The following is a 115,343-nucleotide window of genomic DNA, read 5'->3' on the forward strand; positions in this document are numbered from 1 at the left end:
TCGTAACAAGGTAGCCGTAGGGGAACCTGCGGCTGGATCACCTCCTTTCTAAGGGATAACTTAGACTCGGTCGGGGCAATTCTGCCTTTTTCAACGGCCGTGAATAAGTCAGGCGATCCTCGCTGCTTACGGTATCAACTGTTGGTCTTTCAAAGCCCTGTCGGTTTCGACAGGGCTTTTTTTATTGGTTCAGTCAAATCGAGGTTCAGCCGGAAGGAGGAGGAATACTGATTATTTTTTTCGGGCGTGGCGTCGGCGGTCGGCCTCTTTCAGGAGGCGTTTGCGCAGGCGGATGGCGGCCGGAGTGATTTCCACGAGTTCATCATCCTGAATGTATTCGAGGGCGGCCTCGAGGGACAGAATTCGCGGTGGTTTGACCCGGGCGGCGTCGTCCTTGGAAGAAGCGCGGATGTTGGTCAGGTTTTTGGTCTTGGTCGGATTGACCGGGATGTCGTTGTCTTTGCAGTGCTCTCCGACAATCTGGCCTTCATAGACCTGGTCACCGGGTTTGACAAAAAAGGTGCCGCGGTCAAAGAGGGCATCCAGCGCATAGGCGGTTACTGTGCCGGCTTCGGTGGCAATCATTACGCCGGCCTGCCGCTGCGGAATGGAGCCCCGCATCGGTTCATAGCCGTCGAAACTGTGATGGATGGAGGCCCGTCCCTGTGTGGCGGTCATCAAACGCGGATGGAGCCCGAAGAGCCCGCGGGAGGGAATCTTAAAACGCATCTGAATATAATCGCTGGTGCCGGTTTTTCCTTCCACCGTGAGCAGTTCGGCCCGGCGTTCGCCCAGCAGAGCCATCACGGCATTCTGGCAGTCGATCGGGCAGTCGATAAACAACTGCTCCATCGGTTCCTGATGGATGCCGTCGATGATGCGGATGATGACTTCGGGCTTTCCGACACACAGTTCATACCCTTCCCGTCTCATATTTTCGAGCAGGATACCCAGATGCATCAGCCCGCGTCCGGAGACTTTAAATTCATCGGGGGTTTCGCCGGGTTCAACGCGCAAGGCGACATTGGTCTGCAGTTCCTTTTCCAGCCGCTCTTTGAGGTGACGTGTTGTTACGTATTTGCCTTCTCGGCCGGCAAAGGGGCCGTCGTTGATGCGGAAGGTCATATGCATCGTGGGTTCATCCACCGCGATGACCGGCAGGGCGGAGGGACGGTCCGGACAGGCGATGGTGTTGCCGATTTCGACCGGGTCAAGCCCGGCGATGGCGCAGATATCCCCCGCGCTGACTTCCAGGCACGGTTTTTTGCCCAGGCCGCTGAATGTATAAAGCTGGACGATTTTCTGCTGGGTATGTTTGCCTTCGTTATCAATGACTGTGACCATACCGGCCTGTACCGCCCGTCCGGCAAAAAGACGTCCGATGGCGATGCGTCCCACGTAGTCTGAGTAATCGACAGCCGTCACAAGCATTTGCAACGGAGCTTCGGTGTCGGCCTTGGGAGCAGGAACCTCTTCGATGATGGCTCGAAAAATCGGCTCCATGTTCTGCCGGGGCTGGTCGAGTTCTCTGACAGCCCAGCCGTATCGGGCGGAGGCGTACAGGACGGGGAAGTCGAGGGCCTCGTTGTCTGCATTGAGGGAGACAAACAAGTCAAACACCTCATTCAGAACATCGTTCGGCCGGGCATCGGGACGATCCACCTTGTTGATGACGACGATGGGTTTGAGCTTATGGGCCAGGGCTTTGGAAAGAACAAAACGGGTTTGCGGCATTGGGCCGTCGAAGGCATCGACCAGCAGCAGAACGCCGTCGGCCATTTTCAGCACCCGCTCGACTTCGCCGCCGAAATCGGCGTGCCCGGGGGTATCCATGATGTTGATTTTGTATTCTTTCCCTTCCGGGTCTGTATATTCGATGGCGCAGTTTTTGCTAAAAATGGTAATGCCTCGTTCCCGTTCGAGGGGATTGGAGTCCATAATCAGACCGTGCTGGCCGCCGGCCAGTTTATCCAGTTCGCTTTCGCGAAACATCCCGGACTGGTAGAGCAGCTGGTCCACCAGCGTGGTTTTGCCATGGTCCACGTGGGCAATAATGGCAACATTTCGTATTTGTTCAGGAAACCACATATTTTTCCTATTGTCTCTGGGTTGAAAAAAGGAGCAGTGTACTGAGGATGCTTAAGAAGTCAAGTTTTCTTTTACCAAGATGAAGACCGGATGAATCGGAGAAAGAACGCTTTCGAACGAAATGACAGAACACAGCATGCTGTTTTCCCGTGCCTTTTGAAACACCTCGAAAAGGATTTTTGAACGTAAAAAGCTTGTTCGTTTTTGGAAGGTCAGCTGACGTATTCTGCAGAGCAAAGCGCTACGTAAATAGACCGTCCTTTTTGCTGGTATTCGAGTTTTCCTTCTCGGGCCAGCCAGCCGAGTCCCTGGAAGGCAATCTGAGCAGGCAGATTCGTCCGTTTGGGGATATCTGTGATATTGACAGGGGCTTTGGCAGCAGCGAGCATTTTCCAGATTTGTCCGGCAGCAGAACCGATTTTATCCTGCATACGTTCCCTCGCTTTTCCTGAAAAACAATTTTTGTCCTTTTTGCTGGTAGAGGACAAAGGACCTGTTCAAACTGATCCGATAAACTTTCTTCTCAATATAAAATCTGTCGATGCGGACGTCAAGGGCTTTCAGTTCTTTGAGAGAAAATCTTTCTTGTCATTTGACGAGAGGTCCGGACGGGAGTAGGATGATTATAGATTGTAGGCAAGTAAATACTCGAAATGCCAAGGCAGAATAAGGAGGTTCCCTTGATTCAGGACCGGAAGATTGCCTATTTTTCGATGGAAATCGGGATTGAAGAAGCGATGCCGACCTACAGCGGGGGATTGGGAGTACTGGCCGGGGATACAATCCTGGCGGCGGCGGATGCGGAAGTGCCGATGGCGGCGGTTTCGCTGGTTCATCGAAAGGGCTATTTTTTCCAAAAACTGACGGAGGACGGCCGGCAGATTGAGGAACCGGTTATCTGGACCGTTGAGGATTTTCTGGAGGAAATGCCGCCCCGCGTGAGTGTCGTGATTGAAGGACGAACGGTTCAGATTCGCTGCTGGAAATATGAAGCCAGGGGAATCGGCGGGTATATTGTGCCGGTTTATTTTCTGGATACCGATTTGGAAGTCAACGCACCGCAGGACCGTGAGCTGACGGATTATCTGTACGGGAAAGACAAGCGGTATCGGCTTTGTCAGGAGGTCGTGCTGGGCATCGGAGGGGTGCGGATGCTGCGGGCTCTCGGCTATGAGCAGCTCGAGCGTTTCCATATGAATGAAGGGCATGCCAGTCTTCTGACGCTGGAGCTGCTGGAGGAGCAGAAGCGGAAACGGAACGGACAGACCATCAGCGAGGAAGATATTGCCGCCGTGCGTCGGCAGTGTGTGTTTACGACCCATACGCCCGTGGCGGCCGGTCACGACCAGTTTCCGATGGATTTGGTTCGGCAGGTGCTCGGTCAGCAGGAAGCGTTTTCGCTGAACAATGTTTTCTGCTGCGGCGATATGCTGAATATGACGTATTTGGCGCTGAATCTGAGCCATTATGTCAACGGGGTGGCGAAAAAGCATGGGGAGGTTTCCCGACATATGTTCGGGGGGTATGAGATTGATGCGATTACCAACGGGGTTCACGCGGCTCGGTGGACTTCGGAGCCGTTTGCGGAGTTGTTTGATAAATATATTCCGGGCTGGCGGGAAGACAATTTTAGTCTCCGGTATGCGTTGAGCGTTCCTTCAGAAGAGGCGTGGGAAGCGCACCTTCAGAACAAACGGCGGCTGGTGACTTTTGTGAATCGGGAAACCAATGCCGGAATGGATGCGGAAACGCTGACGCTGGGGTTTGCGCGGCGGGCGACCAGTTATAAGCGTGCGGATTTGATATTCAGCGACCGGCGCCGGCTGAAATCGCTGTGCCGCAAGGGCGGGCGGCTGCAAATCATTTTTGCCGGCAAGGCCCATCCGAATGATTTCGAGGGCAAGGAGCTGATTCGCCGGATTTTTTCCGCTCGCGGGGAGCTGGTGCCGGAGGTGCGGACGGCCTATCTGCCCAATTATGATATGGCGATGGGGCGGCTGATTACGGCAGGAGTGGATGTCTGGCTGAATACGCCGCAGCCGCCGCTGGAGGCCTCGGGCACCAGCGGAATGAAGGCCGCGCTGAACGGCGTGCCTTCTTTGAGCGTGCTGGACGGCTGGTGGATTGAAGGATGTATTGAAGGGGTGACGGGCTGGGCAATCGGGGAGAATCATCGGCAGGCGGAAGTGCCGCAGGACCGCCAAAAAGATGCCGAATCGCTCTATGAAAAACTGGAGAAAGTCCTGTATGTTTATTACAAAACACCGCTTCAGTTCCGCAAGGTAATGCTGCACGCGATTGCCCTGAACGGTTCTTTCTTTAATACCCAGCGGATGATGCAGCAGTATGTATTGAAGGCCTATTTCAGCTGAAAAAACACCTACGAATCAAGGTTGAACAGGTCAAGCCACTGCTGGGTTTCGGCCCGGCTGATGCCCTGTCTTTTTTCTTTGGGTTCGGGGCGGGGCGGTTCCTTCTCGAGGAGTCTGCCGACCATGTCCCAGAAGATTTCTGACCGAACGGGTGCCGCTTTTCGGCGTTTTGCCGCGGCAACCAGACGAAGGTCGCTGCTGATGACAACCAGCGAGCGGGGGGCACTGCAGGTCTGGATTTTTTCTTCAATGAGGGTGTCGGCATCCCGGAAGGAGCCGGAGAAGAGGACCTCAATATTGCTGAAGCCGGCCAGTCCGGTTTTGTCCGGAGGGCCGATGCCGTCGAAGATAATCTGACCGCGATTGCGGGTGCGGCGGAGATATTCAGTCAGGATGCGAATCAGACCGGCTTCATCCAGACCGGCCATGGCTTCCTGTCGCTGAATCACCCGCAGCAGGTTGTAGCCGTCAATCAGCAGGGGCATGGAGAATACCCGTCGGCACAGTAGCGGATTTCTCCGGCTACGATGGTATAGAGAACTTTGCCTTTTACTGTCCAGCCGATATAGGGACAGTTGTGGCTTTTGGAGAAGAAGCGATTGGGGTCAATTGTCCATTCGGCATCCGGATCAATGATGGCAATGTCCGCCCGGTCACCGAGTCCGAGGGTGCCTTTGCTGATGTTCAGAACGCGGGCGGGTCGATATGTAAGCATGGCGAGCAGCTGCGGCCAGTCAATGATACCCGGGTCAATCAGAGCTTTGCGGTACAGAGGCAGGGTGCATTCAAGCGAGGCGATGCCGAAAGGCGCCGCCAGGAATTCGAGTTCTTTTTCGCTTTTCAGATGGGGGGCATGGTCCGTAGCCAGTGCATCAATCAATCCTTCCTGGACGGCTCGCCGAAGGGCTTCCACATCGGCTAGAGTCCGCAGGGGCGGATTGACCTTATAATTGGTATCATAATCCTTCAGATGCTCTTCCGTCAGCAAGAGATGATGCGGAGTCACCTCGCAGCTGATAGGCAGGCCTTCCTGTTTGGCCTGGCGAATCAGCTGTATGGAGCCGGCGGTGGAAATGTGCTGGGCGTGATATCGAGTTTTGGTTTTTTTAACCAGTTGGATGTCTCGCCAGAGCATCATTTCCTCAGCGAGGGGGTCCATCCCCGGAAGTCCGAGAAGGGTGGCGTTGTAGCCGGCGTTCATCACCCCGCCGCGGGCCAGCGAATCATCCTGACAATGCTGGGCGACCACCCGGTTGAACATCGAGGCATACTTGAGAGCCCGGAGCATCACAGCGGCGTTCTGAACTCCGCTGCCGTCGTCCGTGAAGCCGATGGCGCCGGCCTGGGCCATCAGCCCCATTTCAGATAATTCTTCTCCGGCTCGTCCTTTGGTGAGTGTGCCCATCACATAGATGAAGGTTTTTCGGGCTTGCCGCCCCATTCGATGGACATACTCGACACTGGTGGCATTGTCGATAGGCGGATTGGTGTTGGGCATACAGACAACAGAGGTAAATCCGCCTGCTACGGCGGCGGCGGAGCCGGAAGCAATGGTTTCTTCTTCCTCGTCGCCCGGTTCGCGAAAATGCACGTGCAGGTCAATCAGACCGGGGGAAACAATTTTGCCGGAGGCATCAATGAGGATGTCGGCTTTGGCAGGAAGGCGTCCGATTTGGCTGACTTTCCCATCGGCGACGAGCAGATCGGCAATCCGGTCCACGCCGTTGGCCGGGTCAATGAGTCGTCCGTTTCGAATCAGAATGGAAGGTGCGGCGGTTTCTTTCATGGATGTGAGTCCTTGGCTTCAAGAACAGCGGCTTGATTGACCAGAAACAGCACGGCCATTCGAATTGCCAGGCCGTTGGAGACCTGACGCAGAATGACGCTGTTGGGGCCATCGGCCACTTCGGATTCAATTTCCAGCCCGCGGTTCAGCGGACCGGGGTGCATAACCAGAATATCCGGTTTGGCTTTCTTGAGCCGCTCGACAGTCAGGCCGTAGAAGTGAGAATATTCTCGTACGGAGGGGAAGAGATTTCCGCCGAGCCGTTCGAATTGGATGCGAAGCATGTTGATGACATCGAGCTTGTCGATGACGGCATCCAGACTGTAAGAGACCTGAACGGGCAGGTTCTGCACCTGAGCGGGCATCAGGGTCGGAGGACCGACTAAAATCACTTCTGCTCCCAGTTTCGTCAGGGCGTGGATATTGCTGCGGGCGACCCGGGAATGTGCAATGTCGCCGACAATCCCGATTTTCAGACCTTCCAGAGCCCCTTTGATTTGGCGGATGGTATAGGCATCCAGCAGGGCCTGGGTCGGATGTTCGTGGAAACCGTCGCCGGCATTGATGACACAGGCCTTAATGGACCGGCTGAGCAGATGAGGTGCTCCGCCTGCATTGTGCCGAATTACGACAATGTCAACCCCCATGGCTTCGAGATTGCGGGCCGTGTCAATCAGGGTTTCCCCCTTGTTGACGGAACTGGACGTTTTGGTGAATTCGATGACATCGGCACTGAGCCGGCTGGCGGCGAGCGTAAAGCTGTTTCGCGTGCGTGTGCTGTCTTCAAAGAACATATTGACCACCACTTTGCCGCGTAAAGCCGGGGCTTTTTTGATGGAACGGGTGCTGAATTCTTCAAAACCGCGGGCGGTGTCCAATATAAATTCGATTTCTTTTCGGCTGAGGTCTCGCAGACCGAGGAGGTGTTTTCGCCGCCATTGAAAATCCGTTTTCGTTGTCTGGTTCACAGAATTACTCGACTAAAACCTGCTCGATTTGGTCTGTTTCCTTCAAAAGCACCTGAACACGCTCTTCAGGGTTAACGTCAACACGAATGCCGACATAATCTGCGCGAATCGGCAGTTCCCGGCTGCCGCGATCGACCAGGACCGCCAGCCGAATGGCTTTGGGTCTGCCTAAATCCGTCAGGGCATCCAATGCTGCCCGGACGGAGCGTCCGGTGTGAAGCACATCATCCACCAGCAAAACAGTGGTCTGGTGGATGTCAAAATTGATTTCAGTAGTCCGTACCCGGGAGGGAACGGCGTTTTGAGGATCGTGGATGTCATCTCTGTATAGGGTGATATCCAGCGTCCCGCAAGGGATTTCCTTGCCGAGCCGTTCACTGAGCCGCTTCTGGAGACGCTGAGCAAGAATTTCACCGCGGCTCCGAATCCCGATAATCACCAGATTATTATTGGAACCGAGGTCAGAAGCAATATCTTGACTGATGGAATCCAGTATTTGGCTTATTTGTGCTTCGTTAAGCAGGACTCTCATTGCACCCCTTTTCACAAATTAGGGTCAACTGCATTGATTTCTGCTTTCTATCGGACGTAAGTATAGCAAACCGACGTTTGCAAAGCAAGAAGTTCTCGGAATTTGGGATGGAAGCTGAATATTATCGGATGTTTTTTATCGAAGATAGAAAGAATGAATCTGTTGCAGGGGTATCGCCGATTGTGGTACAATGATTATGAATTATTATCGAGGGGTTTTGTTTCAGAAAAGTTTCGGAAAAAGGATGTCCGGAAAGATTCAACAATCTATCCGTTTGAGTTTCCTGCTTTTAGCGGGGTTGGTTTTTTCGGCTTTTGCGTCTGAAGAATCCTTACTGAGGGTGCCTATCCAGCCCGCTTCGTTTGCCTATTGCGGGATTCGGGATTTGCAGGAAAACGAACCGAATTTAACGGGTTCCGACGTTGCCGTTGCGGCTGTCTGCCGTTCGATGATGTATGTGAACGGACTGCCGCAGGATGATTATCGCTTGAACATGGCCCATCAGAGCCTGCGGGGGGGGCGTGTCTTTTTTGAGGACGGCTCGGATGGATTGTACGGTCTTTCGCCTCATGAAACGGCGGTCGGGGGACTTTTAATCGGTCTGGATTTTCAGGGAAATCATCCTTTGACAGGGCCTTTTGTTTATAAAGGCGTCTGTCCGGATGCGACGGTGGAGGTTTTTGAGTTTTGGCGGTTTGTGAGCTTGACGATTTTCGGCGACAAGCCGTTTTCGGCCGATGTGCTCACGCTCAGTTTGGGGGATTTTTACGAAGATTGGTGGACGCGGGGGATTGAGCGGCTGGCCCGAAAGACGGGGGTTCTGGTGGTGGCTTCAGCGGGAAACGGGCTTCGAGTTTCAGACCGTGTATTGTATCCGGCCGGCGGGGCCAATGTTTTAGCGGTGGGAGTCGTTCAATCACAGGTAGAACCCGATGGAACACCGAGTTTGAGATTTTTCTCGTCGCCGCATCGGCAGATTTCCAGTTTCGGCCCCACGGCGGACGGCCGCAGCAAGCCGGACCTTGTGGCACCGGGACGTGCTCTCGTGCCGTCGGCGTATGATACCTCAACCTATGAAATCGCCGGTGACTACTCCAGTCTGGCTACCCCCCTGGTTTCCGGGACGGCAGCTCTGCTGTTTCAGAAGATTTATCAGACGCCGGCGATGGCGGAACGAGTCCGACCGGAAACTCGGAACTGCGTTCTGCGGGCTCTTTTATTGACCTCGGCGAGAAAGCTGCCGTGGTGGCATAAGGGACGGCCCGGGCGGGACGATGATGTTGTTGTGCCGCTGGATTGGCTGCAGGGGGCGGGGCTTCTGGATGCCAAAGAGGCCTATGCACTTTTAACGGAAGGCTCCCGTCCGGAAGAGGGGGGCTGGAAGGGCTGGGACAATCCGATTTTGAATGCAGACCATCCGGAGGCGGTTTATTCCATTTCGGTTCCGGCAGAACAGGAACTCTATTTGACTGCTACGGCGGTTTGGAATCGTGCTTTTGAGGAGCGATTTCCGTTTCGGCCTTTGCCGGAAGAAGACGGAGATTTGCGGCTGGAATTGTGGAGGATAGACCCCAATCAGTCGGAGAAGATTCTGGCGGACGTCAGTGATAGTCCCGTGGATACGGTTGAACATCTTTATGTCCGGCTTCCGGAAGAAGCGGCGTCGTATGAATTGGTGGTGCGGTTCAGTCAGCCGCAGGCGGCCCAGAGAAGTCAAGGACGTCCGGTCGGTTTGGCGTGGTCTGTTGGACCGGACCGCACCCGGGACAATCCGTGGTGGTATGATTTGAACGAGGACGGTCAGATTGACCAGACAGACAAGGTCATTTATCAGATTTTTGAGAAGGAACAGTCTGAGATTTTCGGAGACTCCTCTTTGTCGGAGGTCCTCGGGCTCCGTCCTGAGCGAATCGAACTGCTGGAGCGGCAGTGGACGGATTGGCGCTCGTATTTGACTTTGTGGGCTGCGGAAGAGGCCTCGCTGGAGCCGTCTAATCCCTGAAACGAATGCTGAGGGTTTGATAAATCAGCTTGGCCGCCAGGAAATCGCAGGCCCACAAATGTTCTCGCGGACAAAGTTCGACCACATCCAGTCCAATTACGTTCCGGTTTTTGCAGACCTGTTCGATTAAGGAAATGACGTCATACCATCCCAGACCGCCCGGTTCGGGAGTGCCGGTAGCGGGCATCAGGGACGGGTCAAAAACATCCAGGTCGATAGTCAGATAGACATTGTCCGTCAGCAAAGAAAGCAGGGCATCCATCCAGCGCCGCTGCGGATCGGCGGCAATTTGATGAGCAAAGAAGACTCTGGTTTTGTCCAAAGCCGGTTTTTCGCAGGAGTCCATGCTTCGGATGCCTGCCTGAACGATCGGGCACAGTTCTCTGGCTCGAGCCATCACACAGGCATGATTGTAGATGGACCCTTCGTACTTTTCGCGGGTGTCGGCGTGGGCATCCAGCTGCAGAACGGTCAGGTTGGAGAACGTTTGAGCGGCGGCCTGAAATGCGCCGATGGAAACAGAATGTTCCCCGCCTAAAACAACCGGAAATTTGCCCTTTTGAAAATAGCCGAGCATTCTTCGGCGAACCTGTTCGACCATTTCCTCGGGGGTTGGACAATCCTGAACAGGCGCATCCGTGGCAATTCCTTTGCGGAAGACCTCCGAGTCGGTAAGGATGTCGTAAAACTCCAGATTTTTCGATGCCTTTAAAATCGCTTCAGGTCCCTTGTCGGCTCCTTTTATCCACGTGCTGGTTTGGTCATACGGAACCGGCAGGATGACGATTTGAGCAGTCCGGAAATCGGTAAAGCGAGGTTCGAAATCTCCAAAGGAGAAACCATTTGTCATTGTGGGTCTCCCGACAAGGAAAAAGGGATTTTTGGACGACTGCCCAAAAATCCCTGATTTTTGACAAAACTGTTCCTTTTTTAATCAAATAGAAAGACGGCAATGGCAACCGTAGTCGTCCAAAGGTCTTTGACACCGCGAGCGGTCTGGGTAATGTTGGTTGTTTTAATGAACAGGCCGCTGGATTTGTAGGCCTGCTCTTTTTCTGACCAAGCCTTGTCGGGATCTACTTCGTATCCGAGCGTTGTTCCGAGCATGCCGGCTGCCAGGTCTTCGGCCATATCTTCCGCTTCGCGTTTGTTCATTCCGTAGCCGTGCACTTCGCTTAAGTAGCCCCAGTTGCTCTTTTGCTTGGGGACAGCGATGCCGACGGAGGAGGCAATCAGACGGCCGTGTTCGTTGGTATCACACCGAGCCAGGACGCAGAAGCTGATGGCTCCCGGGACAAGGAGTTTGAGCCCTTCATTGCGGCTGATAATCCGGCAATAGGGAGGCAAAATGGAGGAGACCTGCACGAGATTCTGCTGGGCTACGCCCGCATCTCGAAGGGCTTCTTCGAAGGATTTTAGGCGGTATTTATGCCGGCCGACCCCTTTCGTTAAAAACATCCGCGTCGGTACAAGATTGAGCATTCCCGTACTCTCCTGGAAAAGAGGTTCTTCTTATTTGTCATATTCTTATGGTAACGGAGAAATTTTATCCCCCTTCAGGAGGGGGGCAAGAAAAAATTTGAAAAATTCATCCAGAAACCCAGAAAGCGGACTTATTCAGGAGACAATAAGCCGAAAAAAAAGACCGGATGTTGAGATAAAGAAGTTTTTTAGAATATCCGTTGCGATTTACAAAGAACATTCTATAATTTCACGCCGTTTCTTTCTGAAGAAAGATCGAAAAGATGGAAATTAGCAGGAGCAGACCTGCCGTTTAGCAATATGAGGAAGGAATCTATGGGAAAGAAAAAGGCGAAAAAATTAAGCGAGCGCGAACTGGAACGATATAAGCAGCTGCTGCTGGAGAAGCAGAAGGAAGTCTTGGCGGACCTGCAAAGTATTGAACAGAATATGTTCCAGGACGGGGGGGAGATTTCGAGCATGCCGGTTCATCTGGCGGACATCGGAACGGATAATTTTGAACAGGAGTTCAGTTTGGAGCTGATGGAGGAAGCCAAACGAACTCTGCATGAGATTCAACTGGCTCTCAATCGAATCGAAGAAGGCACTTTCGGCATTTGTGAAGGATTGGGAATTCCGATTGAGAAGGAGCGGCTGGATGCAATTCCCTGGACTCGGTACAGTCTGGAATACGCCCGCCAGAAAGAGAAGGAAAATGGTCCCGGTTTCATCAAACGCCGACCGATTGACATTGAACGAGACAGTGAATTTGAGGATGAGGATGTTCAGGAAGAGGAGGTGGAGGCCTTTGATGAAGATGTGGAGATGGAATCCCTGGAGGATGCCGAAGAGCCGGAGGAACTGGATGAAGAATTTGAGTAAGCGGTTTTTCTCCGCTCGGTCAGGGTAAGGGGGGGGCTGCCGGCAGACCGATGCAGGTCATGGGGGCGAGGGATTCGAGGGACGGCTTAAGAGCCCCTGCGTCCCCGACGACAACAAGAATCATCTGCTCAGGTCTAATCGTTTTTCTCGCCAATGCCAGGCAATCCTCTGCAGAGGCCGTCCGGATGGTTTCAAAGAGCCGATCGAGGTAGTCGCGGCCGAGATTTTGAGACTCCATCAGCCAAAGGTCTTCGGCAATCTGCTGAGGGGTTTCTCTTCGAAGCAGGAAGGTTCCGGCAATATAGGTTTTGGTATCCTGCAGTTCATCGGGAGTTGGCGGACGGGTTCGAAGGTCCTCAATCAGGTCAAAAATGGTTTGGATTGTCTGCTGGACAGCATCGTTTTTGGTAAAGGTTTGAATCGTAAACATTCCTGCCTGATTGTAAGCGAGGTACGTACTCCAGATGCTGTAAGTCAATCCTTTTTCAACCCGCACAACCTGATTCAGACGGCTGTTAAAAGAGCCGCCGAAATAGCTGCCGACAATTCGGCTGATGAAGTAGTCGGGCTGGTCATGCCGGGTAATGCCGAGCTGGCCGATGCGGATTTGTGCCTGAGAGCTCCCCGGCAGATGAACCAGATACAGATGCTGCGGAGACATCGGCCGGATGTGGGGCAGGGTGATATCCGGAAGAGGAGAAGGATTTTTCCATCTTTCCAAATGAGTTTGGGCGAGGGCGAAGGCCTTTTCCGGACGGATGTCTCCGGCAAAAATAAGAACGGCTTTTTCGGGACGAGCATATTGTTTCCAAAAGCCGAGCAAATCCTGGGGGTTCAGACGGTTCAAATCTTCGGTTTGTCCTTCCGGTGTTCGTGCATAAGGATGGTTCCCGAATAATTCTTTTTGGAGCTGCCGGTCGGCTATGTAATCAGGGGATTGTTCGCGAACCGATAAGGAGGCGATTTGCCGGCGGCGAAGTTTTTCAAATTCGTTTGGATCAAAGGACGGATTTTGAACAACCTCGGCCAGCAGCCGGACGGCATCTTCTGTATGCTGGGAAAGACAGTTCAGGGACACAATGCCGTCGTCCAGGGAGGCCTGTCCGGACAGAGTGATGGCGCGGCGTTCGAGCTCTTCGGCCAGTTCCGCTTCGGTATAATGGAGCGTGCCCTTGGTGAGCATGGCAAATGCCATCGAGGCCGAGGCCGGTTTGCTTTCACACCAGCTTCCGTAAGGCAGACCGAGCATGATGCTCAGGAAAGGCACTTCGTGATTGGGCACCACCAGAATTTTCAGGCCGTTGTCAAGAATACGCTCCTCGTAGTGAGGCGTGAGCCGCACCGGCTGGATGGGCTTGAGCGGGGGTGTCTGGGGAAAATACGACGGTCGTTTTTCTCCAGAGCGTCCGGGGGGCGGAGATGTTTCCTCCCGCAGAGCCGTCAAGGGAGCCAGTTCGTCATCTTTTTTGCCGAGTTGGTTCTGAAGAACACGGACCGTTAATTGACGCGATTCTGTCAAATAGGTTTCGGCGACGCGGCGGATATCCTCGGCTGTTACGGCCTGAATCCGGCGCAGGGTGTCATTGGCCCTGGACGTATCGCCGAGGATCATAGAAGCTGTTCCGAGGAGTTCGGCCTTGCTTTCGATGGTTAAGTTTTCAGCCACCACTTTTTTGAGGGTGTTGTTTCGGGCTTTTTCGAGTTCTTCCGGGCGGATGCCTTCGGAGATAATTCGCTCAAGTTCGGAACGGATGCACGCAAGAACCTGATTGGGATCACGGTTTTCATTGAGCATGCCGCCGGCGACAAAAACTCCGTCTTGTTCGAGATTGTAGGTCCAGGCCGTTGTTTGAACGGCTGTCTGGTTTTCCGCGACCAGCCGGCGGTAGAGGCGGCTGCTGCTGCCTTCACCGAGAATGGCGGCCAGGAAATCCAGCGGCAGTTCATCCGGATGCCCGTGCGGCACCGTTCGCCAAACGATTCCGGCCAGCGGGGCGGGGGCAATTTCATCCTCAATTGTCAGTTCTCGGGGGCCTTGGGGCATAGGTTCATGAACAGTGACTTTGGGCGGCTGGGGCCGCGGCTGAATCCAGCCGAAATACCGTTCCGCCAGCGTTTGGGCTTTTTTGTGGTTGACAGCTCCAACAATCAGCAGGACGGCGTTATTGGGGGTGTAGTACCGACTCCAAAACTGCCGCATTTCTGCGGCGCTGGCGGCCCGCAGATGGGCGATGTTGCCGATGGGAACCCAGCGGTAGGGATGTTCGGTAAAAAGAGCGGCGGCTACTTTTTTATAGACATTGCCGTAGGGTTCGTTCTCGTGCATCCGCAATTCTTCTTCGACCACTTTGCGTTCGGTGTCCACGGCATTCTGGTCAATTTTGAGAAAAGCCATCCGTTCGGCTTCCAGCCAGAGAGCCAGTTCAATCTGGTCGGCAGGCAGGGTCTGCAGATAGACAGTTTTGTCGAAGCTTGTGTAGCCGTTGGTGTGGGCTCCGACTTTCCGCAGCAGTTCGAAGTGGTCGGAGGGGCCGACTCGGTCTGTTCCCTTGAACATCATATGTTCAAACATATGGGCGAATCCCTGACGAGCGGGGTCTTCGTCTTTGGAGCCGACGTGGTACCAGACCTGAACGGTTACTATCGGGGCGGAGAAGTCTTCGAGCGTGATGACTTTCAATCCGTTGGAAAGCGTGATTTCCCGGAAATCGAAAAGACGGTCGACGGAAGGTGCAGACTGCTTTCCCAAGAAAGCAAGGCGGCAGGAGGATAATCCGGTTGCCAATCCGGTGGCAAGCAGGGCGAACCATACGATTTTCTTTTTCATTTTCTATCCTTCCGATGGATATCAGTCTGTCCGCTTATATCCGATTTTCTTCCGCCGGTCAAGTTGACAATTGTCCTGACAACGGCGCATGAAAAAACCGGATAGAGGACTATCCGGTTTTTGTTGGAAATGTTTCAGGGCTGTGAGAGATTGTCAGGAGCAGACTTTTCGCCATGCCGAGGCGAGGTCTTCAAGAATGTGAATGCTTTTGTCGAGCATTTCTGTATTGTTCTGGATTCCGGCCTGGCCGATATACCGCCAGAGGAAGTTGTAGAGACCGCGGAGGTTTTGAGCCAGAGAGCCCCCTTGTTCGAGATTGAGGGACTGGTTCAATTCAAAAATGATGTCACGCGCTTTGGCCAGCGAGGCGGCTTTTTGAGTGAAGTTTCCGTTTTGAATGGCTGTTCGTGCCTGGTGGAGGAAACGAATGGCTCCTTCATAGAGCAGAACGATCAATCGTCCTTTGTTCTGAGTTGTTACGGCGGTTTCCTGATAGATTTCGGTGATGCTCATAGGAATCTCCTCAGCTGTTTCTGCAGCTTGTTTTTGCGGTTAGTGCTTTCTACCATGCCGGCCGACAGGGTCCGGATCAAAACCCTGTCGGCCGCTCATCATGGTAAGAAGCTCCCATATTATCCGCGCAGCAGGGTCAGTGCCATTTGGGGCATCGTGTTCGCCTGGGCCAGCATCGCCACACCGGCCTGTGCCAGCACCTGGTTGCAAGTGAGGGCCGCCATTTCTGTGGCCACATCCACGTCCGAGATTCGCGATTCAGCGGCCATCAGGTTTTCGGCCTGAATGTTGAGCACTTCATTGGTGCTTTCGAGTCGGTTCATCATATAACCGAAGCTGGCTCGGGCGCTGTCTTTTCGCTGGATGGCTTCGTTGACCAGAACCAGGGCCTGCTGGGCATTTGTTCCGTCGGCTCCGGCAATGGTAATTGTGGCGCTGTCAATGAGGTTTGACGGACGCACATCGACGGAAGTGACCTGAATATACGAGTTGACGCCGAAATGGATGCTGTTGGTGCCGGTGGCACTGTTGAGCATATTGATGCTGTTGAATTCGGTGGTGGTGGCGATTCGCTGGATTTCGGCGATCATCTGCTGGAACTCATTGTTCATGATATTCCGCTGCTGTTCCGAATAGGAGCCCGTGGCGGCCTGTTCCGCCAGTTCTTTCATACGGATAAGGACGGCGTCAATCGAGCCCATTGCTCCTTCCATCGTCTGGAGCATGCTGATGGCGTCCATCGCATTTCGGGACCCCTGTTTGATGACGGCGATGTCCGCCCGCATCAATTCTCGGACAGCCAGTCCAGCTGCATCGTCCTTGGCACTGTTGATCCGCAGGCCGGAGGAAAGACGTTCGACGGACCGGGCGAGGGCATCGTAGCTTTTGCCCAGATGTCTTGCCGCGCTTTCCGCCATCAAGTTGTTTTTAATTGCTAACATGGGTACTTCTCCTTACCAGATTTTTGAGTTGTGCTCTGACAATCTCCTATAAAGAGTTCATTTTTTTGCTTACGACAAAGGTATTATCGGAGACTTTTCGAGCTTCTTTAGACCTATAAAATAAGTTCCGAAAAAAACTTTTATTTTGAGGAAAAGAAAAGGTCTGTGCGTTTTTTATCGGACGAAGGGAAAAAACGAATAGTTTGGAAGGGAAAATTTTAGGAAAAAAGACGAGTGGGTAGAAAGGAAAAAGTGAAAAAAGAAGCGGGGGGCTGGTTTATATACCGAAGCGCAGAATTGCTTCGGCAGCCCGACGTGCGGCTTCAGGACTGTCCAATTCACCCTGTTCGAGGGCTTTTCGGGCTTCAAGAATGGAGTTTAATCCTTTTGTCTCGGAGGATTCGTTTAGAGCCCTTTGGATATAGGGCTGATAAGTATTCCCTAAATCAAATCGAAAGGTTTGTCTGACAGGGGATTTTTCTGTTTTTTCAGAGCTGCCGTGTTTCTGTTCTGAAGTCGGATGAACCGGCTGGCTCATGTCAAATTGTATCGGGTCAATCGGTACCATATATTCCTATTGTCGAAAAGAATCTAAAAAACTTAAGAAAAAATTGAAAAAAAGTTAAAGAAGCGTTCTTTTTTGACGATAATGTTCGTTTCTCTACATAAACAGGTTTAGGATTTTTGAATCCGGATGTATTTGATAACTTCTTTCTGTTTCGGGGGTTAAATCAGTTTTTCTTGGCTGTTCTTCCAGAGAGGAAGCGGAATCGGCATTTGGAGTTCGGCGCTGACGTTCCTCCTGCATTTCATATCGCAGGTTCCAATCGGAAGCGCTTTCGGAATTTGTATGTTTCTGTTCCTGGTTGGCTAATGGGCTGATTTCGATTTTCCGTATCTGAATGCCCTGATTCTCGAGGGATGCGAGGATATTCGGCAGAGATTTTTCGATTTCTTGGCGGGTTTGTTCTTTTTGAACTTCAAGAATACCGGATATTTCATCTCCGACTTTGTCGAATTTAATTCTGACCAACCCCAATCCTTCCGGGGAGAGGGCAATTTGGATGGATTGGATATCATTTTGAACAGCGTTTTGTAGATTTCTTAGGACTTGCTGAGAAGCAGAAAGAGGAGGGGTTAATTCTGTTGTGGTATCAGATGCTTTGACAGCATTGATAAGGGTTGCGGTCGGGCGGAGCGGACTTTGTTCGACTCCAATATTTGTTCGTGTCGGAACTGGTGAGGGATTGGCTATTTCGGCATTGACGACATCCTTTTTCTGGGAGGAATCCGAAGAGCTCGAGGATTTTAGAGAACTTTTGATTTTTTGAGGTTTTGATAGAGGTTCAGTCAAAGCTTCAACAGATTCTGATTTTTTTTGTGAAACCGCCTTTTCCTGGTTGCTGAGAGGAATGGCTCGCTGAACGGTTGTTGTTAAGGGGATCTGGGGTAATTGTATTGGTTGGGAAGCGACCTTGGGAAGGTTTTGAATGACATCGGGTGCTTTGGCTGTTTTGTCAGGGAGGGTTATTTGGGGTTCAGGCGACGGCTTAATCTGGACATTGTCAGTCTTTATCTCTTTGTTGGTACTTGATGCCGCAGTTTGTTGAAGAGGATAGGAGAAGGAACTTTTCGATTTCGGATTTTCATTCTGGGGCACTTTGATGCGGTCAAGAGTTGTTGAATCAGCTGCAGGACTTTTTTGAGTAAGATTTGGCAGTGTGGGCAATTTAGTCAATCTTTCTGTAGAAGACTGTTCTTTTGATGATGCGGCTGCTTTTGGATGTTTCAATGTTGTTTTCTCTGAAAGGGGGGTATTGTCGAGCGGTTTGGATAAGAGGATTGTTTCAGCGCTGGCTGTTGTAAATATGGTTTCATGTTTTTGTTTTTTCTTTGCATCTGTTTTTGTATCTTCTTGCCCGCTGACCATCTTTTTATTTAAGACGGTTAAGAATGGACTCGACAAAGTTTCCGCCTCTCCAAACTCGGCTTTGTTTCCGTCTGTTTCGTGAGTTTGATGGTTTTTTTTCTTTGCTGCCGTTTCATTCAACGCGGTCTCTGAACCGGCCGGCCGCAAAGACGGCTCAACGGTTGTATTTAGTATATTTACGATACCGGCTGTTTGAGTCATACAGACAAGTTCTCCTTACGAAAGAGACAATCTTTTCAGAGAAGCGAAGCAATTTGTGTGCCAGAACGGAATTACAAAGGGTTTCTTATTGTAAGATATTATAAAATCAGGAGATAATAAAATAAAAGTCGGATTGCCCGTTGGCTGATTTGGTTAAAAAAGCAGAAAAAATTTCCTGCGGATGTGAAAAAAATGGACTCAATGAACAGCCGGTTCGAAGCAAAAAGTTTGCAAAAGAGCGTAGAAAAGGTATTCTTATATCCAAAATAAACCACTTTTGGGCTGGAGGTTCACTTGAAAAGTCAGCCGGAAAAAATCGGTTCGGATTTAGCGGGTCTTGTAAAAGGGACTGTTTACATCGATATCTATAACCGCGTCGCATTTAGCACGGATGCGAGCATTTATCAAATCTTTCCGCAATGTGTGGTGTCTGTTCGAGACGAGGAGGATATCCGCCGGGTTATCCAGTATGCCCGAGAGAACGGATTGACTGCGGCGGCAAGGGGGGCCGGCAGCGGTGTGGCGGGGGAATCTTTGACGGATGGGATTGTAATCGATATCCGTCGGTATATGGACCGCATTCTGTCTGTGAGTGAAGACGGAGAACTGGTGACGGTAGAGCCGGGGGTTGTTCTGGATGACCTGAATTGTTTTCTGGCTTCGTATGGGCGGATGATTGGACCGGACCCTTCCAGTTCAAACCGGGCCGTCATCGGAGGGTGTCTTGCCAACAATGCTACGGGGGCCCATTCATTGGTTTACGGTCATTTTGACCGCTGGGTCCAGCGGGTTCGGGCTGTCCTGGCCGATGGGACTGCGGTTGAGCTGGTCAACGGAATGAAACCGGCTGAAGACGGCAGGCCGGAATCGAAAATCGCCAGGCAGTGTTTTGAGCTGCTTTCGGGAAAAGAGTCGGTGATTCGAGCAGCTCGGCCCAAAACGGAAAGAAACCGAAGCGGGTATGCTATCGATGGAATTGTTCACGACGGAGTTGTGGATTTGGCACGTCTGACGGCCGGTTCAGAGGGGACCTTGGCTGTTTTTACGGAAATTACGCTCCGGACGGTTCCTATTCCCCGATGCAAGGGGCTGATTCAGCTGGAGTTTCCGTCATTTGAAACGATGGCCCGTGCGATTTCTCTGATTGTGCGCTGCGGTCCGGCGGCCTGTGAATTGATGGACCAGACGCTGATGACAATGGCGCGTCAGGCCTATCCGAAATACCGTGATGTTTTGCCGGAAGGGTGCACAGCCGCATTACTGGTGGAAATGACCGGTGCGGACGAAAGCGAGGTGCGGGAGAAGCTTGAGCGTGTACGTCTGGCGGCGGCGGATTTGGCCGTTCGGGCGGAGAATGTTCTGGATGCGAAAAGACAGCAGCGTCTCTGGAAGGCCCGTAAAGATGCCGTTCCTTTGCTGAATCGCCAAAAAGGGCCGGCTCATCCGATTCCGTTTATTGAAGATGTGTCCGTGGACCCTGTGCGGCTGGATGAATACATCGCAGGACTGGAGAAAATCGGGCGCAAATACGGCCTTGCGATGGCTTATTACGGGCATGCCGGCGACGGCGGACTGCATATTCGCCCGTACATCGATTTGTCGAGGGAAGAGGGGGTTCAGCAGATGCGGGCCATGGCTCAGGAGGTGTTCGAACTGGCCTGGTCTATGGGCGGCTCGGTCAGCGGGGAGCATGCAGACGGCTTGGTGCGGGCGGCCTTTATTCGACGGCAATACGGGGAGGCCTATTATGAACTGCTCAAGGGTATCAAACGGATTTTTGACCCGGAAGGCCTGCTGAACCCCGGCAAGATTCTGAATGAGGACCCTGATGTAATGGTTCGCCGTTTGCGTCTTCCGGGAAGAAATCTGGAAGCGAAGACTGCTTTGCTGCTGGGGCCGGATGAGTTTCGATTTGAGGCCGAACAGTGCAGCGGATGCGGGGTTTGCCTGGCCCGCACGGAAGGGGTACGGATGTGTCCGGTTTTTCGGGCTGTCAATGAAGAGCTGGCTTCCAGCCGAGCCAAAGCCAATCTGCTTCGGTCGGCGGCAGGGCTTCCTTCTGACATCGGCACGTATGACGCACAGGGGCTTCGAGAGGTATTGTCCCTTTGTGTGAACTGCAAGATGTGTTCGGTTCAGTGTCCGGCAGGGGTGGATGTATCCAAACTGATTGTGGAGGCACGGGCTCAGATTGCCCGCAAGCTCGGTTTTTCGACGGCGGAAACAGTGCTTTCACACAATCGTCTTTTGAGCATGCTGGCGGCTGCGTTCGCTCCGCTAAGCAATTGGATTCTTCAGTTGCCGCTGAGCCGCCTGCTGATGGAGAAGACGATAGGACTGGACCGGCATCGGCCGTTTCCGAAGTTTGAGAGGGGAAGTTTTATTCGAAAAGTGCGGCGGTTTCGCAAGCCCGCTGCTTCAGCAGATTTCTCGCAAAAAGCGGCCTATTTTGTGGACAGCTTTGCCAACTGGAATGACCATTCCCTCGGGTTTGCGGTTGTAGAGGTTTTGGAGAAACTGGGTGTGCAGGTCGAGATTCCTTTGCAGAGGCCTGCACCGCTGCCGGCGTATGTGTACGGAAATCTCCACGCCGCCCGCCGGGATTTGGAATACAATTTGAAACAGCTTGCGCCGCTGGTTCAAAGGGGGTATGAAGTGGTTTGTTCAGAACCGAGTGCGGCCCTGTGTCTGAAAGAGGAGATGAAATATCTTATCCAGTCGCAGGAGTCTGCGCTGCTGGCCGACCATACGTGGGAGCTGATGGACTATATCCGCCGGATTCTGGAGCATCGCGGGTGGGGGTTGATTCGGCTGTCGGATGCGTGCCGGACGGTTCGATATGCTTACCATGCACCTTGTCATCTGCAATCGCTGCGGCAGCCGTCGGATACAGTGGATTTGCTGGACCGTTTGGGGTTGAAGGTCGTCAATCTGAATGGGGGCTGCTGCGGGCTGGCGGGAACGGCGGGGATGCAAAGCAAAAAAGCCAAGCTGTCCGAAGCCATCGGGGAATTATTGAAAAAGAAAATTGAGCAGATTAATCCGGATATTGTTTTGACGGAATGTGCTGCTTGTGCGATGCAGATTGAACACCTCACGGGGTGCAAAACGCTGCACCCCATCAAACTTTTTTGGGAGTACGGAAGGTAAAGACGGAAGTCTTTTGGCAAAAAACGCGTTTGCACTATCCGGAAAAATCCCTAAAATGAAAAGGGGATAATAAGGAACCCCGGAAAGGGGCAAAATATGGAGCACCATCAGGAGTTGTACAAGCGTGCGGTTTTGTGGGAGGGGGAAAGCGGGGGGGCGGTTCAGTGCCGACTTTGTGCGTGGCGCTGTCGGATTCCGCTTGGACAGACGGGCCGCTGCCGAGTGCGAAAAAATATCAACGGTGTGCTCGTGTCCCTGAATTATGACAAACTCTGCGCGGCCAATCCGGACCCGATTGAGAAGAAACCGCTCTTTCATTTTCAGCCGGGTTCAAAAAGTTTTTCTATCGCAGCTCCCGGATGCAATTTTCAATGCGTTTTTTGCCAAAACTGGCAAATCAGTCAGATGCCGCAGAATGATTTGATTGAGGGTACTTATTATTCCCCGAAGGCCATTGTGGATGCGGCGGTGCGAAGCCATTGTTCGAGCATTGCCTATACCTATACGGAACCGACGGTGTTTATGGAGCTGTGTGCCGAAACCGCCCAGCTGGCCAAACAGATGGGGCTGGCCAATGTTTTTGTGAGCAATGGTTTTTTGAGTCCGGAGGCGATTGAATTTGTCCGTCCGTGGCTGGATGGAATTAACATTGACCTGAAGGCATTTACGGAAGAGTTCTACCGGGATTTGTGCAAGGCACGTCTGGAGCCGGTCAAAGAGGCGATTCGGATGATCGCCCGTCAGACGGATATCTGGATGGAAATCACAACCCTGGTCATTCCGGGCAAGAATGATTCGGATGAGGAGTTAAGGGCGATTGCGGAGTTTATTGCTCGTGAGGCCTCGGTAGATGTCCCGTGGCATGTAAGCCGCTTTTATCCGCAGTATCGAATGGAAGACCGTGCGGCCACGCCGCAGAAGACGCTGGAGCGGGCGTATGACATCGGACGTCAGGCGGGGCTGCGGTATGTCTATATCGGCAATATTCCGGGGATTCGAGCGGAGTCAACCTATTGCTACAGCTGCGGGGTTCTTTTGATTGACCGGGTTGGATTTACGGTGAAAAGCAATATTATTGAGGATGGAACCTGTCCGCAGTGCGGGGCGGTGATTGCGGGTTTTGGGCTTTGAGTTCTCTTTGGGAAAGTTTCTCCTATGGACTGGATGATTGCTTATGAGAATCGGAATGTCTTTTTGTACTGTCCGCTTTGCAGCGCCCGGGCGCTGAAGGTGCATAAAAAGAGCGCATATGTGTGTACGGAGTGCGGGCTGGAGTTTTATCTGAATACGGCGGCGGCAGTCGTGGCTCTGATTGAAGACGAAGAGGGCCGGCTGCTGGTTACGGTCCGTGACCACAAGCCCAAAGAGGGAATGCTGGATTTGCCGGGAGGGTTTGTGGACCCGGGGGAGTCGGCGGAAGAGGCCGTTCGGCGTGAGGTGGAAGAGGAAACAGGGTTGAGGGTAGACTCTCTGGAGTATTTCGGGTCCGCTCCGAATCGATATTTGTATAAAGGGGTGCATTATGCCACGGAAGACCTGGCCTTTGTCTGCCGGGTTTCCGACTGGTCCGGATTGGAGGCCCGCGAGGAAATCCGGAGTCTTCTGCGTCTGAAGCGGGAGGAGATTGATTTGGAGCGGTTTGCTTTCGATTCCGTTCGGCATTTTCTCCGACTGTATTTGAATCGGTAGCGGGCGGATTTTCTGCTGGAGATTGTCGAAGAAATCTCTACAATAACGGTCAGAAACAGTGAGGAGACGGAATGAGCGTAGAACGGCTTCGCATCTATCACAATCCGGACTTGACGGCACCGACCCTGGTTCTCGGCTTTGACGGCTGGATGGACGGGGGAGAGGTCTCCACGGGGCTGGTGGATTATCTGCGGGTAACGCTCGGGGCGGTTCCGTTTGCTTCGATTGACCCGGAGCCGTTTTATGTGTTTCAAATGCCGGGGACTATGGAAGTGGCGGGTGTGTTTCGCCCCCATGTGAAGATTGACGAGGGTCTGATAGAGGACTTTTCCTTTCCGAACAATACATTTTTTGCCGAACCGCGGCACAATCTGATTTTGTTTTCCGGTAAAGAGCCGAATTTACGGTGGGAGTGTTTTGCGGACTGCATTTTTCATTTGTGCGAACGGTTTGACGTCAAACAGATTTTCTTTGTCGGCAGCGTGGCGGGCCTGACGCCTCACAGCCGGGAGCCGAAGTTTACGGCTTCGGTTTCTCAACCTGCCCTTCGGGCCAAAATGCAGCGCATCGGCATTCGATTAAGCCGGTATGAAGGGCCGGCGGGGTTCGCCACATACCTGACCTGGCGGGCATCCAAGGCCGATTTGGATATGTTTGTTCTGGTGGCGGAGATACCGGCCTATCTGCAGGGATATAATCCGCGGGCGGTGGAGGCAGCCGTCCGATGCATTTCCGGACTGCTTGAACTGCATCTGACCTGTGAGGATTTACGAACACTCAGCGATGAGTTTGAGCGGAAAGTCGGAGAACTGGTTCAGCAGCAGCCGGAGCTGGCTGCCCGGATACAGCAGCTGGAAGAAATCTACGACAATGAAATTTTTGATACGGAACTGAGTGATTTAAAGAACTGGCTGCACCAGCGGGGAATTCGGCTGGACTAATCATTCCGCGGATTCTGATTGTTCCGGGATTCGATAAAGTCAATCAGATGATACAGAAAATCGCTGCAGGGAACGGCACGTCGGTGTTTTTGAGCAAGTCGAAGGACGGCACCGGTTAAGGCGTCGATTTCCGTTTTTTTGCCGGCCTTAAGGTCCTGCAGCGTCGAAGAGCGGTGTGCGGCTGTGGCGGGGACCATCTGATTGTAGAAAGCGGATTTGAACTCTTCAGCGTTCTCCCAATGCGTGCGGTATCCGTCTGCGAGCATTACATCAAACGTCTCTTCAATCAGCCGGTCCATAATGTGCCGAGTCGAAGGATGTTCAGCTAATTTGCCGTAAGGAACATCGAGGACAGCCCCCAGCGGGTTGAGAGCGCAATTGTAAAGCATTTTGGCCCACAGGTCTTTGCCGATTTGGGTTGTTGTTTGACAGGGGATTCCGCCGGCGGAAACGGCCTGGCAAAGGGGAATGAGCGGCTCGGGCGATTCGCCGAACAGAGAGCCGATGTGAACGGCATCGGCATGAACGGTGATTTCGACCACGTTCGGTTTGGGACGAATGAAGCCGGTAATTACACGGGCATTGTAAATCGTTTCCTTTGGGAAAAAGTCGGCAAAGATTTCTGCGTTTCCCCAGCCGTTTTGAAAAAGCACAATCAGGCCGTTGGGGGCGAGAAGCTTGGAGTGGACGGACAAATTTTTCGCCGCCGTGAGGGTATCGCTGGATTTGGTGCACACGAGAATAAAATCATACCGGCTGTCCGAGATTTCTTCGAGGGATTCATAGACGCGGAAAGCAGTTGGCGGGAAAAAAGCCTCTCCGAAGATTCCTTTTCGAACCAGGCCTTCCTGCCGAAGCGGCCCGGCGGTGTGGGGGCGAGCCAGCAGGGTGGTTGGAGTACCGGTTTTCAGCAGACAAGAAGCAATTCCCAACCCAACGGCACCGGCACCGTAGAGAAGAACAGAGAATTCTTGTTGTTTTGCTGTCATTTTTTTGATTAAACCATATTATAGACGAGCCGACAAGCCGTTGCCGCCGGAGAAGCGAAAGCAAGCCTTACTCCGTCGGCCGGCAGGTTAGCTGGAAGGCAGATGAGAAAGATATGGGCCAAGAGAGACCTATTTTTGTTGTGAGTGATTTGCATATGGGGGATGGGGGGCCGCGGGATAACTTTGCGGCGGACCATAAAGCCGAGCAGTTTAGTCGCTTTTTAGATTATGTGGAGCAAGAGGGTGGAGAATTGTTCATTTTGGGGGATTTGTTTGAGTTCTGGCAGGCCAATGTGGGGCGTGTGATTGTCCGTCGGATGGATTTTTTGGAGCGGTTTGCCCGGATGGGGGCAATCTATGTTGTCGGCAATCACGATGCAGATTTGGAGGATTTAATCGGTACGGGGCTTCTGGCCCATCCGTTCTTTGAGCGGATGACGCGTCCGTTTGAGCGGACGATTGGGTCTCGCCGCTTTAAGTTTATGCATGGGCATGAACTGGACCCATTTAATCGGGATGGAACGCCCCGGTGGGGACGTGTGCTGGCCATTCTATGCGGGATGATAGAAGACCGGAAGGGTTCGCCTCTGCTTTCGGCGGGGGGGCTGAGTGAAAGGGCTTTGCTGCGGATGGGGCGAAGTTTTCTGTGGATGTGGAATAATTCGGTTAATCTGCTGGAGCGGAGCCGAGTTCGACAGCCGCGGCATCGGTTGACGGAGTCTTTGACTCCGGCGCAGGACCCGGCACGAGAAAAGGGGATTTTGGCTTTATATCAGCGAGACCGGCTTGAAAGCGGGTACGATGTGCTGGTGGCCGGGCATACTCATCATGCGGTTTTGATAAACGGCTGGTACTGCAACAGCGGCTGCTGGGTCGGGCTTCGAAACAGTTTTCTCCGGATTGAGCCGGATGGGACCGTTCGGCTGTGGGTCTGGAAAGACAATCAGCCGGTGGAGCCGCGAAAAAAATCTCGGCAGATTCCGTGCTTTGTGTAAGGAGACTTCCGGTTCATGGGCACCTGTTCATCCGCTGTTCGGAAAACGCGAAAAAAACTTGCTTCTCTTCGGGATATTTTCAAGGGCAATCAGACCCTTTTGATTGTGCTTCAGAACTCTCCGGACCCTGACTCGATTGCATCTGCGATGGTGCTGCGGAAACTGGCCAATTCGCTGGCGGATATTCAGTGTTCGCTGGTTTATGGGGGTCGCATCGGACGAGCGGAAAATCGGGCCCTGATTCATTATTTGTCTGTCAATTTGCGGGAGGCCTCGGAAATTGATTTTCATGGGTATGATTTGATTGCAATGGTTGATACCCAGCCCTGGGCGGGGAATAACTGCCTTCCGGCAGAAATGGAGCCGGATATTGTTATTGACCACCATAAATGCCGGCGCAGTACACGGCAGTGCCGCTTTACGGATATTCGCAGCCGCTATGGAGCGACGGTTACAATTCTTTATGAGTATCTCCAGGCGGCGGGGATTGAAATCGACAGTATGCTGGCGACGGCGATTTTGTATGCCATCCGTTCCGATACTCAGGACTTCGGGCGAGATACCACGCAGGCGGATTTGGATGCGGTGATGGCGGTTTATCCGCTGGCCAACAAGCGGATTCTCGGACAGATTCAGCGAGGCCGAGTGGAACGGAACTATTTTCAGACGCTCAGTGACGGGCTTCGCAATGCCCGGGTATGCGGCCCCGCAATTGTGACAGGATTGGGGAAGGTAGAAAATCCGGATATGATTGGGGAGATGGCAGATTTGCTTTTGCGGGATGAAGCGACGGACTGGGCGGTTTGTTACGGTTTCTTTGAGGGGCGGCTTTTGATTTCCATCCGAACCAGTGCAGAGCCCCCTCGAGCGGATAAGGTCATTCGTCATATGATCGGCCGAAAGGGGAGCGGCGGGGGGCACCCGAGTTATGCGGGCGGTCAGATTCCTCTGGAATCCGACGAGCCGAGACAGATTCGCCGGCTGGAACGCAGGATTCTTAAGCGGTTTCTGGAGAGTGTCGGAGCGGCCGGGGCCAAAGAGGAAAAGCTGATTCAGTCCTGACGGAAAACGGTCAGGGGGTTTTCAATACGGTATCAATGTCGGTCAATTCAGGCTGAGTCAAAGGAGGGGCTGTCAGAGATTTTAGATTTTCAAGAATTTGTTCAGGCCGGCTGGCTCCAATAAGGGCGGAGGTAATGCGGCTGTCGCGGAGGACCCAGGTGAGAGCCATTTGGGCCAGCGATTGTCCGCGGCGGCGGGCCAGTTCGTTCAGATTGACCAGTTTTGTCCGCAGGGCCTCGGTAATCTGTTCTTTCTTCAGGAAGCCGTGCGGTTTGGCGGCGCGGGAGTCGGCGGGGATGTCTTTGAGATATTTGTCGGTCAAAAGTCCCTGCGCCAAAGGACAGAATGCAATGCAGCCGACCCCCAGAGTGCCGAGGGTTTCGAGCAGCCCGTTGGTTTCAATATCCCGCACGAGCATCGAATATTTAGGCTGGTGAATCAGGAGCCGGCGGCCGCAGGATTGCAGCCATTCAAAAGCCCTGCGGGTCTGGTCGGCGGGATAATTGGATAAGCCGACGTACAGGGCCTTTCCCTGTTTAAGGATGTGGTCGAGAGCGGCGCAGGTTTCCTCCAGAGGAGTTTTGGGGTCGGGGCGATGGGAGTAGAAGATGTCCACATAGTCCAGTCCCATCCGCTTGAGAGACTGGTCTAAACTGGCAATCAGATATTTTCGGGAGCCGCCGTCTCCATAGGGCCCCGGCCACATATAGTAGCCCGCTTTGGTGGATACGATTAGTTCATCCCGCCAGGCGGCCAGGTCTTCCTTGAGGATTTTTCCGAAGTTTCGTTCGGCGGAGCCGGGCGGCGGGCCGTAGTTATTGGCCAGGTCAAAGTGGGTGATGCCGTTGTCAAAGGCCGTCAGAATCATTCGGCGTGCGGTTTGGAAATCGTCCACATCGCCGAAATTGTGCCACAGTCCCAGGGACAGCGCCGGCAGACGCAGACCGCTTGTGCCGGAGGGCCTGTATTCCATTTTTGCATACCGATTTTCGGCGGGCTGGTACGACATAATGAAAATCCTTACTTGCGAATGGAGGCGGATTGTTTTCGCCGGTTCCTTTTTTCCTCTTCGCGCTGGTTTTCAAGCCGGCGGTATTTTCGGATTTTCCGAATGATTTGTCTTTCGAGCCATCCCCAAAGCCCCAGCGATTTGAAGGTCATTGCAAAGGCGGCATCTTTTCCGATGATGTAATGGGCCTTTGGTTTTTCGCAGGAGATGATGCGGACAATCAGGTCCGCCACCTGCTGCGGGTCGCCGGCACGGGGGAGAATCTCCTCAAACATCGCCTTCAGAAAGCCGCGGTTCCATTCAAACATCGGGCTGGTTCGGTCATAGAAATGCTCGGCCTGATTGGCGTTGGCTCCGATGATTTCGGTTTTGTGATAGCCGGGCTCGACGGAGACGACGTCAATGCCGAAGGGGGCCAGTTCCACGCGGATAGACTGGGTAAAGCCGATGAGGGCATGTTTGCTGGCGGCGTAGGCGGAGTTAAAGGGATGACCGATAAGTCCTGCCAGAGAGGCGATGTTGACGATGCGGCCGCTTTTTCGCTGAATCATCTGGGGAACGACGGCGCGGGTCAGGCGAACCGGTCCGAAGTAGTTGGTTTGAAAGATTTTATCGCATTCCTGCTCGGTGAGGTCCAGAAAGGAACCGGCGATCAGTATTCCTGCATTGTTAATCAGGATATCTATGGGTGAGAATTGCTGTACTATCGTTTCAATGGAGGCAGGGTCTGTGATGTCCAGCCGCTCGATTTTGACGGTAAGATTCGATTTTTCAAGGGCTTGCAGAAGTGGGCCTGCTTTGTCGAGCTTGCGCATTGTGGCAACAACATCGAACCCCTCTCGGGCGGCTTCGACGGCAGTCAGCAAGCCGAAACCGCTGGAGCAGCCGGTTATCAGGACTCTTTTGGGCCTTTCAGTTGCTTCGTTCTGCATATTCGGGAAAGGTAAAGATTCCGATGCGGAAATCAAGAAAAAAGACTGTCGGGCGAGAATCTGTGATTTGTTTTCGAAAAAAACGGTGAAAAACACTTGCAAAAACTCCGGAAAATCCTATATTTGTAGGGCTTTACCGGAAGTATGGAAGAAAGGAATAACCGTCCGGATCAGCCGGACAAGCGATTTTCGGGAGCGAACGTATGGGTAGAGAATGTTTCTTTCTGGGCAAGAAGACCAGCACCGGACAAAGCATTGCCCGCCGCGGTAAGGCCAAATATCTGGGCGGTGTCGGTCGGAAAATCACCGGCATTACCAAGCGGAAATTCAAACCGAATACACAAAAGGTTCGGGCGGTTGTCAACGGCAAGGTCTGTCGGATTACGGTATCGGCCAAGGCGATTCGTCAGGGGCTGGTTGTCAAGCCGCTGAAGCGCAAATACAAACCGGCGGAAAAGACGGCAACAGCAGAATAAAGCCGTGCAAGCACAGAGAAATCCAAAGGCAAGAGGCGTTTGGCTCTTGCCTTTTTTATTGCGCCAGAGCACGGATGATTTGGACATACATCTGCCGGGCGGCGGCCAAGTCGTCTATTTTGACGGATTCGTCGGGTTTATGGCAGGCGGTTGGGTTGCCGGGGCCTAAGATGATGATGTCCGGGCACAGCGGGAGGAAATGCGGGCCGTCGGTTGTGAAGACAGCAACGTCGGTCTGGCTGGTTTGAACGGCACGGCAGACGGTTTGGACAAAAGGGCTGTTCGGCGGAGTCTCCAGTGCCTCACATTGGCGGAGGATGGAAATCTCGGCCCGGAAGTTTGGGTCTCGGGCTTTTTGTTCCTCGAGGAAGGTTTGGATTTGCTCGATGACGGACGGCTGCGGCTGCCCCGGCAGGGTGCGGATGTCCAGATGCAGCCGGCAGGTGTCGGGGACAATGTTGGGGGCGGTTCCGGCGTGGAGCTGGTTGATGCTCATTGTGCACGGTCCCAGGCGAGGATGCGGAGGTTGGGGGATTGACCAGCCGAAAAGCCGATTGAGCAGCGGAAGCATTTTTTCGATGGCGTTGACGCCTTGTTTGGGCATCGAGCCGTGGGCGCTGCGGCCGTATGTAGTGATTTGCAGCCAGAGAAGCCCGCGGTGGGCGGTGAGGATTTTCAAGTTTGTCGGTTCGGGCAGGATGATGCCGGCCAGCGGACCGATTGATTGGGCGGCGGATTGAACAAAGCGGTTGGCTCCGCAGCTGTCGGTTTCTTCGCCGGCGGTTGCGGCCAGGACGACATCGCCCTGTAAAGGGAGCCCTGCGGCGGCGATTTCAACCAGTGCCGCGGCGGCAGCGGCCAGGCCCCCGAGCATATCGACGGCGCCGCGGCCTAAAATGTGTCCGTTTTGTTCAAGGCCCGCAAAGGGTTCGAAGGTCCATTGGGATGGGTCAGCCGGCACCACATCCAGGTGGGCGGCCAGAAGCAGACCGGGTTTTTGTCGGGAAGAGGGCAGGCGGGCGATGACATTGGCCCGGTTTTCGTTCCAGATGTCTGCAAAGGCCTCGATGCCGTGGGTGCGGAAATACTGGACGAGTACCTCGGCGGCCCTGCGTTCCCCGTTGTCGGCCGTCGGTGCGGCCTGAATCAATTGTTTGAGCAGTTCGTTCATAGGTCTGTACTATACCGGCGGAAAAAAAAAGTTCCAGTCAGAAGCGGGTTGTGGGGACTGTTAACCGCGGATTTACAGGATGAATACGGATTGAAGAAAGGAAGAATTCCGAATTAAGAATGAAGAAAAAATGGCTGACGAAATGGTGTCCAGCTTCCGACAGCGGGCGGCGTTAAGGGCGTGTGCTTGTATTCCTCTGTTCGTGCTTTATAATAACGGGCCGATTGATTGACCAAACTGAACATTATAGAGAGGAAATGGATTGTGAGAGCGAAAATAACCATTGTGGGTGCGGGAAATGTGGGGGCAACAGCGGCGTTTATTGCAGCCAGCCGTAACGTAGGGGACATTGTTTTGGTGGATATTGTTCCCGGGCTGGCGGAAGGCAAGGCCCTGGATATGGCCCAGTCGGCGGGGGTTTATTCATTTGCCGGTCGTATCCGCGGAACAACCGATTGGGATGCGGCCGCCGGAAGCGATATCGTCATTATTACCAGCGGTCTGCCCCGCAAGCCGGGAATGAGCCGCGACGACCTTCTGTTCAAAAATGCTGAGATTGTTCGAAGCGTAACCCAGCAGATTGTCCGCACCAGTCCGAATGCTTTCATCATTGTGGTCTGCAATCCGCTCGATGCGATGGTGTATGCGGCGGCTGCCGTGAGCCGATTTGAACACAGACGGGTGATGGGAATGGCCGGTGTTCTCGATTCAGCCCGGTTTGCCGCGTTTATTGCCGAACAGCTGAATGTCTCCGTCAGTCAGGTTTCCGGCATTCTGCTGGGCGGGCACGGCGATGATATGGTGCCGCTGCCGCGCTATACAACGGTCGGGGGAGTCCCTTTGACGCAGCTGATGGATGCCTCAACGATTCAAAAACTGGTTGAACGGACGCGGAATGGGGGGATTGAGATTGTCAACCTTCTTGGAACCAGTGCTTATTATGCCCCTGCGGCCGGGGCTGTCCGAATGGCGGAGGCCATTCTCCGGGATGAGAAGGCTCTGCTGTGCTGCTGTGCTTATTGTGAGAAGGAATATGGGGTGGGCGGGGCGTTTGTCGGTGTGCCGGCTGTACTCGGGGCCGGAGGGGTCGAAAAGGTGATGGAGTTTGACCTGACCGAAGAGGAGCAGAAGGCATTTGACGCCTCCGTGGGGCGGGTCAAGGCCCTTGTTGAAAAACTTAAATCTGTTTTGTAGAGGCCTCTGCAGAGGGCTGGGTGCGGGTTTTTTCGACCAGTTCGTTAAAGTTCTGAATCTGGGTATTGATTGCCTCCATCGCCCATTCGATATAGTGCTGTTTGTGGTAGGGGCGGAGGTGGCGTTCGTGCATCAGGCCGTCATAAACGGCACCCAGAAAGGCCTGTTTGGTTTTTTCGTCAATGGGGTCAGGCCGAGCCGCCCAGGCCTTAAGGTCTGCATATTCCTGCCGGAGTTTCGGACTGGCGGCCATCTGTTCAGCGGTCAGGTAGTCTCCCGGGTTGATCGATAACTGGATTCCTTTCAGGGCCAGAATGAGGGGTTCATAATTGATTTGCGGGTCCAGACGAATGAATTTGTACTGCTGAACATAGGCGGGTTCAGAGGCGCAGCGGCCTTCTTCGAGATATGGGTCGTCCAGCCGCCATCGCCTTCTGCTGGTTTGGGCAAAGACGAGTTCCTCGGTGGGGCGATAGCGAATAATTTCATCGTGCTCCATTCGGGAAATCCATATCCGGTTTCCTTCTTTCCGGACGCCTCCGCCCATGGCCAGCAGGCATTGGACAAACCCCATCGGCAGGAGGGTCTGCTTCCCAATCTGATAGCGCCGGAGCTGGAAGGACAGGTGAAGACTGTGAGGACGAGCGGGGTAGAAGGAAGCGGTCTCCCGAATCAGCTGATTGAGAACCCAGGGGTCGTCCGTAGCGGGTTTGGAAATCTCTCCGAGGATGTTGAGCCGCCCGGGGGCTAATTCAAGAAAACCGCGAATGCCCGGTACGGGTTCTCCGGAATGATTATCGATGTATCCGCCGAGTTTCCAGCTGAGCACATCGAGGGCAAAATCGGAGAAATAGCGGAATCCGTCAAAAACAGGGTCCTCGTTTTCGATGTTTTTTGCAACGGCGCGGTAGCCGAGATTGCTTAATTCCATCTCCGCTCCCATCGGAACCAGTCCGGGCTGAAGATTTTGCCGGATTCGGGAGATTTCGCTTCGGGCGACTCGTGCATCGAAGATGTTGTCCGCGGCCTGTACGCCGTATTTGACATAGTCAATCAAATCATACGTTCCGTCGGCCGGCAGGGTTTCGAGACAGCGGCGAAGGACGAGATTCACGACGGATGCGTTGGCATTAATCATCCGCAAAGCAATCAGAATACTCAAAATGCGGGTATAGTAGCGGCGATTGGGACAGAGGCGGTTCAGTTCAAACCGGAATCGATGGTAGAGATGCCATTCGAACTGGTTGAGCAGGACTTGTTTGACGACCAGATGGATGTAGTTTTCGAAATAAGGTTTTACAGCGGGATTACTGTAGAGATGCCGGATAGAGGGAATCGGACGGCTGAGCTCCTGTTCGAGGGTGTAATCGCTGACGGCGGCCCGTCCGAGGTGGGTGATGACCAGGTCCCGCTCCGTTGTGCCGAGCAGTTCCCGACGGGCCCGCCGCTCAATGTCGGCGTCCATCGACTCTTCGCCGGGGCGTGTATGGGTTTCAAAGAAGCGTTCGATTCGTCTTCGAAGCCATAATTCGTGGATGAGATTGACATGGAAGCGGTCGCCGAACTTTTTTTTCATGGATTTCGGGCTGGCCAGGTACGCAAAGGCCTGGACAGGGCCGCTGGCAGTATTGACGGTAACGGTTTCACGTTCGTAGAGTTTGCCTTCGTAGCGGTCGATTTCCCGCAGGGCTTCCTCGGGCAGGTTGTAAATGACAAACCCCTCGATTTTGGCCGTTGGCTCAGGGATGGCATAGAAATAAACGTTGTCGGGGCTGACCCGCCGGTAGCCGTTCAGTATCGCCAGTTCCGCAAAAAGGGTATGGCCGGGCTGAACACGGGAGGGTTTGAGGGTAAAACTCAAGCCGCAGACGGATTCAAAGATGGAAGGTTCCCGAAGGGAGCCGTACACGAACAGATTGGAACCTTGCTGCTCGGAAGAGGTCATATCGGAGGCCTTTAATGGACAATTCGGTTTACGTGAGCGTGTATCATTGTAAGGATTTCATAGCAGATAGTATCCGCCAGTTCCGCCAAAGCATAGACTCCGCAGGGAGACTGGTGGTCATCATCAATTACGGTGACCATTTGGCCGGTCTGGACATTGGGGACATCCGTGACGTCCACAATCAGCTGATCCATGCAGACTCTGCCGATGACGGGGATGAAATGGTCGCCCAGTTTCATCACGGCCTTGTTGGAAAAGGCGCGGCGGTATCCGTCGGCATATCCGAGCGGGACGATGGCCGCCAGGGTGTCGCGTTTGGCAATGAAAGACCGGCCGTACCCGACGGATTCTCCGGCTTTGATTGTTTTAATCAGGGTCAGCGGCGCCTGAAGCTTCAGGACGGGTTTGAGGGGGATTGGGGGTTGGCTCATCGGCCTGGAGTAGTATCCGTACATCGAGATGCCGCATCGAACCATCGTATAATGGGCCGGCGGCATTTTGAGTGTGGCGGCGCTGTTGCAGGAATGAATGAGCAAATCCGGACGGTCTTTGAGCCGATGTTCCTGCAAAAACGCCTCGAAGCGTCTGTGCTGCTCCCAGGCGAAGCTGATGTTGTCTTCGTCAGCGGTTGCGTAATGGGTAAAGACCCCTGCCAGCCGAAGCATGGTCTGGCTGCGCAGGCGGGTCAGGAGGGCGGCGGCTTCTTCCGGCGGCATTCCGCAACGTCCCATACCGGTTTCGATATTCAGGTGCACCGGCAGGATGCGGTCCGTACCGGCCAGAGCTCTTGCCGCCCAGTCAAGTCCTTCCAGAGAGGCCAGGACGCAGTGAAAGCCGGCGGCGGCACAGGCGCGGATTTGCTCGGCGGGCTGGGCAGGATGAATCGGTTCGAGAATCAGGATAGACTGGCGGTGGACCAGAGGGCGAATGTGCAGGGCTTCATAGAAGGTGGCGACGGCGAAGAAATCGACCGGGCCGTTTTTGAGAATATTGACGACTTCACGGATGCCGTGGCCGTAGGCGTTGGCTTTTACGACGGCACAAAACCGGGTTGACGGCGCACAAAGTCCCCGCAGGGCCCTGACGTTGTCCAGCAGCCGCTCGGAGTAGAGATGGGCCTGCAGGTCCGGACGAATAAACGACTGGTCTCGGTACACCTTCATGGCTGTTGTTTTAAGATGGTTTTACGAAGTTTGAATAATTCATAAAAGGCCCTGGCAATAACCCGCAGTTTCGCGCCGGTGGCTTTTCCGGCCCGCCGGGGATAGTGGTGCACACCCACCTGTTTGATGGTATATCCTTTTCGGGCGGCTCTGGCAAGCACTTCTGTGTCAATCAGGGCGCCGGTGCTGACCAAAGGCATCCCGTCAAAGATTTTTCGTCTGTAGAGCTTGAAAGAGCAGTCAATGTCCTTCAGTTTCAGATGGAACAGCAGGCAGACCAAGCGGGTCCATGCGAAGCCGTTGAAACGGCGAATCCACCCTTCCTGACGGTTCATACGATAGCAGCTGACAATGTCATATTGTTCGATGAGGGGCAAAAGCGGCGGCAGTTCATTGAGGTCGAACTGGCGGTCGCCGTCGGTATAGAAGACCAGCTCTTTGGAGGCGGCACGGAAGCCGCTTTGAAGGGCGGCGCCGTATCCTTTGTTGACGGGATGATGAATGACTTTGATGCGCGGGTTTTCGGCGGCTAATGCGTCCGCCAGCGCCCCGGTTCCGTCTGTGCTGCCGTCATCGACGATGATGATTTCATAATCCAGCCCCATTTTGCCGAGCACATCAAGGGCCTGACGCACCAGCGGTTCGAGATTTTCCCGCTCGTTGAAGCAGGGGAAAAAGACGCTGATGGAGCGGAACGAAGATGCGGCGGATGATGGGGTGGGTTGAGCACTCATATTACCAGACTGCCTGTCTCATCAATCGGTCTGCTTCCAGTCGAAATTCCTGCTGGAATTGACGGTAACGGTTTCGTTGTTCCGGTTCTGATTTGGCCAGATAATCCGCAGCGAAGCCGGCGACGGTCAGGAGTTCTGCGGAGCCGGACTGGTTTTTCAGTTCATCTCGACGGCGGCAGATGTCTTCAAAGAAGTCTTTGATGATTTGTCTGCCCTGCTCCCGGAACGGCGGCCACTGCATTGCATTTTGAAGCACCATATAGGAAGAGGCACAAGGACGCATCCGAAAGGCCTGTGCGGCGTGTTCAGTCATTTGCGTCAGGAAAGAGGCGTTTTGGGTCTCTAAAATCAGCATCGCGGTACTTAAGTGTCTGGATAGCTCGTCGGGGAAGAAGGCCTTTTGGGCCAGAATGGCTTCGGCCAGCTCTTTGCCCTGAGGGGTTTGGAGGTCGGCCACGAGCTGTTGGCATGTGTCCAGGTAAACGATTTTCCAGTCGGGGGAACGAAGGATCGCCTGCATAAAAACAGTCGAGGCCTGATGGGTCGGCATGGAGATAATCCAGACGTTGTTTTTCCGCAATTCGCGGCTGATCCATTCGCCGATGGAGGCGTAGTTGAGCTTTTGACCGCCGCTTTTGACGGCTTCCGGACCGCCGGAAAAAATGAGCTGCCAATATTCGTATTTGTCGTGGTTGTAAGCCGCCTGAGCCCGGCCGTCCATAAAAAGCTGCAGGGGGATGCGGCCGGTTTTCTCATCAGGGTTTTGGCCGAACGCCAGGGCGCCGCCTTCGGTCCAGTAATTAAACATTCGTCCCTGAAGGTGATTGCCGTTGATGAAATCGCAGACTTCAAAGGGCTTGACGTTGGACGCCGTCATCCGCATAAACAGGGAGTTGCGGACAGGGTCATTGGGCCAGGGGTCGAGGTAAATTCGCTTATACAGAAGCCCCCAATAGAGCATCAGTCCAATCAGAATGAAGGTGAGGGCCGCCCATCCTGCCGTCTGGATTTTCGGCTGTTTCAAAACGGTCCAAAGATTTTTCTCTTTGGAAAGTGCGCCGATTTTTCGTCCGATTTGAGAGAGCAAATGGGCGACGAAGGGGCAGACGCCCGAACCAGCTACGGCAATAAAACGGCGGGACTGGACGGCCATATACAGGGTCAGTGCCGCCAATGTCCAGAGTGCCAGGTCAATCTTGAGGATTTCGACCGGTTCCGGCATTCGGGAGGATTTGGATTGGGTTTTTGAGACACTGGGTTGGCGAGGGCGGAAGAAATACACGGCCAGCCAGATTAGGAAGACAATTGCTGTCAGGATACAGAGAACGGCAAAGGCCTCTTCCTCGCCGACCGGATTGGGGGTGGTGCGGGTCTTGTCCAGCCAGTCGAAGGCCGGACGCCATTCGTTGACCTGCCGCCAGGATTCGGCGTGTTTGCTGATGCTGATTTCGAAGGTGTGGGTAAGGTTGGTCAAGCGGAACGGGTTCAGCAGCAGCATGGCAAGAAAGGAAACAGCAGCCGCTGCGGCGGTTTCTGCAATTTGTGCGGCAGGAAGGAGAACCAAAAGGTTCTTCTTCCAAGCGGTCAGCCAGACAAACAGGATGCCGGTTAGGAAGACAAAACCATATCGCCCTTGAGAGGACTGGATGAAAAAGCGAAAACGTTCGTGGTAAGCGGGGGCGATTCGGTCGTACGGAATCTGAATCTGCATTCGCAGAAACAGGATAAAAAAGACCGCCAGCGTACCGATGGTGAAAAACAGGTAAAAGGCCCCTTTAAAGGAAGGAGGCAGAAAAAGTGTTCCTATTCCAAGGAGGGACAGAATAAACAGAAAGACGACATACCCATTCCGGAAAAAGGAGGGTGTCTGCGGAGTCAGACGATTGACACCGGCGATGAGGGCGTAGTCCTCATGCGTCAGAAACTGGTGGCTGAGCAGGTAAAGAACCCACCAGAGGCCGATTAGTCCGAGTGCAAAGCTCCATTTTTTCGGCAGGGCTCCCAGCAGGTGGATTCCGAGGAACGGTACGAGCATGACAGAGACGTAAATATACCCGCCGTGGACGTTGGCCCAGAAGACCACCAAAGGAACCAGCAGCCAGATGAAATGGATATTGCGATAGACGGAGAGGGCAAGAATGAGGAAGAAGACGGGGGTTAGGAAGTTTGAAAATCCTGCCGGTCGAATATCGAAAAAGGTTCGTCCGACGACCAAACCGAAACAGGCGGCCAAAAGAGACAGGGCAGGGCCGACGCCTAAAACCCGGCTTACGCCGTAAACGGCAAAGGCCGTCAGGATGTACAGAGCGAATTTCCAGTACACCAGCCGGTTGTATTCATATGTGTCGGGGGGAGCGGAAAAGGTCACCAATTTATAAAAAAGCAGGTGGGTGAGCCAGTTTTGGTTAATCCATCCGGTTGGGTGCCATTTTTGGATGGTTTCGAGAGAAAAGGGTTTGCAGAGGATTTGAGCCCAGCGCGGCCATTTTTGGATGTCTTCCGCCGTCGGGCCTGCCGGATGGGAATTGAAACTGAAGGGTTCGACGGTATCGACACCGTGTTCGGCAAAGTGTCTTCCGCAAGCCAGTGCGACCCAGGTATCGCCTGCGGCCACCATATGGGTAGCGCTGTAGATGCCGAACACCGCCAGCCCAACCAGCACAACGGCGGTTATCCAGAAACGCATCCAGAGGGGCTGTGCAGTTTGATCAAGTTGTTCTGACTCTATCGATAGAATGGGACGGATTTCCTTTATGAAAGCCATTCCCGAATCCGGTCAATTCCTTTTTCAATCTGTTCCAGTGAACAGGCAAAGCTGAGCCGTATATTTTTCGGCGCTCCAAAGGGCCCTCCCGGAACGACGGCAACCAATTTTTGCTCAAGAAGCGCCTTGGCGAAGTCCATACTGTCTTTGATAAGCATTCCGCCGATGGTACGACCGTAATGAGCCGAGACGTCCGGGAAGCAATAGAAGGCCCCCTGAGCCGGTACGCAGTGCACACCGGGGATTGCATTGAGCCGTTCGGTCATCAGTTTTCCCCGTTTTTCAAACTCCTGCCGCATTTTCTCGACGACTCCTGAGGTATCTTTGAGGGCGGCAACGGCGGCATATTGCGTAAAGGTGACGGCGTTGGAGGTCATATGGTCCTGCAGACGCGACATGGCCTTGATGACATCCAGCGGTCCTGCCGTATAGCCCAGACGCCAGCCGGTCATCGAGAAGGATTTGCTTAACCCGTTGATGGTCAGAGTTCGATTGTAGGCGTCCTGACTGAGCGAAGCGAAGCTGACAAATCGCATATTTCCATAGACCAAACGTTCATAAATCTCATCGGACAGGACGATTACATTTGTTCCCTCGAGGACTTTGGCAAGGGCCTTCAGTTCGTCCGGTGTATAGCAAAATCCGCCGGGATTGTTCGGAGAGTTAAGGACCAGCATCGCTGTTTTGGGGGTAATGGCGGATTTCAGCTGGGAGGGGGTGATTTTGTATTCGGTTTTGGCGGTGGTTTCGAGGATGACGGGTTTGGCGCCGGCCAGCTGAATCGCTTCCGGATAGGTGACCCAATATGGGGCCGGCAGGAGCACTTCATCGCCGGGGTCTAAAACGGCCTGCATAGCCATATAGACGGAATGTTTAGCGCCGAGATTGACTATAATCTGCTCCGGTGTGTACTGTAAGTTGTTTTCTTTCAGCAGTTTGTCTGCGATTGCCTTGCGCAGCTCCATAATGCCTGCGGCAGGGGTGTATTTGGTTTGTCCTTTTTTGAGGGATTCGACAGCCGCATCTTTAATGAATTGTGGGGTATCAAAGTCCGGTTCTCCTGCACCGAAACTGAGGACATCCAGACCTTGGGCTTTCATTTCTTTGGCTCGCGATGTGACGGCAAGAGTGGCCGAAGGTGCGACCGCTTTTGCTCTCGAGGAGATTTTCATTGTATTTTTCCTTTCCTAAAAAAGTAGTCGTAACCAAACAGGAGCTATTAAAACGGTAAAGAGGAACAAGGTCAAGAAAAACCAATATGACACTCAGATTGATGAATCTTCAGAAAATGCTTGACAAATGCGGCTTAATTGTCTATCTTGTCTATAGACTTGAAAGACAAGATAGAACATTCCGGACAATGAAGATATAATAATGAGACTAACCACGAAAAGTGAATATACGATATTAGCGCTGATTTACCTGGCTCGGCAGCCGGAAGGGGCTTTTGTAAAGATAGAGGAGATCTGTCGGCATTTTGAGATTCCCAAAAAGTACTTGGAGTTTCTTTTTATGACGCTGCGGCAGAATCGGTATCTTCAGACGCGTCGGGGCACAAACGGAGGGTATCGACTGATGCGGCCGGCCAAAGAAATTACGATTGCGGAGATTGTACGGCTGATGGACGGGCCGCTGGCTCCGACGGAATCGGTCAGCAAGTATTTCTTTGCCAATACGCCGCTGAGCAAGGAGCCCAAAATGCTGGCGGTCTGCAAGGAAATTCGGGATTTCATCGCGGAGCGTCTGGAGCGTTTAACGTTAGCGGATTTGGCTTGATAAGGAGACGGAGTATGAAACGAATTGTGTTAGGACTGTGTTTGGCGGGGGTGTTTGTTTCCTCGGGCTGCGGGAAAAGAACGGGGGACTCTTCGGAAGGGGAATTGAACGGGACCATCTCGATTTCCGGGGCGTGGGCCCTGTATCCGATGGCGGTGCGGTGGGCGGAGGAGTTTCGCAAGATTCACCCGGGCGTGCGGATTGATATTTCTGCAGGAGGGGCCGGCAAAGGGATGGCGGATTGTCTGTCGGGAGCGGCGGATTTGGGGATGCTCTCGAGGGAGATTCACAATTCTGAGCTGGAGAAGGGGGCCTGGCCGCTGGCGGTAGTAAAAGATGCCGTCGTGGCCGTGGCCAATCGGAATCATCCGGCCGCACAGACGCTTTTGAGCCGGGGATTGACGCGGCAGGAATGCATCGATTTGTGGATAACCGGGCGATTGAAAACATGGGGGCAGCTGTCCGGATTTTCGCTGAACGAACCGATTCATGTGTACACCCGTTCCGATGCCTGCGGGGCGGCGGAGACCTGGGCGAAGTATTTGGGAAAAAATCAGGAGGATTTGCAGGGAATCGGGGTCTTTGGGGACCCGGGACTTGCGGAGGCTGTGCGAAAAGACCCGCTGGGGATTGGGTACAACAATGTTAATTATGCCTATGATGCGGCCGCGAAGAAACCGATGGACGGGCTGATGATTGTGCCGCTGGATTTGAACGAAAACGGCCGGATTGACCCGGAGGAATCGTTCTACGGCGACCGTGATGAAATAACCGGTGCGATTGGCCAGGGACGGTATCCTTCGCCGCCGGCCCGTTTGCTGTATCTGGTTTCGAAGGGCAGGCCCGCCCGGCCGGAAGTGCTGGCTTTTCTGGAATGGATTCTTCGGGATGGGCAGGCGTTTGCGGACGAGGCCGGATATGTGCCGCTTTCGAAAGAGGCGGCGATGAAGGAACTGGAAAAGCTCACCCGATGAGGCCGGTGAATGGGGCTGCCGAATCGGACAAAACGCTCACTGCTGTATGACAGGACCGCCGCCGGCCTGATGGGGGTCTTGGCCCGGCTTTCCGGTCTGCTTGTGGTTGTGATTGCGGCGGGCCTTTTTTGGAAGTCTGTGCCGATTTTAAAGAATCGGTCTTTTTCATCGCTTCTGTTTTCGTCCGAATGGTATCCTTTGCGCGGGCAGTTTGGGTTTCTGCCGTTTATTATGGGGTCTTTGTGGGTGACGGGGACGGCGATGATTCTGGCGGTCCCGCTGTGTCTTTTGACGGCGATTTATCTGGCGGAGTATGCCCCGCGAGCCGTTCGCGAAGGGGTGCGTCCGCTGATAGACCTGCTGGCGGGGATTCCTTCGGTGGTGTATGGAGTCTGGGGGGTACTGGTTGTGGTGCCGTGGGTCAAGCGTGCCGCCGGCTGGTTTGGGTATTCAACGAGCGGGTACTGCGTGCTGTCGGCGGGAATTGTGCTGGCGGTGATGATTTTTCCGGTGATTATTCATATGACGGTGGAGATTTTGCGGGCGGTGCCGCAGGAGATTCGGGAGGCGTCGCTTTCGCTGGGGGCGACCCAGTGGCAGACGATTAAGAAGGTCGTTCTGCGGAAGGCCTTCGGCGGGGTGCTGGCGGCGATTGTTCTGGGGCTTTCGCGTGCGTTCGGGGAAACGATGGCGGTGCTGATGGTGGCGGGAAATGCGGTGCGTTCGCCGACGGGGTTTCTCGATGCGGCCTATCCGCTGCCGGCGCTGATTGCCAACAATTACGGCGAGATGATGTCGATTCCGCTGTATGATTCGGCGATGATGCTGGCGTGTCTGATTCTGCTGGGGATTGTTCTGGTGTTTAACGTGCTGGCCAAACTGGTGCTGATGCGGATTCAAAAAGAAATTCAGTAGCGAGGCGGAGTATGGACAGACGGCGGGTGGAAGAGGCGGTCATGAAGGGGCTGATGAAGGCGGCGACGCTTTTGATTGTGGGCGTGCTGGGGCTGATTATGCTGACGATTCTTGTGCGGGGAATTCGGGCGATGAGCTGGTCAATGCTCACACAAACCCCCAAAGGAGGATTTTATCTGGGCAGGGAGGGGGGCATTTTGAATGCGATTGTGGGGTCTTTTTATATCGCCGGCGGGGCGACGGGGCTGGCCTTTGCAGCGGCGGTGCCCGTGGTGCTTTATCTGAATGTGTTCTGCCGGCGCGGAAGCCGCACGGCGGCGGTGATTCGTTTTCTGCTGGATGTGCTCTGGGGAGTGCCTTCAATTGTGTTTGGGGCGTTCGGGTTTCTTCTGATGCTGGCCGTCGGACTGCGGGCTTCTCTGCTGGGGGGGATTCTCACCGTCTCGCTGTTTGTGCTTCCAATCCTGTGCCGGGCAATGGACGAGGTGGTTCGGATGATTCCTTCCGATTTGCTGGAGTCATCTTATGCACTGGGAGCGACGCGTCTGCAGACGGCCGTCCGGGTGGTGCTTCGGCAGGCCTCGGCGGGGATTTTGACGGCGGTTCTGATTGCCTTCGGGCGGGGGATCGGCGATGCGGCGTCAGTGCTGTTTACGGCCGGCTACAGCGACCAGATTCCTCAGTCGCTGACGCGTCCGGCGGCGACGCTGCCGCTGGCGATTTTTTTCCAGCTGGGCACGCCGTTTCCGCAGGTTCAGGACCGGGCGTATGCGGCGGCGCTGATTTTGACGATTGTTGTGCTGACGACCAGCCTTCTTTCGCGTCGGCTGGGACGCCGGCTGACACGACATATGATTCCGTGAGGTCAAAATGAATCAGCCCCATATCCGCGTGGAAAATCTGAATGTGTATTACGGGTCGGACCATTCGCTTTGGGATGTTTCCATCGAACTGCCGGGCCGGCAGATTATTGCCGTCATCGGGCCGTCCGGCTGCGGCAAGACGACCTTCCTGAAATCGCTGAACCGAATGGTGGAGCTGGCGGAAGGGGCGCGGGTGACCGGGCGGGTGCTGGTGGACGGCGAAGATATTTACAGCCCGACGGCAGAGGTGACGGCGATTCGGAAAAAGATGGGGCTGCTTTCGCAAACCCCTCGGCCTTTGCCGATGTCGATTTATGAGAATGTGGCGTACGGCCCGCGGATTCACGGTCTGAATGACCGCCGGAAACTGGATGAGATTGTGGAGTTTCGTCTGCGGCAGGTGGGGCTCTGGGAGGAGGTCAAAGACCGGCTCGGTCAGCCGGCGTCGCGGATTTCGATTGGGCAGCAGCAGCGGCTGTGTCTGGCTCGGGGGCTGGCGGTGGAGCCGGAGATTATACTGGCGGATGAGCCGACGTCGGCGCTGGACCCGATGTCCAGCCGGCGGATTGAGGAGTGTTTTCTGGAATTGAAGAAGGATTATACGATTGTGATTGTCACGCATATTCTCCGTCAGGCCCGTCGGCTGGCGGATTATGCCGCGTTTTTTTACTGCGGGCGGCTGGTGGAGCACGGCCCGGCGGCTCGGATGTTTGAGAATCCCGCCCAGCGGGAAACCATCGAGTATGTGAAAGGAATTATCAGTTAATCAGGGATTGCAGGTTTTGCAGGGCCTGCGTCCGGAGGCGGCCTCGTCCCGTGTGCGGAAGAGAATTCGCTGTTCTTCGGTAATGCGGGCGGCGTGGGGACAGCCGACCCGATGAAAGATTCGGCTGCCTTTGGAAGCGATATAGCCCTGCGAGGGTTGAGGGCTTGTTTTAATCGGAGAGGAAACCGGAGCAATCGGCTGAAGGACCATCGAGGGGGCTGCGGGAGTTTCCGGCGCTGGGCCGGCTGTCTTCTCAGCAGCAGGGGCTTTCAGGATGCGTTCGACCAGTCCCTGCTGAACGAGAAAGTCACCGACATCCCGGCCGTTGATTTCCAAATCCGCAATCAGACAAAACGATTGTCCCCGCTGAATATTTTTGAGCAGGATAACCTGGTTGGGGTCCCGGGGCTGTTTGCACAGAAGGGTTTGAAGATAGGTCTGGACTTTGGCATCGGCCTGCGTGCCGCCGGGCTGAAGACCCCGGATATACACAGGCATTTGTTCTCCCACGACAGGCGGATAATTTCGAATGTTGCAAAGCAGATGAAAATCCGGAAAAACTTCAAGCACCTGAGCAATCTCGGCCTGACCGTAGTTGACAGCGGTTGCAGTTGAAAGATTTGATGAAGCTTTTTGAACGGCAGGGGTGGTCAGGAAAAACCACAGAAAATAGAAAATCATGGTCGAGGCCCTTTCTCTCTCCAAATGCAAACAGTAATTTTCCATCCGAGAGAAATTATAACGAGCTTTCCGGCAGGGGCAAAAGATTTCACAAGGTTTCTGTAATATTCTGCAGAAAAAATGATGGGGAGGAAAGGAAGGAAATTTTTTTGCAGAAGTCTCTGGAAAATCGAAGTTTATCGGATGTTCATTTTTTTTAGAGGCCCTTCAGCAAGAGGTGGCGGCGGGAAAAACGATTGCTCTCGTTGCGTGTGTTTTGTAAAGTAAGTTTTGAGGTTTTGAGTCGCGGGCATGGATGCCTGCGGCTCCCTTGTCCGGCCTGAGGCAGAAGGAAAAGCCGCTAAAAAACACGCCGAGAAAACGGACGTTAAAATAGGCAAAGTTTTCTCCCAAAAACGGTATTCAGGACTCTGTTTTGATTTTATTATCGGACGGAAGGAGTATTTTTTGCCTTGACTTAAAGGGTTATACTCCGTATATTTAGCCGTAACATCTATTTGACTTCTCAATTTGAACTCCATTTGGAAATCGAAAGTATTTCTGCCACGGAAGGCCTTTTCAGACAAGGCGAGGGATAGAAGGCAAGGTGAATTTTTTTGAGGTTTCAGCCGAGCGGTTCGGCGGGAAAGCCTCAAAGTTGGTTCGTTTGGAAAGGTCCAAAGATTGGCAAAGTGGGAGAAATCTTCTTGCTACAGCCGTCCGACTCACGGCGGGTATGAAGCGGCGCTGCTGTCCAGTCTTCTGATGGCGGTGCTGCTGGGGGTGTGTGTTCATCATTATAATCTTCAGGGACGAAAGGTTGTTTCGCTGTACAGTGCCTGGTCTCCGGTACAGCCGGATGGTTCTGTTCAGGAGTTTGCCGATGAACAGGTTCTGCCGGCCGTTCCTTCGGATAAAGAACTCCTTGCGATGCTGCGAAGCGTCGGGCAGGGTTTGGCGGAGAGGTCCTTTGCTTCTGCTTCCGCCGAAGCCCCTGTTGTCCCCCAGCAGCGTAAAGAGGAATGGCGTGTAGTACGGATGAAGGTGACGGCCTATTGTCCGTGTCGAAAATGCTGCGGCAGACATGCGGACGGGATTACGGCCTGCAATCACCGGATTCGACCGGGGGATGTTTTTGTGGCAGCCGACAAGCGGTATTCATTTGGAACGGAGATGATTATCCCCGGATACAACGGCAATAAACCCGTTGAAGTCAAAGACCGCGGTCGGTTGATTAAGGGGAACCGTCTGGACATCTTCTTCGCCTCGCATGAGCGGGCGAAGAAATGGGGTACTAGGACGCTGGATGTGTTGGTGAAGGTCGAATAGAACCTCTTTTTTTGGGTTTTTCGCCCCGTACTCACGGGGCTTTTTTGTTTCTTTAGACAGAATTTCCTTGACAAACGAGGACAGATTTTTTATTGTATAAGTGTTGCCTGTGCAAAGATGACGGTTTAACGCCTATGCACCATCCGCGGTAAGGTGCATTTACCGGCACAAGGCATCAGGGAGCGCGGCCCACAACCAGTTCGAGAAATGCGCCGTCCTCCCTGTTTTTTTTTCTTATTGTCCCGTCTGCCGAACCTGCCGAATAGCTGTTTCAAAATTCTGTAAAATCGCCGCATCTGTCTGAGGAAAAAGGGAATTGATTGTCATCAGCACGGCAGTGTTGGCGGCAAATCCGGGGGCCAGTTCGTAGAGCCAATGACTAAGTCCCAGTTGTTTCCAGAGAATCAGCGTAAGGGTCCCTGCGAGCATTCCGGCCAATGCGGAGTACCAGGTTGTTTTGCGGGAAAAAAGGGCCGCCAAAAGGACCGGTCCGAATGCTGCTCCCAGCCCGCCCCAGGCATACGCCACAATTTTCAGGATGGTATCCCTTGGATTCAGGGCCAGCAGAAGAGCTGTTGCAGAGATTCCGAGCACGCCCAGTCGGCTTACCAGGATGGCGGTTTTTTCCGAGGCGCCGGTCTGAATTGTTTTGCGGTAAAGGTCTTCCGTTAAGGCGGAGGCGGATACGAGAAGCTGAGAATCGATGGTGGACATAATGGCTGACAGGATAGCGGAAAGCATAATTCCTGTAAGCCATGGAGAGCAGATCGTCCGGATTAGGTAAATGAAGATTTTTTCTTCTTCTCCTCCGGAAAGACCGGGGAACATGGGGGCACCAATCTGTCCGATTGCGAGGGCACCGGCCAGCGCCGCAGCCGCCCAAAGGGAGCCGATGAAGGCGGATTGGTGAAGATGCCGCAGGGACTTGACGGCCATAAAGCGTGCGAGGATGTGGGGCTGGCCGAAATATCCGAGGCCCCACGACAATGCGGAGAGGACGGAGAAAAAAAACAGGCCGCTCGATTTTTCTTCCGGAACGCAGCGAAACAGAGCCGTCCAGTCAATCGTGTCGGTTTTCCAGACAGCCATAAGAGGGACAACAACGACGGCAAAAATCATCAGGGCTCCCTGCAGGAGGTCCGTCCAGCAGACGGCCTTGAACCCCCCCAGAAAGGTATAGAGGATAATAATTGAACCGCCGAGAAGGACCGACACAGGATAAGAAATGGAAAAGGTGGATTCGAAGAGTTTACTGGTTGCTACCAGTCCGGAGGCCGCATACAGCGTGAAAAAGAGCAGAATAATTGCGGCGGATACAAGTCGAAGTAAGCCGGAGGGATCGACGAATCTTTGCTCGAGAAAAGAGGGCAAAGTGAGAGCGTTGGTCTGTTGGGTAAAGATTCGCAGGCGAGGGGCGAGCAGATACCAGTTTAAGACAGTGCCGGCAAGAAGTCCTGCGGCAATCCAGGCCTCCTGAAGGCCTCCCAGATAGACCGCTCCCGGCAGCCCCATCAGAAGCCAGCCGCTCATGTCGGATGCCTGAGCGGAAAAGGCGGTTACCCAAGCCCCCATGGCTCGTCCGCCGAGCCAATATTCCTCCGCGGCTGCGGAACGCTTGTAAAAAAACAATCCGACAGCCAGCAGGACAATGAAATACGCTGCAAATGTAAAAACAACCGCCGGTTCCATTTCGTACCCTCATTATAGCAGGAAACAAGTGGAAAACCACTCTTTCAGGAACGCTCTTGCCTGTTTGTTTATGGGGGAGTATAGTAGCCGCTATGCAAATACGAAATGCACGAGTTCAGGATGTTCCGGCGATTCATGCCTTAATCAGCTGCTATGCAGAGCTGGACCGGATGCTGTTTCGTTCGTTGGCGGATATTTATGAAAATCTCCAGGTTTTTCAGGTGGCTGAAGCGAACGGAACGGTTGTGGGCTGCTGCGCGCTGAAGGTAATCTGGTCGAATCTGGCTGAGATTCAGTCTTTGGCGGTTGATAAGGGGTATTTTGGGAAGGGAATCGGGCGGGCCCTTGTCAATCGATGTCTCGAAGAAGCCCGTCGGCTGGGAATAACGCAGGTCTTTACGCTGACGATGGAACCGGTTTTCTTTGAGAAAGTGGGCTTTCGCCGTGTAGATAAAAAGACGCTGCCGATGAAAGTTTGGAGCGATTGCGCCCGCTGTCCGAAACAGGATCATTGTGACGAAACAGCGATGATAATTGATTTGGGTGAGCCGAAGAAGGTGTCTTAATATTGTCTGTTTTGTCCGACCTGCCTATTTTGAAACAGGGCGATTGCGATAAAAAGGATGGCGGAAATATATAAGACGGCATAATAAAGTCCCATCAAAAGGTAATCTGCGGGGACTTGTTTGTTTTCATAAATGGCATCGCTGACCCAAAAGACTTGGAAATTGGGGACAAGGATATATCCAATTTTGGCCCAAAGAAACTTGTCCGCGAGCCGCCCAAAAAGCCAGTCTGTGATTAAGCCCAACAAAAACACGCCGACACAGCTTAATAAAGTCAGGATGATGTTCAGCCGTGTGGAAAACAGAACGGCTAAGGCAACAGTGATTAACACAGCAAACAGCAGCAGAATCGATGCATTGATGTCAAAGAGGTGAAAACCGTTTTGGGAAGGGTTTACTTTCCAATTTCGGTCTACAAAAGCCAGAAACAAGAGGCCCGCTGAACCGAGGATGGTTCCGAGGACTACGGCGGTTGAGGGAAAATGCCATTCATAAAAGTAGTTGAGTAAGGCACTTATAAAGACAGTCAGGAGCAAAACAACCGCAGCGGCCGTAATGACGACCCAGTCCGGTTCATCGGAGGCCCGTTCGAGTACTCCGTGACGAATTGCCATAAGCATTGCTATAGAAAGGAAATAGTGTGCCAGGGCGGCCGCAAAAGCAAGGCCGGCGAATTTCCCAATTAAAAAAAGCGGGCGGGGAATCGGCTTTGAAAGCACGGTGGTGATGGTCCCGGTTTCGATTTCTTCCGTAACGGCTCCGCCGGCGGAGAAAACGGAAATGAACAAACCGGCCAGGAAGAGCGTAGAAAAAGCCAATTCTCGCAGGAGTTTGACGTCTTCATCCAGCGTGTACATGCTGATGGCCGGTGCCAGAAGGAGCAAAAGAAGGGCACAGATAATAATGATGATGTAAATCGGCTGACGAAGGGTTTCAAACGTCGTATTTTTGGCTATTGTAAACAGTTTTCCTAACACAGGCGGACCTTGATTATGAGTATTGGTTCACTTTTTCTACCTTTTTACCGAAAACCCTTTTTTTGTAAACCCTCCTGTTGCGTAATCGGGTAAATTTACTATATATACATATTACATCAGATATTGTTCAAGAACGAGCTTTTAGTTTTTAGGAATCAGGATTATGGCAGATTCGTCTCAGAGAGCGTTTTATGTGTCCTTATTTGGACTGATTCTGAGTCTGATTTTCTTTGTGTCTGTGCTTGTATTGGGGGCGATTCTATCGAGTCCTACTTTATATATTCTCTCCTGGCAGGTTTTAGGGAGTTTTCTGATTTGGCTGGTTCTGCTGATTCAGTTTTATCATCGGCACCGGGCTGAACAGGAGAAACTGGACCTGGCGGAACTGAAAAGGGCTCGTGAAAAACAAACCATTTTTGAGGGTTCGGAAGGCCGGCTGGACCTTTTTGCCGCGGCCCAGAAGCGTCTGGAATGGGTCGAAAAATGGCTGCTGCCCATTTGGGGGGTTCTCGTTGCAATCGGACAGATTGTAATGGGGTTTTTGTTGATTCGATTCGTTTCCGGACCTGCAAAAGAGTATACGCTTCGCTCGCCGCTTTTGGGGGCGGCGATTCTGGTTTTGCTGTCGTTTTTCAGTTTTTTAATCAGCCGATATGCTACGGGTCTGAGTGCTACGCTGATTTGGCGTCCGCTTCGGGCGAGCGGAAGCAGTCTGCTGATGACGTCCATTCTTGGTTTTGCAGCGGCCGTTTCGCTGGCCTTTGCCCAGTACAAGTACCAGTTGGGCCTGCTTGTTCTCAATTGGTTTGTTCCGATTCTGCTGATTGTGCTGGGCTGTGAAACCATCATTACCGCTATTTTTGATTTATACCGTCCGCGGCTGGCGGGCCAATACAGCCGGGCGTGTTTTGACAGTCGGCTGCTGGGGTTAATCAATGAACCCGGCGGAATCCTTCATACGGTAGCCAGTACACTGGATTATCAGTTTGGATTTAAGGTTTCTCAGACCTGGTTTTATAAGCTGCTTGAAAAAGCGATTGTGCCTCTTCTTTTGTTTCTTTTGCTGGCGATTTATCTGTTCAGCTGTGTGGTGATTGTAGGGCCGGGGGAGGGGGCGGTGATTGAACATTTCGGTTCGGCCGATCCCGAAGACGGCGGGCGTCAGGTTGGTCCGGGCTGGTCGTGGAAATGGCCCTGGCCGTTCGAGCGGGCCTATGTTTATCCGATGGAGAGGATTCGCGTGCTGCATGTGGGGTATGTTCCGACTCCGGAGGATATTGCCAAGCCGTTTTTGTGGGGTCAGAAACATTATAAGGAGGAGTTCAAACTGCTGGTAGCGGTGGAAACCCGCCGACAAGCCGGCCGCGGGGAGAAAGGGGCGGCTCCCGTCAGTTATATTATTGTCGATGTGCCGGTTCATTACAAAATTCGGGACCTGCATCAATATTTGTATAACCATCAGGATGCGGAGGTTCTGCTGGAGGCGTTATGTTATCGGGAACTGGCCCGGTTTGCGGCCAGCGCTAAGATTGAGCCGGATGAGGACCTGAGTCAGTCCGACCGCCAGAAAAGTCTGCTGGGGGCCGGGCAGGAAAACGCCTGCCGGATTCTTCATCAGCGGATGCAGGAAGCGGCGGATGCGGCAAAATTGGGGGTGGAGATTGTGTTTGTCGGGATGGTAGGCGTTCATCCGCCGCCTGAAGTGGCTCCCAACTACCAGGAAGTTGTTGCGGCGGTTCAGAAGCAGCAGGCGACGATTCTTACGGCTCAGGCCGAGCACAACAAAACGCTGACGGAATTAGCCGGCTCGATTGAGAAGGCCGATGCACTGTACGGACTGGTTCGGCAGCTTTCCAAGGCGAATCAGGCGTCTGATTCGGCACAGGCCGAACAGCTGGTTGAACAGATGGAAGCGATGGTTCACCAAGCGCAGGGGAAGCTGTTTTCGACGCTGCGGCAGGCGGAGGCCTATGCGTTTGAGCGGGTGGCAAGGGCCAAAGGGGAAGGGCTTCGTTTTGCCGGTCAGGTGAAGGCCAATCAGGCCGGCGGGGAACTCTTTCAGCGGTTCCGCCGTCTGCAGATTCTGGAAGAGTCGCTGCCTTCCATTCGGAAGTATGTTGTGGTTGCCGGTCCGGAGGATCAGGAGATTTATATTTTGAACCTGGAGGACAAGATGGCGACCGGCCTGTATGAGATGAATCTGGATTCTGTTTTGAAGAAATAGGGAATCATCTATGAAGAATGTATGGGGTATTGTGTTTCTGCTGGTGATTCTGACGGTCCTTGGGTTTGTGGCGTTTACGTTCCAGGTTCGTCAGACGGAAAGTGCTCTGGTGACGTGTTTCGGCAATCCGGTGCGTTCGATTACGGAGCCGGGTTTGTATTTTCGCTGGCCGGTTCCGATTCATCGGGTGCATCGGTTTGATTCGCGCAGCCGGCTGCTGGAGGTTCAGATGCAGGAGACGGCTACGGCCGGCGGAGAGCCGATTATCATTGTCAGCTATCTGATTTGGCGGATTGGAGACCCGCTTCGGTTTCTGACAAGCGTACAGGATATTGCCGGAGCCGAAGAGAAGCTGCGTGTGCAGCTGCAGAATGCGGCCAATACGGTTGTGGGCAAGCATGAGTTCAGTGATTTTGTGAACACAGACCCGGCAAAGCTTCGTTTTGAAGAGATTGAGCAAGAGATTACGGCGGCCCTGCAGCAGCAGGCGGCGGCCAACTACGGGGTGGATGTGCGTCTGGCGGGCATCAAGCGTCTGATGGTTCCGGAAAAGGTGACGCAGGATGTGTTTGAACGGATGAAGGCGGACCGGAAGGTCAAAACGGATACGATTGTGGCGGCGGGCAATGCGGAAGCCGACCGGATTCGCAGTGATGCAGAAGCCAAGCAGAAAGAGCTGCTGGCGGTGGCGGAGAGTCGAGCACAGGCGATTCGCGGAGCGGGGGATGCGGAGGCGGCCCGGTATTATAAGGAACTGGAAGCCGATCCGGAGCTGGCGATGTTCCTTCGTGATCTGGAGTCGCTCAAGAAGATTCTCAAAGAACGGACCACGCTGGTGCTTGGGACGGATGTGGAACCGTTCTCGCTGCTGAAAAAGCGGCCGAGTCTGGAACCCAAACAACCCTGACCGGAGGGCGTCAAATCGATATGAACGAACCTATACCTAACAACAGCGGACAGCAGATTCCGGCGGAGCCGGAATCGCTCCAGCCCGGGCAGAAATCACTGGCGGATGCGCTGCGGCTGAGTTTTCTGATTCTGAAACTCATCATGGCCGCGGTTGTGATTTTGTTTTTGGCCAGCGGCTTTTTCAGTGTGGAGCCCAATGAACAGGCCCTTGTGCTGATTTTCGGCAAAGTTCAGGGGCAGGGGGAAGAACGCATCAAGCAGCCGGGATATCATTGGACGTTTCCGGAGCCCATCAGCGAAATTATTCGGATACCTGTTAAAGAGATTCGCAGTCTGCCGATCGATTCGTTCTGGTATTTTGAGACCGAGCAGGAAAAACTGGCCGGCGGAAAGAAAGCGGCTTACGGAGGGCTCAATCCCACTCAGGACGGATATTGTTTGACCCGCAACGAGCCGATTACGCAGCTGAAGGGCTCGGATTACAACATTGTGCATTCCAAGTGGACGGTGACGTATTCCATCGGGTCTCCGGTGCGTTTTTTTGAGAATGTGTATATTCCCAATCGAAAGCCGGGCGAATCCTTTATGGAGGTGGCTGCCAGAACGGTCAATCCGCTGATTGAGAGTCTGACCTCGGATGCGGTGGTTTCCACGATGGTACGCTACAGTCTGGACGAGGCGCTGACCAGTTCAACGGGGATTTCGGAGCGGGTTCGGCGGGTTTTGCAGGATAAGCTGGATGCGATTGAGAGCGGAATTCAGGTTGATGATGTGCGGATCAATCGGACGAACTGGCCGCTTCAGGTGGATGATGCGTTTCAGGCATCCAGCCAGGCGATTAATAAGAGTGAACAGGCGATTGTGGATGCCCGCGCGTACAAGGAAAAGCTTCTGACGGATACGGCCGGCCCTCGGGCGGAGGAGCTGCTGGCCAAACTTCGGGATGAAACACTGACGGATGACCAGATGGAGGAACTGATTCATCAGATGGGCGGACGCGTCCAGGGGATTTTGGCGGAGGCGTGGGCGTATCGGACCCGCGTAGAACAGGATGCCAAAGCGGCGGCGGACTATCTGAAGAGTCTGCTGCCGGAATACCGCAAGCGTCCGGCCCTGGTGCTGCAGAAACTCTATCAGGATGCGGTTGAGGAAATCCTTCAGAAGGTGGATGAGACAATGTTTGTGCCGCCCTCCGGCGACAAAGGGCGGGAAATTCGTGTGATGATTAATCGGGACCTTGCTCGGCCTAAAGAAGGACAGGCAGAAAAGAAATAGTCTTTTACAGAGGTGGACATGGCACATCAGCACCTTGGAATTAAATGTCAGGAAATGGGCTGCTCTCACGAGGGGCATTCCCATACCCATGAAGGGTTGGTTGCTTCGGCAGGTCAGCAGACGCGGGTCAGTCTGGCGGTTTTGGGGACGCTTACCGGCGGCGTGCTGCTGCTGAGCGGCTCGCTGGCTCAGGTTCGCTGGCTGTACGGGCCGGGAGATTTGAGTCAATTGGTGGCCCTGATTGGGGCGGTGCTGCTGGGGCTGCCGGTGATTGTTCATGCTGTGCGGGGTCTGCTGGAAGGCCATACGCATATGGATGAGCTGGTGGCGCTGGCGATTCTGGCGGCGCTGGCCGCCGGACAGTATTTCGAAGCGGGTGTGGTGGCCTTTATTATGCTGCTGGCGGAGCTGATGGAGACCCGGACGGCCCTGGGGGCACGGGCGGCGATTGAATCGCTGATTAAACTGACCCCGACAACGGCTGTTCTGCTCAATCCGGACGGGACGGAGACGGAGGTAAACGTCAGTCAGCTCAAGCCCGGGAATTTGATTCGGGTCCGTCCGGGCGACAACATTCCGGCGGACGGTGTGATTCGGCAGGGGTTAAGTTCGGTCAATGAGGCCACGATTACCGGCGAATCGCTGCCGGTGGATAAGGTCATCGGGATGCAGGTGTTTGCCGGCACGACGAACCTGACGGGTATGCTGGATATCGAGGTGACCAAGGCCGGACAGGATACCACGCTGGGCAAGGTGCAGCAGCTGATTATGGCGGCGGAAAAGACGCAGCTGCCCATTATGCGGCTGATTGACCGGTATGTGAAATGGTATCTGCCGACGATTCTGATGATCAGCGGAATTGTTTACTTTTTCACGAAGGATTTTGAAAAGACGATTTCGATTCTGGTGATTTCCTGTCCGTGTCCGATTATTATGGCGACGCCGACGGCGATGGTGGCGGCGCTGTCGGCGGCGGCCCGTCTGGGAGTGCTGATTAAGAATGTATCGCTTCTGGAAATCGCCGGCAAGATTACGGCGGTTGTGTTCGACAAGACCGGGACCCTGACGACAGGGCAGCTGTATGTGACCAAGCTGGAGCCGGCAGCGGATGTGGAGCCGGAGAGACTGCTGTCGCTGGCGGCGTCCGCCGAGGAAATGAGCAAACACCCGGCGGCCCGTGCGGTGCTGAATCTGGCCAGGGAGGCCAATGTGAGTTTTGTGCGGGCGACGGAGTTTCAGGAGACGCCGGGCAAAGGCGTGACGGCCCGGGTAAACGGTTCGCTGGTGCGGGTGGGACGCGACACATTCCTGACGGAAAACGGGATTGATATTCATACGGTGGCTGACCCGGCCCTTCATGAGGAGCAGGGCTTCAGCACGCTGTATGTTTCCTGCGACAATCGGTGCATCGGTTGGATCGGGCTTCAGGACAAGACGCGTCCGGAGGCCCGGCAGGCAGTGGAGGAGCTGTTTGCGGCGAAGATTCGCCGGGTAACGATGCTGACGGGCGACCGCCGGGATGTGGCCAATCGCGTCAGTGCGGAGCTGGGCTGTACGGATTACAAGGCCCAGTGCCTGCCGCAGGACAAGCTGGCGGTGGTGGAGTCGATTCGCAAGGAAGGTCATATTGTGGCGGTGGTCGGGGATGGAATCAATGACGCCCCGGCGCTGGCGGCGGGGGATTTGGGGATTGCGATGGGGGCGGCCGGCAGCGATGTGGCCATCAACTCGGCTTCGATTGCCCTGATGAGCGATGACCTTCGGCGTCTGCCGTTTTTGGTGCATTTGTCGCGGAAAACGCGGGCGGTCATCCACCAAAATCTGCTGTTCGGCATCATTTTTATCCTGCTGGGGATGATGGGGATTATGGTCGGCTGGGTGAAGCTGATTCTGGCGGCGTTTCTGCATTTGGTCGGGGCGCTGGTGGTTATCTTCAACAGTGCCCGTCTGGTGCGGTACGGAGAACATCTGGAGCCGCACGGACCGGCGGCGGAAAACCCCGAAGCATAAACAAAATTTTTTCAGGTGCAATGGACTCATGGATTCTTCCGGTTCTTCCTATGCGATTGAAACGATCAATCTGACGAAAATCTTTCCGGATTGGTGGGGGCGTCCGAAGGTCAAGGCCGTTGTCGATTTAAATCTGAAGGTTCGTTACAACGAGATTTACGGTTTTCTGGGTCCCAACGGTTCGGGAAAGACCACGACCATCAAGATGCTGCTGAATCTGCTGCATCCGATGAAGGGGCACGCCTTTGTCCTGGGGGGCCGCAGCACCGACCCGGCGATTGCCGCCCGGATTGGATATCTTCCGGAGGAGTCCTATTTATACCGCTATCTGACGGCGCGGGAAACGCTGGATTTTTACGGGCGGATATTTGGCCTGCCGGCTCCCGTTCGCAAGAGCCGGATTGACACGCTTTTGGAGATGGTAGGGCTGGCGGGGCTTGGCAGTCGGCGCATCGGGACGTATTCGAAAGGGATGATGCGGCGGATTGGGCTGGCGCAGGCCCTGATTAACGACCCGGATTTGCTGATTCTGGATGAGCCGACGTCAGGAATGGACCCTATCGGGACCCGTCAGATTAAAGACTTGCTGCTGGAACTGGCGCGTCGGGGAAAAACGATTCTGCTTTGCAGTCATTTGCTGGCGGATGTGGAGGATGTCTGCGACCGGATTGGGATTATGTACGGGGGGAAAATGCAGGTGGAAGGGCCGGTTCGGAAACTTCTGCAGCATCGGGATGAGCTGCAGATTTTGACCGGGCCGCTGCCTCCGAAGGCCCGGGAGGAGATTGAATCCGTGGTTCGCCGTGAGGGTTCCTGGTGCAAGATTACCACTCCGGTGGACAAACTGGAGACTTTTTTTGTCAATATCATTACGAAGGCCCAGGAAACACAGCCGACCAGCGGAGCCAAGCCCGGGACAGGGATTCAGGGCTTCCTGGCCGCTCAGCCGGTGTCACCCTCTCGGGCTGTTCTGGAACAGCTGGTTGCCAAGAAGCCCCAGCCGGTTTCGGAAAGCAGTGCCGACCGTGCGAAAACCGAACCGACGGAAGCAGCACCGCCGCCTGCCCCCAAAAAAGAGCTTCTTGAACATCTGACGGAAAAGCCGGTTGAAAAGAGTGCATCAGAGGTCCAAACGGAGAAGCCATCAGAACCGCCTGCGGCACCTAAACCAGCGGTCCGTCAGGATATTCTGAAGAAACTTCTCGGAGGCCGAAAAGGGCCGGATGGTTCGACGGAACAGACCCGTCTTCCGGAGTCGGAGGAACGCCGGGATGCGGAATAGCTGGGTGATTGCCAAAAACACCATTGCTCAGGCCGTTCGAATGAAGGTTGCGGCAGCCGTGATTTTGCTGCTGCTTGTGCTTCTGCCGGCTATGAGCTGGATGCTGACGGGGGACGGGACCCTTTTGGGCAGACTCCAGAGTTTCTCCAGCTACAGCATCAGTCTGGTTGGATTTCTGCTTTCGGTGCTGACGATTGCCGTATCGTGTTATTCCCTCCACACCGATTTGCGGACACGAACGATTGATTTGGTGGTTACCAAACCGATTGTCCGCTATCAGATTGTCCTGGGGAAGTTTTTGGGGGCTGCGGGGCTGAATCTGTTTTTGCTGGCGGGGTTTTCGTGCATGATTTACGGATTGACGACGGCGATTCCGCGTTTTTCGAAGGCGCCGGAAGACCAGCTTGCCAAGGCTCAGACGGAGTTCTTTACGGCTCGCCGGGTCGTGGCTCCTCAGATGTCGGAGGAGGAAATTTCCAGGCGTGTGGAGGAACGAATTGAAACGCTGCGGAAAAACCGACAGCTGCCGGAGCTGCCGATGTCGGAGATTCGGGCGACCCTTTGGGAGCAGGAACGGATTGCTCAGAAGTCCGTGGAGGTGGCGGCTGTGAAGGAATGGGATTTTCAGACGGTTTTTCCGCCGAAGGACCCCAATTCCGTGTTGTTTGTCCGGTATAAGTTTCAGGCGACTCCGGAGCCGCCGAATCAGGAGGTTTTCGGGGAATGGAGGGTGGGGGATTTTCGGCAGTTTCGGACGGGTCTGCGGGAATATAAGACACCTGTTTACGGGGTGGAACGGTCGGAATCCGTCCGCACCCTGCATACCTTCACGGTCCCCGCGGATGCGGCGGCAGCGGATGGGGCGGTTACCGTCGGCTTTTTCAATTCGCCGGAACGGAATTTTTCCACGGTGATTTTTGACCAAATGGAGGTGCTCTATCAGGTCGGGGGATTTGGGGTAAACTTTTTCCGCGTTGTTCTGCTGATGGCGATTCGTCTGGTTTTTCTGGCGGCACTGGGGGTTTCGCTGAGCACGTGGCTGTCGTTTCCGGTGGCGGCTTTGTTCAGTTTGATGGTGTTTTTTGCGGGTTTGATTAACGGCTTTATTCTGGAATCCATCGAAGGGCTTGGGGCAGTTTTGGGGTTGGTGTACCGATTTACGATTCGGTGGTTTCTCTATGCGATTCCGCGTTTTGACGGGCCGTACAGCCCGACGGATTATTTGGTTTCCGGAGAGGTTCTTTCCTGGGCCTTTTTGGGGAAAGCGGTTCTGATTACGCTTGCTGTGCAAATGGTGCTTCTGCTGGTGATTGGAATCTGGATTTTCTCGAGGCGGGAAATCGCCAAAATTACGGTTTAATCGTCTTTCGAATGCGCTGGAAAAACAGACTCATCATTCTGGTTTGTGTTGTTGCGGCATCCGGGCTGCTGATTGCGGCTTGGCGGATGCAGCCGAAGATTCATCAAAAGCGTTCTGAGATGGGTCTGGTGCTGAATGACCCTTTGGAGAATGCTCCGCCATCTTTGGCTTTCGCCACAGTGGCGATGGGGGCCTTCCGCGGGCTGGTTGTAGATGTGCTTTGGATTCGGGCGGACCGGCTCAAGCAGGAGGGGAAATTTTTTGACGCCAAACAGCTGGCGGAATGGATTACCATTTTGCAGCCGCGGTTTGCGAAGGTCTGGGATTTTCACGCCTGGAATATGGCCTACAACATCTCGGTCGCGATTCCCAATACGCAATGTGCTCAACGCTGGCAATGGGTTCGCAACGGGTATGAACTGCTTCGGGACCGGGGAATTCCTCTGAATCCGCAGGATATTTCCCTGTATCGGTCTTTGGGGTGGATTTTTTGGCATAAGATAGGGGATAATCTGGACGATTGCCATCGATATTACAAGATGCAGCTCCTGATGGAAATGCGGCCGTTATTGGGTGAGCAGACGAATGAAGAGTTTGAGCGGCTGGCGGCGGCACCGAAGAACCTTTCTGAGATTTTGGCGGATCCGGATGTAGCACCGCTGATTGAATCGCTGTCGAAGGCCGATTCACGATTTCAAAAGACAGAGACGTTGGTGGATAATTTCCTGGCTCTGCGCCGCCAGCCGGGGCAGTTTCCTCGCGCCGCTTTTGAAGTGATTGATTCATTTCGCGATAAGCCCGGGCTTGCAAAGTTTGACACATTTGCCCGTGCATGGGTTCTGCGGAATACCTGGAAAATGGACCCGGAGCTGATGGTTCAGATTAACAGGCAGTACGGGCGGACATCCATTGATGACCCGAACGAGCAGCTTCCGATTAACTGGGAACATCCTGCAGCGCATGCGATTTACTGGGCGGTTCTGGGGCTTCGGAAAGCCTCTCGTCCGGAACAGTACCGGATTGATGAGAAGAACACGGACCGGATTGTTTTTCACAGCCTTCAGCAGCTGTATCGGAGCGGCAATCTGATTCTTTACACAGGTCCTGAGGGGGAGACGGCGCTGTTTATTCGTCCTGACCCCAAGATGTTTACGGCCTGCGACCAGATTTGGCGGACGATTATTGAGAAATATGAGAAGCTGGAAAAGGGCAATCCGAAAGCGGTTCGGGGGGGACATAAGAACTTTCTGGAAAATGCCCTGATGTCGATGTATCAGGCGGGACACGAGCGAAGAGCCCGGCAGATTTATCAGGAAGTCCGAAAACTTTATCCGAGAGATGATGCGGGGCAGATTCGAGAGGAGTACCTCAAGCCGTTTGAGGAGTTTGTCCAGTGGCATTTCCGTCAGGAAATGGAGGGGCTTGGCTTTGATGATGCGACGGAGGCCATTCTGTTCCGTTTGCAGGAGGCCTATTTTTACTATGCGATTCGGGAGGATGATGAGGCCTCCGCCCGGGAAAAACTGGCCCAGCAGATTTATGATTATTATATGGAAGAGTTGGGGAAAGAGGCCTCCCAGCGGCTGGGGCTTCCGCCGATGGACCTGATTCGGTACACGGCGTTTCGGGGATTTATGGAGGATCCGGAATATCCGCCGTCTTTCAAGATGAGCTTGCTGGGTCGGATTCAGATTGAGCGTCCGGACTTGTTTGAAAAACTTCAGCAGCAGGAACAATGGTTCCTTGAACAAATCCGTCAGTACCAGCAGCCGCAAAGCACTCCCTGATTGGAGGGGTGATTTTCCCACACCGCTCTTGCCTGAGAGAAGGTTTTGGCGTACACTGCGCATTTCGAAATGAAGAGCAGTCTGTGTTTGCGGGAAGAGAATGAATTCGGAGAGGATACTGGAAGGGTTGACGGAGTCGCAGCGGCGGGCGGTGCTGCATCGGGAAGGGCCTTTGCTGGTCTTGGCGGGGCCGGGCAGCGGCAAGACGCGGGTGATTACCTGCCGGATCGCGATGCTGATTCACGGCGGGGTGCGTCCGTCACAGATTTGTGCGATTACGTTTACCAACAAAGCGGCCCAGGAAATGCGTCAGCGTGTGCTGTCGATGGGTGTGCCGGCGGGCAGCCATCTGAGCACCTTTCATTCGCTGTGTGTGCGGATACTGCGCCGGTACGGACAGGCGGCGGGAATCGAGCCGACCTTCAGCATTTATGACGAATCCGACCAGCTTCGCTGTATGAAGGAAGCGGTGGCGGCCTGTCAGATTTCCTCGTCAAATTTCTCCCCGTCGCGGATGCTGTCCATCATTTCCCGGCTGAAGAACGACCTGGAGGATGAGGAGGCGTTTGCGGCCCGTGTGAATGACTTTTTCGGGCAGACGGTCGCTTCGATTTATCGAAAATATCAGGAGATTCTGCGGCGCAATCAGGCCCTCGATTTTGACGATTTGCTGGTGCAGACAGCCCTGCTGATGCGGAATTTTCCTGCGATTCGTCAGGAGCTGTCCGACCGGTTTCGGTATCTGCTGATTGATGAGTATCAGGATACCAACCACGCCCAGTATCAGATAGCCCGGGGACTGGCCGCTGCACATGGAAATATCTGTGTGACAGGAGACCCGGACCAGTCGATTTACCGCTGGCGCGGGGCGGATATCGGCAACATCCTGGCGTTTGAGCGGGACTGGCCGAATGCGGCGGTGATCAAACTGGAGGAAAATTTCCGTTCGACGCCGAATATTCTGCGGCGGGCGGACCGGCTGATTGCGGGCAACAAGAAACGCAAGGCCAAAACGCTGATTCCGACGCGGCCGGAAGGGGAGGATGTGGTGATTCGGGTCTGCGAGGATGAACAGGATGAGGCGGAGCAGGTGGCCGCGGATGTTTCCGGTCTGCTCAATCAGGGGGTCAATCCGCAGGAAATTGCGGTGTTTTACCGAGTGAATGCGATGAGCCGCTCCGTGGAGGAGGCGTTTATCCGCCGGCGGATTCCCTATCAGGTGGTGCGGGGGGTGGAGTTTTATGCCCGAAAGGAAGTGAAGGATTTTCTCAGTTATCTGAAACTGATTGTCAACCCGTCGGATGATGTGGCGTTTGTGCGGGCGGTTTCCACGCACAGCCGCGGAATCGGGGACAAGACGATTGAGCGTCTGCAGGAGTATGCCTCCCGGAATCGTCTGCCGCTTTTGGCGGCGGCCGGACAGGCCGGACGGATTGAAACGATTGCCTCCGGCACCCGCAAACGGCTGATGGAGTTTGCCGCTCTTTTTGAGCGGTTTCGGAAAGAATTGGACGAGGAGGCGTCGGAGATTATGAACCTTGTGTTCACGGAAAGCGGTCTGTCGGAGGCGTTTGAGGAGGCCGGAGATGAGGAAGCGATTGAGAATATCAACGAGCTGATTAATGCGGCGGCCGAGTATGACCGCACGGCGGAGAATCCTTCGCTGGCTGATTTTCTCCAGAGCATCGCCCTGTACAGCGATACGGATGCGTTTGACCCGAATGCCGGACGAGTGTCCCTGATGACGCTGCATGCCGCCAAGGGGCTGGAGTTTTCCTGCGTGTTTATCATCGGTCTGGAGGAAGGGATGCTGCCGCATGAGCGTTCGCTGGAAGGCGGACCCGATGAGATGGAGGAGGAGCGGCGGCTGTTTTTTGTCGGGATGACGCGGGCCAAGGACCGGCTGACCATCAGTTACGCCCGCCATCGGCTTTTGCGGGGGCAGTTTCTGCGGTCGGTCCCCTCGCCGTTTCTTTACGAAATCGGGTTTGCCGGTGAAACGCAGGTTCGAGACCGAACGGAGGACTGGGAAGGACATTTCGGCCTGTCCAAAGAGCCGAAATGCCGACTGGAAAAAACAGGGCCGAAGTTTGCCGTCAATGAACGGGTGGAGCATTCCAAGTTCGGTCGGGGCAGCGTGAAGGAATTTCTGGACCTGGGCGAGGACAGCATCGTTGTGGTGCGTTTTGATTCGGGAACGACCAAATCTCTAATGCTCAAATATGCGTCTCTGGTGAAAGTTCAGTAAACTGTATGTTGTTTAAGGGAATGAACTGTGAGTGCGAAGAATATCCATTTTTACTACAAGAATGTTTGTGAAGAAATTTTGGGGCCTGAACACGGGATTACCTCCGGTCAGTTTGCTGACCTGGCGAAGAAGACAACTCCGCTGATTGAGCGGCTCAACCAGGAACGCAAAAGCGGCAAGATACCCTATCGGGACCTGCCGTATCATTCCCGGTATCCAAAGGAGGTCAAGGAGCTGGCGGCCCGGCTTCAGCAGGAATGCGAAAACTTTGTGGTATTGGGAATCGGCGGCTCGGCACTGGGGAATATTGCCCTGCAGACGGCGCTGAACCCGTATCTGTACAATCTGGATTCCAAACAGCGCAAAGGGCCGCGTCTGTTTGTGTTTGACAATGTGGACCCGGTTCAGTTCGGCAGCTTTCTGGACTGGATTGGAGACCAGCTGAATAAGACCGTCTTTAACGTCATCAGCAAATCCGGTCAGACGGCGGAGACGGCGGCGCAGTTTCTTGTGATTCGGCAGATGCTTCTGGAGCGGCTGGGGCCGGAGGGGTACAAAAAGCAAATCGTGGCCACGACCGACCCGAAGAAGGGAACGCTGCGGGCCATTACGGACAAGGCCGGCTTTCGCGCGCTGGAGGTGCCGGACGGCGTGGGCGGGCGGTTCAGCGTGCTCAGTCCGGTCGGCCTTTTGAGTGCGGCGGTTTGCGGAATTGATATTGAGGCGCTCTTGGAGGGGGCCCGTCAGATGGATGAGCGGGTCAGCCGCACGGACTTTTTCGCGAATCCGGCGGCCCTGAATGCGGCAATTCAGTGGCATTATTACCAAAGAGGCAAGCGGATTTCGGTGATGATGCCGTACTGCCATGCCCTCAAGGACCTTTCGGACTGGTATCGTCAGCTTTGGGCGGAAAGTCTGGGCAAGAAGACGGATTTGGACGGCAGGGCGGTTTTTGTAGGGCCGACTCCGGTCAATGCTCTGGGGACGACAGACCAGCACAGCCAGGTGCAGCTGTACCGGGAAGGGCCGAATGATAAGGTCTTCACGTTTCTGCAGGTCAGGCAGTTTAAGCGGGACGTGGTGATGGGGGATTGTCCGCCGGAGGCACCGGAGCTGGGGTACTTGGCTCGAGCCAGTATGGCCAAATTGCTGAACAGCGAGAAATTGGCGACGGAATATGCACTGATACAGGACAAGAGGCCGTGTTTAACAGTAATTTTCGATTCGGTATGTCCCGAAACAGTCGGGCAGTTTTTCTATCTTTATGAAGTGACGACTTCGCTGGCCGGCATGCTTTTCCATATTAACGCCTATGACCAGCCCGCCGTGGAGTTGGGCAAAGAGGCCACGTTTGCGCTGATGGGACGCGCGGGATACGAAGAGATGGCCAAAAAGATTCGGCCGTTCCAGGAGACGGACAGCCGGTATCTTGTGTAAGAAACCGACAAGCAGAAAGGCCTTGCAAGTGTTTACCTTGCAAGGCCTTATGCCTAAATGGGCGATGCAGGATTCGAACCTGCGACCCGCTGATTAAGAGTCAGCTGCTCTACCAGCTGAGCTAATCGCCCTTCGTTAAAGGTTCCGTACTTTAGCAGGGGGTTGGGTGTCCTGCAAGCGTAAATTTCCTCCGACTGCGTGAGAAGCCCTTTCCGAAGTCGGACGATTTGTACTTGTGCTCCCTCCCGAAGCCGAAGATGGGATTTGAACCCACAACCCCGGCTTTACGAAAGCCGTGCTCTACCGTTGAGCTACTTCGGCGGTATAGAAAAACATCTTATAACCGTTTTGATTGGAAAAAGCAAGCATTTCAAGACGAGATTTCCCGGCCGAAACGATTCCAATCCAAAGCGGGGAAATCCCTTTACAGATTTTGGAAGTCGGATTATAACTACGGGGCGAAATTGAGAAAAAGAATTCCGGAACGTTCTGATTCCGGAGCAAAGGCGGAGAAAGGGCCGACAACGGTTTGAGCAAGACTCCCCTTTTGAAGGGTAATCGTCCATGACGGGTTTGGAGCGTTTTTTTGAGCCCCGTTCTATAGCTATCGTGGGGGCATCGAGGAAACCGGGCAAGGTGGGCTATGAGCTGTTTGCCGCAATGCAGAAAGCGGGGTATCCCGGGGCTCTCTATCCCGTCAATCCCAATGCTTCGGAAATCGGGGGGCTGCCGTGTTATCCGACCTTGAAGGCCATCGGTTCGGTTCCGGATTTGGTGGTGGTGGCGGTGGCGGCCAAACTGGTCCCGCAGGTCATCAAGGAATGTGCGGAAATCGGGGTTCAGGCGGTTATTATCATTTCGTCCGGATTTAAGGAAACAGGGCCGGAGGGGGCTCGTCTGGAGCAGGAGATTCTTCAAACGGCTCGGGCCGCCGGCATCCGCATCATTGGGCCCAACTGCATCGGGATTATGGTGCCGTCCAGGAAAATCAATGCCAGTTTCGGCGGGGAGTTGCCGGAGCCGGGCAATGTGGCCTATTTTTCTCAGTCCGGCTCTCTGCTGGCGGCATTTGTCGATATGGCTCGAAACTGGGGGATGGGGTTCAGCAAACTGGTAAGCATCGGCAACAAGGCGGATGTGGATGAATTGACGCTGATTCGGGCGCTGGGGGATGACCCGGAGACGGCGGTGATTGCGGGCTATCTGGAGACGATTTCAGACGGGGATGCGTTCATCAAGCAGGCCGAGCGGATCAGCCGGCGCAAGCCGATTCTGCTTTTGAAAGCCGGTTTTACGGAGGCCGGGGCTCGGGCGGCTTCGTCGCATACGGGGCGTCTGGCGGAGGCGGAAACGGCGTATGAGTGTGTGTTTGAACGGGCAGGGGTGATTCGCTGTGAGTCGATTAAGCATCAGTTTTACTATGCGCAGGCGTTTGCGTATGAACCCTGTCCAGCCGGACCGCGGGTGGCGGTGATAGCCAATGCAGGCGGGGCGGGAATTATGGCGACCGACGCCATCGAGCGGGAGAAACTGCAGCTGGCGGTTTTTACAGAGCAGACGATGCGGATTCTCGAACAGTCGCAGCAGATGGCTCGGGCGGCCAACATCCGCAATCCGATTGACCTGTTGGGCGATGCGCTGGAGGACCGGTACGAGTTTGCTTTGCGGACGGTGCTGGATGATCCGAATGTGGACAGTGCCCTGGTGCTGCTCAGTCCGCATGCGATGACGGCGTGTGTGGCGACGGCGGAGGCGATTGTGCGTGTGACTCGCGAAAAGCCGGGCAAACCGGTTCTGGCTTGTTTTTTGGGAGCCAGCCGGGTCGCTGAGGCGCTGAAGGTTCTTCGGGACGGGCATATTCCCCAGTACGACTGTCCGGAAAGTGCCGTTCGCACGCTCAAAGTCATGACGCAGTATCATGCCTGGCGGAATCGGCCGAAACGGGTCGTGAAACTGTTTAATGTGAACCGCCGGAAGGTGGAGCGGATTATTGAGCGGCATCTGCGGCTGGGCCAGATGGAAGTGGGGGAGATGGAAACCAAGGAAGTGCTGGAGGCGTACGGGTTTGTTACGCCGGCCGGCGGAATCGCTACAACGCCGGAGCAGGCCGCCGGTATTGCCAGGCAAATCGGTTTTCCGGTGGTTCTGAAGGTCTGGTCGCCGGATATCATTCACAAAACAGAGGTCGGCGGGGTCAAAACCAACATCACCAGCGAGCAGGAGGTGATGGATGTCTTTGATTTGATGATGTACCGCATCCCGAAAAAGGCCCCGCATGCCCATATTCTCGGAATCAGCGTTGAGCAGATGTGCAATACAGGCAAGGAGGTGATTTTGGGGATGACGCGGGACCCGCGTTTTGGTCCGCTGATGATGTTTGGGATGGGCGGCAAGCTGGTGGAGGTGCTGGAGGATGTGGCGTTTTATCCGGCGCCGCTGACGGCGGAGGAGGCCAAAGAGATGCTGGTCCGCACCAAGACGTATGATATCCTGCGGGGCGCCCGGGGCGAGGAGGGGGTGGATATTGATGCGATTGCAGAGGCCCTGCAGCGTCTGAGCCAGCTGGTGACGGAGTTTCCCCAAATCAAGGAAATGGACATCAACCCGTTCGTGGTCGGCAAAGAGGGGGTCACGCCGATTGCGGTGGATGCAATGATGACCCTCGAAAAACGCTGAAATCCGCCTGAAGTTTTTGGAGGTCTTCTGATGATGTCGTCCTTTGACTGGAAGCAGAAATATGCGAATCGGGTCTGCACGGCCCGTGAGGCGATGAAGCTGATTAAGCCGGGAGACCGGATTTTTATCGGGACCGGCTGCGGGCAGCCGCAGCACCTTGTGCAGGCCCTGGTGGAATACGGCGACCATATTTACGATGCCCACATCATTCACCTGCTGACGATGGGGGCGGCGCCCTATGTGGAGCCCAAATTCCGCGAGAAGTTCAAGATGAACTCCTTTTTCATTGCGGAGAATGTGCGCGGGGCGATGGAGGAGGGCGTGGGGGATTATACGCCGATTTTTCTTTCAGATATTCCCCGCCAGTTTGAAAGCGGCGGGATTCCGCTGGATGTGGCGCTGATTTCCGTGACGGAGCCGGATGTCAACGGGCTGTGCAGTCTGGGGGTGTCGGTGGATATTGTCAAGTCAGCGGCGGCCAATGCCAAATATGTGATTGCCCAGGTCAATCGGTATATGCCGCGCACCCTCGGAAACAGTTTTATTCATGTCAACTCGATTGATGCAATGGTGCCGTATGATGAGCCGATTATCACGGTGGAGCCGCCGACGAGCAATGAGGTGCTGCGGAGAATCGGGCAGAATCTGAGCCGGCTGATTGAAGACGGCAGCACGATTGAATGCGGCATCGGACGAATTCCCCAGGCGATGGCGGAGTTTCTCCACGACAAGAAGGAGCTGGGCGTTCATACGGAGATGTTCGGGGACTGGATTATCGAGCTGATTGAATGCGGTGCGGTGACCTGTTCGAAAAAGACCATCAACAACGGACGGGTGGTGGCCAGTTTCTGTATGGGCTCTCAGCGGCTTTACGACTATATCAACAACAATCCGTTTTTTGAGTTTCATCCGACGGAATATGTCAATGACCCGTTTGTGATTGCGCAGCACGACAAGATGGTCGGGATTAATGTCGGCCTGGAGATTGATTTGACCGGTCAGGTTTGCGCGGACTCGCTGGGATATCGGTTTTACAGCGGCATCGGCGGTCAGGTGGATTTTATTCGGGGATGCGCCCGCAGCCGCGGCGGCAAGCCGATTATTGCGATGCCCTCCACCGCCAAAGACGATACGGTTTCCCGCATTGTGCCGGCGCTGACGGAAGGGGCGGGAGTCGTGACCACGCGGGGAGATGTGCATTATGTAGTGACCGAATACGGGATTGCCTACCTGCACGGAAAAAGCATCCGGGAGCGGGCTCTGGCCCTGATCAATATCGCCCATCCGAAATTCCGCAAAGAGCTGATTCAGGCGGCCAAGGCCCGCAAATACATTTCGCCGGACCAGATTGAGATTGAATGGGACAAGGTCCGGTATCCTCAGGAACTGGAAAAGTATGAGACGCTCAAGGACGGAACCGAAATCTTTCTGCGTCCGGTCAAGCCGACTGATGAGAGTGCTTTGTCGGAGATGCTGTATTCGCTCAGTCCGGATTCTGTGAAGAAGCGGTATTTCACCCATACGAAAACGTTTCCTCATAAGGATGTTCAGAAACTGACCAATGTGGATTATGAGCAGAATCTGGCGATTGTAGGGGTGGTGCCGGGACCGGAGGGGCAGGAGGAGATTGTGGCGATAGCCCAGTATTTTCTGGACCCCAAGACAATGACGGCTGAAGTGGCATTTATTGTACAGGACGAATGGCAGGATAAGGGGATGGGCTCTCTGCTTTTGGAATATCTGGTTCAAATTGCCCGCCAGCGCGGCGTAAAAAGTTTTTATGCAACGGTGCTGCCGATTAACAAGGCGATGCTGACGATTTTTTACAATTCCGGTTATAAAATTCATACGAAGTTTGACGGAGAGGCCTACAGCATCACCTTTGAGATTCAGTGAACGGTCTGTCTGCTGTCCTCGGAGGTTTTGAGAAAGGAGCTGCGGAGATTATGACAGACATCCTGCATGCCTTTTGGGCCTGGCTTCTGACGAATATCGTTGCGATCGCCGGGTTTCTGCTGGGTGTTTTGCTGGTGGCGTATATTCTTCTGCAGAGGCGGTCTTTTTCCGGAACGATTGCCTGGCTTTTGGCGGTGGTTCTGATTCCGTATATCGGGGTGCCGCTTTATCTGATATTCGGAGGGCGAAAACTCCGCCGGGAGGCCGGAAAGAAAGATGAGCTGGGGCTGATTCAGCAGAAGGGCGAAGAGCGGGATTTGGGGCCGATTGAGCGGCTGCTCCGTTCCTATGGGCATCCGCCGGCGGAGGGTGGGCACAATCTGGTGCTGTGCCGGACGGGGGAAGAGACGTATCTGGAACTGATGAAGATGCTTCATTCCGCCCAGGAATCCATCTATTTGGCCACCTTTATTTTTCGAAAGGACAAACGCGGAATTGAAGTGCTGGAGGTGCTTTCCGAGAAGGCCCGGGCGGGTGTGCGGGTGTGTCTGCTTCTGGATGGGGTAGGATGTCTTCATACACGGGGACGATTTCTCCGTCCCCTCCTCGAATCCGGCGGTCAGTATGCTCATTTTATGCCGGTCTTTCATCGTCCGTTTCGAGGCCGGGCAAACCTTCGCAATCATCGGAAAATTGTTGTCGTGGATGAAAAGAAGGTTTTGTCGGGAGGGACAAATATCGGCCGGGAATATATGGGGCCTGTGCCGTATGAAGGCCGGTGGCGGGATTTGGCGTTTACGCTGGAAGGGCCGGCTGTGCGGCATTATACGCAGGTTTTCCGCTATGACTGGTATTTTGCCAGCGGTCAGCAGCTCCCGGAAATCCGTCCGGAGCGATTGGCCGATAAGGGAAGCGGACAGGCGGTCGTGCAGGTTGTCCCGAGCGGGCCGGATGTGCCCAATGATGCCCTGTACGATGCAATTCTGACGGCGGTTTATGCGGCCCAGGAGCGGTTCTGGGTGGTTACGCCGTATTTTGTGCCGGATGATTCTCTCACGCAGGCGCTGGTGCTGGCGGCACGGCGGGGCATCGATGTGCGGATTATTCTGCCTCGCCGGTCCAATCACCCTCTGGCGGATTGGGGGCGGGGGATTCCGCTTCGGGAGATTCAGCAGGCGGGGGGAAAGGTCCTTTTCTTTACACCGGGGATGCTGCACGCCAAGGTGATGCTGATGGACCGTCAGATGGCGATCCTCGGGTCGGCTAATATCGACTACCGGAGTTTGCTGATTAATTATGAGATTGTAATGTGTGTGTACAGTCCGGCGGAGATTGAGGCGGTTGAAACCTGGATTCGGATGCTGTTCGGCGGCTGTCAGGAGGGAATCGCACAGGCCGGTCTGGGGCGTCATTTGTGCGAGAGCATTGTCCGTACCCTGACTCCGCTGCTGTAGCGGTCAGGGCAGTTCCGGCCCCCACGGGGGCTGCGGCAGGCAGGCGGAGACAAATCGAACCGCCGTCTGCATATCTTTGGCAAGATTGTCTATTTCTATTTCGAACGGCTGCTGAAGCGAGTCGGCGAGCAGCTGATTTTGGATTGTATAAAGGTCAGAAGTCAGTGCACGCTGAAACGGGTTGAGTTCCTTCGGAACATTCATGGGGGCAGGGCGATTGAGATTCCGGAGCAGCCCAAAGAGTGCGGCCAGAAGCAGCACAGCGGCGGCAGCAGTCAGGGGCCGCAATAGCCGATGTGTTTGCGGCTGGACAAGAACCGTCTGCGATTCCCTGCGGATTTTGGAGAGGATCTTTCCTTCAAGAGCGGAGGTATCCGCAACGGGCCGGTCCGGCATTTCCCGTCGGAGTTTTGCTTCTACTTGAAGCAGACTTTCATAATAGAGCCGACAGGATGGGCATCGTTCCAGATGCCTGACGGCTCCGGCGGACAGGGGGGCTTTCTTATCCAATGAACGGTTTATCTGTTTTTTAATGATGCTGCAATACATGGTTTTACTCCTTTTCCGCATACGCGAAACCTTTGGAGTTGGGGTAAAGGACAGCAAAATCCCTGCCGGTTTCTTTCCGGCGCAGTATCTCGGCCAGTCGGCGTCTGGCCCGGTGCAGCATGACGCGGGTATTCAGCCGGCTTTTGCGAAGAATTTGGGCAATTTGTTCTGTAGAGAGATCTTCTTTGTATTTGAGCCACAGGAGGGTGTATTGTTCCGCCGGGAGCTCCCGTGCCCAGTGCCAGATGTTTTCCGAATCGGGATTCTGCAAATCTGAAGAAGCGTTTTCGACGGATAAGGACTGGAAAGAGCCGGTGGTTGGAATTTTCTTTTTTCGAAGAAAGGAGACGGTTTCGTGATAGGCGATGGAAAACAGCCAGGTTTTCAGAGAACTTTGACCGTCGAAAGAATCCCGCGAGCGGAAGGCCTTCAGAAATGTTTCCTGGCAGATGTCTTCTGCATCAGCCGAACAGCGAACCCGACTGCAGATAAACCGCATCAGGGGAATGGTGTATTCCTGCACAATCTTCTCAAAGGCAAGGGCTGCCTTTTCGTTGTTCAAGTTGTCTTGTTGGAAGGGTTTTTCCTTGTACACGGTTTTGGGCCGTCCCATTCTTTCTGTTTGTATGAACAAACAATTTGAAATGAACGTTTATTGTCCTGTCCGGTTTTCCTGTTGCTGAGGTTGCGTGCCCGCCTGTTCCGGAGAGGACCGCCATTGTTTGAGGAGCTCGTAGAGGGTTTCAGACGGCATTTCGAAGCGAATCGTAACGGCATTTTGGCTGGTGGAGACCTGACAGTTATTCAAGATGGGAAGCCATCGGGACAGATTGCTTGCAGAGAAACTATGATTTTGGTTTGCTTTGTTTTCGTTCGGCTGCGGAGAAGAGGGATTGTTTTGGCTCAGCGTTAAAATGGCTTTCATTCCCAAAACGGCTTGTTCTACCTGGAGGGCGGTTTGCGGGTCCGGCATTTGAAGAAGAAGACTGATATGAAAAGACGAATCGTTTTCATTGATAAAAAGATGCAGGGCCTCGGTTTTGTTCAGCATGGCGGCCTGGGGGTAATTGGTAGACAGAATTTTGACTCCACCGGCGGCGGCCAGCAAAATTGGTTTCGCGGGGACCTGACCCTGGGCGCTCAGCCAGGGGGCTTCAGACAATGATGGACGTTTTCCATCCAGGACATCCAGGGCTTGCTGGAGCGATTCCTGATTTTGGGAAATAACAATGAGGTTTTCTCGAGCAAAGGTTCCAACTTGGTTTTTGCCTTGCTGTTCTGCAAACCACCTGTACAAGGTGTAGTCGCGATAGGTGCTTTTTTGGTATTGGGGATTGAGGGCCAAGAGGGCGGTTAGTTTCTGTGGATTGAATCGGCCTTCGGCCAGCAGCACGGCATTTTGCTCCTCATGGTCCGGTCCGTATAAGGTAAAATGGTTGAAATCTGTCAACACATTCGAGCCGATTAATTCCTGGATGGCTTGAACTTTTTCACCGAATTGGGTTTGAATATCGGTCAGAATCAGTGTACCCAATTTGGATTGCCGGAATGCCTCCAGGTCCAGATGAATCACCCAGTGGGCATCGGCTCCGATGTTCGTCTTGTTCAACGGGGCTGCACCAGCGGTGAAGGCAATTGCACTGAAGCAAAGAATAAGTATCCGGCATTTCATAAAAGATCCCTTTCCATCAGTTTGGGTTGTTTGTTTCCCCCAGTAATACGTTCCGGGGCCCCAAACGTTACAGCTCCGGCGGTTTTTTCGATTCGTTTTCGCCAAGAATCTGACAGACAATGGTTCGGTTTCTCGGCCGTGTGTCAAAATCAATCAGAACAATCTGCTGCCAGGTCCCGAGGGTCAGTCGACCGTCCGTGAATGGAACGGTCAGAGAAGGCCCCAGAAGGGCTGCCCGTACATGCGAATGGCCGTTGTCATCATTCCAGGTGTTTTCATGGGCATAGATGTCGTTTCTGGGGGCGATTCGTTCAAAGGCCGCTTTGATGTCGATTTGAACGAGTCCCGGCTCATATTCGAGCGTAGTCAAGCCCGCCGTCGAGCCGACGGCAAACAGAGCAGCGATGCCGGACTGGAGTCCGGAGTCTTTTACGGCTTCCTGCACTTGGCCTGTAATGTCCAAAATTTGGGTGTTTCCGTTTGTTTTGATGGACAGATGCTTGGTAATAACCATAATCTTCTCACGAAACGTATTTGGTGGGGTCCGGGACTCCTGCCTCCTGAAATCCTTTTTTACGAAGACGGCAGGAGTCGCACAGACCGCAGGCCAGACCCTGCGGAGAGGGGTCGTAACAGCTGTGGGTAAGTGAGTAGTCCACTCCGAGCTGAAGGCCTGTCTTGATGATTTCGGCTTTGGTCATATGGAGAATGGGGGTATGGATTTGAAAGATTCCTTTTCCTTCTACGGCGGCGGCTGCGGCAAGATTAGCCGTTTTTTCGAAGGCCGCGAAGAATTCGGGCCGACAGTCCGGATAGCCGCTGTAATCGATTGCATTGGCGCCAATAAAGATATGGAATGCCTTGAGTACTTCCGCCCAAGCAAGCGCGTACGAGAGAAAAATCAGATTTCGGACCGGGACATACGTGATAGGGATTGAGGATGGGTCCGGTCCTGTTTTCGGGACCTCCAAAGCAGGGTCCGTTAAGGCGGACCCGCCGAACGAGGTCAAATCAATCGTGATAATTCGATGTTCGAGAGCCCCTAAGGCCCTGGCGATTGCGCCGGCTGCTTCGATTTCGACTGCGTGCCGTTGGCCGTAGCGAAAACTGAGTGCATAACAGCGGAAACCCTGATGCCGGGCGATGGCCAGGGTGGTGGCGGAGTCCAATCCTCCGCTGAGCAGAACGACGGCTTTTTTTTGCAGGTTCATAGTCTTATCTTGAAATCCAGATGGTTTTTGTTAAGATACTCAGTATAACAGATTGTCAGCCGGGAGTCCAAATGAGTGTTGAAAAACCTGCGATTGAACTGTTTGATAATCCCTATCCCCGACGCGATTATGTGATTACCATCCGCTGTCCGGAATTTACGAGTGTGTGCCCGAAGACCGGACAACCCGATTTTGGGCAGATACTCATCGAATATATCCCCGACCGCAAGTGCATTGAACTGAAAAGTCTGAAGTATTATCTGCAGAGCTATCGCAACCGGGGCGTCTTTTATGAACATTTGACCAATGAGATTCTGGATGACCTGTCCGGTGCGGCGGCTCCTCGATGGATGCGGATTACTTCCTCTTTTACTCCGCGGGGCGGGATTACGACGGACGTTCAGGCAGAGTTTCGAAAAAGAACCCGCAAACGGGCTTAACGAGAGGGATGTGTAAGGGAGTTTGGTATGCCGATCAGCTTTCACTGTGAATCGTGCAAGAAAAAAATCAAGGCACCAGACCAGGCCGGGGGCAAGTGGGGCAGCTGTCCGTACTGCGGACATCGCTGCTATATTCCTCTGCCCAAGTCAGAGGATGAGGAGGAGATTCGTCTTGCTCCGATCGATGAACTGGAGGAAAGCCGTATCCAGGAGATGATGCGGGAGACGCATCACCTGACTCAGCATATTCTGCATGAGAGCCGTCTGCCGAACGAAGAATCGTCAGTTTCGACGGCGGGGGCGGAGCTTGATGAAGAGGAGGTGATTAAGCGGGTGATTTTTTATTTGCGGCAGATTGCAGACGGAGAACTGACTGCGGCGGAAAAGACCTTCCTCGCTTTAAAACCTGTCAAGAAGACAGCGCTGCGGATTCTGGCAGCTATGGCCCGAGCGGAGCGGCCGGAACCCGAGCTGAGCGATATCCCGCCCAGCGTTCTTCAGGGGCTTATTCGCGACCTTTCATCGAAATTGTCTTAAACGCTGTCCTCCGGATATATTTTTAATTCTTTGGTTCGTTCTATGTTACCGGACGTTGTGCTTTTCTTCTCTTTTTTGACGGCGGTCCGATAAATTTTTCTATGCCCTCCCTGAAAAAACAAAAAGAAGTGTTGTCTTTTTGTGCTGATTCCTGAGAACCGTTTGTATGTCCTATAAATAGGTTTTTGGGCTTTTGATTTTTTTTCTAAAAAATTTTTCACGGGAAAAAATTTTTTTATTTCTCATTTTTTTGTTTTCACCTGTGCCATCCCAAGCACTATCGGTCCTTCACGCAAAAGTGTGAAAATGGGGGATTTCTGCGTCTAAAGTGAGTTTTTTGCTGTTCGATAATGGAAGTGTGTTTCAGGGCTGTTCTGTGCAGGCGGCTCTGCAGCGTTGTTTGAAAAGTGGAAAGAATCGTCCCTTGGAAATGTCCTGACAGGGGCAAAGGCAAACCTTCTTTTTGTAAGGAGTCAGACTATGCTGTCAATTAAAAGCAACATTATGGCGGAAAATGCCGCCCGCCAGCTGGGTATGAGCTATGATACATTGGCTCGGTCGATTGAACGGTTGTCGTCCGGCCAGCGTATCAACAGCGCCAAAGATGACGCGGCAGGATTGGCGGTCCGTGAGTTGATGCGGGCTGACATTGCAGTCATCAAGCAGGGGTCTCGAAATGCTCTGGATGCCATCAGTATGCTTCAGGTGATGGAAGGAGCGATGGCCACGATTGATAATGCCCTGATCCGTATGAAGGAACTGGCGGAGCAGGCGGCCACCGGTTCGTATTCCGAGCAGCAGCGGAACATCATGAACAATGAGTTCCAGCAGATGATGGCGGAAATCAACCGAATTGCAACAACCGCCAACTTTAACAGCATCAACATGCTCAACAGTGCTTCAGGCACCAACCGAATCCACTTTGGCGAAGGGTCATACATCGATGTGAGCTCTGTGGATGTCCAGACCACGGCCCTGATTGACAGTGCGACGATTTCGATTGCCGGTGCAGACGGCACGAATGCTCAGGCGGCACTGGCTCTGGTGACGGAAGCCATCGAGCGGAAGGACAGTGCTCGGGCCAGCTTGGGTTATATGATTAACCGTCTGGAAAGCACAACGGAAGTGCTCAATATCCAGGCGGAAAATATGATGGCGTCTGAGTCCCGTATTTCGGATGTGGATGTTGCGACCGAGATGGCGGCTCTGACCCGTAAGCAGGTGCTTGCTCAGGCCGGTGTGGCGATGCTGGCGCAGGCCAACACGATGCCTCAGATGGCGCTGAATCTGCTTCGGTAATCGCCTCTGACAGGATCGAAGATAGAATCGGAGGACGGTCGCAAGGTTTAAGCGACCGTCTTCCGAATCTTTAAATCAGTGCGGGGCGGAAGAAGTCTCCGGTTTGCCGGCCGGAAGGAACCTTTGTCCGGAGTATGCTCATGAACGGATTCAATGTCTATCAGGAAACCGCCGTCAGTACCCAAAATCGCGGTCGTCTGATTGTGATGCTTTATGACGGGGCGATTAAATTTCTCCGACAGGCCCTGGATGACCTGAGACGGGGAGATATGGTTGCCAAAGGAAAGCACATTAACAAAGCTCAGGACATCCTCTTTGAACTTAATACCGTTCTGGATATGGAAAAGGGCGGACAGATTGCTCAAAATCTTCGGGCTCTTTATAATTTTATGCAGCGTCACCTGACTCAGGCTAATATTCGCAAAGACTCGAAGATGATTGAGGAGGTGATAGCGCTTTTGGAGGATTTGAATCAGAGTTGGAGGGCAATCTGCAGATAGAGAAAAACGCAGCCGACGAGAAGATTTCAAGCCGTTTCTGAGGAGACGGCTTTTTTTATAGACAGATTGCAATGTTGCTTTAGAATAGAAAGTATGAATCGAACGGTTTTGGTTGTCGATGATCAGCTGGACCTGCTGGATTTGCTCCGAATGAGTCTGGAGCAGCATGGGTATCAGGTCCGCACAGCCCTGTGCGGCCAGGATGCTCTCCGTCAAATTGAGAAAGAGCCGCCGGATTTGATTCTGCTGGATATCCTGCTGGGCGATATATCCGGAATTCAGCTGACGGCACGGCTGAAAAACAGCGAAAAGACAGCGGCGATTCCGGTGATTTTACTGACCGCCAAAGATACGGAAACGGATATTATTGTCGGCTTGAGCGTTGGAGCAGACGACTACATTACCAAGCCGTTCAGCATGCAGGTGCTTCTGGCTCGAATGGAAGCCGTTCTGAGACGCGCAAAACCGGTCCCTTCCAGCGTTCAGGAAATTCTGACGGCCGGTTCCGTCCGGGTTTTTCCTTCTGCTCGGCAGGTCTTTGTGGAAGGCAAGCCGGTGGATTTGACTCCGGCGGAATTTAACATCCTGACCGAGCTCATTCGGTCAGAAGGGGCTGTCCGCAGCCGAGCGGAGCTTTTGAAGGCGGCCGGGCCGTCTCAATCAGGGGAAAACGAACGGATTGTTGATGTTCACATCGCCGCCCTCCGGAAAAAGCTTGGGACGGCCAGAAATCTCATCAAGACGGTTCACGGCCAGGGCTATCGGATTTCCTTCTGACGGCCGGTGTTTCAGGGGGCGGCGGGAAGGTCGCGGCCGGCTCTTTGGCGAAACGCATCCGCCTGCTCAAGCAGCTGTTCGGCCGTCGGATTGACGGCGGGCTGAAGCGTAAAGCTCCACGCGATGTCCCGACGAATGGTGCCGGGCCAGAGCACTTCCGCCAGAAAATCGAGGGGGAAATAATCTTCCGGCGGGCGCTTCATCGCCTTGTTGGTGCGGATGATTTCATACCCTTCTTTTTCGATGCGGACTTTGTAGTCGCCGTACCAGTTGAAGCCGACGGTAACCGGCGTTCGGCCGATTTCTTCGTCATTGAGCCACACCAGGGCGTCCGGCGGGTCTGTCAGAATCGTCAGGCGACGTTCGACACAGCCGTTCAGCCCCAAAAGGACCGCGACGAGTAAAACCCTTCTGCCTACATTCGAATAGACCGGTCTTTCCATAAAATGTCCCTTTTGAACTGCTGTTTTCTTCCGAATAAGAGTAGCAGGAAGCAGGGAGAATAGCAAGCCGGAAAAAAATCGGGCCTCAAACAGCGGCGACTGTCTGAGGCCCGATTGGCGGAGAAATGTTTGCTTCCGTCTCCGCCCGTCCGTTTTGGACACACACTTCACATCGCCGGAAACCGGCACATTTTATTGTTAAGCAGACCGATGTCTGCCTGGTTTATAATGTCGGGTTCGCAGTCGTCACGGCTGGCGGCTGTCGAACCCAACTGGAGGAGGAGGAAAAGATATTGTTTCGCGGAGCGCTTGGCTCCGCGGCTGATTTCGTGTCGGGCTTACACCACCGTTCGTTGGCATACAAGCCCGACATTTGGAGGAGGAGGAAAGATATTGCTTCGCAGGACCTGAGGCCCTGCGTCTGTTTTTGTGTCGGGCTTCAACCACCGTTCGTTGGCATGCAAGCCCGACATTTGGAGGAGGAGGAAAGATATTCTCTTCATCCGGGAATCCGGACGCTTTTTTACTCCTGCCGTTCTGCTCCGCTGTTTCCCGGAGCAGTTCTTTCTCCTACAATTCTTTCACAGCGTAGAGGTCTTCGAGCACCGCGGCATCACGCAAGCCGAGCACGCCGCAGACAATCTGCCGGAAATGCTCTTCCGAACAATCCTCTGTGACCACGACGGAGACGCCCAGCGAACGGGCCTGAATCTCCTGCTGAGGATTGTTGGATTCAATCACGGCAATCGTGGGCATGTCAGGACGGATGCTTTTGAGCCCTTTCAGAAAGGCCCCGTCCGGCATATCCTTCAAGTGCCAATGACTGATCACGCTGTGAACTGTTTCATTTTTCAAAGAGCGAATTACATCATTTCCGCGATTCAGGCAAATCAGCCGAATCGGCAATTCTTTCAGAGATTCGATCCGCTTGTGCACTCCGATTGCTAAAACATTTGTTTTGACGACAATGTACATTTTTTGGGATCTTCACTTGTCCGTATTAGAGAACTTTAACTGCTTTTCTTTAATACAAGGACTGTGCCAGCCGGACAGATTCTTTTTGGAAATTTTGTAACATATTGCAGAATAACAAGATGCAATAAAGACACATCCGGAGAACAGGTGGACGGCAGTTCGAGGCAAATTGACCGGAATGGCCGTTTTACAATTTGGAGTCTCGACGGAATCTGGGTTTAGAAAGACTGATACGAAAAAACGTCCATTTTGGCCCGGGGGGACCAAAATAGTCGCAGGGCTGACGGAGAAGGAACGGGCATTGATTTTTTGTTGGGATGTTTGGAAAAAAAGAAAACACGAAGTTTGTTTCCCCGAAGCGGTGCCGGCGGGGTTGTTTCACGCCGAAAAACACTTAGGAATCAGGAGAGGATGCCGTATTGGACGAGGATTTCTCTCAGCTGTGTTTTCTGGGCGTCATTCAGAGGAGTCAGCGGGAGGCGCAGCTCTTCTGAAGCCAGATTCAGCATAGCCATCGCCGCCTTAATGGGAATCGGATTGGAAGCCAGACCGAGCATGGCCTTGGCGAGAGGGAAGAGTTTTCTGTGCCATTTTCGGGCGGAAACGAAGTCGCCTTCGAGAATCAAGTCAGTCATGGCTTTTACATCGGCCGGGACTATATTGGCTATCACACTGATGACCCCTTTGCCGCCGACCGAGCAGATGGGAAGGGTCAGAGAGTCATCTCCGGACAGCACGGTGATATTGCACAGCGAAAGAATTTCGCTGGTCATATCCAGAGAGCCGGTGGCTTCTTTAATGGCGACGATGTTTTCAATTTCTGAAAGGCGGGCAACAGTTTGAGGCGTCAGCCCAGTACCGCCGCATCGGCCTGGAATGTTGTAGAGGATAATCGGAATATCTACTTCTTCTGCAATGGCTTTGAAGTGCTGGTAAAAACCCTCTTGGGTGGGCTTGTTGTAATAAGGGCATACCTGCAGAGAGGCATCGGCCCCGACTTTCCGTGCAAATGCGGTCAGTTCAATGGCTTCTGCGGTGCTGTTGGAGCCTGTTCCGGCAATCACAGGGACTCGTCCGCCGACGGTTTTGACGACCCATTCGATAACTTTTTTGTGTTCATCATAGCTGAGGGTGGGGGACTCTCCCGTTGTCCCGACCGGCACGATGCCGTCTGTGCCGTTTTCCAGATGAAACTCCACCAGTTCTTCGAGGGTTTCAAAATCGACCTGCCCGTCCTGAAAGGGGGTAATAAGCGCTACCATGCTCCCGCTGAACATTTTTGCTTCCTTATTTGTTCTGGAGTAATCGAATCATTTCTTCCGTCGCCTGCCGCAGACCGACCAGCACAGCTCGCGAGATAATGCTGTGTCCGATATTCAGTTCACAGAGCCCTTCGATCCGGGCGATGGGCCGAATGTTGCGGTAGGTTAACCCGTGTCCGGCGTGTACAACCAGCCCGGCGGCAAACGCAATATCCCGTCCGTCCCGCAGCTGATTGAGGGTTTGCTCAATGGCTTGATCGGTTTTAGCATTGGCGTAAAGGCCTGTATGCAGTTCAACAGCATCACAGCCGGCTTCGGCAGCGGCCGTAATCTGGTTTTCTTGCGGCAGGATAAAGGCGCTGACAAGAATGCCTTTTTTGTGCATTCTCTTGACGATTTTTTGAATCTGTTTTTGGCATTGTATGCAGTCAAGCCCGCCTTCCGTCGTCAGTTCGGCCCGATTTTCCGGCACGAGGGTGACCTGGTCCGGGACAATCTGCTCGGCAATCCGGACAATCGGCTCCGCCAGAGACATCTCCAGATTAAACTTGCAGGCGACGGTTTCCTTTAAAAGACGTACATCTCGGTCATTGATGTGTCTGCGGTCCTGACGGAGGTGGACTGTAATGCCGTTGGCTCCGGCCAGTTCGCACTCGACGGCCGCCCAAACAGGGTCCGGCTCGTCGGTTTTTCGGGCCTGACGAATCGTTGCTACGTGATCAATGTTTACGTTTAATAAAGCCATTTCAGAACCTTTTAGGGTGGCTATTATACTGTAATCCGGCGGTTCATCAAGTCTGTATCCGAAAACCCTGTTCAGAATGTTCCCTTCAAATTTCTTGATGTGTGAATCCGGATAAATTACTATGCCAAGAATGGATTTGCGAGGAAAAACGGCGCTTATTACCGGTTCGACCGGAAAAATCGGGCGGTTTCTGGCGAAAACGCTGGCCCAGGAGGGGGTCCAGTGTCTCTGTCAGTATCATCGTCAAGACCGGCTGGCAAATAAGATTGTTCAGGGCATCCGCCGACACGGCGGACGGGCCTTCGCATTTCAATCGGATTTTCGGGATGCCGAGCAAATCCGCCGGCTGTTTCAGGACGCTCAAAGACACGGTCCAATCGATATTTTGATTCATTCGGCGGGTCTTTTCGAGAAAACTCTGCTGAAGGACTGCGCGGAACAGCAGATAGAAGACCTGATTCATCTGAATCTTACGATTCCTCTGTTATTGACCCGTTTGTTTGTAAAGGCCCACCCTTCTTCCGGACGAAAAAAGCCTTTTGCCAAGGTTCTTTTTTTTGCAGATATTGGGGCCCTCCGGCCATGGCGGGACTATTCTGCTTACTGTGCAGCCAAAGCCGGTTTGACTGCTGCGGCCCGGTCCCTGGCCAAAGAGCTGGCACCCGGCATTACGGTCAATGCAATTGCGCCGGGGATTGTTGAGGGGGCAATCCGCAATCGCAAAGAAGCGGCTGAGCGGAGGAAAAAAATTCCGACAGGGCGGTTTGTTCTGATGGGGGACTTGATGGAAGCGGTCTTGTTTCTTCTCAAAACCGACTCGATCACCGGTGAGGTTTTGACAATAGACGGCGGGGCTGTGCTTTAAGTCTTTTTTTTAAAAACGCTTACGTATCTGAACAAACCTTTACATTTTTCGAAGAAGGGGCTATACTTCTTCTATCTTTTTTGATTGGACGACGAGGTCTGAATGGCGATTTTCAGTGAAATACCGGAAATTCTGGATGAGCTTCGGCAGGGCCGAATGATTGTCCTGGTGGATGATGAGGACCGGGAGAACGAGGGGGATTTGGTGTGCGCCGCCGAATTGGTAACCCCGGAAATTATCAATTTTATGGCCACACACGGACGGGGGCTTATTTGCCTGCCTATGGATGAAGAGTACTGCGATCGGCTGGGGCTTCATCCCCAGTGTACGGAAAATACGGCTCGGCTTGGGACGGCGTTTACCGTCAGTATTGATGCGAGGGAAGGCATCACAACAGGCATCAGTGCGGCGGATCGGGCGAGGACTATCCAGGTTGCCGTATCCCCCAATACTAAGGCGGCTGATTTGGCGCGTCCGGGGCATGTTTTTCCGCTTCGCGCCCGAAAAGGGGGGGTGCTTGTGCGGGCCGGCCAGACGGAAGGGGCGGTGGACCTGATGCGTTTGGCGGGTCTAAGGCCGGCGGGGGTTATCTGTGAGATATTAAATGACGATGGGACGATGGCCCGCGTGCCTGATTTGGTTGAATACTGCAGGAAGCATTCCCTGAAGATGACAACGGTAGCCAAAGTGATTGAGTATCGTCTTCAGCGGGAACAGCAGGTCCGCCGCATTCAGCAGGTTCGCCTGCCGACGGATTATGGGGAATTTATTCTAATTGGGTATGAAAGTCCCGGTTCGACAGAGCCGCATCTGGCCCTCTGCAAGGGAGGAGTGGGGGACTTGGATGAACAGGGAAGGGTCATTGAGCATCCGGAACCGGTCCTGATTCGGGTGCATTCGGAGTGTATGACGGGGGATTTGTTTCATTCGCAGCGCTGTGAGTGCGGCTATCAGCTGGTTGAGGCGATGAAGCGGATTCAGGCCGAGGGGAAGGGGGCTCTGATTTATCTGCGGCAGGAAGGACGAGGAATCGGTCTGGCCAACAAGCTTCATGCGTATAAACTTCAGGAACAGGGATATGATACGGTAGAAGCCAATCTCAAGCTGGGCTTCGTGCCGGATAAGCGGGATTATGGGATTGGGGCTCAAATCTGCCGGGATTTGGGACTTCGAAATGTTCGGATTCTAACGAATAATCCCAAAAAAATCAGCCGGCTGGAGGTTTATGGAATCCATATCGTGGAGCAAATCCCTCTGCAGGCCAAGCCGGGTGAACACAATCGGAAATATCTCCACACCAAGAGAGTCCGTCTTGGACATCTTCTTCGTGAAGATATTGATGAGTAATCGCAGTCTGCTGCGGCAGTTCATTCCGGAACTTTTTGCGGTGTGTTTTTTGTTTGTGTTGGGGTTGTGCGGCTGTGAATCGCCTCCCCCCGCTTTTGATATGATTCAGGGGAGCACGGGTTTTCCGCCTGCGTCTGTTCGATTTGGGGGATTGACGCAGATACTCAGGGACCAGGATACAAAGGCACCCAAAACCCTTCGTGTTTTTATTGAATTGCGGGACCAGTTTGATTCGAAACTGAAAATTCCTTTTACTCTTCGACTGGAGCTGTATCGCTATGCGCCGTACAGTTCCAACCCGAAGGGGACGCATCTGAAAACGTGGACGGATTTTGTGTTGACGGAAGCGAATATCAATAATCTTTATTGGAGGGACTATTTGCGGTCTTATGAGTTTTTGCTGGAACTGGACGATTCCATTCCGAAGGAAGAGCCGCTTTTGGCGGCGGCGACCTGTTGGACCTCGGCGGGTGTCAGATTGGAAACGGTTTATGTTTTAACGATAGACTGAAAACGAAATCAGGAAAAACAATTGATTTTATCGGTCGTTTTTGCCACTATTTCAGTCTTTTCCGGTTGCATAAGAGTATGCAGACTTCGGCAGGATGGATGTGAAGGACAACCCAGAGTACCAAAACCAGACTCTTGAAGAAGAGGTTCTTATCAAACGGTCCCAGCGAGGGGATTTGGAGGCCGCGGGGCTTTTAATTGTCCGGTATCAGGACAGGTTATATAATACAATCCTGAAAATTTGCTCAAACCCTGAAGATGCTGCGGAACTTACCCAGGAGACGTTTGTCAAAGTATTGGAGAAGATAACAGATTTTCGAGGGAAAAGCAGTTTTTATACCTGGCTCTTTCGAATTGGAGTGAATTTAACATTGAATTTCTGCAAACGGAGGGGGCGGCTTGTTATGCAGTCGATTGACGGCTCTGGAAGAGACGAGTCAGAACGAGCAACAGCCCGATTATCGGGGTATCTGCTCTGTCGGGAGAAGGCGGACCCTGTAGGGCTGGCCCAGGATAAGGAGGCCCGCGAGATTGTGCTGAGGGCCTTGGGGCGTTTGGATGAGGAACAGCGGATTGTGCTTGTTTTGCGAGATATTGAGGGTTTGAGTTATCAGGAAATTGCGGAGATTTTGGATATTGAACTGGGGACCGTCAAAAGCCGAATCAGCCGGGCTCGTGCGGGGCTGAGAGATATGCTGGAGGCGGTGCTGGCATGAACGAGCAAGAGCGGGAACAAGTTGATTCTCTGATACACGGCTTTCTGGACGGCGAACTGAATGAACGCCAGCGGACGGAACTGAAGCGTCTGGCGCAGCACAATCCGGTGATTCGCAAGGAGCTGCATGCTTTGTTCCGGCAGAAAGAGCTGCTGGGAGCGCTGCCGATTGAAAAGGCGCCGGACGGACTGAAGGATGAGGTGCTTGTTCGATTGGAACGTCGGCTGATTCTGAGTTCGGAAACGGCTGTACCGAGCAGTCGAATCGGGCGTCTTCGTATGGTCCTCCGGTGGACCGCTGCCGCGGCAGCGATGGTGCTGCTGCCTTTGGCGATATTGGGTTTGCTGGTGCTCCAGATTGTTCAGCCCCCTGAACCGACGGCTGGACCTGCCGTTTCCGTGCAGGGACAAGCGGCGGAATCTCTTCCGGACAAAGCGGTGTCCGAGTTGAAGGAAGAAACCGTTCTGGTCCTGGGCAATCTGAGACTTTTGACGGACCAGCCGATCGCTGTGAATGATTCGATTAAAAAGGCCGTTGTGTCGCATAAACTTCTCTCCTCGGCTTCGTCGGAACGTTTTGAGGACCGTGCTGTTTATCGCATTCAGTGCCCTCAGGGACAAATGCTGTCTTTTATGAAAACCCTCGAATCGGTCTGGGAACTCTGTTCGAAGCAGCAGTTTGTACTGGCGGACGGGGAATCCTCCGTTTCGAGGTCTGTTGTGGTGGAAGGGATTCGGCCGGACCAGATGGAGGAACTGATTCGTCAAACGAGTCCCTCTCGTCTGCTGACGGCCGCGTCGCACCTGGAACGGGTGAATCGGCGCGGGCTTTCGGATGCGGCGATTCGTGTGCCGGCGGAAGAAACCGGAGAAGGGGAAAAGACTCTTTTGCCGGTTGAGCCGAGACTGGCCTGGGAAAAAGAACAGACGGCGGAAGAGTCTTCGGTATCGGGAGGGCCGGTTGTTGTTCTTGTCATCGAAGTAAGAAATCTGACGGAAAAGAAATAATAGGCAAATGGGAAACTCGGCATCGGTTCTTTTGACTCCCTCGGCGTGCTGCCTTGTCCTGGTTGATATCCAGGAGAAACTGGCGGCTGTGATGAGCGATAAGGAGAAGATGATTGCCCGCTGCAGTATCCTTTTGCGTACGGCGAAGGCGCTGAATATTCCCGTTTTGTGGTGCGAGCAGGCGCCGCGTGCGCTGGGGTCGACGGTGCGTGAACTGCGTGAACTGCTGGAGGGCGAGAAGCCGTTTGAGAAGACCTCGTTCAGCTGCTGCGGAGCGGAAGGTTTCTTTCGGAAGCTGGAGTCAACGCAATCCTCGGCGGTTCTTTTGTGCGGGATCGAAGCCCATGTATGTGTGTTTCAGACAGCCGTTGAACTGCTCAATCGCGGGCTGAATGTCCATGTGATTGCGGATGCGGTTTCTTCGAGGACCGAGGAAAACAAGGCCATCGGGCTTGGGCGGATGTCGGCGGCAGGGGCGGTTATCAATTCGACCGAGATGGTGCTGTTTGAGCTGCTACGGGATGCCCGTCATGAGCGGTTCAAAGAATTGGCTGCATTGATTAAGTAGGAACACATTTCCTGAAAATCCTTCACAGGGGCTCGGAGGCGGGGTCGTTGTGGACATTTGGTAAATGGGAAATTGCGAGTTTTAAAAAAGCTGTAAATGGATTTTTTATTTAACCACGGAATTTACACGGATGGACCCGGATTAAAAAAATGAAGAAATAAGAATGAAGAAAAGCGGCCAAATTCCAGGAGCCAGACTCCAGCAGCCAGCAGGCGGAAGAAATCCAAAGCACAAAGTTCCAAACTCTAAAAATCTCGAAATTTGAAAAAAACAGGGAGATGGCAGGGCAGAAGGTAGAAAGAAGGGATTGTTGACAAAGAAAGGGGTGTTTTATAAGATGACGCCCCAGAAAGAGGCAAGGAGAGATGTCTGCCGACCTTCTGAAGTAAGCACAATCTGTTTTAGGAAGGTGTTGAGCGGCAGGAAATAATTTTTGTACCAGGTATCCGGATTTGTTATCGGCAGGCGTTCTCCATTTGCTCTTGGAAAAGAAGGGGAATTTCCTGTGCAAGAAGAGAAGACAAGATATCGAACTCTCAAGTCCGGATTCCTTCTGCTTGCGGCGCTGTTTGCGGCGACGAATATCGCCAAGTTTCTCCATGAAATCGTGCACGCTCTCGGCGCCTGGAGCACCGGCGGCATCGTGCGCGGACTTGTCATTCATCCTTTTTCCTGGTCTTATGCGATCGCCGTTTCTCCTCGTGATGATATAATGCTCTGGGCCGGTTCGATTCTGGGCAGTCTTTTCGGGATTCTGATTACCTTCTCCGTGTTCAAATGGCGCAGCGGCTGTCTTTTGATTCCTCTGCTGGTTGGTCCTGTCACCTGCCTTTGCAACGGGAGTTATCTGGTGCTGGGAAGTGTTTTTGGTCTGGCCGGGGACGGTTCCGTTCTGGCGGCCCGGTATGCACCCGCCGGCGTTGTGGCCGCCGTTGGACTGCTGATGCTTTGTGCGGGAATGCTGTTGGCGTTCCTGATTATCCCGGAACTCGGGTTTGGTGCGGCCGACGGCATTGCCCATCGAACAGCGGTTTTGGCTGTTTTCTGCGGCGGCAGCCGGCATCGGACTGCTGGTTTTTGCCGGCTTGTCTTTTTGGCTTCAGCAAAGACTGTCCGGGCTCCGAAACCGGCTGCCTGCGAGAATCAGCCGGCGTGCAGTGCTGGCCCATCAGGGAATCGCCGTTTTTCTGCTGGCTGTTCTGTTGATTCAGCTGGGATATAAAAAAGAAGAGGATTTGTTCGGTTTGCAGACGAAGCGTCCCGAAGGGTTTCCGGAAGAGCTGGTGCCGCCGGACTGGGCGGAGGAGGTCCGCTATGGAGGGGCCCCTGCTTATTTGCTTTGTTATGTATGTCCCGAACAAGACCATCCGTTTGAACAGGTTCAGGGCTTCATTCATACTCATCTGCAGAATCACGGCTATCAGAAACTTCGCTATCTCCTCCGCGATCCCAATCAGGTTCTTTCGGATGAGTGGAACTGCCGGACCATACAGGGAGATCAAACAGCTCCCCCGTATGTACAGGTATGTATGTTCTCTGAGCAGTGGCTCAGACTGGACGATTTAAACCCCCGCTGCGTCCATGTCGGCTTTATGAAATTGATATATCCGGAGGAGAGTGAATCTCCAAGAGTGTTGGTATCCCTTATAGGCTGTGAAGCGGACTGGCCGGTTGTCCGTGATTACCTGAAGCGGTGTGAAGAACTGTACGGGGAGGAAGGAAGACAGGAAGACAAGTGGTCAGGTGATCAGGGGGGTAGGGTTGGAGAGGAATTAAGAATGAAGAATGAAAAGTGAAGAATTAAAAATGAAGAAAAATCGGTCGGTATTCAGCATCCAGAAACCGGATTTCTGCTGTAGGGAAGAAGGGAAAAAGGGGAGAAAATCGGGAAAATTTTTGTTGCGGAAGGGGTTTGGGGAGGGCATAATGTTTCGTTTAATTTGCTGAGGGGAACTTTTACAATTTCAGAGAGGACTTTCGATGGGACCGATTTTAGAGGGGTTAATTAAACTCCAGCGAATCGAAAATCGCCTGCGGGCGGTCAAGACGAAACTGGCTCGCTGCCGGCGGAGCGTGCTCTTTCAGGAAAACCAGCTGCGAACCCTTCAGAGCGGGCTGGAGGCCAAGCAGGAAGAAATCAAAATGACCCGGATTCAGGCGGACCGCCTGGAACTGGAACTAAAGGAGCGTGACGCCTATATCACCAAGCTTCGTTCTCAACTCAATTTAGCCCGCACCAACAAAGAATATTCCGCTATCCTCACTGAACTGAATACCGCCAAGGCCGATGATGCCAAACTCGAAAATCAGGTTCTCGAATTGATGAAGAATCTGGAGGCCGACCAGGCGGCGTGTGCGGAGATTCAAAAACAAATTGAAGAGCAGAAGGCCCGTGTGGAGCAGGTGCGGACGGAGGCGGAAGTGAAAGCGGCGGAGTATCAGAAGGATATTGATGCGATTCAGGCGGAGTGGGACGAAGCGGCTAAGCAGATTCCGGCGGAGGTTTTGAATCTGTTTGTCCGCGTGGCCGAGACGTATGACGGGGAAGCGATGGCGGCGATTGAAAAGTCGGATGAGCATTCTTCTTCCTACAGCTGCGGGGGGTGCTTTATGGGGCTGCCGGCGGAGATGGTCAATATCCTGACAACCAAAGATGAGATTTTACGCTGTACGAACTGCACGCGAATACTCTATCTGAAAGAAGGCGGTTCGGATTGACCGCTTTTTTTGTTTTCAAGGTTTTCAGGAGACAGGGATGGGGTGTTCCGGAAGTGAAATGAAGGTACATCTTTATACGGACGGGGGCAGCCGGGGTAATCCGGGTCCGGGAGCGGGGGCGTATCTTCTGCAGACCCCGGCAGGAGAACTGATTGAAAGCCGGGCGATTTATCAGCGGGAGACGACGAATAACATTGCGGAGTACACGGCGGTTCTGGAGGGGCTGCGGGCGGCTCAGAAGCGGGGAGCAAAGGAGCTTGTACTGTTCAGCGACAGCGAACTGCTGATTCGGCAGCTTAACGGGCAGTACAAGGTCAAGAGTGAGAATCTCCTGCCGTTGTACGAGGCGTGCCGAAAGCTTCTGGCCGGTTTTGACCGCTGGAAGGCGGAGCATATTCCGCGAGAGAAAAACGCGGGGGCGGATAAACTGGCCAATGAAGCGATGGATTTGCAGCGAGACATTTTCCGGGAGGGCTCGTGGAGGGATATCAAGCCGATTCGGCTGGGGATTCTGCTGAGCGGAGGCGGTCGGACGATGGTGAATCTGCATCAGGAGATTCAGGCGGGACGTCTGCCGGCCCAGATTGTGCTGGTGATCAGTTCCCGCTCGACGGTGGCGGGGGTGCAGCGGGCTCGGGAAATCGGGCTGGAGCCGGTGATTATCCGCCGAAAGGATTTTGCGGATATTCATTCGTTCAGCGAGCGGATTGCGGAGGAGCTGGATAGGGCGAAGGTGGATTTGGCTGTGCAGGCGGGCTGGCTGTGTCTTTGGGAAATTCCCGAGCGGTATGAAAACCGGGTGATGAATATTCATCCGGCCCTGCTGCCGAGTTTCGGGGGGCAGGGGATGTGGGGGCATCATGTTCACGAGGCGGTGCTGAAGGCGGGCTGCAAGGTGAGCGGCTGTACGGTACATTTCTGCACAAATGACTATGATGCCGGGCCGATTATTGTGCAGCGGTGCTGTCCGGTGTTCGAAGGCGACGATGCAGATACACTGGCCGCCCGGGTTTTCCGGGAGGAGTGCATTGCCTATCCGGAGGCGATCCGCTTGTTTGCCGCCGGGCGGCTAACCGTTGAAAACGGCGTTGTTCATATCCGCAACTGAGCGTCCGAGGCGGTGGGGAGCTTTTCAAAAGCCGAATTCGCAATCGGGCTGGTCCGGGGTTGTGCAGGACAGCCAGTTTTGAGCCAGGCAAGCCAGGTCGTCCAGATTGACGAGGCAGTCTTTGTTGATGTCGCCGGGTTTGTAGCCCCAATCTCCGCATTCCAGAGCGAGCGAACCTTTGTACAGTTCAATCTGGTCCCAAGGGCCCATGGACCAGACAATTTGCCGACCGGAAATGTCTGCGGCTAAAATTTGGTCCGGGGCAGAGGCGGTCAGAAGGGTGGAAACGCTTGCACTGTTGTTGAGCAGATATGCAGACTTGAGCTGTGAAACCGGTTCGTTCTGGAGCGTGCCGGCGTCGGCAGCGGCCGGGGCTCGTGTTGTAACTACCCAAAGAACGATTGGACCGTCAATCTTGGGTCCGCTGACCAGGTATTCATCACTGCCGGCTTCCTTCCAGAGGGTCAGGATATTCCACTCTTCGGTGCTGCGGTAGTTTTTGACAGCGTACAAGAAGGGGCGCCAGTTCTGATTTCCCCGAGCGACAAGGTTGTTTTCCGACACTTCGATTTGGTCGAAGATGATTCCGTCCGGCAGCTGTACCGAGACAATCTGGGGTTGTGCAGGACTGGTTAAATCCGCAATTTTTACAAGAGACGGGCCTTCTGCGGGGATTTCGTTCCAGACAGCGAAGGGACCGTCGAGGGCTATCGTGGAGATGTAGGCGTCTGAAGGAGCGATGTCAATCAGAAAGTGCTGGGGATTGTTCGGGTCACTGAAGTCAACGGCCAGAACGGTGTACAGATATTCGTTTTGGGAGTCCGGACCGCAATACACAATCAGATTATCCGCAATGTCAAAGTCGTAGATGTCATTCAACAAAGGGAGAATTTCCCTAAGAACCGGGGCATTCGGGTTTTGAATATCTGCGACTTTCAGCAGAAGCGGAGAGGGATATCCTTCTGTGTAAGTGTACACGACAAAGGGGTCTGAAAAGGCGATTGTGTTGCTTCCCAGAGCGTTGGCTTCAATGATGAATTCCGTCAGATTTGGGTCATCCAGACGGACTCCGAATATTTGCGGAGTGCCGGATGGGTCACGATAGTCAACCCAGACTGTTTTTTGCCCGGAGAGAGCAAAGGAATCCTGGTTGCCGTAAACGAGGCATTCTTCATTGGTTGTGATTTGGGCTGTGTTGTTGAGGACCATTCCCGCTGTCGGATGAATGCTGACAGCAATCAGAATGAACCCAAGCAGAATTAACATGTTCTTTTTCATAAAGTTTCCCTCCTAAGAAAAAGTCTTTTTTGTGCGCCGAACTTCGAGGGTGTCTTCCCTTGACGGAAATGCTGACAGCTTCGAATGATGAAAAACTCCTTATGTTCTAAAAGATAATGCAAAAGGGGTAGAAAGTCAATATTTTTGAAAAGAAATCAAGGTTGCCTATTTTGGATTGAAGGGGTAGAATAATTCTAACTGGTAAAAATCGAGAAAAAACCGGTAAAACGGAGTCGATAATGGCCAAGACAACCAATTCGGGAAAACCCCGAGAGATGTGCAGTTTTTGCGGGCGAAGCAAGCATCCGATGGATGCGTTTGTAGCCGGTCCGGGCGGGGTGTTTATCTGCGCGGATTGTGTAGAACTTTGCTACAACATTGTTCGGCAGGAAAAGCGGCGGCAGAGCTCGTCTTCGGAACTCATTCGGGATGTACCGAAACCGCGAGAGATTAAGGAGTTTCTGGACCAATATGTGATTGGGCAGGAAAAGGCCAAGAAGGCCCTTTCGGTAGCGGTCCACAATCATTACAAGCGGCTGCTGCATACGGACAGCCGGGATGAAGATGTGGAGATTGATAAGTCGAATATTCTTTTGATTGGTCCGACGGGTTCCGGAAAGACCCTGCTGGCAAGGACGCTGGCTCGGGTGCTGAATGTGCCGTTTGCGATTTGTGATGCGACGACCGTGACGGAGGCGGGGTATGTAGGCGAGGATGTGGAAAACTTTCTGCTGCGTCTTCTTCAGTCGGCGGATTTTGATATTGAGGCGGCCCAGCGCGGGATTGTGTATGTCGATGAAATCGACAAAATCGGAAAAACGACACAAAATATCTCCATTACTCGCGATGTGTCGGGAGAGGGGGTTCAGCAGGCACTCTTGAAGATGCTGGAGGGGACAATTGCGAATGTTCCGCCGCAGGGAGGGCGGAAGCATCCGGAGCAGGCCTACATTCAGGTGGATACCACGCATATCCTTTTCATCTGCGGCGGGACTTTTGTGGGGTTGGATAACATCATTAAGAAGCGTCTGGGGAAAAAACTGATTGGTTTCAGCTCAGAATATGAGGGGAAACACGACAAGAAAGCGGATTATTCGGAGATTATTTCTCAGGTAACTCCGGAAGATATTATCGAATTTGGAATGATTCCGGAGTTTGTGGGGAGACTTCCGATTATTGCCACGCTTACGGCGCTGGATGAAGAGGCCCTTGTGGATATTCTGACCAAGCCGAAGAATGCGCTGGTTAAGCAGTACCAGAAGCTTTTTGAAATGGAGAATGCGGAGCTGCGTTTTACGGATGAGGCCCTTCGACTTTTGGCCAAAAAGGCGATGCAGCGGGATACGGGGGCGAGGGCGTTGCGGGCCATTGTGGAGGATTTGATGCTGGATTTGATGTATCGCCTGCCGGAAGAACCGAAGCCGGGCCGGTATGTGGTGACGCCGGAGGTGGTTGAGGGGAAGGTGGATTTATTTGCGGCTGCCCGACAGAAGCGAGAATCTGCTTAATCGGCTCCGTCTGAATAAGATTCGTTCAGAAACCAGGATGAACAACGAAGGAATCTCGGCATAAGTCGAGATTCCTTTTTTTTGTATGGAAAACAGACAGACCGTGAGGAGGCGGCGAGTTTTTTGATTTGGCGGGAGCGATTTTTCACTTAAAAACTTCATTTTTTTATCAAAAACCCTCATTTTGATTAAATGGCACGTCTCTTGCACTTTTGAAAAGAAATGTATTGTGCGCTTATGGTGCATATACAGGACTTTTGATGTAGGGAATTAGATGCCGGAAAAGAACGGTTCCAAAAAGACACCTTATGAGCTGTTTGCCAGTCCGATTTCTGCGGAGGCAAGGGAACAGGAGCTTTTTGCGGGAAAACCTCCGCGCAAGGAAAGCGTCGGCGCCGCTATTGCGCCGACGAGTGCCGTTCTGCCGGCGGAGGTTTCCGCAAAATCTTCCGGGCATCAATGGTTTTGGATTTTGTTTTTGCTGATTTTGAACTCGCTGATGGTTGGAGGAGTCGTTTGCTATTTGCTGTTTGTGCGGGAGAAACAGACTTCGCTGCCGCAGACGCCTGCAGAAGCGAAGGATTCTTTTGAGAAAGATGATGCGGCGCTGCCGCCGCTGCCGAAGGGCCAGGAGGGTTCGATTGACCCCTCTGTGCTGATGCGGAGCATTCATTTGAGTTCCCTGACACGGCAGACGCTGGATGATTCGGTTTCCCTCCGTTCGGCAGAAGCCCTTTATCGTGCAAAAGATTATTTTAAGGCCTCTTATGTCTTCGGGCGTCTCCGAGAGAATCTGATGAAGAACAATCCGGCGGATGCCTGTTTGGATGATTATCTGTCACTGAAAATGGCGCTTTGTCTGCAAAAAACCCAGGAACAGGAGACGCTGACGGCACTGTTTGGACAGGCGGTTGAAAGCCGCTCGCCGGTGGTTCGAGCACTGGCTTATTATTATTTGTGTTTTCTGCAGATGCACAATCGGCAGTTTCTGGAGGCCCGAAAAAGTGCCTATCGTGCCCTGTCGCTGATGTCTGCTTTTGATACGACGATGCCGGCGACGGCGGAATCCGACTGTTATTTTGCGGCGGCGGAGGCACTGATGAGGGCCGTTTTGAAATTGGGGAATGAATCCGAGATTTTGCCGGGGCCGCTGTGGACGGATACGCTGCCGATTGCCGAGGTTCCGCTGGAGGAGCCGGAGACGCTGAAAGCGTTTTTGATGCGGGGATTTGAAGAGATTAATGAAGGGGCGGTCGGGCCGAAAATCGTTTATCGACCCGGGGCGGAGACAAGGTCGCAGTGGACGGCCGTTTGCCTGAAGAGTCCGCTGGAGGAGGTTTTGTGGAAGTACAGTTCGGCCGCAGGAATCAATTTAGAGTGGAGTGTTTCTGATGCGGCGGCTCGACGGCGGCCGGTTACGCTGTATCTTCCGTCCACTGCAGGGACCTATTTGGCCGAGCTGGCGGCCGGGAGTGCAGGGCTTTTGTGGTCTTATGATGGGGCGTCCGCCCGGTTGTATGACCCGGAAACTTATTCGGATTTTGAAGAACACAAGGCTGTTTTGCTGTCGGAAACCATTGCAATTTGGCAGCGTTTTCTCCTGCGGTACCGCGGGGAGCATCGGGCTGCAAATGCTCATTATGCTCTGGGTGTTTTGTATACGATACAGGGGCAAATAGCCACGGCCCTGGGGGAGTTTAAACTGGTCAGTACGAGGCATCCGCATCATCCTCTGGCTCCGTATGCACTGGCCTATTCGAGCCGATTGAAGACGGATTTGGGGGATTTTGAAGGAGCGAGGTCTGATTTGAATGATTTGGTTGTGCAGTATCCGGAAAACCGGGCTGCCGATGAGGCCTGGCTGTACCTGGCGGAGGCCTCTGCGAAGAAGGGACTGTATGATGCGGCACAGCGGCTTTTTGAAAAGGTATATCGTCTGAGTTTTTCCGCTTCCTTGCGGTATCGGGCGGCTTACGGACTTGGGCTGTGTGCCTTTGAGAGCGGGGATTATGAACAGGCCCAGCGCTGGCTGAATGAAGCTCTGGAGCTGATGGAGCAGGAAAAGAATACCCAGGCGGCCGGTTCCATCCTTCATTTGCTCGGCAGGGTTTGTCTGAAGCGGAGGGATTATGAAACGGCCTGTCAGATTCTGAAGGCGGCTCTCAATCAGGTTCTGACGGGGGAGGAGATATTTCAAGTGAAAACGGAGCTGATCGAGGCCAAGATTGCCCAGCACCGATATGTGGAAGCGTTCGAAATACTGGAGGAAGTCTCCGAATCGCGGCTGAGTCAGAAGGAGGTGTGCGACTTTCTGCTGCTTCGGACCCGGATTCTGCGGGAGATGGACCTGGCCGATTCTGCCGCTTCTTTGCTGCGGAGAAAACGGGAGTTTATAGCGGATGCCGGCCAGCGTGCCCGTCTGGGGGTGGAGCTGGCCCGCTGTTATCTTCAGAGCGGGGATTGGGCAGCGGCGGAAAAGGAATTGACGGACGCCCTCTATGACCTGGAAGGTCGTTCGGAGATGAAAGATGCGATGTTTTTGCTGGCGGAAACGGCTTATCAGAGGGGGCGTTTGGCAATGGCGGAGGATTTATGCCGTCAGCTTTTGACGCTGGAGGAAACGGAATCTCCGATGCGTCAGGAGGTTTTTCTTCTGTTGGGCCGTATTTATGAAGGGCAGAAGCGGCTTGCAGACGCGGCCCTTTCGTATGGAGGGATTGTTCCGGAGGCCGGCGGACGATGAACAGGAGACAAATTTTCAACATTCTGTTTTGGACGGGGATTGGGGTGCTGTCATCCGCCGCAGCCGGCGGTGCGGAGGATCCCAATGCTCCGAGCCGGACCGCTGTGCTTCGCCGACAGCTTCAGGAAGAGCAGATTCAGCCGGTTTATCTGTCGATGACTTCGGTCAGCACGGTGGATTTGGAGTCGCTGATTGCCGGTCTGGAACAGCTGAAAGTGCCGGTTCAACCCAAAAAGGCGGCATCCGAGACGAATCCTTCGATTCCGGATGCATCTTCCCAGACCTCGTCGGAAGCAGCCGTGAAAGCACCGGCTTCTTCCGAGCAAACGGAGAAACCGGCACCTGCAGAACCAAAACGGGCGGAGGCGGAGAAGGCCGTCAAGCCCCAGTGGCTGGAGCGGATTGATCAAATTGAGCAGCCGGTAGAGCCGCTGGGAATCGCTGATGCTCTCTTTCGGTGCGGGCAGTTGGCCCGTGCGGAGCGTTTTTATCGACTGGCTTCGGAACGTGTTGATTCACCGAGCGAACCGGATTGGCAGTGGGCTGTGTTTCAGCGGGCCAATTGTCTGCGGCATACTCAGCCCGGGCAGGCGGCTCAGATTTATGAGGAACTGCTGCAGAAAGCTCCCGGCAGCCGCTGGAGCGGTGCGGCAAAGGCCTCGTTGGAAACGCTTCAATGGGTAGAAACCCTGCGGGCTTCTTCTTTCAAAGGACTTGTCAGTGAACCCAACAATCTGTCTCAATGAGTTTCAGCAGGTTCTGATTCTGGACGGTGAACCCGACTTTGATCGGCTTGTGCTGGAGGCGCTGGCTCGTCGCGGAGTACGCGGGACCGTGGCTGGGACGGAACGGACGGCTCGCCGGCTTTTGGGGCAGTGTTCGTGGAGTCTGATTTTTTACAATCCGCTGATTGAAGAAGAACGGGCGATGAACGAGGGGATGGGGCTGCTTTCTCTGATTCGCCGGCAGTTCCCGGAGACGCCGATTCTGGCTGTCGGGGAACAGGATTCGTCGGAAGAGGCCCTGCGGGTTGTGCGGGCCGGGTGTGTTGATTACCTGGTTAAACCGGTTTCTCCGAAGCGGCTTTACGAAGTTTTGGACCGTTATCTTCCGGCTTATTTGTCGAATGTCCCGGTTTGTTTTGGTTCTGCGGAGCGTCGGCAGGTGATGATCGGCCGAAGCCGGCGTCTGGGCGAGGTTCTGGAGTGTGCGAAGAAGGCGGCCGGGACATCGGTTTCTGTCCTGGTGTGCGGAGAAAGCGGTACCGGCAAGGAGCTGCTGGCCCAGTTTATTCACAGTCAAAGCCGCCGAGCAGGAGGGCCGTTTGTTCGGGTGAACTGTGCGGCCCTGGCGGAAACTCTTCTGGAGAGCGAGCTGTTCGGGCATGAGAAAGGGGCTTTTACAGGGGCACTGTTCAGCCATCGGGGACGCTTTGAGCGGGCCGACGGCGGGACTTTGCTGCTGGATGAGATTACGGAAACCCCTCCGGCCTTTCAGGCCAAACTGCTGCGGGTATTGGAGGAAATGAGTTTTGAGCGGGTGGGAGGGACGGAAAGCATTCAGGTCAATGTGCGCATCATCAGTACGACCAACCAGGATATTCTGCGGCGTGTGCGGGAAGGTGCCTTTCGGGCGGATCTGTATTACCGCCTGGCGGGGGTGCGTCTGACGCTTCCGCCTCTGCGAGAGCGGATGGAGGATTTGCCGCCGCTGATTTGGTTTTTTGTGAATCAGTATGCTCCGGAGACGGGCCGGCAAATTGAAGGAATTGAACGGGAAACCCTGGACTTGTTTGAGCAGTACTCCTGGCCGGGGAATATACGGCAGTTGCGGAATATGGTTCGGACGGCGCTGATTCTCGGAGAAGGTCCGCTGCTGTCGGTGACGGATTTGCCGGCTGTAATGGAAGAATTGCGTGCGGGTGAGCCGTGCATGGCGAACGTGCGTTTTTCGCAGAAAGGGTATTCACTGGAGGAGGTGGAGCGGCAGGCAATCCTGACGGTTTTGGAGCGGACCGGGGGGAATCAGTCTGAAGCGGCTCGCCTGCTGGGCATCAGTGATCGAACACTTCGGGAACGAATTCGAAAGTATCGGCGTCAGGAGATTCTGGCAGCTGATTGAGGGAAAAAGAGGTAGCAGTTATGGCGTCGGAAAAAACACAGGAAAAAAAGGGACAAGAGAAGCAGGAACCGAAGGGGTCTTCGGCTCCGGCGGAGACCGGCAAAGGCGGCTGGATGTTCTGGGCGATGCTGGGGGCGGTGATTCTCGGGGCGCTGAGCGGCGGGTTTGCTCTTTCGCAGCTGCTGGGCGGGACAGATGCGGAATGTCCGGCGGCCCAGCCGGCGGAGGACGGGATGGTGGAGAAAAATTTTGACGAGTTTCTTTCGAAGAACGGCAAGAACCAGTCGGCATGGATTTATGACGGTCTGGAGGCGGTCGTTTCCAATCTGGATGAACCCGGTGTGACCCGCTATGTGCGAGTAACGGTTTCGCTGGAAATGAGTCCGGAAATGGATCGAGCCAAAGGGGAACCATATCTGGATGAGCGAAAACTGGTTTTGCGGGACTGGCTGACGACGTTCTTTGCCGGCTTGAGTCTGGAAGACGTTCGCGGCAGCCGAAATCTGGAGAAGATCAAACGGCAGATTCAGGAGCAGTTTAACGAAATGCTGTTTCCGAACGGCCGACCGTATATTCAGCGTGTTCTTTTTCGGGAGTTTGCCGTGCAATGAGCCGTGAAGCGACCTCGTTTTTGTTTACGCGTGAAAAACTTCAGCGTCTGGTCGAGCGGGCCCGTCAGACGGCGGCTCCTCAGCCGGAGGTGAAGGCGGAGGAATTTGACTGGGGCCGACCGCATCGGTTCGGAGCGGAGGCGCGAGCACTTCTGGAGGGGCTGGGCAGCCGAATGGCCTTGTCAATTAAAAAGGGGATTAATGAGCAATTCAACGGCTCCGTGGAGGGGATACTGAAGGGAATCCAAGAACATTTTGCGTACCGTCTGGCTCAAACGGTGAGTGTAGGCAATGAGGGCCCTTATGTTGTCGGCCTTCGGGATGAAAGCAAGCAGTGCATCGGGTGTCTTTTGTTTACGTTTGAGAATGCCCGGTTTCTGGTGGCTCAAATGCTGAATGACCCGGAGGCGGCGGTCGGCCAGAACGGGGAGTTTTCGGCATTGGAAGAATCGATTCTGATGGATACCTCCACGGTTCTGACGACGTTTTTGAGTGAAGTGCTGGAGGAGCAGATTCGATTGAAGATTCAGCCCACCGGGCAGCTGGTTCGCGGCGACTGGGTAATGCGTTCGCGGATTCTGGAGGATTTGTGCGAGTGGACGCTGGAAATTCAGTACGGCTCCCATTCGGTGGAATTTTCTCTGGTGCTCGAGTCCTCTTTACTGGATGCATTTGCGGGCATTCCGTCGCCGGCGGCTCTGAATCCGAGCCAGTGTTCGGCTCGGATCCTGGAACGGCTTCGGCAGGTTCCGGTTTCGGTGTGTGCAACGCTGGATCCGGATGTCATCGGGCTGGGAGATTTGGCGGGGCTGGAAAAAGGGGATGTGCTTGTGCTCGGGCAGAAGATTCGGCGTCCGTGGCGGGTGCTGCTGAACGGCAAGCCGTGTTTTTTTGCTTATCCGGCGCAGCAAAAGGGAAAGCTGGTGCTGGTCATCAGTGAGCCGGAGAACGAATAGAGAGTCTCGGAACAAGGAGATTGATGTATGGCGGAAGAACAGACAGCGAATCAGGAAACGGCGGGGACTCAGGCGGCGGTTCAGGAGGCGGCGTTTGCGGAGGCGGACGGTCAGGATATTCGCGGCGGCCAGGAGCATCTGGATATGCTGCTGGATATTCAGCTTCCGGTGACGGTTTCGCTGGGCAAAGCGGAGATTCCGCTGCGGCGGCTGCTTCAGCTGCAGCCGGGTTCGATTCTGTCGCTGGAGAAGCGAATCGGCGAACCGGTGGATTTGATTGTCCAGGGGATTCCATTTGCCACGGGGGATATTGTGGTGGTGGAGGATTGTTATGCAGTGCGGATTCGGGAGATTCTCAATACGGCGGCGAGTTTGAACGGCACGGCGGCCAAATAAAAGGGATTTGGGAAGGCAGAAATGGCTTCGGGCACAGCAGCTTCTTCGGATAAACTCTTCGGCAGCAGTCAGATCGCCAGGCTGGCAGCCAACAGTGATTTCTTGTTTGCGGCCGGATTGGTCGGCGTCTTGACGATGCTGCTGATTCTCCTGCCGACCTTTCTGCTGGATGTAGGGCTGGCGTGCAGCATTTCGCTGGCGATTGCCGTTCTGATTATCGTGCTGGCGGCCAGCGAACCGCTGGAATTGTCTACGTTCCCGTCGCTTCTGCTGATTACAACCCTGTTTCGGCTGTCGCTGAATGTGGCTTCGACGCGTCTGATTCTGCTGCAGGGAGATGCCGGAACGATTATCCATACCTTCGGCAATTTTGTGGCGGGGGGCAATCTGGTCGTGGGGATGGTGATGTTTCTGATTCTGGTGGTGATTCAGTTTGTGGTGATTACCAAGGGTGCCGGACGCATCAGCGAAGTCAGCGCCCGGTTTATTCTGGATGCAATGCCGGGCAAGCAGATGTCGATTGATGCGGATTTGAATGCCGGCATTATTACGGATAAGGAAGCCAAGCAGCGGCAGGACGCCATCGTCAAGGAAAGCGAATTTTACGGGGCGATGGACGGGGCGAGCAAATTTATATCGGGGGATGCCAAAGCGGGGCTGATTATTACGGCCATCAATCTGATCGGCGGAATTCTGCTGGGTTGGACGCGGGGGATGCCGATTGCGGCGGCACTTCGGCATTATTCGGTTTTAACCATCGGCGATGGGCTGGTCAGCCAGATTCCTTCGCTGATTATTGCGGTCAGCAGCGGGTTTTTGGTGACGAAAATCCGTTCGGAAAATACGGTCGGCTATGATATGACGCGGCAGATGTTCCGGCAGCCGCAGGCACTGCTGATTGCCGCGACGGTAATCGGGGCCTTTGCGATGGTGCCGGGTTTTCCGAAAATCCCGTTCCTGCTGATTTCCGGTGTCATCGGGTTTCTGGGATGGGGAGCGAAGAAGCAGTCGGTGTTGGAAAAACCGGCCGAAAAAAGCAAGACCGAGACACCTTCGGCGGCGGCTTCGGATGAGCCGCCTGCGGAGGAGCTTCTGCAGGCGGATGTGCTGTCGATTCTGGTGGGGGTTCGTCTGATCAGTCTTGTAGACCCCCGCCGTCAAAGCAGTGTGTTTGAACGGATTGGTGCCCTGCGCAAGAAGATTGCACAAAAGCTGGGCTTTGTGTTTCCGCTGGTTCGTCTGCGGGATGATATTAATCTGGAGCCGTCGTCGTATGAGATTCGGCTGTATGACCATGTGATTGCCCACGGTCGAATTGAGCCGGATAAGTATCTGGCGATGGATTCCGGAGCGGTTCAAAAGCCGGTGCGCGGGATACCGACAAAAGAACCGGTGTACGGGCTGCCGACGCTGTGGATTTCGGCGGCGGATAAGGAAACAGCGGAGCTGAACGGCTATACGGTGATCGACCCGGAGTCGGTTCTGATTACGCATTTGTCGGAAACGATTTCGCGGCATGCCCATGAGCTGCTCAGCCGCGAGGATGTTCAGCAGCTGCTGGAGCGGCTGCGGAAGGTGCAGCCGTCACTGGTGGGAGAGGTGGTTCCGGAGGTGGTGTCGGTCGGTCTGGTGCAGCGGGTTTTGCAGAATCTGCTGAAGGAGGGGATTTCGATTCGGGATTTGCCGCTGATTCTGGAGACGCTCGGAGAGCAGGGAGGGCGTACGAAGAATGCCGCTTTGCTGACGGAATGTGCCCGCAAGGCCCTGGCGCGAACGATTACAGAGCGGTTCAAGGGGCCTGACGGGAAAATCAGTGCGATTGTTCTGGAGCCGTCTCTGGAGCATCAGCTGCTGGGCTGTGTGCAGCAGGGGACGGATGCCATTACGCTGGCGGTGCCGCCGGAGGCGGCTTCGCAGCTAAATCAGGCGATTGCCCAGGCCTGGAAGGCGACACTCGATAAGGGAATTGAGGAGCCGGTTCTTCTGTGTGATGCGAGGATTCGCCCGGGTCTGGTGAATCTGATTTCGCGTTCTCTGCAGCGTCTGCCTGTGGTGGCATATGATGAGGTCTGTGCCGGAACGATGGTCAATCCGGTTGAGACGGTTTCGCTGCCGGAAGCGTCCTCGGTCCTGAGCCCGATGGGCGAGGCAGTTCCGGTCTGAGCGATGCGTGAATAAGGATTTTGTGTGGAACAAAAGGTAAAAATTCTGGCGGTTTATCTGGCGGTTTTTGTATTTTTTGTGATGGCCGCTGCCGGGGGGCTGTTCGGGTGCAGTCCGGCTGTGTGCGGCAGCCGGGCTCTGGCTGGGGCGGTGGTGATGTATGCGGTGGTTCAAATCAGCGGGCGGATTGTCATCAGAATTTTGCTGAATGCCATAGTCGAAAGCCAGTTGCGCAAGCAGAATAGGGATAATCAATGACGGAACCTACTGTTTATTCTCCGCAGACGGAACCGGCTGCAGCTCCGGAGGTTCGGATGGCCCAGGAGTTTCTGGAAGAAACGCCGACGGCTACGGCCGGCCAGGCCCTTCGTGCGTATGGTTCTCAGGTGCGTGCGAGCCAGACGGAACAGCAGATTTTGCAGTATTTGCCGCTGGTTCACCGGATTGTCAGCCAGGTGGTGTCGTATCTGCATCCGCCGCTGAGCCGGGAAGATTTGGTTTCGGCAGGCACTATCGGTTTGGTCAAAGCGGCCCATGATTATGACCCGTCGAAAGACGCGGAGTTCAAAACCTATGCCTATATTCGAATTCGCGGGGCGGTAATTGACGAACTTCGGCAATGGTCGTTTGCCCCGCCGTCTTTGTCCAAGCAGTTTGAGCAGGTACAGGAGGCCGGTGCCCGTCTGCTGGAGGAAAAGGGGAAGCCGCCGACGGATGAAGAACTGGCAGATGCGGTTCAGATGCCCCTGGAGAAGCTTTATCAGCTGCTGGAGACGGCACGGGCTCGGCATTTTCTGTCGATTCACGGAATCGATGATGAAGCCCCGGCACTGGGGGAATGTCTGGCAGATTCGGGAGAACCGGAACCTTCCCATCGCTTGGAGCGAGAGGAGCTGGTGGAGCAGTTGGCCAAGGCGATTCAGAATCTTCCGAAGAAACAGCGCCGGGTGATTGTGCTGTATTATCAGAGGGAACTGACGATGAAGCAGATTGCCGAGGTGCTGGACGTTACGGAGTCGCGTGTCTGTCAGCTGCATGCAGCAGCCCTGTTTGCCCTCTCGACGGCGCTGCGCGGCTGGAAGGCGGGAGGGGATGCCTGAGACAGAATCCCTGCAAAAAGGAAAGGGAAAACCGATGGCGGAAAGACCGGACAGAACGCTGGGACCTGTGGAAGGGATGCCTTATATCGAACAGACCGCTTCGATCGGGGGACGGGTTCATCGGAAGAAGGATTCCTCCGGACGTCGAAGGGAGAAGCCGAGGCATTCCGGAGGGATTGAAGAGGCCATTGAGGAAGAACAGGAACAGATTGAAAAAGGCGGCGGTGTACAGGACGGCCATGTGGACTATCGTGCGTGAAAGCAGTGGTGCGCTGAGGGGTTTGATGACAGTGCAAATGTTCAGAAACAAACAGGGGGATGGTTATGAACGGATTTAAGCGAAAGATACGAATCAGGTCCAGACGGCTTCGTCTGTGGTTCTGCCGTGTTCCCGAACGGCCGGTGCAGAACCGTTTCGAAAACAGGGAGATTCGTCCCCCTCAGGGGCGGCTCAGGCGAGGATTGTCGAGAGCAACAGCGATTATGTAATTCTGGAAGTGATATGCGGATGCGGACAGAAAAGTTTTATTCAGTGTAATTACGGGAATGTAGCCGGTTCACCGGCTCAGCAGGAGATACGGTCATGAAGCGAACGATTCTCCGATGGATTGTGACGGCGGGTGCGGCGATGAGTCTGGGCTGTCAGATGCTTGAGCAGCCCGTGCCCCCGTCTGTGCCGTCCACGCCGGCGGAGTCGGCCTCAACCGCTCAGACGCCCGCCGTCTCCACGGCCTCCGCGGCGGCCCTGGAACGCCGTTTTACGGAAGGAAGCACGAGGCCTGATGCGGTTCAAACGGCTCTGATTTGGTCCGAGAAATATCAGCAGATGTCGGAAACAGCCAATCAGCTGCGGGAAAAGAATGTTCAGCTGTTTGAGGAAAACGCCCGTCTGAAGAAGGAGGTGGACTCGCTGAAGACTCAGCTGGCTCAAACCCAAAAGGAGCTGGATGAGGCCAATGAGTTTCTTCAGAAGATGCATGCGGAACTGAATCAGTGGAAGGCGGATGTGCTCGGATTTCGGGAGGAGATGCGCAAGGCCCAGGCCGCCCAACTGCAGGCCCTGGCGAAGATTCTCCGGATTTTAGGGGCCGAGCCGGCGGACAGCGGCGGCTGAGCTTTTTCGGATGGAGATTCGAACGATGGATAGAAAAAAGATATGGCTGTTGACAGTGTTGATTGCGGCGGTCGGGTGTCGGGTTCAGGAGCCGGCGGAGCGTCCTGCAGGCAATTTTTATTTAAGTCCGACGGCGGATTTTGATCAGATCGGCAAAGTGGTGATGCTGGAGCTGGACAATCCGACGCCGCATCCGGAACAGGGACGAATTTTTTCTGAAATGCTGGCAGACGGCTTGGGAAAAAAGCATCTGTTTAGTATTCGTCTGATTCGGCGTGAAGAGCCCTCCTGGCGGCAGCTGGATTTGGATTCCATCCGTCGAAGCACGCCCCAACAGCTGGCGGAGATTCGGCAGAATCTGGGAGCGGATGCCGTTGTATTTGGAACGATGGGACGGTACAGCCCCTATCCGCATCTGCTGCTGAGTGTTCATTTGAAGATGCTGGATTTGCGAACCGCCCGGATTGTGTGGGCTATGGAGGATGTCTGGGACAGCAGCGATCGTACGATTCAGCAAAGAATCCGCCGTTACTTTGAAACCCAGATGCGGACGGGATATGAACCCCTGAATTGGAAGATTGTGGAGAACAGTCCGCTTTACTTTAACAAGTTCGTTGTTTTTGAAATCACGGAAACGCTTCCGAGTTATCAGACGATGCAGAAGGAGGTATCGTCCGAGAAGAACGGGCTTCTGAGCCCTGTTTCAAAAATCAGCGCAATTTTCTGAAAAAATGCTAAAGTTCCTCTGCCGGAGTACGACAATGGGGGCAGGTACGAAGGCGAGTGAGCGAGTGAACTTTGAAAAATGAATCCGGCGGAACTTTCCAGTTCGATGCAGATAAACGGAGCACTTGGAGCGGCTTCCCTTGCGGGGGCAGCCGGACCGAAACGAAAGCCCCCTCGCAAGGAGGAACCGGAGCTTCGGCTGCGGTATGCCGGGCTTTTTGAGCGGGTGATGCAGATGCAGGGGGAGGAGCCGGAGGTAATCCGGCAGGCGCGGGAATTGATCCTATCGGGTCGGGCGGATTCGATGGAGGCGGCTTTGGAAACGGCCCGCCGGATGCTTCAATACGGGATTTAAGAGACCTTAAGGGTTTTCGATTGGTTTGAGAAAAACTGGGATTCCAAACAGGGATGTTTGGACTATCGGCCGCACGGACCAGCGAGTTGGGCACACATGGCTTTGAATCCTCCGGGTGATTCAAAGCCATGTTTGTTTATTCGGCCCTTCAGGCCCAGCAGTCCACCCAGATTCCCCGCGGGGCCTTCGTCCGGAACGGATTTTGGATTGTCCATTGACGGGCAATCTGACGATTCCGTACGAATGGTGATGGGCTCATCGGCGCATACGGTTCTGGTTCGGACGATGCCTGTGAAGCCCGAAGAGGACGAGATTGGATTACACGACAAACTACCGGTTTGGTCATCATCACCCCCAACCCAAAACAACCAGTTTTTCGTTAATTGAATTCTATCACAAATAGGGTTTCCAGACAAGGTAGGAAAGATTTCAGAGGGACTTCGTCCTATAAAATCCCAAAACTGGTGCGTAAAAAAAGGTTTTTGGATAAAAACCGTTTGAATGAAGCCGAAAAATAATGAATATAGGAAAAAGCGTTTGTTGAGAGGAAAGAATGCGTCTTTTGGCTCGATGTCCAGACTGCGGTGTTGCGATGCGGCTTTCTCTGGAGGATGCCGACAAGCGGAAACGCTGCCGGCAATGCGGACGATTATTTAAGGTGCCTGCCTTGGAGCAACTGCGGAAAGCGCTGGAACTCATCAAACAGGCGCATGCGGGGGTCTATGTGGATGAAAAAGGGAATGTTTACGGGTAATAGGAAAAAGAGGGCTTTTGAAGACCAGAGCGAATGGGCGAAAAATTGGTTTTAGGAATTTTTGACGGAAGCGGAGTTCGGATTGGTATTTTCTTTGGAGGAATCTTCTGAAGATTTCTCTGCGGACTGTTGCTGTTGCTGCTGGGCTTTTTCTTTTTGAATGAGCAGATAAATTTCCTTGCGATGGACCTCCACTTTCCTGGGTGCGTTGATTCCTAAACGAACCTTGTCGCCGCGAACGTCCACAATTGTGATCTCGATATCATCGCCGATCATAATTGATTCATCTTTTTGTCTGCTGAGGACCAACATATATCAAACTCCTTGCTGAATGCTGGTCATAAGTACTTGTTTTCAAAAGCATTCCGTTTCTATTGTCTTTACGCTGCCGGCTCGTTGTCGGTTGTCAAAATCCCGTTTGAAACCCTAAATTCGGCATAGGTATCTTCGGCTATTTGGTTCAGTTGGGATAGCAGTTTTTGGCTGAGGAGGGGAAAAAAGAGGGAAAAAAGGGACAAATCATGCATAACTATATGTAAAACAATCACTTGGAATCTTTTGATTCGAAAGATTCCAAACAGAGGGGCGGGATAATTTTTGTTGTTATAGGACTTCCTGGAGTTTTTTTGCCGATTTATATTTTATTATGAGCCACTGGCCTGCTAATGCCCCGATGGCCGAAAACGAGATAAACTGGACTGGTAATATCGCTGTTATTGTGTTTGGAAAGTAAGTAACCGCCCAGTTTTCCGTCATATATTGGAGCATTTGCGGGCTGCAGGATACGGAAATGACAATGGCATACAAAAGGGGAGCGGACAGAACAGCCCAATAATGTTCACAGTCCAAAAAGTACTTGATGACGGCACCAGCCAAGGCGAAGGAGGCCAGTACGGCAAAGGCGATTTGACGATTGCCCGGCTGACCAGTCACGGAGCCGATGCGGGTATCCGGATATCGGACATCCTGTGCAAAGAGACCGATGGTTAACTGAACAATCACTACAGAAGCTAAAACAGCAATGAGGATGGAAAGTGCAGGAAAGCGTTTGGTTTTTGAGGATGCCTGGGAACTATCGAGGGTCTTTTTCGGGGGCAGGAAACGGGAGAGAATCCAGATTCCGGCGGCGCCGCAGAGAAGCATTGCCAGCCAGAAGATGGTTTCGATTCGGAGGAAGCGGTAAACTGCCAATCGCTCTTCGAAGGCGGAGTGGGTCAGCAGGAGAGAACGAACGGAGCCGCTCTGGAAGGTCCAGACGGCCAGGCCTGTCGGCACAGACAGCAGTCCTGCGGCTTTGCCGTATGGATAGGCAATCAGGTATCCCCCGGCGCCCGCTAACAAGGACGCAAGCATACAAAGAAGAATGTCTGACAAGGAGAAAGCCCCGTTGTAAAGGGTAACAGCACCGAGCGGATCGATGGGGGCGATTTTCGGCCAAAGAAGAAATCCAATAAGAAATCCCCCGACCCCCATTGCCCCGAGGATGCGGAGACGCATGAGCCAGTGAACGTTAAAAAGACTGAGCAGAATGTAAAGAAAGCCGGCGAAGGCGGCGGTCTTCAGTGTCCATTCGAGCGTTATGTGCATTCCGGATTCCCTTTCTACAGAACCAACAGGTTAACACGAGGCGGGAATGCGGTCAAGATTTTAGCCCCTAAATTGAAAAGGCAGGAAACTGTTTGGAAGGATTTGCCGGTGTGGAAAAAGGTGGTATAATCTACAGGATAAATACGGATGATGTAAGGAGACAATTATGAAGCGTACTTGGAAGGGGATTTCTCTTTTCTTTTTGTCGGTGTTTTGGTTTGGCTGTGCGGAGGTGCCGATTACCGGCCGCAGCCAGCTGAATTTGGTGCCGGATTCATTGGTTAATTCGATGGCTCTGGAGGAATACCAATCCTTTTTGAAAGAAAATAAGGTGAGTACGGACCCGCAGAAGACGGCGATGGTGCGTGAAGTGGGCAAGCGGATTGCCGGAGCGGTGGAAACGTACTTTCGGCAGCAAGGCCTGGCCAGCCAGGTAAGCGGGTTCTCCTGGGAGTTTAATTTGGTGGAGAACGAGGAGAAAAACGCCTGGTGTATGCCGGGGGGCAAGGTGGTGGTTTATACCGGTTTACTTCCGATTACGCAGGATGAGAACGGGCTTGCGGTTGTGATGTCTCATGAGATTGCGCATGCAGTTGCCCGACACGGCAGCGAACGGATGAGCCAGGGGCTTTTGTATCAGATGGGAGGGATGGCCCTTTCAGAGGCGATTCAGAATCATCCTGCGGCGACTCAGCAGCTCTTTATGCAGTCGTATGGGCTGGGGGCACAAATCGGGGTTCTTCTGCCGTACAGTCGGCTGCATGAGAAGGAAGCAGACCGATTGGGCCTGATTTTTATGGGGATGGCGGGGTATAATCCGCAGACAGCGGTAGATTTCTGGAAACGAATGGCGGCGGACAAGTCCGCCAGCCCTCCGGAATTTTTGAGCACTCACCCTTCGGACCAGACCCGCATTCAGGCCATTCAGGAGGTCCTGCCGGAGGCGATGCGGTATTACTACCGGGCTACGGGGCAAACTCCGCAGACGTATCAGTATCCGTTTGGAAAGCCGTAAAGTCCTCAGTTGAAAAAAAGGGAAGGGGCTGGGCTGCCAGAATGGTGTGCAGGAGTTCGGCGTCCTGATTGTCCGCTGTCCGGCAAGAGCGGGCGTGCTTGAAAAGCATTTTGAGTGTGGCGGAAAACTTTTTGTCTAAGGGGGCGACAAACGTGCGGACCGTTTGCGGTTCGCTCGGCAGCGGCGGGATTTGGATTTGATACGCGTGAAGCGTAAGCCGACTGATGAGCGGGGATTCCGGGGTATCTCTTTTGGGACGATAGTCTTTTTTGTAATCTGAAAGCATCAGGGGGTGCGGGCTGGCATAGAGCGGATCCAGGGCCAATGGAATGCCTCGATGAGCCAAATGCACACGGATTTGATGTGTTCTGCCGGTCAGGGGCTGAACCGCCAGAAGAGCGAACGGGCCTAACTCCATCAATTTGAGCCAGTCGGTGACGGCTTCCTTTCCTTTCCAGGGCTGGACGTGCATGGTTTGGGGATTTTGCCGGCTTCGCAGAAGGGGGGCTTTGATGCGTCCCCGATTTTGGGGAAGAGGGCCCTGTACGACGGCCAAGTACAGCTTTGCAAACCGCTGTTTGGAAAAGCCGGAGGTGTAAAAGGTTTGGGCGGGCTTGTTTTTGGCCAGAAGGAGGACCCCAGAGGTTTCTTTGTCGATACGGTGAACCAGCCGCAGCGGTTCCGGTGTCGGCAATTCCTTTTAGAGGATTTCCATCAGCCAGGGGGTTCCGGAGCGGTCTTTGGTTACGGAGATGCCGGAGGGCTTGTTGAGAATCAGAATATCCTGATTTTCGTAAAGAACAGGAATAGAAACTTTCTTCATATGTATCTCACTTTTCCGCAGACCCGCGCAATCGTTTTGAGGCAAGTTTGTTTTTTTTCCGTTCCGGCAGGAAAAGGGTCAGGTCAATTCAACGGACCAGTACGCGTGGTCGAGGAACTGCTTCCAGCTGTGGTAGCGTTCGTGACTGAGATGGATGTGGATAACGGGATTCCGTTTGGGTTTGACCGGTTTTTGAATCAGCTTCATATTGGCCTGCTGCGGGGTTCGGCCGCCTTTTTTGATATTGCACTGGAGGCAGGCACAGACCACGTTTTCCCAAGTGCTTTGGCCGCCGAGCCGCCGCGGGATCACGTGGTCCAAAGACAGCTCGGATGTGGGAAATTTTTTGCCGCAGTACTGACAGCGGTTTCCGTCCCGTGCGAACAGGTTTCGGCGGTTGAACTTGACGGTTTGGCGCGGCAGACGGTCGTAAAACAATAGACGGATAATGCGAGGCACAGCCAGATCAAAATTGACGGTGGAGACCCAGTCCTGAGGGTGCGCTTTGAACTGGTCTTTCATCCGGCTGATTTGCTGCCAGGTTTGGAAGTCGTAGTTGGCATAGGTGCCGTCATCGCAGGAAATCACCTCTGCGAGATTGCGGCAAAGCAGAGAAAAGGCGCGTCTTGCACTAATGACCCGCAGGGCCATATAGTGCTTGTTCAATACCAAAACGCGACAGTCCATCGCCGATTGAGATGTTGCAGAAATCATGACTCCTCCGCAAAATCCCTTTAACCTGCCTAAAAGATACATTATCGGTCCTCATTGTACAAGTCAAAAATCGGCAAAAAATGGTGTTATCTGAAGGAAAATGGGCGGGGAGGTAAAACCAAACTTTTGCTGTCTGGAATTGCCCCCATTCAGGGATTCCGTTATTCTTGAATCTTTTGCCTTTGGTGAAGAATGGGATTGCTGTTAGGAATTTTTCTTAGCCGGAGCCGGAGCGGAAAGTTTTTCTCGCATTAAACGGCCCATTTTAAACTTAACACTGCGTTTGGGCGGCACCTGGACACGTTCGAGTGTTTTCGGGTTTTGAGCGATTCTGGAAGACCGTGTTCGGGTTTCGAAGACCCCGAAGTCGCGGAATTCGAGCCGATTGTCACGAGCCAACTCATCAATCACTTCATCCAAAAATGTCTGGATTATTTTTTTAACAATAACTCGTTTGGCCTGTGTGGACTCTGAAATCCGGTCAATCAGTTCTTTCTTCGTAATAGTTGCCATCGGCCATCCTCTTGATAGTTTTGAAATAAAGAAACCTTTTGGTATCCAATGCAGCTGGGACTTTCGTTTAAGAACTGCAACTTACTATACAGAAAAGACTTCGAAACGGCAAGTTTTTTTTCCTAATTTTTCATAGGGATGAAAAAATGGATACAGGATGTGGAGGGTCTGCAATAAACAACCTGTTTCTTTTTTTCTTTTCTTCTACTTGACCGATTTTTTTATCAAGGCCATAATGGAAAATCTTTATAAACAGCGAATGGTTCGATGGCTTTGGGTAAAAAAAGAGACAATCCATCTTGTGAGTCCACCGGTTTTTCCGTAGAGGGAATCTATCATTTCCTCGAGTGGCTGGTAACGGCACTGGCGTCCACGCTGGTTTTCATTGTCTTTATTATGCAGGTGTACCGCATACCGACGGGCAGTATGGCAGATACGCTGAAGGGGGCGCATTTTCGACTTCGCTGTGAGCAGTGCGGGTATCGGTATGAGTATGATTTTTCTCCGCGTCAGTACGGACTTGGGGAGAATGTGATTCCGAAACGGGATTTGCCGATTTTAAAAGAATGCCGCTGTCCGAGCTGCGGGTATGCCTATCGGGTCTGGATGCGGGAGAAAGACCCGCGTTATTACCGGCGGGTGTATAAGGGGGATCAGATTTTTGTTCTGAAGTGCATTTATCAGTTCCGGGAGCCGAGTCGGTGGGATGTGATGGTTTTTAAGAATCCGCTGGAGCCGCACATCAATTATATCAAACGGCTGGTCGGCAAGCCCGGAGAGAAGGTGGAAATCATAGATGGGGATATTTATATCAACGATCGGATTGTGCGGAAGCCGCCGTCGGTCCAGGAAGAGTTATGGATGCCGATTTATGAGAATGATTACCAGCCGGCCCGTCCGGATGAAGAGCGTTTTAATCGTCATTCGTGGAGGCAGCCGTTTGAAAATCTCGGACCGAGCCGATGGGATTTGGGGGGGCCGGGGCGTCCGTTTTTTACGTTGGAGGAGAAGGACCGAGAAGTTCATCGGATTCAGTATAATCCGCAGATAGGGAATGATTTTCGGGCTGTGTACGCGTATGACCCCCCGGATTTTATTCCGAATATGCCGGTTTGCAGTGATTTGATGATTTGCAGTCTGCCTGAAATTGATTCCGGCAGCGGAGTGGGGTATGAATTGGGCAAATACGGCAGACGGTATCAGGGGTGGCTTCACGGGGACGGACGGCTGGAAATTTTCCAGGTGGATTCCGGGGAGCAGAAGACACTTTTGGCCGGCGGAACGGCGGATTTGAAGGGAAGCGTTCAGCGGCAGGAATTCCGCTTTGCGAATGTGGACCATCGGCTGATTCTGGAATATGGGCGGAACCGTCTAGAGTATGATTTAGGCCGCGGGGCGGAGGATGCCGGAACCTGGCGGCATATCCAGCCGGAGGCGGCTGTACTGGGATATGGAAACCTGCGGCTTTGGCATGTTGGTTTGTTCCGGGACATTTACTATATGAACACAGATGTGTCCAATCCGCGAAATCCGATTCTGCAGGGCGGGGCAGGCAATCCGATTGTGTTGGGAGAGGATGAGTTTTTTGTCTGCGGGGACAACAGCCCGTACAGTCTGGATTCCCGCTGGTGGAATAAACCGGGACGGGGAAATCGCGGGCGGACGTTTACCCAGGGGGTTGTTCCGAGGGATTATTTTGTCGGCAAGGCGTTTTTTGTTCACTGGCCGGGCGGGGATTCGATTCTTCCGGGCTTTATCCGTTTTGTTCCCTATGTGGAAGGGATGAAAGTCATCTATGGAGGCAGCCGGGAGTGGGATAAAGCCGAGGCTGTCAGGGAGGATACGGAGAGAAAGCCGTGAGATTAGCCAGTCCTTCCAACGGTTTCTCACCTGATTATCCGCGTTTGCGCCGCAGCAAGACGGTGGAGTCGGTTGTGAACGCTCTGGACGGACTGCTGGTGGCGTTTATTTTGGCACTGGTGTTTCGGGCGTTTGCGGTGGAGGCGTTTCAGATTCCGACAGGCAGTATGGCGGAGACGCTGAATGGGGCGCATTGGCATTTGCGCTGCCTCCGCTGCGGCATTCCTTACGATTTTGGGGCGGATGCGGGCTGGTCCGGACAGCCGGTCTGTCCGAACTGCGGGTATGAACAGCCCAGCACGGCGATGGGGGTGCTGGCGAACGGGGACCGGATTTTTGTGAACAAATGCATTTATCAGTTTTCGGAGCCGAAGCGGTGGGATGTGGTTGTGTTCAAGAATCCGCCGAATCCGCAGGAAAATTACATCAAGCGTCTGGTCGGCCTGCCGGGAGAGTCCATTGAGATTGCAGACGGAGACCTTTATATCAACGGACAGATTGTCCGCAAGCCGCGGAAGATTCAGGAAGAGCTGTGGACATGTCTGTATCACAACGATTATCAGGCGGGGTTTGCTTCCGGTCGGTTTTCATCCCCTTCGGAGGATTCCTCCCAATCCTGGCCGTTGGAGCCGCGGTTTGAGTCCGAAGGGCAGAGTGCATGGGAACTGAACTCGGAGGGAGGGACTGTTTTCGTTTTACGGAAGGACGGTGCGGATGAGCATTCGATTCGTTTTGTGCCGAGACGTCCGGATGTGTTTCGGGTTTTTTATGCTTACAATGGGCCGGATGTGAGTTCAAACCGGCCGATTTGTTCGGATTTAATGATTCGATTCTGGGTTCAGCCGACAGGGGAGCAGGGACAGGTCGGTGCCTTGCTGAGCAAGAACGGGGTTGCGTATATCGGCCGATTCGACTTTCTGGGCCAGCTGCTTTTTGAAAAGGTGACGGCAGACGGACAGCGGACGGAACTGAGAAAACTGGCTTTTTTGCCGGACTGGTCCCGAAAGGGCTTGTGGTTTGAGTTTGCAAATGTAGACCGTCGTCTGGTGATCCGCTGCGGGGATTATCGGTTTTCTTATGATTTGAGGGAGGAGGATTTGGGGGAACGCAGCGGCCGCCGTCAGAATCCGGAGGTGAAGATTTTGGGGCAGGGGGGGATGCGGCTTTCGCATATCGGGGTGTATCGGGATATTTATTATCTTTCGTCGGATTCGCTTCGAGCGCGGCGCGGGCGGCCGTTTCAGCTGGGACCCGATGAATTTTTTGTCTGCGGGGATAATACACCAAACAGTTATGACAGCCGGCAGTGGACTACAGAGGGACTGGGCAACAACGGCAAGCGGTATCGGGAAGGAGTGGTGCCGCGTGATTTTATGATGGGCAAGGCCTTTTTTATCTATTGGTCGGATGCGTTTCGGCCTCGGGAGTATATGCTGCCGGTGATTGTGAATTTGGAGCGGCTGCGGGTCATTTATGGGGGTTCGGAGGAGATTTACTAATCAATACAGTTATCCGTCGTCAATTATCAATTATCAGGGGGGCGGCTGTTCGGCATCCGGAGTTTTCGTCGGATGAAAAAAAACGCCGGATGCGGAGAAGCACCCGGCGTTTGGGATTGTTTTTGTCAGAAGCTTACGCTGTGACCATCTGAGAGGCCAGGAGTTCTTCGACGCGTTGGGTCGGGAAGTCCAGTCCGCCGATAATGGTATAGACCCGAAGGGCCTCGCGTCCGTCCTCGTAAATGCCGCGGTGGATGGTGGCTTTTCCAGTCAGGTCGGCCAGGACGTCGAAGGCGAAGTTGATATTGTCCTGCAGGTTGGGTGTGTTGGCCATCATCCGCTTCCCGCCGACGACGATGCAGCCGGCAACCTTGGCAGTGCTCAGGTCGAAGCCGTTGCTCAAGAGCGTTTTTTCGAGGTTCTGCTTGACGGCGCTGCTGAGGGCAAACCGGTCTTTGTATTTTTCGACGCGTGTGAGGCCCATAATTGCGCAGCCGCCGGCCTTCAGGATGCTCTGGTAATCGACCGGGTCCAGCGTGGTGTAGGGGCTGCTGAGCGAGCTGAGCCGGTTGAAGATGTCGAACATGCCGGCCACGGTGTTGTTGACGCTGGGCCAGAACTCGCGAACGGTTTTGCCCGGATACATCCGGCTGATTTTCTCATTGTCAATGATAATCAGCGGTGAAATCAGCCCTTTGGAGGCCATCTTTCCCAGCTCGGTTGCGACCTGATAGGCGTTTTCAGCCACCTGCGGCGAGTTGGCTTCGCCGTTGGTCGGCAGGGTCATAATGACGCCGACGTGTTTGTTGGGCTCGGTTTTCCCGATGGAATAGACATAATCCTTGGCGATGCTGACCAGCTCGGCTGCACTGCCGCCGCCGGTTCCGCCGCCGGCCCCAAAGCAGACCATCACATGGTCTACTTCCGTTCCGAAGGTCTTGCGGGTCAGGTGCAGGATGTCCTGCCGCCACTGGGCGGCGGCCTGCTGCCCGCGGCCCATGTCTTTGCCGGCTCCTTTTTCGCCGATGTCCATCAGAAACTTTTGCGAAGGAGGCAGACCCAGCAAATCGAGGTCGTGGTAAGTGGTGTTGACGGCGATGGCTTTTTTGTAGCCGAGGTCATAGAAGGCCTTCACGAGCCGTCCGCCGCACTGGCCGCTTCCAATCCAGGCAAAACGGGTCGAGCCGACAAAGTTGTCCTTCACGCCCGTTTCACAGACGGTCTTGACTTCATAACGTTCCAGGTCCAGAACGGGGATTATCTCTTTTTTCGCTTTGGCGGGCTTGGGAACGGATGCTTTGACCTGCACGGAGGCGGTTTTTTTTGCGACCGGTCTGGGCTTGACGGTTTTGGTCTTTTTGACAGGGGTTGTTTTTGCGGTCTTCCGCACGGAGGTTTTGGCGACTTTTTTTACGGATTTGCGGGCGCCTGTCTTAGAGGACTTCTTTTTGGCTGTCATTCTTTTTCTCCTATATTATTTTTTCATCATTCCGAAAAAGCACTTCTGCCGGTAACCCTGTTTTACCGTCTGTAGAGTCTGTGCTGCCTTTGCGTTGTAGTTCGGTTTTTTGAGGGCTGGGATTAAGGAGATTGTTTGAAAAAAAGAAAATTGAAGGCATTTGCCTCGAGAAGGGGCTTAAAACGGGGATTTTAAAGATTCCCGCGAGAGGTCCGATAATCTGGAGAAAATGTTATCGGGTCTTCGAGAGGAGAAAGCGGTTCTTGTGCGGCGCCGCGGGAGCGGGTATAAGAAGGTCCGGCAGGAATGAAACCGGAGACCAAACAGGTGAAACATTTGAATATTGAAATAAAGGCGCACTGCCGGCGTCCGGAAAGGGTTCGGCAGGTTTTGCGGGAAGCGGGGGCGGTTTTTCGCGGAACGGATGAGCAGACGGATGTGTATTTTCGGGTGCCGAAGGGGCGGCTGAAGCTTCGGCAGGGGACGATTGAAAATGCCCTGATTTTTTATGAACGGCCCGATGAAGCGGGGCCGAAGCGGTCGGATGTATTTTTGTATCCGGCGGCGGAAAGCGGTCTGCTTCGAGAGGTGCTGGAAAAGGCCCTGGGGGTTTTGGCGGTTGTCCGAAAGAGACGGGAGATTTATTTTCTTAAGAATATCAAGTTCCATCTGGACAGCGTGGAGGGGTTGGGGGATTTTGCAGAAATTGAGGTGATGGATACGGAAGGAAGCGGCGATTGCGAAGGGCTTCGGCGGCAGTGTGAGGACTTTATGAGGCGGTTTGGAATCGAAACGAAAGACCTTCTGGAGCGTTCGTACAGTGATATGATTTTGGAGAAGGGGCGATGAGGCCGGAGAAGATTGGGGCGGTGATTTTTGATTTGGGCGGTGTCCTGATTGGGATTGATTTGGAGCAGCTTCAGAAGGAGCCGCAGACAAAAGACTGGGCCCGGCTTATCCCGGAAATGCGCCGGCAGCCGGAAACGGTTTTGCTGAACAGCGGAAAGAT

General features: G+C 53.7%; 108 protein-coding genes and 2 tRNA genes (1 of these 110 running past the window's edge). 65 read left to right on the forward strand and 45 right to left on the reverse strand.

Annotated features, from left to right (window positions below):
* Positions 1-231: 231 nt before the first annotated feature.
* Positions 232-2,088, reverse strand: coding sequence for a translational GTPase TypA (gene typA / locus PKY88_04345; GenBank protein HOQ04422.1), 1,857 nt, complete (start codon positions 2,086-2,088; stop codon positions 232-234).
* Positions 2,089-2,300: 212 nt separating this feature from the next.
* Entirely contained in the window at positions 2,301-2,519 is a 219-nt protein-coding gene (locus PKY88_04350) for a winged helix-turn-helix domain-containing protein (protein HOQ04423.1), read from the reverse strand.
* A gap of 249 nt (positions 2,520-2,768) precedes the next feature.
* On the opposite strand from PKY88_04350, the gene glgP reads away from it, so the two are divergent.
* The gene (gene glgP, locus PKY88_04355; protein HOQ04424.1) at positions 2,769-4,460 is read left to right on the forward strand and encodes an alpha-glucan family phosphorylase; all 1,692 of its coding nucleotides are present in this window, start codon (positions 2,769-2,771) and stop codon (positions 4,458-4,460) included.
* Positions 4,461-4,468: 8 nt separating this feature from the next.
* On the opposite strand, the gene PKY88_04360 is transcribed toward glgP, so the two are convergent.
* From PKY88_04360 to pyrR, 4 genes are read right to left on the reverse strand one after another with little or no spacing between them, the layout of a single operon-like run.
* Positions 4,469-4,945 carry an NYN domain-containing protein gene (locus PKY88_04360; protein HOQ04425.1) on the reverse strand — a complete coding sequence of 159 codons (477 nt, stop codon included), beginning with the start codon at positions 4,943-4,945 and terminating at the stop codon, positions 4,469-4,471.
* The gene (locus PKY88_04365) at positions 4,933-6,246 is read right to left on the reverse strand and encodes a dihydroorotase (protein ID HOQ04426.1); all 1,314 of its coding nucleotides are present in this window, start codon (positions 6,244-6,246) and stop codon (positions 4,933-4,935) included. The genes PKY88_04360 and PKY88_04365 overlap by 13 nt, the downstream gene beginning before the upstream one ends.
* The gene (locus PKY88_04370) at positions 6,243-7,214 is read right to left on the reverse strand and encodes an aspartate carbamoyltransferase catalytic subunit (GenBank protein HOQ04427.1); all 972 of its coding nucleotides are present in this window, start codon (positions 7,212-7,214) and stop codon (positions 6,243-6,245) included. The genes PKY88_04365 and PKY88_04370 overlap by 4 nt, the downstream gene beginning before the upstream one ends.
* A 4-nt stretch (positions 7,215-7,218) precedes the next feature.
* Positions 7,219-7,746, reverse strand: coding sequence for a bifunctional pyr operon transcriptional regulator/uracil phosphoribosyltransferase PyrR (gene pyrR, locus PKY88_04375; GenBank protein ID HOQ04428.1), 528 nt, complete (start codon positions 7,744-7,746; stop codon positions 7,219-7,221).
* Positions 7,747-7,990: 244 nt separating this feature from the next.
* Here pyrR and PKY88_04380 point away from each other — a divergent pair, with 244 nt between their 5' ends.
* Positions 7,991-9,748 (forward strand): S8 family serine peptidase, encoded by a 1,758-nt coding sequence (locus tag PKY88_04380; GenBank protein ID HOQ04429.1) that lies wholly within the window; start codon positions 7,991-7,993, stop codon positions 9,746-9,748.
* On the opposite strand, the gene speB is transcribed toward PKY88_04380, so the two are convergent.
* Positions 9,738-10,598, reverse strand: coding sequence for an agmatinase (gene speB, locus PKY88_04385; protein ID HOQ04430.1), 861 nt, complete (start codon positions 10,596-10,598; stop codon positions 9,738-9,740). The genes PKY88_04380 and speB overlap by 11 nt on opposite strands.
* Positions 10,599-10,678: 80 nt before the next feature.
* Positions 10,679-11,230 carry an arginine decarboxylase, pyruvoyl-dependent gene (locus PKY88_04390; protein ID HOQ04431.1) on the reverse strand — a complete coding sequence of 184 codons (552 nt, stop codon included), beginning with the start codon at positions 11,228-11,230 and terminating at the stop codon, positions 10,679-10,681.
* Between the two features lie 315 nt (positions 11,231-11,545).
* Here PKY88_04390 and PKY88_04395 point away from each other — a divergent pair, with 315 nt between their 5' ends.
* Positions 11,546-12,091 (forward strand): hypothetical protein, encoded by a 546-nt coding sequence (locus tag PKY88_04395; GenBank protein ID HOQ04432.1) that lies wholly within the window; start codon positions 11,546-11,548, stop codon positions 12,089-12,091.
* Between the two features lie 19 nt (positions 12,092-12,110).
* Here PKY88_04395 and PKY88_04400 read toward each other — a convergent pair whose 3' ends face one another.
* The 5 genes from PKY88_04400 to PKY88_04420 form a co-directional block, all read right to left on the reverse strand.
* Positions 12,111-14,918 (reverse strand): pitrilysin family protein, encoded by a 2,808-nt coding sequence (locus PKY88_04400; GenBank protein HOQ04433.1) that lies wholly within the window; start codon positions 14,916-14,918, stop codon positions 12,111-12,113.
* A gap of 153 nt (positions 14,919-15,071) precedes the next feature.
* Complete coding sequence (gene fliS / locus PKY88_04405) at positions 15,072-15,431, reverse strand: flagellar export chaperone FliS (GenBank protein ID HOQ04434.1); 360 nt, start codon at positions 15,429-15,431, stop codon at positions 15,072-15,074.
* Between the two features lie 119 nt (positions 15,432-15,550).
* Positions 15,551-16,372 carry a flagellin gene (locus PKY88_04410; protein ID HOQ04435.1) on the reverse strand — a complete coding sequence of 274 codons (822 nt, stop codon included), beginning with the start codon at positions 16,370-16,372 and terminating at the stop codon, positions 15,551-15,553.
* Positions 16,373-16,649: 277 nt separating this feature from the next.
* Entirely contained in the window at positions 16,650-16,940 is a 291-nt protein-coding gene (locus PKY88_04415) for a hypothetical protein (GenBank protein HOQ04436.1), read from the reverse strand.
* A 93-nt stretch (positions 16,941-17,033) separates the two neighbouring features.
* Complete coding sequence (locus PKY88_04420) at positions 17,034-18,503, reverse strand: flagellar hook-length control protein FliK (GenBank protein ID HOQ04437.1); 1,470 nt, start codon at positions 18,501-18,503, stop codon at positions 17,034-17,036.
* 294 nt (positions 18,504-18,797) lie between these two features.
* Between PKY88_04420 and PKY88_04425 the strand changes: the two genes are divergently transcribed.
* The 4 genes from PKY88_04425 (at position 18,798) to PKY88_04440 (ending at position 24,283) form a co-directional block, all read left to right on the forward strand.
* On the forward strand, positions 18,798-21,653 hold the full coding sequence (locus tag PKY88_04425; GenBank protein ID HOQ04438.1) for an FAD-linked oxidase C-terminal domain-containing protein: 2,856 nt from the start codon (positions 18,798-18,800) through the stop codon (positions 21,651-21,653).
* A gap of 96 nt (positions 21,654-21,749) precedes the next feature.
* Entirely contained in the window at positions 21,750-22,784 is a 1,035-nt protein-coding gene (gene amrS, locus PKY88_04430) for an AmmeMemoRadiSam system radical SAM enzyme (protein ID HOQ04439.1), read from the forward strand.
* A gap of 24 nt (positions 22,785-22,808) precedes the next feature.
* Positions 22,809-23,342, forward strand: a complete 534-nt coding sequence (locus tag PKY88_04435; protein HOQ04440.1) for an NUDIX domain-containing protein — start codon at positions 22,809-22,811, stop codon at positions 23,340-23,342.
* Positions 23,343-23,413: 71 nt separating this feature from the next.
* The gene (locus PKY88_04440; protein ID HOQ04441.1) at positions 23,414-24,283 is read left to right on the forward strand and encodes a PAC2 family protein; all 870 of its coding nucleotides are present in this window, start codon (positions 23,414-23,416) and stop codon (positions 24,281-24,283) included.
* On the opposite strand, the gene PKY88_04445 is transcribed toward PKY88_04440, so the two are convergent.
* Positions 24,280-25,272: a 2-dehydropantoate 2-reductase gene (locus tag PKY88_04445; GenBank protein HOQ04442.1), complete on the reverse strand. Its 993-nt coding sequence runs from the start codon at positions 25,270-25,272 to the stop codon at positions 24,280-24,282. The genes PKY88_04440 and PKY88_04445 overlap by 4 nt on opposite strands.
* A 113-nt stretch (positions 25,273-25,385) precedes the next feature.
* Here PKY88_04445 and PKY88_04450 point away from each other — a divergent pair, with 113 nt between their 5' ends.
* The gene (locus PKY88_04450) at positions 25,386-26,267 is read left to right on the forward strand and encodes a UDP-2,3-diacylglucosamine diphosphatase (GenBank protein ID HOQ04443.1); all 882 of its coding nucleotides are present in this window, start codon (positions 25,386-25,388) and stop codon (positions 26,265-26,267) included.
* A 15-nt stretch (positions 26,268-26,282) separates the two neighbouring features.
* Positions 26,283-27,329 (forward strand): DHH family phosphoesterase, encoded by a 1,047-nt coding sequence (locus tag PKY88_04455; protein ID HOQ04444.1) that lies wholly within the window; start codon positions 26,283-26,285, stop codon positions 27,327-27,329.
* A gap of 10 nt (positions 27,330-27,339) precedes the next feature.
* On the opposite strand, the gene mgrA is transcribed toward PKY88_04455, so the two are convergent.
* Together mgrA and PKY88_04465 are read right to left on the reverse strand one after the other, a co-directional pair.
* Complete coding sequence (gene mgrA, locus PKY88_04460; GenBank protein HOQ04445.1) at positions 27,340-28,338, reverse strand: L-glyceraldehyde 3-phosphate reductase; 999 nt, start codon at positions 28,336-28,338, stop codon at positions 27,340-27,342.
* Positions 28,339-28,349: 11 nt separating this feature from the next.
* On the reverse strand, positions 28,350-29,270 hold the full coding sequence (locus PKY88_04465; protein ID HOQ04446.1) for an SDR family oxidoreductase: 921 nt from the start codon (positions 29,268-29,270) through the stop codon (positions 28,350-28,352).
* Between the two features lie 203 nt (positions 29,271-29,473).
* On the opposite strand from PKY88_04465, the gene rpmB reads away from it, so the two are divergent.
* Entirely contained in the window at positions 29,474-29,746 is a 273-nt protein-coding gene (rpmB, locus tag PKY88_04470; GenBank protein ID HOQ04447.1) for a 50S ribosomal protein L28, read from the forward strand.
* A 55-nt stretch (positions 29,747-29,801) separates the two neighbouring features.
* On the opposite strand, the gene PKY88_04475 is transcribed toward rpmB, so the two are convergent.
* Entirely contained in the window at positions 29,802-30,917 is a 1,116-nt protein-coding gene (locus PKY88_04475; GenBank protein ID HOQ04448.1) for a M20 family metallopeptidase, read from the reverse strand.
* 264 nt (positions 30,918-31,181) lie between these two features.
* Here PKY88_04475 and mdh point away from each other — a divergent pair, with 264 nt between their 5' ends.
* Positions 31,182-32,111: a malate dehydrogenase gene (gene mdh, locus PKY88_04480; GenBank protein ID HOQ04449.1), complete on the forward strand. Its 930-nt coding sequence runs from the start codon at positions 31,182-31,184 to the stop codon at positions 32,109-32,111.
* Here mdh and PKY88_04485 read toward each other — a convergent pair.
* Genes PKY88_04485 through PKY88_04505 form a run of 5 tightly spaced genes read right to left on the reverse strand, consistent with a single transcriptional unit; the run spans position 32,095 to position 39,889 of the window.
* Positions 32,095-34,056 carry a gamma-glutamylcyclotransferase gene (locus PKY88_04485; GenBank protein ID HOQ04450.1) on the reverse strand — a complete coding sequence of 654 codons (1,962 nt, stop codon included), beginning with the start codon at positions 34,054-34,056 and terminating at the stop codon, positions 32,095-32,097. The genes mdh and PKY88_04485 overlap by 17 nt on opposite strands.
* An 11-nt stretch (positions 34,057-34,067) precedes the next feature.
* Complete coding sequence (alr, locus tag PKY88_04490; protein ID HOQ04451.1) at positions 34,068-35,219, reverse strand: alanine racemase; 1,152 nt, start codon at positions 35,217-35,219, stop codon at positions 34,068-34,070.
* Positions 35,216-35,953 (reverse strand): glycosyltransferase family 2 protein, encoded by a 738-nt coding sequence (locus PKY88_04495; GenBank protein ID HOQ04452.1) that lies wholly within the window; start codon positions 35,951-35,953, stop codon positions 35,216-35,218. The genes alr and PKY88_04495 overlap by 4 nt, the downstream gene beginning before the upstream one ends.
* Before the next feature lies 1 nt (position 35,954).
* Entirely contained in the window at positions 35,955-38,717 is a 2,763-nt protein-coding gene (locus tag PKY88_04500) for a hypothetical protein (GenBank protein HOQ04453.1), read from the reverse strand.
* Positions 38,705-39,889, reverse strand: a complete 1,185-nt coding sequence (locus PKY88_04505; GenBank protein ID HOQ04454.1) for a pyridoxal phosphate-dependent aminotransferase — start codon at positions 39,887-39,889, stop codon at positions 38,705-38,707. Before PKY88_04505 ends, PKY88_04500 begins: the two co-directional genes overlap by 13 nt.
* Before the next feature lie 202 nt (positions 39,890-40,091).
* Between PKY88_04505 and PKY88_04510 the strand changes: the two genes are divergently transcribed.
* From PKY88_04510 to PKY88_04530, 5 genes are read left to right on the forward strand one after another with little or no spacing between them, the layout of a single operon-like run.
* Positions 40,092-40,493 (forward strand): Rrf2 family transcriptional regulator, encoded by a 402-nt coding sequence (locus PKY88_04510; protein HOQ04455.1) that lies wholly within the window; start codon positions 40,092-40,094, stop codon positions 40,491-40,493.
* A 14-nt stretch (positions 40,494-40,507) separates the two neighbouring features.
* Positions 40,508-41,467, forward strand: a complete 960-nt coding sequence (locus PKY88_04515) for a PstS family phosphate ABC transporter substrate-binding protein (protein HOQ04456.1) — start codon at positions 40,508-40,510, stop codon at positions 41,465-41,467.
* 9 nt (positions 41,468-41,476) lie between these two features.
* On the forward strand, positions 41,477-42,382 hold the full coding sequence (pstC, locus tag PKY88_04520) for a phosphate ABC transporter permease subunit PstC (GenBank protein ID HOQ04457.1): 906 nt from the start codon (positions 41,477-41,479) through the stop codon (positions 42,380-42,382).
* 11 nt (positions 42,383-42,393) lie between these two features.
* Positions 42,394-43,245 carry a phosphate ABC transporter permease PstA gene (pstA, locus tag PKY88_04525; protein ID HOQ04458.1) on the forward strand — a complete coding sequence of 284 codons (852 nt, stop codon included), beginning with the start codon at positions 42,394-42,396 and terminating at the stop codon, positions 43,243-43,245.
* Positions 43,246-43,252: 7 nt separating this feature from the next.
* On the forward strand, positions 43,253-44,011 hold the full coding sequence (locus PKY88_04530) for a phosphate ABC transporter ATP-binding protein (GenBank protein ID HOQ04459.1): 759 nt from the start codon (positions 43,253-43,255) through the stop codon (positions 44,009-44,011).
* Here PKY88_04530 and PKY88_04535 read toward each other — a convergent pair whose 3' ends face one another.
* A complete protein-coding gene (locus PKY88_04535; protein ID HOQ04460.1) occupies positions 44,012-44,692 on the reverse strand; it encodes a hypothetical protein in 681 nt (226 codons plus the stop codon).
* Between the two features lie 663 nt (positions 44,693-45,355).
* Here PKY88_04535 and PKY88_04540 point away from each other — a divergent pair.
* Positions 45,356-46,000: a 3D domain-containing protein gene (locus tag PKY88_04540; protein ID HOQ04461.1), complete on the forward strand. Its 645-nt coding sequence runs from the start codon at positions 45,356-45,358 to the stop codon at positions 45,998-46,000.
* Between the two features lie 234 nt (positions 46,001-46,234).
* On the opposite strand, the gene putP is transcribed toward PKY88_04540, so the two are convergent.
* Positions 46,235-47,689 carry a sodium/proline symporter PutP gene (gene putP / locus PKY88_04545; GenBank protein HOQ04462.1) on the reverse strand — a complete coding sequence of 485 codons (1,455 nt, stop codon included), beginning with the start codon at positions 47,687-47,689 and terminating at the stop codon, positions 46,235-46,237.
* Positions 47,690-47,781: 92 nt separating this feature from the next.
* On the opposite strand from putP, the gene PKY88_04550 reads away from it, so the two are divergent.
* Positions 47,782-48,255 (forward strand): N-acetyltransferase, encoded by a 474-nt coding sequence (locus PKY88_04550; protein ID HOQ04463.1) that lies wholly within the window; start codon positions 47,782-47,784, stop codon positions 48,253-48,255.
* Here PKY88_04550 and PKY88_04555 read toward each other — a convergent pair.
* Positions 48,252-49,232, reverse strand: coding sequence for an ABC transporter permease subunit (locus PKY88_04555; protein HOQ04464.1), 981 nt, complete (start codon positions 49,230-49,232; stop codon positions 48,252-48,254). The genes PKY88_04550 and PKY88_04555 overlap by 4 nt on opposite strands.
* A 163-nt stretch (positions 49,233-49,395) precedes the next feature.
* On the opposite strand from PKY88_04555, the gene PKY88_04560 reads away from it, so the two are divergent.
* The 9 genes from PKY88_04560 (at position 49,396) to PKY88_04600 (ending at position 63,764) form a co-directional block, all read left to right on the forward strand.
* Entirely contained in the window at positions 49,396-51,456 is a 2,061-nt protein-coding gene (locus PKY88_04560; protein HOQ04465.1) for an SPFH domain-containing protein, read from the forward strand.
* 10 nt (positions 51,457-51,466) lie between these two features.
* Positions 51,467-52,363, forward strand: a complete 897-nt coding sequence (locus PKY88_04565; protein ID HOQ04466.1) for a protease modulator HflC — start codon at positions 51,467-51,469, stop codon at positions 52,361-52,363.
* A gap of 20 nt (positions 52,364-52,383) precedes the next feature.
* On the forward strand, positions 52,384-53,640 hold the full coding sequence (locus PKY88_04570; protein HOQ04467.1) for a protease modulator HflK: 1,257 nt from the start codon (positions 52,384-52,386) through the stop codon (positions 53,638-53,640).
* An 18-nt stretch (positions 53,641-53,658) separates the two neighbouring features.
* A complete protein-coding gene (locus tag PKY88_04575; GenBank protein ID HOQ04468.1) occupies positions 53,659-55,650 on the forward strand; it encodes a cation-translocating P-type ATPase in 1,992 nt (663 codons plus the stop codon).
* Positions 55,651-55,678: 28 nt separating this feature from the next.
* Positions 55,679-56,932: an ABC transporter ATP-binding protein gene (locus PKY88_04580; protein ID HOQ04469.1), complete on the forward strand. Its 1,254-nt coding sequence runs from the start codon at positions 55,679-55,681 to the stop codon at positions 56,930-56,932.
* Positions 56,922-58,292 (forward strand): hypothetical protein, encoded by a 1,371-nt coding sequence (locus PKY88_04585; GenBank protein ID HOQ04470.1) that lies wholly within the window; start codon positions 56,922-56,924, stop codon positions 58,290-58,292. Before PKY88_04580 ends, PKY88_04585 begins: the two co-directional genes overlap by 11 nt.
* A gap of 11 nt (positions 58,293-58,303) precedes the next feature.
* Positions 58,304-60,079 (forward strand): hypothetical protein, encoded by a 1,776-nt coding sequence (locus PKY88_04590; protein ID HOQ04471.1) that lies wholly within the window; start codon positions 58,304-58,306, stop codon positions 60,077-60,079.
* A gap of 100 nt (positions 60,080-60,179) precedes the next feature.
* Entirely contained in the window at positions 60,180-62,327 is a 2,148-nt protein-coding gene (locus PKY88_04595) for a 3'-5' exonuclease (GenBank protein HOQ04472.1), read from the forward strand.
* A 27-nt stretch (positions 62,328-62,354) separates the two neighbouring features.
* The gene (locus tag PKY88_04600; GenBank protein ID HOQ04473.1) at positions 62,355-63,764 is read left to right on the forward strand and encodes a glucose-6-phosphate isomerase; all 1,410 of its coding nucleotides are present in this window, start codon (positions 62,355-62,357) and stop codon (positions 63,762-63,764) included.
* 58 nt (positions 63,765-63,822) lie between these two features.
* On the opposite strand, the gene PKY88_04605 is transcribed toward PKY88_04600, so the two are convergent.
* Positions 63,823-63,895: transfer RNA gene (locus PKY88_04605), tRNA-Lys, on the reverse strand.
* 118 nt (positions 63,896-64,013) lie between these two features.
* Positions 64,014-64,085 (reverse strand) — tRNA-Thr (locus tag PKY88_04610).
* 243 nt (positions 64,086-64,328) lie between these two features.
* Between PKY88_04610 and PKY88_04615 the strand changes: the two genes are divergently transcribed.
* From PKY88_04615 to PKY88_04625, 3 genes are read left to right on the forward strand one after another with little or no spacing between them, the layout of a single operon-like run.
* Positions 64,329-66,440 carry an acetate--CoA ligase family protein gene (locus PKY88_04615; protein ID HOQ04474.1) on the forward strand — a complete coding sequence of 704 codons (2,112 nt, stop codon included), beginning with the start codon at positions 64,329-64,331 and terminating at the stop codon, positions 66,438-66,440.
* Positions 66,441-66,470: 30 nt separating this feature from the next.
* Positions 66,471-68,336 (forward strand): GNAT family N-acetyltransferase, encoded by a 1,866-nt coding sequence (locus PKY88_04620; GenBank protein HOQ04475.1) that lies wholly within the window; start codon positions 66,471-66,473, stop codon positions 68,334-68,336.
* Positions 68,337-68,386: 50 nt separating this feature from the next.
* A complete protein-coding gene (locus tag PKY88_04625; GenBank protein HOQ04476.1) occupies positions 68,387-69,790 on the forward strand; it encodes a phospholipase D-like domain-containing protein in 1,404 nt (467 codons plus the stop codon).
* Between the two features lie 3 nt (positions 69,791-69,793).
* Here PKY88_04625 and PKY88_04630 read toward each other — a convergent pair whose 3' ends face one another.
* From PKY88_04630 to queC, 5 genes are all read right to left on the reverse strand, one after another.
* Positions 69,794-70,339, reverse strand: coding sequence for a hypothetical protein (locus PKY88_04630; GenBank protein HOQ04477.1), 546 nt, complete (start codon positions 70,337-70,339; stop codon positions 69,794-69,796).
* 4 nt (positions 70,340-70,343) lie between these two features.
* Positions 70,344-70,952 carry a sigma-70 family RNA polymerase sigma factor gene (locus PKY88_04635; GenBank protein ID HOQ04478.1) on the reverse strand — a complete coding sequence of 203 codons (609 nt, stop codon included), beginning with the start codon at positions 70,950-70,952 and terminating at the stop codon, positions 70,344-70,346.
* A gap of 39 nt (positions 70,953-70,991) precedes the next feature.
* Entirely contained in the window at positions 70,992-72,011 is a 1,020-nt protein-coding gene (locus PKY88_04640) for a hypothetical protein (protein HOQ04479.1), read from the reverse strand.
* Between the two features lie 67 nt (positions 72,012-72,078).
* Positions 72,079-72,525, reverse strand: coding sequence for a secondary thiamine-phosphate synthase enzyme YjbQ (locus PKY88_04645; protein HOQ04480.1), 447 nt, complete (start codon positions 72,523-72,525; stop codon positions 72,079-72,081).
* 7 nt (positions 72,526-72,532) lie between these two features.
* On the reverse strand, positions 72,533-73,222 hold the full coding sequence (queC, locus tag PKY88_04650) for a 7-cyano-7-deazaguanine synthase QueC (GenBank protein HOQ04481.1): 690 nt from the start codon (positions 73,220-73,222) through the stop codon (positions 72,533-72,535).
* 71 nt (positions 73,223-73,293) lie between these two features.
* On the opposite strand from queC, the gene queF reads away from it, so the two are divergent.
* From queF to PKY88_04675, 5 genes are all read left to right on the forward strand, one after another.
* Positions 73,294-73,662 (forward strand): preQ(1) synthase, encoded by a 369-nt coding sequence (gene queF, locus PKY88_04655; protein HOQ04482.1) that lies wholly within the window; start codon positions 73,294-73,296, stop codon positions 73,660-73,662.
* A gap of 27 nt (positions 73,663-73,689) precedes the next feature.
* Positions 73,690-74,199 (forward strand): hypothetical protein, encoded by a 510-nt coding sequence (locus tag PKY88_04660; protein ID HOQ04483.1) that lies wholly within the window; start codon positions 73,690-73,692, stop codon positions 74,197-74,199.
* 480 nt (positions 74,200-74,679) lie between these two features.
* On the forward strand, positions 74,680-75,498 hold the full coding sequence (locus tag PKY88_04665) for a flagellin (GenBank protein ID HOQ04484.1): 819 nt from the start codon (positions 74,680-74,682) through the stop codon (positions 75,496-75,498).
* Positions 75,499-75,638: 140 nt separating this feature from the next.
* The gene (fliS, locus tag PKY88_04670; GenBank protein ID HOQ04485.1) at positions 75,639-75,998 is read left to right on the forward strand and encodes a flagellar export chaperone FliS; all 360 of its coding nucleotides are present in this window, start codon (positions 75,639-75,641) and stop codon (positions 75,996-75,998) included.
* A gap of 93 nt (positions 75,999-76,091) precedes the next feature.
* Positions 76,092-76,775, forward strand: coding sequence for a response regulator transcription factor (locus tag PKY88_04675; GenBank protein ID HOQ04486.1), 684 nt, complete (start codon positions 76,092-76,094; stop codon positions 76,773-76,775).
* A gap of 11 nt (positions 76,776-76,786) precedes the next feature.
* Here PKY88_04675 and PKY88_04680 read toward each other — a convergent pair whose 3' ends face one another.
* The 4 genes from PKY88_04680 to PKY88_04695 all read right to left on the reverse strand — a co-directional run bounded on the left by PKY88_04680 (position 76,787) and on the right by PKY88_04695 (position 80,200).
* Positions 76,787-77,218 carry a PEGA domain-containing protein gene (locus tag PKY88_04680; GenBank protein HOQ04487.1) on the reverse strand — a complete coding sequence of 144 codons (432 nt, stop codon included), beginning with the start codon at positions 77,216-77,218 and terminating at the stop codon, positions 76,787-76,789.
* Positions 77,219-77,788: 570 nt separating this feature from the next.
* Positions 77,789-78,193, reverse strand: coding sequence for a hypothetical protein (locus tag PKY88_04685; GenBank protein HOQ04488.1), 405 nt, complete (start codon positions 78,191-78,193; stop codon positions 77,789-77,791).
* 401 nt (positions 78,194-78,594) lie between these two features.
* Positions 78,595-79,470 carry a 4-hydroxy-tetrahydrodipicolinate synthase gene (dapA, locus tag PKY88_04690; GenBank protein HOQ04489.1) on the reverse strand — a complete coding sequence of 292 codons (876 nt, stop codon included), beginning with the start codon at positions 79,468-79,470 and terminating at the stop codon, positions 78,595-78,597.
* A gap of 10 nt (positions 79,471-79,480) precedes the next feature.
* Positions 79,481-80,200, reverse strand: a complete 720-nt coding sequence (locus PKY88_04695) for a pyridoxine 5'-phosphate synthase (protein HOQ04490.1) — start codon at positions 80,198-80,200, stop codon at positions 79,481-79,483.
* A gap of 121 nt (positions 80,201-80,321) precedes the next feature.
* On the opposite strand from PKY88_04695, the gene PKY88_04700 reads away from it, so the two are divergent.
* The 9 genes from PKY88_04700 (at position 80,322) to purN (ending at position 89,039) form a co-directional block, all read left to right on the forward strand.
* Positions 80,322-81,065 carry an SDR family oxidoreductase gene (locus tag PKY88_04700; GenBank protein HOQ04491.1) on the forward strand — a complete coding sequence of 248 codons (744 nt, stop codon included), beginning with the start codon at positions 80,322-80,324 and terminating at the stop codon, positions 81,063-81,065.
* A gap of 102 nt (positions 81,066-81,167) precedes the next feature.
* Entirely contained in the window at positions 81,168-82,412 is a 1,245-nt protein-coding gene (locus PKY88_04705) for a bifunctional 3,4-dihydroxy-2-butanone-4-phosphate synthase/GTP cyclohydrolase II (protein HOQ04492.1), read from the forward strand.
* Positions 82,405-82,923, forward strand: a complete 519-nt coding sequence (locus PKY88_04710; GenBank protein ID HOQ04493.1) for a hypothetical protein — start codon at positions 82,405-82,407, stop codon at positions 82,921-82,923. Before PKY88_04705 ends, PKY88_04710 begins: the two co-directional genes overlap by 8 nt.
* Positions 82,924-83,023: 100 nt before the next feature.
* Positions 83,024-83,638, forward strand: a complete 615-nt coding sequence (locus PKY88_04715; protein ID HOQ04494.1) for a sigma-70 family RNA polymerase sigma factor — start codon at positions 83,024-83,026, stop codon at positions 83,636-83,638.
* A complete protein-coding gene (locus tag PKY88_04720) occupies positions 83,635-84,645 on the forward strand; it encodes a hypothetical protein (protein HOQ04495.1) in 1,011 nt (336 codons plus the stop codon). The genes PKY88_04715 and PKY88_04720 overlap by 4 nt, the downstream gene beginning before the upstream one ends.
* Positions 84,646-84,652: 7 nt before the next feature.
* The gene (locus tag PKY88_04725) at positions 84,653-85,213 is read left to right on the forward strand and encodes a hydrolase (GenBank protein HOQ04496.1); all 561 of its coding nucleotides are present in this window, start codon (positions 84,653-84,655) and stop codon (positions 85,211-85,213) included.
* A 995-nt stretch (positions 85,214-86,208) separates the two neighbouring features.
* Positions 86,209-87,009: a hypothetical protein gene (locus PKY88_04730; protein ID HOQ04497.1), complete on the forward strand. Its 801-nt coding sequence runs from the start codon at positions 86,209-86,211 to the stop codon at positions 87,007-87,009.
* A gap of 184 nt (positions 87,010-87,193) precedes the next feature.
* On the forward strand, positions 87,194-87,931 hold the full coding sequence (locus tag PKY88_04735; GenBank protein ID HOQ04498.1) for a C4-type zinc ribbon domain-containing protein: 738 nt from the start codon (positions 87,194-87,196) through the stop codon (positions 87,929-87,931).
* A 37-nt stretch (positions 87,932-87,968) separates the two neighbouring features.
* On the forward strand, positions 87,969-89,039 hold the full coding sequence (gene purN, locus PKY88_04740; protein ID HOQ04499.1) for a phosphoribosylglycinamide formyltransferase: 1,071 nt from the start codon (positions 87,969-87,971) through the stop codon (positions 89,037-89,039).
* 24 nt (positions 89,040-89,063) lie between these two features.
* On the opposite strand, the gene PKY88_04745 is transcribed toward purN, so the two are convergent.
* Positions 89,064-90,317, reverse strand: a complete 1,254-nt coding sequence (locus PKY88_04745; protein HOQ04500.1) for a hypothetical protein — start codon at positions 90,315-90,317, stop codon at positions 89,064-89,066.
* A gap of 239 nt (positions 90,318-90,556) precedes the next feature.
* Between PKY88_04745 and clpX the strand changes: the two genes are divergently transcribed.
* The 15 genes from clpX (at position 90,557) to PKY88_04820 (ending at position 104,110) form a co-directional block, all read left to right on the forward strand.
* Positions 90,557-91,825: an ATP-dependent Clp protease ATP-binding subunit ClpX gene (gene clpX, locus PKY88_04750; protein HOQ04501.1), complete on the forward strand. Its 1,269-nt coding sequence runs from the start codon at positions 90,557-90,559 to the stop codon at positions 91,823-91,825.
* 274 nt (positions 91,826-92,099) lie between these two features.
* Entirely contained in the window at positions 92,100-94,568 is a 2,469-nt protein-coding gene (locus PKY88_04755) for a tetratricopeptide repeat protein (GenBank protein HOQ04502.1), read from the forward strand.
* On the forward strand, positions 94,565-95,314 hold the full coding sequence (locus PKY88_04760) for a hypothetical protein (protein ID HOQ04503.1): 750 nt from the start codon (positions 94,565-94,567) through the stop codon (positions 95,312-95,314). Before PKY88_04755 ends, PKY88_04760 begins: the two co-directional genes overlap by 4 nt.
* The gene (locus PKY88_04765) at positions 95,289-96,689 is read left to right on the forward strand and encodes a sigma-54 dependent transcriptional regulator (GenBank protein ID HOQ04504.1); all 1,401 of its coding nucleotides are present in this window, start codon (positions 95,289-95,291) and stop codon (positions 96,687-96,689) included. Before PKY88_04760 ends, PKY88_04765 begins: the two co-directional genes overlap by 26 nt.
* A gap of 20 nt (positions 96,690-96,709) precedes the next feature.
* Positions 96,710-97,300 carry a flagellar basal body-associated FliL family protein gene (locus PKY88_04770; GenBank protein ID HOQ04505.1) on the forward strand — a complete coding sequence of 197 codons (591 nt, stop codon included), beginning with the start codon at positions 96,710-96,712 and terminating at the stop codon, positions 97,298-97,300.
* A complete protein-coding gene (locus PKY88_04775) occupies positions 97,297-98,256 on the forward strand; it encodes a FliM/FliN family flagellar motor switch protein (protein HOQ04506.1) in 960 nt (319 codons plus the stop codon). Before PKY88_04770 ends, PKY88_04775 begins: the two co-directional genes overlap by 4 nt.
* Before the next feature lie 27 nt (positions 98,257-98,283).
* The gene (locus tag PKY88_04780; GenBank protein ID HOQ04507.1) at positions 98,284-98,652 is read left to right on the forward strand and encodes a FliM/FliN family flagellar motor switch protein; all 369 of its coding nucleotides are present in this window, start codon (positions 98,284-98,286) and stop codon (positions 98,650-98,652) included.
* 21 nt (positions 98,653-98,673) lie between these two features.
* Entirely contained in the window at positions 98,674-100,815 is a 2,142-nt protein-coding gene (gene flhA / locus PKY88_04785) for a flagellar biosynthesis protein FlhA (protein ID HOQ04508.1), read from the forward strand.
* A gap of 24 nt (positions 100,816-100,839) precedes the next feature.
* A complete protein-coding gene (locus tag PKY88_04790; GenBank protein ID HOQ04509.1) occupies positions 100,840-101,073 on the forward strand; it encodes a hypothetical protein in 234 nt (77 codons plus the stop codon).
* A complete protein-coding gene (locus PKY88_04795; protein ID HOQ04510.1) occupies positions 101,070-101,915 on the forward strand; it encodes a FliA/WhiG family RNA polymerase sigma factor in 846 nt (281 codons plus the stop codon). The genes PKY88_04790 and PKY88_04795 overlap by 4 nt, the downstream gene beginning before the upstream one ends.
* 34 nt (positions 101,916-101,949) lie before the next feature.
* A complete protein-coding gene (locus PKY88_04800; GenBank protein ID HOQ04511.1) occupies positions 101,950-102,174 on the forward strand; it encodes a hypothetical protein in 225 nt (74 codons plus the stop codon).
* 115 nt (positions 102,175-102,289) lie between these two features.
* Positions 102,290-102,502 (forward strand): hypothetical protein, encoded by a 213-nt coding sequence (locus tag PKY88_04805; protein ID HOQ04512.1) that lies wholly within the window; start codon positions 102,290-102,292, stop codon positions 102,500-102,502.
* Entirely contained in the window at positions 102,499-103,029 is a 531-nt protein-coding gene (locus PKY88_04810) for a hypothetical protein (protein HOQ04513.1), read from the forward strand. The genes PKY88_04805 and PKY88_04810 overlap by 4 nt, the downstream gene beginning before the upstream one ends.
* Before the next feature lie 25 nt (positions 103,030-103,054).
* Positions 103,055-103,756, forward strand: coding sequence for a hypothetical protein (locus PKY88_04815; GenBank protein ID HOQ04514.1), 702 nt, complete (start codon positions 103,055-103,057; stop codon positions 103,754-103,756).
* 78 nt (positions 103,757-103,834) lie between these two features.
* Positions 103,835-104,110 (forward strand): hypothetical protein, encoded by a 276-nt coding sequence (locus tag PKY88_04820; protein ID HOQ04515.1) that lies wholly within the window; start codon positions 103,835-103,837, stop codon positions 104,108-104,110.
* 148 nt (positions 104,111-104,258) lie between these two features.
* On the opposite strand, the gene PKY88_04825 is transcribed toward PKY88_04820, so the two are convergent.
* Positions 104,259-104,459, reverse strand: coding sequence for a hypothetical protein (locus PKY88_04825; GenBank protein HOQ04516.1), 201 nt, complete (start codon positions 104,457-104,459; stop codon positions 104,259-104,261).
* 213 nt (positions 104,460-104,672) lie between these two features.
* Between PKY88_04825 and PKY88_04830 the strand changes: the two genes are divergently transcribed.
* Positions 104,673-104,864, forward strand: coding sequence for a hypothetical protein (locus PKY88_04830; protein ID HOQ04517.1), 192 nt, complete (start codon positions 104,673-104,675; stop codon positions 104,862-104,864).
* Positions 104,865-104,915: 51 nt separating this feature from the next.
* On the opposite strand, the gene csrA is transcribed toward PKY88_04830, so the two are convergent.
* Positions 104,916-105,176: a carbon storage regulator CsrA gene (gene csrA, locus PKY88_04835; GenBank protein HOQ04518.1), complete on the reverse strand. Its 261-nt coding sequence runs from the start codon at positions 105,174-105,176 to the stop codon at positions 104,916-104,918.
* A gap of 291 nt (positions 105,177-105,467) precedes the next feature.
* A complete protein-coding gene (locus PKY88_04840) occupies positions 105,468-106,451 on the reverse strand; it encodes a hypothetical protein (protein HOQ04519.1) in 984 nt (327 codons plus the stop codon).
* 166 nt (positions 106,452-106,617) lie between these two features.
* Here PKY88_04840 and PKY88_04845 point away from each other — a divergent pair, with 166 nt between their 5' ends.
* Positions 106,618-107,466: a M48 family metallopeptidase gene (locus tag PKY88_04845; protein HOQ04520.1), complete on the forward strand. Its 849-nt coding sequence runs from the start codon at positions 106,618-106,620 to the stop codon at positions 107,464-107,466.
* Here PKY88_04845 and PKY88_04850 read toward each other — a convergent pair.
* The 4 genes from PKY88_04850 to PKY88_04865 all read right to left on the reverse strand — a co-directional run bounded on the left by PKY88_04850 (position 107,417) and on the right by PKY88_04865 (position 109,516).
* Complete coding sequence (locus PKY88_04850; GenBank protein ID HOQ04521.1) at positions 107,417-108,160, reverse strand: RNA pseudouridine synthase; 744 nt, start codon at positions 108,158-108,160, stop codon at positions 107,417-107,419. The genes PKY88_04845 and PKY88_04850 overlap by 50 nt on opposite strands.
* Positions 108,161-108,166: 6 nt before the next feature.
* On the reverse strand, positions 108,167-108,289 hold the full coding sequence (locus PKY88_04855) for a hypothetical protein (protein ID HOQ04522.1): 123 nt from the start codon (positions 108,287-108,289) through the stop codon (positions 108,167-108,169).
* 78 nt (positions 108,290-108,367) lie between these two features.
* Positions 108,368-109,003, reverse strand: a complete 636-nt coding sequence (locus PKY88_04860; protein HOQ04523.1) for an HNH endonuclease — start codon at positions 109,001-109,003, stop codon at positions 108,368-108,370.
* Between the two features lie 204 nt (positions 109,004-109,207).
* A complete protein-coding gene (locus PKY88_04865; protein HOQ04524.1) occupies positions 109,208-109,516 on the reverse strand; it encodes an HU family DNA-binding protein in 309 nt (102 codons plus the stop codon).
* A gap of 267 nt (positions 109,517-109,783) precedes the next feature.
* On the opposite strand from PKY88_04865, the gene lepB (PKY88_04870) reads away from it, so the two are divergent.
* Both lepB (PKY88_04870) and lepB (PKY88_04875) read left to right on the forward strand, forming a co-directional pair.
* On the forward strand, positions 109,784-111,376 hold the full coding sequence (gene lepB, locus PKY88_04870) for a signal peptidase I (protein HOQ04525.1): 1,593 nt from the start codon (positions 109,784-109,786) through the stop codon (positions 111,374-111,376).
* A complete protein-coding gene (gene lepB / locus PKY88_04875) occupies positions 111,373-112,875 on the forward strand; it encodes a signal peptidase I (protein ID HOQ04526.1) in 1,503 nt (500 codons plus the stop codon). The genes lepB (PKY88_04870) and lepB (PKY88_04875) overlap by 4 nt, the downstream gene beginning before the upstream one ends.
* Positions 112,876-113,008: 133 nt before the next feature.
* Here the strand turns inward: lepB (PKY88_04875) and PKY88_04880 are convergent, their stop codons facing one another.
* Positions 113,009-114,334, reverse strand: coding sequence for a hypothetical protein (locus PKY88_04880; GenBank protein HOQ04527.1), 1,326 nt, complete (start codon positions 114,332-114,334; stop codon positions 113,009-113,011).
* 327 nt (positions 114,335-114,661) lie between these two features.
* Here PKY88_04880 and PKY88_04885 point away from each other — a divergent pair, with 327 nt between their 5' ends.
* Positions 114,662-115,183, forward strand: a complete 522-nt coding sequence (locus tag PKY88_04885; GenBank protein HOQ04528.1) for a class IV adenylate cyclase — start codon at positions 114,662-114,664, stop codon at positions 115,181-115,183.
* Positions 115,180-115,343, forward strand: the start of a protein-coding gene (locus PKY88_04890) for an HAD family phosphatase (protein HOQ04529.1). It continues 442 nt past the right edge of the window; only the first 164 of its 606 coding nucleotides appear in the window; the start codon lies at positions 115,180-115,182; its stop codon lies beyond the right edge, outside the window. The genes PKY88_04885 and PKY88_04890 overlap by 4 nt, the downstream gene beginning before the upstream one ends.

Source organism: Anaerohalosphaeraceae bacterium, assembly GCA_035378985.1.
Taxonomy (GTDB): domain Bacteria; phylum Planctomycetota; class Phycisphaerae; order Sedimentisphaerales; family Anaerohalosphaeraceae; genus JAHDQI01.

Coding starts and splice junctions, on each gene's coding strand:
- PKY88_04360 (HOQ04425.1), bottom strand. CDS start 4,945: ATGCCCCTGCTGATTGACGGCTACAACCTGCTGCGGGTGATTCAGCGA.
- PKY88_04630 (HOQ04477.1), bottom strand. CDS start 70,339: ATGTATTGCAGCATCATTAAAAAACAGATAAACCGTTCATTGGATAAG.
- PKY88_04535 (HOQ04460.1), bottom strand. CDS start 44,692: ATGATTTTCTATTTTCTGTGGTTTTTCCTGACCACCCCTGCCGTTCAA.
- PKY88_04550 (HOQ04463.1), top strand. CDS start 47,782: ATGCAAATACGAAATGCACGAGTTCAGGATGTTCCGGCGATTCATGCC.
- PKY88_04880 (HOQ04527.1), bottom strand. CDS start 114,334: ATGACAGCCAAAAAGAAGTCCTCTAAGACAGGCGCCCGCAAATCCGTA.
- PKY88_04595 (HOQ04472.1), top strand. CDS start 60,180: ATGAATTCGGAGAGGATACTGGAAGGGTTGACGGAGTCGCAGCGGCGG.
- PKY88_04585 (HOQ04470.1), top strand. CDS start 56,922: ATGCGGAATAGCTGGGTGATTGCCAAAAACACCATTGCTCAGGCCGTT.
- PKY88_04570 (HOQ04467.1), top strand. CDS start 52,384: ATGAACGAACCTATACCTAACAACAGCGGACAGCAGATTCCGGCGGAG.
- PKY88_04745 (HOQ04500.1), bottom strand. CDS start 90,317: ATGAAAAAGAACATGTTAATTCTGCTTGGGTTCATTCTGATTGCTGTC.
- PKY88_04620 (HOQ04475.1), top strand. CDS start 66,471: ATGATGTCGTCCTTTGACTGGAAGCAGAAATATGCGAATCGGGTCTGC.
- PKY88_04410 (HOQ04435.1), bottom strand. CDS start 16,372: ATGTTAGCAATTAAAAACAACTTGATGGCGGAAAGCGCGGCAAGACAT.
- PKY88_04380 (HOQ04429.1), top strand. CDS start 7,991: ATGTCCGGAAAGATTCAACAATCTATCCGTTTGAGTTTCCTGCTTTTA.
- PKY88_04820 (HOQ04515.1), top strand. CDS start 103,835: ATGAATCCGGCGGAACTTTCCAGTTCGATGCAGATAAACGGAGCACTT.
- csrA (HOQ04518.1), bottom strand. CDS start 105,176: ATGTTGGTCCTCAGCAGACAAAAAGATGAATCAATTATGATCGGCGAT.
- PKY88_04530 (HOQ04459.1), top strand. CDS start 43,253: ATGAATCAGCCCCATATCCGCGTGGAAAATCTGAATGTGTATTACGGG.
- PKY88_04795 (HOQ04510.1), top strand. CDS start 101,070: ATGACGGAACCTACTGTTTATTCTCCGCAGACGGAACCGGCTGCAGCT.
- PKY88_04780 (HOQ04507.1), top strand. CDS start 98,284: ATGGCGGAAGAACAGACAGCGAATCAGGAAACGGCGGGGACTCAGGCG.
- PKY88_04590 (HOQ04471.1), top strand. CDS start 58,304: ATGCGCTGGAAAAACAGACTCATCATTCTGGTTTGTGTTGTTGCGGCA.
- PKY88_04615 (HOQ04474.1), top strand. CDS start 64,329: ATGACGGGTTTGGAGCGTTTTTTTGAGCCCCGTTCTATAGCTATCGTG.
- PKY88_04465 (HOQ04446.1), bottom strand. CDS start 29,270: ATGCAGAACGAAGCAACTGAAAGGCCCAAAAGAGTCCTGATAACCGGC.
- PKY88_04420 (HOQ04437.1), bottom strand. CDS start 18,503: ATGACTCAAACAGCCGGTATCGTAAATATACTAAATACAACCGTTGAG.
- PKY88_04695 (HOQ04490.1), bottom strand. CDS start 80,200: ATGGCTTTATTAAACGTAAACATTGATCACGTAGCAACGATTCGTCAG.
- amrS (HOQ04439.1), top strand. CDS start 21,750: ATGGAGCACCATCAGGAGTTGTACAAGCGTGCGGTTTTGTGGGAGGGG.
- PKY88_04500 (HOQ04453.1), bottom strand. CDS start 38,717: ATGGCTTTCATAAAGGAAATCCGTCCCATTCTATCGATAGAGTCAGAA.
- PKY88_04825 (HOQ04516.1), bottom strand. CDS start 104,459: ATGATGACCAAACCGGTAGTTTGTCGTGTAATCCAATCTCGTCCTCTT.
- PKY88_04510 (HOQ04455.1), top strand. CDS start 40,092: ATGAGACTAACCACGAAAAGTGAATATACGATATTAGCGCTGATTTAC.
- speB (HOQ04430.1), bottom strand. CDS start 10,598: ATGACAAATGGTTTCTCCTTTGGAGATTTCGAACCTCGCTTTACCGAT.
- PKY88_04505 (HOQ04454.1), bottom strand. CDS start 39,889: ATGAAAATCTCCTCGAGAGCAAAAGCGGTCGCACCTTCGGCCACTCTT.
- PKY88_04665 (HOQ04484.1), top strand. CDS start 74,680: ATGCTGTCAATTAAAAGCAACATTATGGCGGAAAATGCCGCCCGCCAG.
- PKY88_04720 (HOQ04495.1), top strand. CDS start 83,635: ATGAACGAGCAAGAGCGGGAACAAGTTGATTCTCTGATACACGGCTTT.
- PKY88_04775 (HOQ04506.1), top strand. CDS start 97,297: ATGAGCCGTGAAGCGACCTCGTTTTTGTTTACGCGTGAAAAACTTCAG.
- PKY88_04675 (HOQ04486.1), top strand. CDS start 76,092: ATGAATCGAACGGTTTTGGTTGTCGATGATCAGCTGGACCTGCTGGAT.
- PKY88_04660 (HOQ04483.1), top strand. CDS start 73,690: ATGCCGATCAGCTTTCACTGTGAATCGTGCAAGAAAAAAATCAAGGCA.
- clpX (HOQ04501.1), top strand. CDS start 90,557: ATGGCCAAGACAACCAATTCGGGAAAACCCCGAGAGATGTGCAGTTTT.
- PKY88_04435 (HOQ04440.1), top strand. CDS start 22,809: ATGGACTGGATGATTGCTTATGAGAATCGGAATGTCTTTTTGTACTGT.
- PKY88_04840 (HOQ04519.1), bottom strand. CDS start 106,451: ATGCACATAACGCTCGAATGGACACTGAAGACCGCCGCCTTCGCCGGC.
- PKY88_04635 (HOQ04478.1), bottom strand. CDS start 70,952: ATGGGACGGCCCAAAACCGTGTACAAGGAAAAACCCTTCCAACAAGAC.
- PKY88_04810 (HOQ04513.1), top strand. CDS start 102,499: ATGAAGCGAACGATTCTCCGATGGATTGTGACGGCGGGTGCGGCGATG.
- PKY88_04485 (HOQ04450.1), bottom strand. CDS start 34,056: ATGACCTCTTCCGAGCAGCAAGGTTCCAATCTGTTCGTGTACGGCTCC.
- PKY88_04450 (HOQ04443.1), top strand. CDS start 25,386: ATGGGCCAAGAGAGACCTATTTTTGTTGTGAGTGATTTGCATATGGGG.
- PKY88_04760 (HOQ04503.1), top strand. CDS start 94,565: ATGAACAGGAGACAAATTTTCAACATTCTGTTTTGGACGGGGATTGGG.
- PKY88_04700 (HOQ04491.1), top strand. CDS start 80,322: ATGCCAAGAATGGATTTGCGAGGAAAAACGGCGCTTATTACCGGTTCG.
- PKY88_04640 (HOQ04479.1), bottom strand. CDS start 72,011: ATGAAATGCCGGATACTTATTCTTTGCTTCAGTGCAATTGCCTTCACC.
- putP (HOQ04462.1), bottom strand. CDS start 47,689: ATGGAACCGGCGGTTGTTTTTACATTTGCAGCGTATTTCATTGTCCTG.
- PKY88_04710 (HOQ04493.1), top strand. CDS start 82,405: ATGAGTAATCGCAGTCTGCTGCGGCAGTTCATTCCGGAACTTTTTGCG.
- PKY88_04475 (HOQ04448.1), bottom strand. CDS start 30,917: ATGAACGAACTGCTCAAACAATTGATTCAGGCCGCACCGACGGCCGAC.
- pstA (HOQ04458.1), top strand. CDS start 42,394: ATGGACAGACGGCGGGTGGAAGAGGCGGTCATGAAGGGGCTGATGAAG.
- queC (HOQ04481.1), bottom strand. CDS start 73,222: ATGAACCTGCAAAAAAAAGCCGTCGTTCTGCTCAGCGGAGGATTGGAC.
- mgrA (HOQ04445.1), bottom strand. CDS start 28,338: ATGTCGTACCAGCCCGCCGAAAATCGGTATGCAAAAATGGAATACAGG.
- PKY88_04755 (HOQ04502.1), top strand. CDS start 92,100: ATGCCGGAAAAGAACGGTTCCAAAAAGACACCTTATGAGCTGTTTGCC.
- PKY88_04455 (HOQ04444.1), top strand. CDS start 26,283: ATGGGCACCTGTTCATCCGCTGTTCGGAAAACGCGAAAAAAACTTGCT.
- PKY88_04400 (HOQ04433.1), bottom strand. CDS start 14,918: ATGAAAAAGAAAATCGTATGGTTCGCCCTGCTTGCCACCGGATTGGCA.
- purN (HOQ04499.1), top strand. CDS start 87,969: ATGGGGTGTTCCGGAAGTGAAATGAAGGTACATCTTTATACGGACGGG.
- fliS (HOQ04485.1), top strand. CDS start 75,639: ATGAACGGATTCAATGTCTATCAGGAAACCGCCGTCAGTACCCAAAAT.
- PKY88_04495 (HOQ04452.1), bottom strand. CDS start 35,953: ATGAGTGCTCAACCCACCCCATCATCCGCCGCATCTTCGTTCCGCTCC.
- PKY88_04575 (HOQ04468.1), top strand. CDS start 53,659: ATGGCACATCAGCACCTTGGAATTAAATGTCAGGAAATGGGCTGCTCT.
- fliS (HOQ04434.1), bottom strand. CDS start 15,431: ATGAGCATCACCGAAATCTATCAGGAAACCGCCGTAACAACTCAGAAC.
- PKY88_04865 (HOQ04524.1), bottom strand. CDS start 109,516: ATGGCAACTATTACGAAGAAAGAACTGATTGACCGGATTTCAGAGTCC.
- PKY88_04705 (HOQ04492.1), top strand. CDS start 81,168: ATGGCGATTTTCAGTGAAATACCGGAAATTCTGGATGAGCTTCGGCAG.
- PKY88_04445 (HOQ04442.1), bottom strand. CDS start 25,272: ATGACAGCAAAACAACAAGAATTCTCTGTTCTTCTCTACGGTGCCGGT.
- PKY88_04440 (HOQ04441.1), top strand. CDS start 23,414: ATGAGCGTAGAACGGCTTCGCATCTATCACAATCCGGACTTGACGGCA.
- queF (HOQ04482.1), top strand. CDS start 73,294: ATGAGTGTTGAAAAACCTGCGATTGAACTGTTTGATAATCCCTATCCC.
- pyrR (HOQ04428.1), bottom strand. CDS start 7,746: ATGAGAGTCCTGCTTAACGAAGCACAAATAAGCCAAATACTGGATTCC.
- PKY88_04580 (HOQ04469.1), top strand. CDS start 55,679: ATGGATTCTTCCGGTTCTTCCTATGCGATTGAAACGATCAATCTGACG.
- PKY88_04565 (HOQ04466.1), top strand. CDS start 51,467: ATGAAGAATGTATGGGGTATTGTGTTTCTGCTGGTGATTCTGACGGTC.
- PKY88_04770 (HOQ04505.1), top strand. CDS start 96,710: ATGGCGTCGGAAAAAACACAGGAAAAAAAGGGACAAGAGAAGCAGGAA.
- PKY88_04735 (HOQ04498.1), top strand. CDS start 87,194: ATGGGACCGATTTTAGAGGGGTTAATTAAACTCCAGCGAATCGAAAAT.
- PKY88_04855 (HOQ04522.1), bottom strand. CDS start 108,289: ATGAAGAAAGTTTCTATTCCTGTTCTTTACGAAAATCAGGATATTCTG.
- alr (HOQ04451.1), bottom strand. CDS start 35,219: ATGAAGGTGTACCGAGACCAGTCGTTTATTCGTCCGGACCTGCAGGCC.
- PKY88_04680 (HOQ04487.1), bottom strand. CDS start 77,218: ATGGAAAGACCGGTCTATTCGAATGTAGGCAGAAGGGTTTTACTCGTC.
- PKY88_04860 (HOQ04523.1), bottom strand. CDS start 109,003: ATGATTTCTGCAACATCTCAATCGGCGATGGACTGTCGCGTTTTGGTA.
- PKY88_04415 (HOQ04436.1), bottom strand. CDS start 16,940: ATGGTACCGATTGACCCGATACAATTTGACATGAGCCAGCCGGTTCAT.
- PKY88_04800 (HOQ04511.1), top strand. CDS start 101,950: ATGGCGGAAAGACCGGACAGAACGCTGGGACCTGTGGAAGGGATGCCT.
- PKY88_04685 (HOQ04488.1), bottom strand. CDS start 78,193: ATGTACATTGTCGTCAAAACAAATGTTTTAGCAATCGGAGTGCACAAG.
- PKY88_04395 (HOQ04432.1), top strand. CDS start 11,546: ATGGGAAAGAAAAAGGCGAAAAAATTAAGCGAGCGCGAACTGGAACGA.
- PKY88_04365 (HOQ04426.1), bottom strand. CDS start 6,246: ATGAAAGAAACCGCCGCACCTTCCATTCTGATTCGAAACGGACGACTC.
- PKY88_04350 (HOQ04423.1), bottom strand. CDS start 2,519: ATGCAGGATAAAATCGGTTCTGCTGCCGGACAAATCTGGAAAATGCTC.
- typA (HOQ04422.1), bottom strand. CDS start 2,088: ATGTGGTTTCCTGAACAAATACGAAATGTTGCCATTATTGCCCACGTG.
- lepB (HOQ04525.1), top strand. CDS start 109,784: ATGGCTTTGGGTAAAAAAAGAGACAATCCATCTTGTGAGTCCACCGGT.
- dapA (HOQ04489.1), bottom strand. CDS start 79,470: ATGTTCAGCGGGAGCATGGTAGCGCTTATTACCCCCTTTCAGGACGGG.
- PKY88_04725 (HOQ04496.1), top strand. CDS start 84,653: ATGGGAAACTCGGCATCGGTTCTTTTGACTCCCTCGGCGTGCTGCCTT.
- PKY88_04645 (HOQ04480.1), bottom strand. CDS start 72,525: ATGGTTATTACCAAGCATCTGTCCATCAAAACAAACGGAAACACCCAA.
- PKY88_04515 (HOQ04456.1), top strand. CDS start 40,508: ATGAAACGAATTGTGTTAGGACTGTGTTTGGCGGGGGTGTTTGTTTCC.
- PKY88_04815 (HOQ04514.1), top strand. CDS start 103,055: ATGGATAGAAAAAAGATATGGCTGTTGACAGTGTTGATTGCGGCGGTC.
- PKY88_04560 (HOQ04465.1), top strand. CDS start 49,396: ATGGCAGATTCGTCTCAGAGAGCGTTTTATGTGTCCTTATTTGGACTG.
- pstC (HOQ04457.1), top strand. CDS start 41,477: ATGGGGCTGCCGAATCGGACAAAACGCTCACTGCTGTATGACAGGACC.
- rpmB (HOQ04447.1), top strand. CDS start 29,474: ATGGGTAGAGAATGTTTCTTTCTGGGCAAGAAGACCAGCACCGGACAA.
- PKY88_04845 (HOQ04520.1), top strand. CDS start 106,618: ATGAAGCGTACTTGGAAGGGGATTTCTCTTTTCTTTTTGTCGGTGTTT.
- PKY88_04390 (HOQ04431.1), bottom strand. CDS start 11,230: ATGCTCAATCTTGTACCGACGCGGATGTTTTTAACGAAAGGGGTCGGC.
- PKY88_04625 (HOQ04476.1), top strand. CDS start 68,387: ATGACAGACATCCTGCATGCCTTTTGGGCCTGGCTTCTGACGAATATC.
- flhA (HOQ04508.1), top strand. CDS start 98,674: ATGGCTTCGGGCACAGCAGCTTCTTCGGATAAACTCTTCGGCAGCAGT.